The 113921-nt window shown below is 71.9% G+C and carries 107 protein-coding genes, 1 tRNA gene and 1 pseudogene (2 of these 109 cut by a window edge); 38 read left to right on the top strand and 71 right to left on the bottom strand.

Annotated features, from left to right (window positions below):
* From cysS to R4P08_RS13970, 4 genes and pseudogenes are all read right to left on the bottom strand, one after another.
* Positions 1–428, bottom strand: the 5' portion of a protein-coding gene (gene cysS / locus R4P08_RS13985; protein ID WP_317814497.1) for a cysteine--tRNA ligase. It extends 997 nt beyond the left edge of the window; 428 of the gene's 1425 nt are visible here — the first part of the coding sequence; it begins with the start codon at positions 426–428; its stop codon lies beyond the left edge, outside the window.
* A 28-nt stretch (positions 429–456) separates the two neighbouring features.
* Positions 457–954 (bottom strand): 2-C-methyl-D-erythritol 2,4-cyclodiphosphate synthase, encoded by a 498-nt coding sequence (gene ispF / locus R4P08_RS13980; RefSeq protein WP_317814544.1) that lies wholly within the window; start codon positions 952–954, stop codon positions 457–459.
* Between the two features lie 51 nt (positions 955–1005).
* Positions 1006–1743: pseudogene (ispD, locus tag R4P08_RS13975) on the bottom strand (2-C-methyl-D-erythritol 4-phosphate cytidylyltransferase); the annotation flags it as partial.
* Between the two features lie 12 nt (positions 1744–1755).
* Positions 1756–2256: a CarD family transcriptional regulator gene (locus R4P08_RS13970; RefSeq protein ID WP_317814496.1), complete on the bottom strand. Its 501-nt coding sequence runs from the start codon at positions 2254–2256 to the stop codon at positions 1756–1758.
* A 198-nt stretch (positions 2257–2454) separates the two neighbouring features.
* Here R4P08_RS13970 and R4P08_RS13965 point away from each other — a divergent pair, with 198 nt between their 5' ends.
* Together R4P08_RS13965 and disA are read left to right on the top strand one after the other, a co-directional pair.
* Positions 2455–3027, top strand: coding sequence for a hypothetical protein (locus R4P08_RS13965; protein ID WP_317814495.1), 573 nt, complete (start codon positions 2455–2457; stop codon positions 3025–3027).
* A 52-nt stretch (positions 3028–3079) separates the two neighbouring features.
* Positions 3080–4150, top strand: a complete 1071-nt coding sequence (disA, locus tag R4P08_RS13960; protein ID WP_317814494.1) for a DNA integrity scanning diadenylate cyclase DisA — start codon at positions 3080–3082, stop codon at positions 4148–4150.
* A gap of 42 nt (positions 4151–4192) precedes the next feature.
* Here disA and R4P08_RS13955 read toward each other — a convergent pair whose 3' ends face one another.
* Both R4P08_RS13955 and R4P08_RS13950 read right to left on the bottom strand, forming a co-directional pair.
* Complete coding sequence (locus R4P08_RS13955) at positions 4193–4840, bottom strand: hypothetical protein (protein ID WP_317814493.1); 648 nt, start codon at positions 4838–4840, stop codon at positions 4193–4195.
* A 102-nt stretch (positions 4841–4942) separates the two neighbouring features.
* Entirely contained in the window at positions 4943–5596 is a 654-nt protein-coding gene (locus R4P08_RS13950) for a carbonic anhydrase (protein ID WP_317814492.1), read from the bottom strand.
* 38 nt (positions 5597–5634) lie between these two features.
* On the opposite strand from R4P08_RS13950, the gene R4P08_RS13945 reads away from it, so the two are divergent.
* The 3 genes from R4P08_RS13945 to R4P08_RS13935 are packed head-to-tail and all read left to right on the top strand — an operon-like array spanning position 5635 to position 7253.
* Positions 5635–6504 carry an A/G-specific adenine glycosylase gene (locus R4P08_RS13945; RefSeq protein WP_317814491.1) on the top strand — a complete coding sequence of 290 codons (870 nt, stop codon included), beginning with the start codon at positions 5635–5637 and terminating at the stop codon, positions 6502–6504.
* A gap of 26 nt (positions 6505–6530) precedes the next feature.
* The gene (locus tag R4P08_RS13940; RefSeq protein ID WP_317814490.1) at positions 6531–6839 is read left to right on the top strand and encodes an antibiotic biosynthesis monooxygenase; all 309 of its coding nucleotides are present in this window, start codon (positions 6531–6533) and stop codon (positions 6837–6839) included.
* A 21-nt stretch (positions 6840–6860) separates the two neighbouring features.
* Complete coding sequence (locus R4P08_RS13935; RefSeq protein ID WP_317814489.1) at positions 6861–7253, top strand: DedA family protein; 393 nt, start codon at positions 6861–6863, stop codon at positions 7251–7253.
* Positions 7254–7311: 58 nt separating this feature from the next.
* Here R4P08_RS13935 and R4P08_RS13930 read toward each other — a convergent pair whose 3' ends face one another.
* The 4 genes from R4P08_RS13930 to R4P08_RS13915 are packed head-to-tail and all read right to left on the bottom strand — an operon-like array spanning position 7312 to position 11260.
* Positions 7312–8376: an ABC transporter substrate-binding protein gene (locus tag R4P08_RS13930; protein WP_317814488.1), complete on the bottom strand. Its 1065-nt coding sequence runs from the start codon at positions 8374–8376 to the stop codon at positions 7312–7314.
* Positions 8373–9104 (bottom strand): ABC transporter ATP-binding protein, encoded by a 732-nt coding sequence (locus tag R4P08_RS13925; protein ID WP_317814487.1) that lies wholly within the window; start codon positions 9102–9104, stop codon positions 8373–8375. The genes R4P08_RS13930 and R4P08_RS13925 overlap by 4 nt, the downstream gene beginning before the upstream one ends.
* A gap of 13 nt (positions 9105–9117) precedes the next feature.
* Complete coding sequence (locus R4P08_RS13920) at positions 9118–10020, bottom strand: ABC transporter permease (protein WP_317814486.1); 903 nt, start codon at positions 10018–10020, stop codon at positions 9118–9120.
* A gap of 22 nt (positions 10021–10042) precedes the next feature.
* Positions 10043–11260, bottom strand: a complete 1218-nt coding sequence (locus tag R4P08_RS13915) for an LLM class flavin-dependent oxidoreductase (RefSeq protein WP_317814543.1) — start codon at positions 11258–11260, stop codon at positions 10043–10045.
* A 187-nt stretch (positions 11261–11447) separates the two neighbouring features.
* Here R4P08_RS13915 and R4P08_RS13910 point away from each other — a divergent pair, with 187 nt between their 5' ends.
* Both R4P08_RS13910 and R4P08_RS13905 read left to right on the top strand, forming a co-directional pair.
* Entirely contained in the window at positions 11448–12623 is a 1176-nt protein-coding gene (locus R4P08_RS13910; RefSeq protein ID WP_317814485.1) for an ROK family protein, read from the top strand.
* A 65-nt stretch (positions 12624–12688) separates the two neighbouring features.
* Positions 12689–13210, top strand: a complete 522-nt coding sequence (locus R4P08_RS13905; RefSeq protein ID WP_317814484.1) for a flavin reductase family protein — start codon at positions 12689–12691, stop codon at positions 13208–13210.
* A gap of 81 nt (positions 13211–13291) precedes the next feature.
* Here R4P08_RS13905 and R4P08_RS13900 read toward each other — a convergent pair whose 3' ends face one another.
* The gene (locus R4P08_RS13900) at positions 13292–15943 is read right to left on the bottom strand and encodes an ATP-dependent Clp protease ATP-binding subunit (RefSeq protein WP_317814483.1); all 2652 of its coding nucleotides are present in this window, start codon (positions 15941–15943) and stop codon (positions 13292–13294) included.
* A 228-nt stretch (positions 15944–16171) separates the two neighbouring features.
* Between R4P08_RS13900 and R4P08_RS13895 the strand changes: the two genes are divergently transcribed.
* The 3 genes from R4P08_RS13895 (at position 16172) to R4P08_RS13885 (ending at position 20253) form a co-directional block, all read left to right on the top strand.
* Positions 16172–18826, top strand: a complete 2655-nt coding sequence (locus R4P08_RS13895) for an ATP-dependent RNA helicase (RefSeq protein ID WP_411741209.1) — start codon at positions 16172–16174, stop codon at positions 18824–18826.
* 107 nt (positions 18827–18933) lie between these two features.
* Positions 18934–19488: a hypothetical protein gene (locus R4P08_RS13890; protein ID WP_317814482.1), complete on the top strand. Its 555-nt coding sequence runs from the start codon at positions 18934–18936 to the stop codon at positions 19486–19488.
* Between the two features lie 111 nt (positions 19489–19599).
* Positions 19600–20253 carry a DUF1801 domain-containing protein gene (locus tag R4P08_RS13885; RefSeq protein ID WP_317814481.1) on the top strand — a complete coding sequence of 218 codons (654 nt, stop codon included), beginning with the start codon at positions 19600–19602 and terminating at the stop codon, positions 20251–20253.
* Between the two features lie 5 nt (positions 20254–20258).
* Here R4P08_RS13885 and R4P08_RS13880 read toward each other — a convergent pair whose 3' ends face one another.
* From R4P08_RS13880 to R4P08_RS13865, 4 genes are read right to left on the bottom strand one after another with little or no spacing between them, the layout of a single operon-like run.
* A complete protein-coding gene (locus R4P08_RS13880) occupies positions 20259–20813 on the bottom strand; it encodes a DUF6518 family protein (protein WP_317814480.1) in 555 nt (184 codons plus the stop codon).
* A gap of 22 nt (positions 20814–20835) precedes the next feature.
* Positions 20836–22470: a lysine--tRNA ligase gene (gene lysS / locus R4P08_RS13875; RefSeq protein ID WP_317814479.1), complete on the bottom strand. Its 1635-nt coding sequence runs from the start codon at positions 22468–22470 to the stop codon at positions 20836–20838.
* A gap of 20 nt (positions 22471–22490) precedes the next feature.
* The gene (glsA, locus tag R4P08_RS13870) at positions 22491–23453 is read right to left on the bottom strand and encodes a glutaminase A (RefSeq protein WP_317814478.1); all 963 of its coding nucleotides are present in this window, start codon (positions 23451–23453) and stop codon (positions 22491–22493) included.
* A 27-nt stretch (positions 23454–23480) separates the two neighbouring features.
* Positions 23481–23912: a rhodanese-like domain-containing protein gene (locus tag R4P08_RS13865; RefSeq protein ID WP_317814477.1), complete on the bottom strand. Its 432-nt coding sequence runs from the start codon at positions 23910–23912 to the stop codon at positions 23481–23483.
* Positions 23913–24199: 287 nt separating this feature from the next.
* Between R4P08_RS13865 and ygiD the strand changes: the two genes are divergently transcribed.
* Positions 24200–24991, top strand: a complete 792-nt coding sequence (ygiD, locus tag R4P08_RS13860) for a 4,5-DOPA dioxygenase extradiol (RefSeq protein ID WP_317814476.1) — start codon at positions 24200–24202, stop codon at positions 24989–24991.
* A 78-nt stretch (positions 24992–25069) separates the two neighbouring features.
* Here the strand turns inward: ygiD and R4P08_RS13855 are convergent, their stop codons facing one another.
* The 11 genes from R4P08_RS13855 to ftsH form a co-directional block, all read right to left on the bottom strand.
* Positions 25070–25840 (bottom strand): type III pantothenate kinase, encoded by a 771-nt coding sequence (locus R4P08_RS13855; RefSeq protein WP_317814475.1) that lies wholly within the window; start codon positions 25838–25840, stop codon positions 25070–25072.
* A 14-nt stretch (positions 25841–25854) separates the two neighbouring features.
* Positions 25855–26280 (bottom strand): aspartate 1-decarboxylase, encoded by a 426-nt coding sequence (panD, locus tag R4P08_RS13850; protein WP_317814474.1) that lies wholly within the window; start codon positions 26278–26280, stop codon positions 25855–25857.
* Complete coding sequence (panC, locus tag R4P08_RS13845; protein WP_317814473.1) at positions 26281–27273, bottom strand: pantoate--beta-alanine ligase; 993 nt, start codon at positions 27271–27273, stop codon at positions 26281–26283.
* The gene (locus tag R4P08_RS13840; RefSeq protein WP_317814541.1) at positions 27270–28223 is read right to left on the bottom strand and encodes a Rossmann-like and DUF2520 domain-containing protein; all 954 of its coding nucleotides are present in this window, start codon (positions 28221–28223) and stop codon (positions 27270–27272) included. The genes panC and R4P08_RS13840 overlap by 4 nt, the downstream gene beginning before the upstream one ends.
* Before the next feature lie 146 nt (positions 28224–28369).
* Entirely contained in the window at positions 28370–29419 is a 1050-nt protein-coding gene (locus R4P08_RS13835; RefSeq protein ID WP_317814472.1) for a DUF6779 domain-containing protein, read from the bottom strand.
* A gap of 89 nt (positions 29420–29508) precedes the next feature.
* On the bottom strand, positions 29509–29985 hold the full coding sequence (locus R4P08_RS13830; RefSeq protein ID WP_317814471.1) for a DUF3180 domain-containing protein: 477 nt from the start codon (positions 29983–29985) through the stop codon (positions 29509–29511).
* Between the two features lies 1 nt (position 29986).
* Complete coding sequence (folK, locus tag R4P08_RS13825; RefSeq protein ID WP_317814470.1) at positions 29987–30511, bottom strand: 2-amino-4-hydroxy-6-hydroxymethyldihydropteridine diphosphokinase; 525 nt, start codon at positions 30509–30511, stop codon at positions 29987–29989.
* Positions 30508–30903 carry a dihydroneopterin aldolase gene (gene folB / locus R4P08_RS13820; RefSeq protein WP_317814469.1) on the bottom strand — a complete coding sequence of 132 codons (396 nt, stop codon included), beginning with the start codon at positions 30901–30903 and terminating at the stop codon, positions 30508–30510. Before folB ends, folK begins: the two co-directional genes overlap by 4 nt.
* Complete coding sequence (gene folP / locus R4P08_RS13815; RefSeq protein ID WP_317814540.1) at positions 30903–31724, bottom strand: dihydropteroate synthase; 822 nt, start codon at positions 31722–31724, stop codon at positions 30903–30905. Before folP ends, folB begins: the two co-directional genes overlap by 1 nt.
* A gap of 41 nt (positions 31725–31765) precedes the next feature.
* On the bottom strand, positions 31766–32389 hold the full coding sequence (gene folE, locus R4P08_RS13810; RefSeq protein ID WP_317814468.1) for a GTP cyclohydrolase I FolE: 624 nt from the start codon (positions 32387–32389) through the stop codon (positions 31766–31768).
* Between the two features lie 33 nt (positions 32390–32422).
* Positions 32423–34900, bottom strand: coding sequence for an ATP-dependent zinc metalloprotease FtsH (ftsH, locus tag R4P08_RS13805; protein ID WP_317814467.1), 2478 nt, complete (start codon positions 34898–34900; stop codon positions 32423–32425).
* A gap of 180 nt (positions 34901–35080) precedes the next feature.
* Between ftsH and R4P08_RS13800 the strand changes: the two genes are divergently transcribed.
* Positions 35081–36409, top strand: coding sequence for an amidase (locus tag R4P08_RS13800; protein WP_317814466.1), 1329 nt, complete (start codon positions 35081–35083; stop codon positions 36407–36409).
* Positions 36410–36416: 7 nt separating this feature from the next.
* Here R4P08_RS13800 and R4P08_RS13795 read toward each other — a convergent pair whose 3' ends face one another.
* The 6 genes from R4P08_RS13795 to dacB form a co-directional block, all read right to left on the bottom strand.
* Entirely contained in the window at positions 36417–36653 is a 237-nt protein-coding gene (locus tag R4P08_RS13795; protein WP_317814465.1) for a DUF1059 domain-containing protein, read from the bottom strand.
* Between the two features lie 99 nt (positions 36654–36752).
* Positions 36753–37586 carry a sigma-70 family RNA polymerase sigma factor gene (locus R4P08_RS13790; protein ID WP_317814464.1) on the bottom strand — a complete coding sequence of 278 codons (834 nt, stop codon included), beginning with the start codon at positions 37584–37586 and terminating at the stop codon, positions 36753–36755.
* A 47-nt stretch (positions 37587–37633) separates the two neighbouring features.
* A complete protein-coding gene (locus R4P08_RS13785) occupies positions 37634–39169 on the bottom strand; it encodes an acyl-CoA synthetase (RefSeq protein ID WP_317814463.1) in 1536 nt (511 codons plus the stop codon).
* A 125-nt stretch (positions 39170–39294) separates the two neighbouring features.
* Positions 39295–39852 carry a hypoxanthine phosphoribosyltransferase gene (gene hpt / locus R4P08_RS13780; protein ID WP_317814462.1) on the bottom strand — a complete coding sequence of 186 codons (558 nt, stop codon included), beginning with the start codon at positions 39850–39852 and terminating at the stop codon, positions 39295–39297.
* Complete coding sequence (tilS, locus tag R4P08_RS13775) at positions 39845–40900, bottom strand: tRNA lysidine(34) synthetase TilS (RefSeq protein ID WP_411741208.1); 1056 nt, start codon at positions 40898–40900, stop codon at positions 39845–39847. Before tilS ends, hpt begins: the two co-directional genes overlap by 8 nt.
* Positions 40887–42281: a D-alanyl-D-alanine carboxypeptidase/D-alanyl-D-alanine-endopeptidase gene (gene dacB, locus R4P08_RS13770; protein ID WP_317814461.1), complete on the bottom strand. Its 1395-nt coding sequence runs from the start codon at positions 42279–42281 to the stop codon at positions 40887–40889. Before dacB ends, tilS begins: the two co-directional genes overlap by 14 nt.
* 185 nt (positions 42282–42466) lie before the next feature.
* Between dacB and R4P08_RS13765 the strand changes: the two genes are divergently transcribed.
* The 3 genes from R4P08_RS13765 to R4P08_RS13755 all read left to right on the top strand — a co-directional run bounded on the left by R4P08_RS13765 (position 42467) and on the right by R4P08_RS13755 (position 46297).
* Positions 42467–42979 (top strand): inorganic diphosphatase, encoded by a 513-nt coding sequence (locus tag R4P08_RS13765; protein ID WP_317814460.1) that lies wholly within the window; start codon positions 42467–42469, stop codon positions 42977–42979.
* 240 nt (positions 42980–43219) lie between these two features.
* Positions 43220–43888, top strand: a complete 669-nt coding sequence (locus R4P08_RS13760; protein ID WP_317814459.1) for a TetR/AcrR family transcriptional regulator — start codon at positions 43220–43222, stop codon at positions 43886–43888.
* A 9-nt stretch (positions 43889–43897) separates the two neighbouring features.
* A complete protein-coding gene (locus tag R4P08_RS13755; protein ID WP_317814458.1) occupies positions 43898–46297 on the top strand; it encodes an MMPL family transporter in 2400 nt (799 codons plus the stop codon).
* Between the two features lie 130 nt (positions 46298–46427).
* On the opposite strand, the gene R4P08_RS13750 is transcribed toward R4P08_RS13755, so the two are convergent.
* The 3 genes from R4P08_RS13750 to R4P08_RS13740 form a co-directional block, all read right to left on the bottom strand.
* On the bottom strand, positions 46428–47300 hold the full coding sequence (locus tag R4P08_RS13750; protein WP_317814457.1) for a crotonase/enoyl-CoA hydratase family protein: 873 nt from the start codon (positions 47298–47300) through the stop codon (positions 46428–46430).
* 23 nt (positions 47301–47323) lie between these two features.
* Positions 47324–47530: a PspC domain-containing protein gene (locus tag R4P08_RS13745; protein WP_317814456.1), complete on the bottom strand. Its 207-nt coding sequence runs from the start codon at positions 47528–47530 to the stop codon at positions 47324–47326.
* A 125-nt stretch (positions 47531–47655) separates the two neighbouring features.
* Complete coding sequence (locus R4P08_RS13740) at positions 47656–48480, bottom strand: SDR family oxidoreductase (protein ID WP_317814455.1); 825 nt, start codon at positions 48478–48480, stop codon at positions 47656–47658.
* A 68-nt stretch (positions 48481–48548) separates the two neighbouring features.
* Between R4P08_RS13740 and R4P08_RS13735 the strand changes: the two genes are divergently transcribed.
* Positions 48549–52397, top strand: coding sequence for a Pls/PosA family non-ribosomal peptide synthetase (locus R4P08_RS13735; RefSeq protein WP_317814454.1), 3849 nt, complete (start codon positions 48549–48551; stop codon positions 52395–52397).
* A 23-nt stretch (positions 52398–52420) separates the two neighbouring features.
* Here R4P08_RS13735 and R4P08_RS13730 read toward each other — a convergent pair whose 3' ends face one another.
* Together R4P08_RS13730 and R4P08_RS13725 are read right to left on the bottom strand one after the other, a co-directional pair.
* The gene (locus R4P08_RS13730) at positions 52421–52855 is read right to left on the bottom strand and encodes a transcriptional regulator (protein ID WP_317814453.1); all 435 of its coding nucleotides are present in this window, start codon (positions 52853–52855) and stop codon (positions 52421–52423) included.
* Positions 52852–53325, bottom strand: a complete 474-nt coding sequence (locus R4P08_RS13725) for a hypothetical protein (protein ID WP_317814452.1) — start codon at positions 53323–53325, stop codon at positions 52852–52854. The genes R4P08_RS13730 and R4P08_RS13725 overlap by 4 nt, the downstream gene beginning before the upstream one ends.
* A gap of 162 nt (positions 53326–53487) precedes the next feature.
* Between R4P08_RS13725 and R4P08_RS13720 the strand changes: the two genes are divergently transcribed.
* From R4P08_RS13720 to R4P08_RS13710, 3 genes are read left to right on the top strand one after another with little or no spacing between them, the layout of a single operon-like run.
* Entirely contained in the window at positions 53488–54882 is a 1395-nt protein-coding gene (locus R4P08_RS13720; RefSeq protein WP_317814451.1) for a M1 family metallopeptidase, read from the top strand.
* Entirely contained in the window at positions 54860–56167 is a 1308-nt protein-coding gene (locus R4P08_RS13715; protein WP_317814450.1) for a polysaccharide biosynthesis protein, read from the top strand. Before R4P08_RS13720 ends, R4P08_RS13715 begins: the two co-directional genes overlap by 23 nt.
* A complete protein-coding gene (locus R4P08_RS13710) occupies positions 56164–58335 on the top strand; it encodes an arabinofuranosyltransferase (RefSeq protein ID WP_317814449.1) in 2172 nt (723 codons plus the stop codon). The genes R4P08_RS13715 and R4P08_RS13710 overlap by 4 nt, the downstream gene beginning before the upstream one ends.
* Positions 58336–58396: 61 nt before the next feature.
* Here R4P08_RS13710 and R4P08_RS13705 read toward each other — a convergent pair whose 3' ends face one another.
* The 4 genes from R4P08_RS13705 to R4P08_RS13690 are packed head-to-tail and all read right to left on the bottom strand — an operon-like array spanning position 58397 to position 62212.
* The gene (locus R4P08_RS13705; RefSeq protein WP_317814448.1) at positions 58397–59665 is read right to left on the bottom strand and encodes an alpha-D-ribose 1-methylphosphonate 5-triphosphate diphosphatase; all 1269 of its coding nucleotides are present in this window, start codon (positions 59663–59665) and stop codon (positions 58397–58399) included.
* Positions 59662–60372, bottom strand: a complete 711-nt coding sequence (locus R4P08_RS13700; protein WP_317814447.1) for a GntR family transcriptional regulator — start codon at positions 60370–60372, stop codon at positions 59662–59664. Before R4P08_RS13700 ends, R4P08_RS13705 begins: the two co-directional genes overlap by 4 nt.
* Positions 60373–60404: 32 nt before the next feature.
* On the bottom strand, positions 60405–61511 hold the full coding sequence (locus R4P08_RS13695; protein WP_317814446.1) for a zinc-binding dehydrogenase: 1107 nt from the start codon (positions 61509–61511) through the stop codon (positions 60405–60407).
* Positions 61508–62212: a phosphonatase-like hydrolase gene (locus R4P08_RS13690; protein WP_317814445.1), complete on the bottom strand. Its 705-nt coding sequence runs from the start codon at positions 62210–62212 to the stop codon at positions 61508–61510. Before R4P08_RS13690 ends, R4P08_RS13695 begins: the two co-directional genes overlap by 4 nt.
* 187 nt (positions 62213–62399) lie before the next feature.
* Here R4P08_RS13690 and R4P08_RS13685 point away from each other — a divergent pair, with 187 nt between their 5' ends.
* Entirely contained in the window at positions 62400–63548 is a 1149-nt protein-coding gene (locus R4P08_RS13685; RefSeq protein WP_317814444.1) for a TIGR03364 family FAD-dependent oxidoreductase, read from the top strand.
* Positions 63549–63652: 104 nt separating this feature from the next.
* On the opposite strand, the gene phnE is transcribed toward R4P08_RS13685, so the two are convergent.
* From phnE to R4P08_RS13655, 6 genes are all read right to left on the bottom strand, one after another.
* Complete coding sequence (gene phnE / locus R4P08_RS13680; protein ID WP_317814443.1) at positions 63653–65356, bottom strand: phosphonate ABC transporter, permease protein PhnE; 1704 nt, start codon at positions 65354–65356, stop codon at positions 63653–63655.
* A 19-nt stretch (positions 65357–65375) separates the two neighbouring features.
* Positions 65376–66200 (bottom strand): phosphonate ABC transporter ATP-binding protein, encoded by an 825-nt coding sequence (gene phnC, locus R4P08_RS13675; RefSeq protein WP_317814442.1) that lies wholly within the window; start codon positions 66198–66200, stop codon positions 65376–65378.
* 111 nt (positions 66201–66311) lie between these two features.
* The gene (locus R4P08_RS13670; RefSeq protein WP_317814441.1) at positions 66312–67262 is read right to left on the bottom strand and encodes a phosphate/phosphite/phosphonate ABC transporter substrate-binding protein; all 951 of its coding nucleotides are present in this window, start codon (positions 67260–67262) and stop codon (positions 66312–66314) included.
* Between the two features lie 173 nt (positions 67263–67435).
* Positions 67436–67789, bottom strand: a complete 354-nt coding sequence (locus R4P08_RS13665) for a hypothetical protein (RefSeq protein ID WP_317814440.1) — start codon at positions 67787–67789, stop codon at positions 67436–67438.
* Entirely contained in the window at positions 67786–68145 is a 360-nt protein-coding gene (locus tag R4P08_RS13660) for a hypothetical protein (protein WP_317814439.1), read from the bottom strand. The genes R4P08_RS13665 and R4P08_RS13660 overlap by 4 nt, the downstream gene beginning before the upstream one ends.
* A 151-nt stretch (positions 68146–68296) precedes the next feature.
* Entirely contained in the window at positions 68297–69193 is an 897-nt protein-coding gene (locus R4P08_RS13655; RefSeq protein WP_317814438.1) for a glycosyltransferase family 2 protein, read from the bottom strand.
* A gap of 62 nt (positions 69194–69255) precedes the next feature.
* On the opposite strand from R4P08_RS13655, the gene R4P08_RS13650 reads away from it, so the two are divergent.
* From R4P08_RS13650 to R4P08_RS13630, 5 genes are read left to right on the top strand one after another with little or no spacing between them, the layout of a single operon-like run.
* On the top strand, positions 69256–70008 hold the full coding sequence (locus R4P08_RS13650; protein ID WP_317814437.1) for a glycosyltransferase family 2 protein: 753 nt from the start codon (positions 69256–69258) through the stop codon (positions 70006–70008).
* A complete protein-coding gene (locus tag R4P08_RS13645; protein ID WP_317814436.1) occupies positions 70005–70391 on the top strand; it encodes a DUF2304 domain-containing protein in 387 nt (128 codons plus the stop codon). Before R4P08_RS13650 ends, R4P08_RS13645 begins: the two co-directional genes overlap by 4 nt.
* 19 nt (positions 70392–70410) lie before the next feature.
* Positions 70411–70788: a hypothetical protein gene (locus R4P08_RS13640; RefSeq protein ID WP_317814435.1), complete on the top strand. Its 378-nt coding sequence runs from the start codon at positions 70411–70413 to the stop codon at positions 70786–70788.
* Complete coding sequence (locus R4P08_RS13635; RefSeq protein ID WP_317814434.1) at positions 70785–72389, top strand: alpha/beta hydrolase; 1605 nt, start codon at positions 70785–70787, stop codon at positions 72387–72389. Before R4P08_RS13640 ends, R4P08_RS13635 begins: the two co-directional genes overlap by 4 nt.
* 11 nt (positions 72390–72400) lie before the next feature.
* Entirely contained in the window at positions 72401–73141 is a 741-nt protein-coding gene (locus R4P08_RS13630; RefSeq protein ID WP_317814433.1) for a hypothetical protein, read from the top strand.
* 12 nt (positions 73142–73153) lie between these two features.
* Here R4P08_RS13630 and R4P08_RS13625 read toward each other — a convergent pair whose 3' ends face one another.
* The 3 genes from R4P08_RS13625 to R4P08_RS13615 form a co-directional block, all read right to left on the bottom strand.
* Positions 73154–74092: an NAD-dependent epimerase/dehydratase family protein gene (locus R4P08_RS13625; protein ID WP_317814432.1), complete on the bottom strand. Its 939-nt coding sequence runs from the start codon at positions 74090–74092 to the stop codon at positions 73154–73156.
* A 90-nt stretch (positions 74093–74182) separates the two neighbouring features.
* A complete protein-coding gene (locus R4P08_RS13620; protein ID WP_317814431.1) occupies positions 74183–76315 on the bottom strand; it encodes a DUF6541 family protein in 2133 nt (710 codons plus the stop codon).
* Between the two features lie 83 nt (positions 76316–76398).
* On the bottom strand, positions 76399–78312 hold the full coding sequence (locus tag R4P08_RS13615; protein ID WP_317814430.1) for a hypothetical protein: 1914 nt from the start codon (positions 78310–78312) through the stop codon (positions 76399–76401).
* 135 nt (positions 78313–78447) lie between these two features.
* Here R4P08_RS13615 and R4P08_RS13610 point away from each other — a divergent pair, with 135 nt between their 5' ends.
* On the top strand, positions 78448–79272 hold the full coding sequence (locus R4P08_RS13610) for an HNH endonuclease family protein (RefSeq protein WP_317814429.1): 825 nt from the start codon (positions 78448–78450) through the stop codon (positions 79270–79272).
* Positions 79273–79361: 89 nt separating this feature from the next.
* Here the strand turns inward: R4P08_RS13610 and R4P08_RS13605 are convergent, their stop codons facing one another.
* The 4 genes from R4P08_RS13605 to R4P08_RS13590 are packed head-to-tail and all read right to left on the bottom strand — an operon-like array spanning position 79362 to position 83823.
* Positions 79362–80240, bottom strand: a complete 879-nt coding sequence (locus R4P08_RS13605; protein ID WP_317814428.1) for a DUF1542 domain-containing protein — start codon at positions 80238–80240, stop codon at positions 79362–79364.
* 19 nt (positions 80241–80259) lie between these two features.
* Positions 80260–81498 carry a CaiB/BaiF CoA-transferase family protein gene (locus R4P08_RS13600; RefSeq protein ID WP_317814427.1) on the bottom strand — a complete coding sequence of 413 codons (1239 nt, stop codon included), beginning with the start codon at positions 81496–81498 and terminating at the stop codon, positions 80260–80262.
* A 4-nt stretch (positions 81499–81502) separates the two neighbouring features.
* On the bottom strand, positions 81503–82648 hold the full coding sequence (locus R4P08_RS13595) for an acyl-CoA dehydrogenase family protein (RefSeq protein WP_317814426.1): 1146 nt from the start codon (positions 82646–82648) through the stop codon (positions 81503–81505).
* Entirely contained in the window at positions 82645–83823 is a 1179-nt protein-coding gene (locus R4P08_RS13590; RefSeq protein WP_317814425.1) for an acyl-CoA dehydrogenase family protein, read from the bottom strand. Before R4P08_RS13590 ends, R4P08_RS13595 begins: the two co-directional genes overlap by 4 nt.
* A gap of 169 nt (positions 83824–83992) precedes the next feature.
* On the opposite strand from R4P08_RS13590, the gene R4P08_RS13585 reads away from it, so the two are divergent.
* A complete protein-coding gene (locus R4P08_RS13585; protein ID WP_411741207.1) occupies positions 83993–84772 on the top strand; it encodes an IclR family transcriptional regulator in 780 nt (259 codons plus the stop codon).
* Between the two features lie 33 nt (positions 84773–84805).
* On the opposite strand, the gene R4P08_RS13580 is transcribed toward R4P08_RS13585, so the two are convergent.
* Both R4P08_RS13580 and R4P08_RS13575 read right to left on the bottom strand, forming a co-directional pair.
* Positions 84806–85609 (bottom strand): crotonase/enoyl-CoA hydratase family protein, encoded by an 804-nt coding sequence (locus R4P08_RS13580; protein ID WP_317814424.1) that lies wholly within the window; start codon positions 85607–85609, stop codon positions 84806–84808.
* Positions 85610–85748: 139 nt separating this feature from the next.
* Positions 85749–86573, bottom strand: coding sequence for an alpha/beta hydrolase (locus R4P08_RS13575; RefSeq protein WP_317814423.1), 825 nt, complete (start codon positions 86571–86573; stop codon positions 85749–85751).
* 46 nt (positions 86574–86619) lie between these two features.
* Here R4P08_RS13575 and R4P08_RS13570 point away from each other — a divergent pair, with 46 nt between their 5' ends.
* Positions 86620–87225 carry a helix-turn-helix domain-containing protein gene (locus tag R4P08_RS13570; protein ID WP_317814422.1) on the top strand — a complete coding sequence of 202 codons (606 nt, stop codon included), beginning with the start codon at positions 86620–86622 and terminating at the stop codon, positions 87223–87225.
* A 115-nt stretch (positions 87226–87340) separates the two neighbouring features.
* Here the strand turns inward: R4P08_RS13570 and R4P08_RS13565 are convergent.
* A tRNA-Thr gene (locus tag R4P08_RS13565) sits at positions 87341–87413 on the bottom strand.
* 95 nt (positions 87414–87508) lie between these two features.
* The gene (locus R4P08_RS13560) at positions 87509–88720 is read right to left on the bottom strand and encodes a DNA polymerase III subunit delta' (RefSeq protein WP_317814421.1); all 1212 of its coding nucleotides are present in this window, start codon (positions 88718–88720) and stop codon (positions 87509–87511) included.
* Positions 88721–88790: 70 nt separating this feature from the next.
* On the opposite strand from R4P08_RS13560, the gene R4P08_RS13555 reads away from it, so the two are divergent.
* On the top strand, positions 88791–90368 hold the full coding sequence (locus tag R4P08_RS13555; protein WP_317814420.1) for an adenylate/guanylate cyclase domain-containing protein: 1578 nt from the start codon (positions 88791–88793) through the stop codon (positions 90366–90368).
* A gap of 164 nt (positions 90369–90532) precedes the next feature.
* On the opposite strand, the gene topA is transcribed toward R4P08_RS13555, so the two are convergent.
* Together topA and R4P08_RS13545 are read right to left on the bottom strand one after the other, a co-directional pair.
* A complete protein-coding gene (gene topA / locus R4P08_RS13550; protein ID WP_317814537.1) occupies positions 90533–93466 on the bottom strand; it encodes a type I DNA topoisomerase in 2934 nt (977 codons plus the stop codon).
* A 264-nt stretch (positions 93467–93730) separates the two neighbouring features.
* The gene (locus R4P08_RS13545) at positions 93731–93862 is read right to left on the bottom strand and encodes a hypothetical protein (RefSeq protein WP_317814419.1); all 132 of its coding nucleotides are present in this window, start codon (positions 93860–93862) and stop codon (positions 93731–93733) included.
* 222 nt (positions 93863–94084) lie between these two features.
* Between R4P08_RS13545 and R4P08_RS13540 the strand changes: the two genes are divergently transcribed.
* The gene (locus R4P08_RS13540) at positions 94085–96079 is read left to right on the top strand and encodes a 2-oxoacid:acceptor oxidoreductase subunit alpha (RefSeq protein ID WP_317814418.1); all 1995 of its coding nucleotides are present in this window, start codon (positions 94085–94087) and stop codon (positions 96077–96079) included.
* Positions 96080–96103: 24 nt separating this feature from the next.
* Positions 96104–97174: a 2-oxoacid:ferredoxin oxidoreductase subunit beta gene (locus tag R4P08_RS13535; RefSeq protein WP_317814417.1), complete on the top strand. Its 1071-nt coding sequence runs from the start codon at positions 96104–96106 to the stop codon at positions 97172–97174.
* A 73-nt stretch (positions 97175–97247) separates the two neighbouring features.
* On the opposite strand, the gene R4P08_RS13530 is transcribed toward R4P08_RS13535, so the two are convergent.
* The 3 genes from R4P08_RS13530 to R4P08_RS13520 all read right to left on the bottom strand — a co-directional run bounded on the left by R4P08_RS13530 (position 97248) and on the right by R4P08_RS13520 (position 99027).
* On the bottom strand, positions 97248–98045 hold the full coding sequence (locus tag R4P08_RS13530) for an NRDE family protein (protein WP_317814416.1): 798 nt from the start codon (positions 98043–98045) through the stop codon (positions 97248–97250).
* Between the two features lie 36 nt (positions 98046–98081).
* The gene (locus tag R4P08_RS13525; protein ID WP_317814415.1) at positions 98082–98669 is read right to left on the bottom strand and encodes a hypothetical protein; all 588 of its coding nucleotides are present in this window, start codon (positions 98667–98669) and stop codon (positions 98082–98084) included.
* Positions 98670–98823: 154 nt separating this feature from the next.
* Entirely contained in the window at positions 98824–99027 is a 204-nt protein-coding gene (locus tag R4P08_RS13520) for a cold-shock protein (protein ID WP_317814414.1), read from the bottom strand.
* A gap of 268 nt (positions 99028–99295) precedes the next feature.
* Here R4P08_RS13520 and R4P08_RS13515 point away from each other — a divergent pair, with 268 nt between their 5' ends.
* Positions 99296–101635 carry a DEAD/DEAH box helicase gene (locus R4P08_RS13515; protein ID WP_317814413.1) on the top strand — a complete coding sequence of 780 codons (2340 nt, stop codon included), beginning with the start codon at positions 99296–99298 and terminating at the stop codon, positions 101633–101635.
* 43 nt (positions 101636–101678) lie between these two features.
* Here R4P08_RS13515 and R4P08_RS13510 read toward each other — a convergent pair whose 3' ends face one another.
* The 7 genes from R4P08_RS13510 to R4P08_RS13480 all read right to left on the bottom strand — a co-directional run bounded on the left by R4P08_RS13510 (position 101679) and on the right by R4P08_RS13480 (position 106583).
* Positions 101679–102056, bottom strand: coding sequence for an Rv3654c family TadE-like protein (locus tag R4P08_RS13510; protein WP_317814412.1), 378 nt, complete (start codon positions 102054–102056; stop codon positions 101679–101681).
* 11 nt (positions 102057–102067) lie between these two features.
* Positions 102068–102382: a TadE family type IV pilus minor pilin gene (locus tag R4P08_RS13505; RefSeq protein WP_317814411.1), complete on the bottom strand. Its 315-nt coding sequence runs from the start codon at positions 102380–102382 to the stop codon at positions 102068–102070.
* Positions 102383–102429: 47 nt separating this feature from the next.
* On the bottom strand, positions 102430–102666 hold the full coding sequence (locus R4P08_RS13500) for a DUF4244 domain-containing protein (protein WP_317814410.1): 237 nt from the start codon (positions 102664–102666) through the stop codon (positions 102430–102432).
* A gap of 66 nt (positions 102667–102732) precedes the next feature.
* Positions 102733–103374, bottom strand: coding sequence for a type II secretion system F family protein (locus R4P08_RS13495; protein ID WP_317814409.1), 642 nt, complete (start codon positions 103372–103374; stop codon positions 102733–102735).
* On the bottom strand, positions 103371–104276 hold the full coding sequence (locus R4P08_RS13490) for a hypothetical protein (protein ID WP_317814408.1): 906 nt from the start codon (positions 104274–104276) through the stop codon (positions 103371–103373). Before R4P08_RS13490 ends, R4P08_RS13495 begins: the two co-directional genes overlap by 4 nt.
* Positions 104276–105484 carry a TadA family conjugal transfer-associated ATPase gene (locus R4P08_RS13485; RefSeq protein WP_317814407.1) on the bottom strand — a complete coding sequence of 403 codons (1209 nt, stop codon included), beginning with the start codon at positions 105482–105484 and terminating at the stop codon, positions 104276–104278. The genes R4P08_RS13490 and R4P08_RS13485 overlap by 1 nt, the downstream gene beginning before the upstream one ends.
* Positions 105474–106583, bottom strand: a complete 1110-nt coding sequence (locus R4P08_RS13480; RefSeq protein WP_317814406.1) for a chromosome partitioning protein — start codon at positions 106581–106583, stop codon at positions 105474–105476. The genes R4P08_RS13485 and R4P08_RS13480 overlap by 11 nt, the downstream gene beginning before the upstream one ends.
* A 261-nt stretch (positions 106584–106844) precedes the next feature.
* On the opposite strand from R4P08_RS13480, the gene R4P08_RS13475 reads away from it, so the two are divergent.
* Both R4P08_RS13475 and R4P08_RS13470 read left to right on the top strand, forming a co-directional pair.
* Complete coding sequence (locus R4P08_RS13475; protein ID WP_317814405.1) at positions 106845–107675, top strand: HAD-IB family hydrolase; 831 nt, start codon at positions 106845–106847, stop codon at positions 107673–107675.
* Positions 107676–108261: 586 nt separating this feature from the next.
* On the top strand, positions 108262–108588 hold the full coding sequence (locus tag R4P08_RS13470; protein WP_317814404.1) for a hypothetical protein: 327 nt from the start codon (positions 108262–108264) through the stop codon (positions 108586–108588).
* 408 nt (positions 108589–108996) lie between these two features.
* On the opposite strand, the gene R4P08_RS13465 is transcribed toward R4P08_RS13470, so the two are convergent.
* Positions 108997–109755 (bottom strand): oxidoreductase, encoded by a 759-nt coding sequence (locus R4P08_RS13465; RefSeq protein WP_317814403.1) that lies wholly within the window; start codon positions 109753–109755, stop codon positions 108997–108999.
* 161 nt (positions 109756–109916) lie between these two features.
* Between R4P08_RS13465 and R4P08_RS13460 the strand changes: the two genes are divergently transcribed.
* The 4 genes from R4P08_RS13460 to R4P08_RS13445 form a co-directional block, all read left to right on the top strand.
* The gene (locus R4P08_RS13460) at positions 109917–110690 is read left to right on the top strand and encodes a PRC-barrel domain-containing protein (RefSeq protein ID WP_317814402.1); all 774 of its coding nucleotides are present in this window, start codon (positions 109917–109919) and stop codon (positions 110688–110690) included.
* Between the two features lie 242 nt (positions 110691–110932).
* Positions 110933–112900 carry an acetate--CoA ligase gene (gene acs, locus R4P08_RS13455; RefSeq protein ID WP_317814401.1) on the top strand — a complete coding sequence of 656 codons (1968 nt, stop codon included), beginning with the start codon at positions 110933–110935 and terminating at the stop codon, positions 112898–112900.
* An 81-nt stretch (positions 112901–112981) separates the two neighbouring features.
* Entirely contained in the window at positions 112982–113497 is a 516-nt protein-coding gene (locus R4P08_RS13450) for a phage holin family protein (RefSeq protein ID WP_317814400.1), read from the top strand.
* A 95-nt stretch (positions 113498–113592) separates the two neighbouring features.
* Positions 113593–113921, top strand: the beginning of a protein-coding gene (locus R4P08_RS13445) for an alpha/beta hydrolase (protein ID WP_317814399.1). It continues 541 nt past the right edge of the window; the window shows 329 of its 870 coding nt (coding positions 1–329); its start codon is at positions 113593–113595; its stop codon lies beyond the right edge, outside the window.

Genomic DNA, 113921 nt, shown 5'->3' with positions numbered 1-113921 from the left:
TAGACGCTGCCCTCGGCCGGGTAGGCGAAGCCGCGCTCGATGAGCCGCTCCATGTAGTCGATCATCTGCGTGACGTGCCCGGTCGCCCGCGGCTCGGTGGACGGCGGCAGCACGCCGAGGGCGTCGTAGGCCCGCGTGAACTCGCGCTCGTGCGTGGCGACCCACTCCCACCAGGGCCGGCCGTTCTCGGCGGCCTTGGTCAGGATCTTGTCGTCGATGTCGGTGACGTTGCGGACGAACGCGACGTCGTACCCCGTGGCGAGCAGCCAGCGACGCAGGACGTCAAAGGCGACCCCGGAGCGGACGTGGCCGATGTGCGGCACGGACTGGGGGGTGGCTCCACACAGGTAGACAGACACGTGCCCTTCCCGGACAGGGGTGAATTCCCTGAGGGAGTGGGTGGCGGTGTCATACAGATGGAGCGTCACGGGTAGCGAGTCTACCGGTGACGAACGCTCACACCCGCTTTGTCAGCTCTGGAAGCACCAGAGCCGTCGCCACGGCGGAGACCCCTTCGCCGCGGCCGGTGAAGCCCATGCCGTCGGTCGTGGTGGCCGAGACGGAGACCGGGGCGCCGATGATCGCCGACAGCAACGCCTCGGCCTCGACCCGCCGCGGGCCCATCTTGGGGCGGTTGCCCACCATCTGCACGGCGGCGTTACCGATCGCCCAGCCGTGCTCGGCGAGTTCGGCGACCGCCTCCCGGAGCAGTCGCTCGCCGGAGACGTCGTCGTACTCACTGCGTCCGGTGCCGACCAGCGTCCCGAGGTCGCCAAGCCCGGCCGCGGAGAGCAGCGCGTCGACCAACGCGTGGGCCACCACGTCGCCGTCGGAGTGCCCCTCGCAGCCGTCGTCGTCCGGGAAGTGCAGGCAGGCCATCATGCAGGGCTTGCCCGGCTGGACCTGATGGGCGTCGGTGCCGATGCCCACGCGGGGGATGACGGGGCCGCTCATGAGCACTCCTGTGGGTTCGGCCTCGCCGAGCTCTGTCGCCCCGAGCTCTGTCGCCCCGAGCTCTGTCAGCGCGCGGTCGTGGTCCGCCGCCGTGGTGATCTTGAAGGCGAGGGGATCCCCGACGACCGTCGCCACCCGCACGCCGAGCCGCTCGACCAGCCCGGCGTCGTCGGTGGCCACGTCCCCCGCGGCGGCGTAGGCGGCCAGCAGGGTTTCGCGGTCGAAGCCCTGGGGGGTCTGGACGGCCCGGAGCGCCGCGCGGTCGGGGGTCCCGGTGACGAACCCCTCGCCGTCGACCTCCTTGACGGTGTCGACCACCGCCAGGACGGGGACCACGGCGCGCTCGCCGGCGCGCACCGCGTCGACCACGCGCCGGATCGGCGCGGACGGGGTCAGACAGCGCGCGGCGTCGTGGACCAGGAGGACGTCGTACTCCGCCACCTCGCGGCGGGGGCGGGCGGCGGCCAGCGCCGCGAGCCCACCACGGACCGAGTCGGTGCGCTCCGCGCCACCCGTGGTGACGACGACGAGGTGGTCCCCCGTCCGCAAGGGTGCGAGCAGCGACTCGGCCGCGGACACGCGGTCCTCGGGGACCACCGCCACCACGTCGTCGACGACCCCGGAGTCCAGCAGCCCGGCGACGGCCCGCTCGAGCATGGTCCGGCCGTGCAGGTCTACGAACGCCTTGGGGATGCCGGCACCCAGCCGGACCCCGGAGCCCGCCGCGGGAACGACCGCGGCCACCCTGCCCGTAGGGGCGGGGTGGCCAGAGGAATCGTGCCGGGTCAACTCTCGGTCGCGTTACGCGGGAGTGGCCGAGGCCGCGGCCAGGACCTCGTCGAGCATCTCGTCCGCGCGGTGCTCGTCTGCGCGCTCCGCGAGCGCGAGCTCACCGACCAGCACCTGACGGGCCTTGGCGAGCATGCGCTTCTCGCCCGCGGACAGCCCACGGTCGAGATCGCGGCGCCACAGGTCGCGGACGACCTCGGCGACCTTGTTGACGTCGCCCGAGGCCAGCTTCTCGCCGTTCGCCTTGTAGCGGCGCGACCAGTTGGTGGGCTCCTCCGCGTGCTCGGTGCGCAGGACCTCGAAGACCTTGTCGAGTCCCGCCTCGTCGACCACGTCGCGCACTCCCACGTACTCGGCGTTCTCGGCCGGTACCTTCACCGTGAGATCGCCCTGGGAAATCTTGAGGACGAGGTATTCCTTCTCGGTGCCCTTGACCATCCGCATCTCGATCGCCTGAATGCTCGCAGCGCCGTGATGCGGGTAGACGACAGTGTCGCCGACCTTGAAGTCCATTAGTGGCTTTCCCCTTTCGACTGGCCCATCTTAGCACGCCCTCAGGCCTGGGGTTATCCGTTTGCGCAGGTCAGCAACCTCCAGCGCGCTGGTCAGGCAATCCGGGGGGTGCGGCGCGTCCACTCCACCGCCAGCGCGGGCCAGCGGTGGACTACGATGAGACCGGCCTGAGAACGACCATCCCCCGAGGAGCCTGACGTGACTTCACCGAACACCGGCCTGCGCCGCACCGCGCTCGCCGTCCTGGCCGTTGGTGCCGCCCTCGGCGCGTCAGCGTGTAGCGCCGGACAGGTGTCGCAGACGGCATATCAGGTCGCTGCGGTCGACGGCGGACACGGCACCGCAGGGGATCTCGAAGTCAACGACCTCGTGGTGGTCCTCCCCGAGACCGGCGACGCCGACGCCAAGGTCGGCTTTGTGGCCTCCTACACCGGCTCCGGATTCGGCGATCCGGTCTCCCTCGACCGGGTCCAGATCGACGGTGTCGAGGTGCAGGTCGGCGAGTCCCAGCCGCTCGAGCGCGGGTGCTCGCTGGTCGTCTCCTCCGCCGAGGGTGCCGTCCCGGCCCCCGCCCAGGAGGGCGTCTGCGTCGAGCAGACCACCGCGACCCTGCCGGCGGGCGAGCTCGCGGTCGGCACGTCGGTCCCCGCCACCCTGACCTTCTCCAACGGCGACACGGTGCAGGCGTTCGCCGGCGTCATCACCGAGGTCCCCGACAGCGGCGAGTACACGCGGCCGTCCGAGACCGTCGCGCCTTCCGAGGGACACTGAGACGTCCACCCTGTCCGCCCGCGCGGCTGACGGTTCGTCCGCCGACGCCGCGATGCGCGCCGTTCTCCGGCGTCTCGCCCCGGGCACGCCACTGCGGGACGCGCTGGACCGTATCCGCAGGAGCGGGACCGGTGGGCTGGTGGTGCTCGGCGACGACCGGGCCGTCCAGGAGATCTGTGACGGCGGCGTCGCCCTGGACGTCGAGTTCACCCCCGCCCGGTTGCGTGAGCTGAGCAAGATGGACGGGGCCGTGGTCCTGTCCTCGGACGGCGAGCGCATCACCCGCGCCAACGTGCACCTCGTCCCGGATCCGTCGCTGCCCGCCGTGGAGACCGGGACGCGGCACCGCGCCGCCGAGCGCACCGCGCTGCACACCGGGATCCCGTCGGTCGCGGTGTCGGCCTCGATGACCACCGTGACCGTCTACGCGGGCGGGCAGGCCCGGGTGCTCGCGGATCCCGTCGTGCTCCTGGCCCGCGCGGACCAGACCGTCGCCACCATGGAGCGGCACGGCGCCCGCACCGCGCGTGCCCGCGCCCGGCTCGACCGCGGGGAGATCGGCGGGTGGGTCTCCGTCCGCGACGTCGTGACCATGGCCCAGCGCCTGGTCCGTCTCGAGCGGCTGGGCGCCGAGCTCGCCGAACTCACGGTCGAGATGGGCGAGTACGGGCGGCAGACCACACTCCAGCTGGAGGAACTGCTGGCCGACTCCCCGGACGAGCTGTGGGGCCTCGTCGCCGACCACCTCGGCGTCGACCCCACCGCCACCGACTCCGGGGCTGATGCAGCTCGCGTCCCCACCGCCGAGCAGGTGACCGCCGGACTCGATCGACTCGCGGCGCTGACCGACGCCGACCTGCTGCTGCCCGGCCCCGTCGCGCGGTGCCTGGGGTTGCCCGCGGAACCGGAGGACCTGGACGAGCACGTCACGTCGCGGGGCCACCGGTTGCTCGCCCACATCCCCCGACTCCGGCCCGTGCAGATCACGGCGCTGGTCGAACGGTTCGGATCGGTGCCCGCGCTGCTGGCGGCCGAGCAGTCGGACTTCGCCGACGTCGAGGGCGTGGGCGCACTCTGGGCCCGCCATGTCCGGCAGTGGCTCACCAGCCTCGGTTCCGGCTAGGAGCCGGGAGCCGGGCCGGCTTGGCCCGGTGCCAGCGGAGAGCTAGGCGCCCTCGACCACGTTGAACGTCGCGGCGGGGCTGAAGACGTTCCCGACCAGTGCGTACACCTGGTAGGCGCCGACCTCGACCGGTGTCCGGTCCGACTCCGAGCACGCGCCCTCGGCCGAACGACGCCCGGTCCAGTCGATCTGACGCGGCTCGGGCTCGCCCGGTCGCAGCTCGACCTCGTCCTCGTCGCGGGGGGTGGTGCAGTCGATGCTCGACCACACCTTGACGTTGGTGTCGAGGCGGTAGACCTCGAAGGACAGCGGCGCCTCGGCGAGGTCCCGGTCACACGTCGTGTCCGAGGTGTTGAGGATGTTGACGAAGAAGCGGACGTCCTCGCCCACGGGGACGTTGGGTTCGGCCGACCACACCGTCAGGCTCAGGTCCGGGTCGGCGCACCGGCCCCGGGAGGCCCCACCGTCGTCCGGAGCGGAGGTCTCGGTGGCCGCCTCCGAGGTCGTGACCGCCTCGGACGCGTCGACCTCGCCGCTGCCGGCCGTCTCCTGGGTGTCGGTGCCACTGTCCCGGGAGGCCAGGAACAGCGCCAGCACCACCGCCAGGACGGCGACGACCGCCACGACGACCGCGGCGACGCGGCGCCGGACGTAGACTTCGCGAGGTTGGGAGCCCTGGGGTTCGTGCACGAGTCCAACTCTAGGGCCGGGGCCCCGTCGCACCGGACCCGCCTCGCGGCGTGTCCCCGGACCAGGCCCCCTTTGCCCCGCATGCGGGCCGGATGGCGGTCGCTAGACCGCGATCATCTCCTCGCCCGGGCCGTGCGGGGTGTCCTCGACGTCGCCCACCACGCTCCGGAGGTACGCGCGGCCGTCGGAGAGCTTGTAGGTCACGCCGACGATGGCGAGGCGACCCTCGTCGATCCGGTCGCTGATGATCTTGGACCGCTGCTGCAGCAGCTCACCGGTCTCCAGCACGTGGCGGGCCTCGAAGTCGTCGATCGTGCTGAGCCCTTCCCGGCGCCCGTTGAGGATCGACGGCGACACCTTCTCGACCACGTCGCGGAGGAACCCGGGCGGGATCTCGCCGGTACGCAACGCGTCCACTGTCGCCTTGACCGCGCCGCAGCTGTCGTGGCCGAGGACCACGATGAGCGGGGTCTCCAGGATGTGGACCGCGTACTCGATCGACCCGAGCACGGCCGAGTCGCTGATGTGTCCCGCCGTTCGGACGACGAAGAGGTCGCCGAGCCCCTGGTCGAAGATGATCTCCGCGGCCACGCGCGAGTCCGAGCAACCGAACATCACGGCCTTGGGGTTCTGGGCCGCGACGAGCTTCTCACGACGCTCGGTATTCTGACTCGGATGACGCATCTCGCCCTCGACGAATCGATGGTTGCCGTCGCGGAGCGAGGCCCACGCCTTGATGGGGTCGGTATGAGGCATGACTCATATTGTGCACGCCTCGCGCGGGCGGTTTCACGGTGACCTCTGTCGACACACCTGCTCTGCTCTCCTGGTTCGACCGCGAGGGCCGGCCGCTGCCGTGGCGCGGGGGCGGCGTGGGCGCCTGGGAGATCCTGCTCTGCGAGGTCATGAGCCAGCAGACCCCCGTCGCCCGGGTGGAACCGCTGTGGAGGGCATGGCTCGAGCGGTGGCCCGGGCCGGCCGAGCTCGCCGCGGCCTCCCCCGGCGACGTGATCCGGATGTGGGGCAAGCTCGGCTATCCCCGCCGCGCGCTCCGGCTGCAGGAGTGCGCCCTCGTCGTCGTCGAGAAGCACGGGGGTCAGGTCCCCACCGACGTCGAGGACCTCCTCTCCCTGCCCGGGGTGGGCGACTACACGGCGCGTGCGGTGGCCTGCTTCGCCTACGGGCAGCGCGTGCCGGTGGTCGACACCAATGTGCGGCGCGTGGTCGCCCGCGCGGTGGGTGGGGCCGCCGAGGCGGGGCCGCCGTCGACCCGACGCGACCTCGCGGCGGTGTCCGCGCTGCTACCAGCCCGCCGGGAGGAGGCCGTCGCGTTCTCCGTGGCGCTGATGGAGCTGGGGGCGCTGGTGTGCACCGCGCGGGTGCCGCGGTGCGACGACTGCCCGCTCGCCGGATCCTGCGCGTGGCTGGCCGCCGGAAGGCCCGCGTGGGACGGCCCACGGCGCAGGACGCAGACCTACGCCGGCACCGACCGACAGGTCCGGGGCATGCTCCTGGACGTCCTGCGCGACGGCGACGGCACCGCAACCGCCGCCCGGCTCGACGCGGTGTGGCCCGATGCCGTCCAGCTCGAGCGGGCGCTGGCCTCACTCGTGACCGACGGCCTCGTGGCCCGGAGCGCTGACCGCTACTCGCTGCCCGACTGAGCCGGGCTGAGGGTAGCCTCCCCTACATGGCCGTAGTCAAGATCAATGCCCTCGCCGTCCCACCGCAGGCCGGCGCCGAACTCGAGCGCCGCTTCTCCGAGCGCGCGCACACCGTGGAGAACTCCCCCGGGTTCCTGGGGTTCCAGCTCCTGCGCCCCACCGGCGGGGAGACCCGCTACTTCGTCGTCACCACCTGGCAGGACGAGGAGTCCTTTGCCGCCTGGCGTGACGGCGACGCCCGGACCGCGCACGCCGGTCAGCACGGCAAGCCGGTCGCCGAGGGCGCCAACCTCCTGGAGTTCGACGTCGTGATGGACGTCAAGCCCGCCAACTGACCCGCCCCTGCCCCTCACCAGATGGACAGGATCGCGGAGCAACCGTTCGGCGTCGCCTTCGCGACGCTCTTCGTGATAGTCATGCTCCGCGCCAACGCCACCTACTGGCTGGGCCGGGGCGCGCTGCGCGGGGGGATGCTCAGCCGGAAGGCCGCCCGCCACCTCGAGGGTTCACACATGCAGCGTGCCCAGCGGCTGTCAGCGCGATACGGGGTGATCGCGGTGCCGCTGTCGTTCCTCACGATCGGGATTCAGACGGCGGTCAACGTCAGCGCCGGCTTCACCCGTATGCCGCTCCGGCGGTACCTCCCCGCGGTGGCAGTCGAGTGCGTGATGTGGGCGTTCCTCTACTCCACGGTGGGGATGGTGGGTTGGGCGGCGATCGCCACCCTCTGGTCTGAGATGACCTCCTAGAGGAGAGATCACCTCACCGACCAGAGGGCGGCGACAGCGCCGACCGCTCAAGGGCCGCTCAGGTCCCGGGAGCGGGCCGGACCACCGGCGCGAGGACGTCCCGGTACCGCTCGTCCGCCAACTCGGCGATGTCCACGGGGTCGATCTGGCCGTCGGAGGTGAAGACGTCGGCGAGCTTCTGCTCCCGCTCGATGGTGTCCTCCAGCGCCACCGGCACGCGCGTGCTCCGGCCCTGCGAGAGCTCGGCCGCCTCCGGGGAGAGGTCCACGGCATCGGCGTAGAACGCCGCCCATTCGGCCGGGTTGTCCTCGGACCAGTTCCCGGCCTTCGCCAGACGCACGAGGAAGTCGGCGATCGCCGTCTGGCGCCCGGCGTCGGCGAGCGCGTCGTGAGAGGCGAGCCCGAACCAGAATCCGTTGGACGCCTCGACCGCGGTCGTCAGCGTCCGCGGTGCGGACGTGGTCTGCGCGATGGCCGTGTACGGGTCCCAGATCGCCCAGGCGTCGGCGTCCCCGCGGGAGAAGGCGGAGCCCGCCTCGGCCGGCTGCAGGAAGACGAACTCCACGGCCTCCGGCGCGACCCCCGCCTTGCGGAGCTGGAGCAGCAGGTGACCGTGCGCGGAGGTTCCCTTGGCCACCAGGACCTTCCGTCCCGCCAGGTCGGCCACCGACCGCACCGGGGAGTCCTCCGGGACCAGGATCTGGTCTCCCTCACCGGCGTTGGCGTACGCGGCGACGATGGACGCCCGCGCTCCGGCGGCCGCACCGAAGACGGGCGGGGTGTTGCCGGTGACCGCCGTGTCGATCTGCCCGGCGTTGAGCGCCTCGACGATCGGCGGGCCGGAGGTGAAGGTGGAGAACTCGATCTCGTAGGGCAGCTCCTCGAGCTGGCCGGAGGCCTCGAGCAGCGCCTGGGTGCCGCCCTTCTGGTCCCCCACCCGCAGCACGAGGTCGGACAACCCCGCCAGGTCGACCCGGTCCGGTACGGGTACCGCCTCGTCGGCCTCGCGGGTGGCGCAGCCGGACGCGACGAGCAGGACGATCAGCGCCAGGACGAACACTGCTGTTGCCACTGCGGTGGTCGCCGCGGAGCGGAAGCGGGTCGGGGGGATGGTCGTGGTCATATGGAGTAGTCCTCGGTTGTGTGGTCGACGCCCAGTGCGTCGAGTAGTGAACGGCGGTGGTCAGTCGTGGCGCCGCCGTCGCGGGGGCGGTCGATCTTCTCGGTGTGGGCGACGACGCCGTCGTCCAGGACGTGGACCCGGTCGGCAAGAGCGACCGCCTCGTCGACGTCGTGCGTCACCAGCAGGACGCCGAAGCCGTGGCGGTCCCACAGCCGCAGCAGCAGCTTGTGCATCGTGCGGCGCGTCAGCGCGTCGAGGGCACCGAACGGCTCGTCGAGCAGCAGGAGGGCGGGCTCGGCGACGAGCGCGCGGGCCAGCGAGGTCCGCTGCGCCTGGCCGCCGGAGAGTTCGCCGGGGTAGGCGCCCTCACGGCCGCCGAGGCCGACCTCGGCGAGGATCTCCGACACGCGCTCGGACTTCTCGGCGCGGTCGACGCCCACCCGGTTGAGCCCGTGCCGCACATTGGCCGCGACGGTTCTCCACGGCAGCAGTCGTGAGTCCTGGAACACCACCGAGGGCGCCCCGTCGATGTGGACCGTGCCGTCGTGGTCCCGGTCCAGGCCGGCGAGGATCCGCAGCGCGGTGGACTTGCCGCTGCCGCTGCGCCCGAGCAGGGCCACGATGTCTCCGCGCGGGACCTCCAGGTCGAGGCCGTTCAGGACGGTGGTGTGGCCGAATCGCCGGGTGACGCCCTGCAGGGCGCCCGCGGGGGCGAGAGTGGTGGTCATGTGGTGACTCCTGTCAGCGGTAGTGACTCAGTGCGCGGGCCTCGGCCACGCGTACGGCGGCGTCGGTGAGGATGCCGAGCAGGGCGTACACGACCAGGCCGACGATGATGACGTCGATCTGGAAGTAGTCGCGGGCGTTCATGATGAGGTAACCCAGGCCGGTGCTCGCGTTGAGCTGCTCGGCCACGATCAGGGTGAGCCAGGCGATCGCCAGCGACTGACGGACGCCCACCAGCACCTGCGGGGCGATCGACGGCAGGATCACCTCGGTCAACCGCTGCCGCCGGGTGAACCCGAACACCGTCGCCATGTCGCGCAGCTTCGGGTCCACCTGCCGCAGAGCGGAGGCGGTGTTGAGGTAGATGGGGAACACCACGCCGAGCGCGATGAGCAGGACCTTGGGGGCCTCGCCGATCCCGAACCACAGGATGAACAGCGGAATCAGCCCGAGGTGGGGCAGCGCCCGGAGCATCTGCAGCGGCGGATCGAGTATGGCGTCGGCGTACCGGGACGTCCCCACGATCACGCCCAGGACGAGCCCGATCGCGCCGCCCAGGACGAAGCCCTGGACCACGCGGACGCTGGAGACGGCGAGCGCGTCGACGAGCTCGCCGCTGGCGATGAGTTTGATCCCGGACTCGGCGATGAGCTGGGGGGCGGGCAGGATCCGTTCCGGCAGGATCCCGGTGGCGCCGGCGATCTGCCAGATCACGACCAACGCGACAGGACTGAGCCAGCGCAACCACCAGAGGCTGCCGCGGGCTCGTCGTCGTCGTCCTTCCCCGGCCCCTTCCTGCGCGGTGGTGACGGAGGTGTGGTCGACATCGGGAACGGGGGCCCCGTCCCGGGGCCTGGTCGCCGGGGCCGGCCGGGCGGGCACGGTGGGCGCGGCGGGCGGGGGCACGATCGTGGTCATCGCGGACATCTCCTGGTGTGGGTCACCCGCCGACGGAGGCGGGCTCCCTGGTCGGGGTGGCGGGCTCGGACGACGTTGCGGCCGGGGACCCGGCGAACGGCACCGCCGCGGTCGGCTGCGTTGAAGTCGGCTGCGCTGAAGTCCGAGGTGTGGTGGTGTTCGGCGTCCACAGACCGCGCCGGGCGAGTTCGGGCAGGACGCCCTCACCGAAGTTGAAGGTCTCCTCCAGGTGCGGGTACCCGGACAGGACGAAGTGGCTCAGACCCAGCTCGGCGTACTCGGCGATCCGGTCGGCGACCTCCTCGTGCGAACCGACGAGCGCCGTGCCCGCTCCCCCACGCACCAGTCCGACACCGGCCCACAGGTTGGGCGAGATCTCCAGGGAGTCGGCCCGCCCGCCGTGCAGGGCGAGCATCCGGCGCTGACCCTCCGACTCGCTCGCGGCCAGCGACGCCTGAACCCGCTCGACGTCCGCGGGGTCGATTCCCTTGAGCAGCCGTTCGGCCTCCGCCCACGCCTGCTCGGAGGTGTCCCTCGAGATCACGTGGAGCCGGATTCCGTAGTCCAGGGTGCGTCCCTGCCCGGCCGCAGCGGCGCGGACCCGGTCGAGCTTCTCCGCGACCGCCTCGGGCGGCTCACCCCAGGTGAGGTAGGTGTCGGCGTGGCGGGCGGCCACCCGGATCCCGGCCGGGGACGAACCGCCGAAGAAGATCGGGGGCGCCGGGTCGGGTCGACGCCCCAGGACCGCGTTCTCGACGGTGAGGTGTTCGCCTCGGAAGGTGACCGGCTCCGGCGACGCCCACAGGTCGCGCACCACCCCGAGGAACTCGTCCGCGCGGGCGTACCGGCCCTCCTTGTCCAGGAAGTCGCCGTAGGCGCGCTGCTCCGCGGATTCCCCGCCGGTGACGACGTTGAGGAGCAGTCGTCCGTGGGTCTGCCACTGGAAGGTGGTGGCCATCTGGGCGGCCAGGGTCGGGCTCATCAGACCGGGACGTAGAGCCACGAGGAACTTGATGCGCTCGGACGAGTCCGCGAGCAACGCGGAGGTCAGCAGCGCGTCCTCGCACCACGCGCCGGTCGGCGTGAGCAGGGACTCGAATCCGTTGTGCTCGGCGGCCGCCACGATCTGCCGCAGGTAGGGCAGGGTCGCCGGCCGGTCCCCCGACATGGAGGTCCCGTGGCCCCCGGCGACGAGATTGCGTGAATCGCCGTAGGTGGGCAGGAACCAGTGGAAGTGCAGGTCCTGCTGCGCGGTGATCGGTGCGGAGTGCTGGGTGGCCACGGATGACTCCTGGGTTCGGGTTCGGTAACTGACCAACCCATCGTGTGGCCGGGGTGGGGCGCGCAGCCAGAATTGCCTCCACCGTGAACGGAACCCTTAACCGTAGTAGACCGATCGGTCTATTCTCTGTGCTACTTTTACCGGCATGACGCCACGATCATCCGCGCCTGACCTGAGGCTCTCCAATGCCAGCTCGGCTCGCGTCCTGCGGACGATCCGGTTCCGCGGCCCGGTCTCCCGTCCCGAGGTCGCGGCGTCCACCGGCTTGTCGGTGGCCACCGTCGGCCGCGCCACCTCCGCACTCCTGGCCGCCGGGGTCATTCGCGAGCGGCCGGAGCTCATGCACGACGGCTCGGTCGGCAGGCCGAGCATCCCGGTCGAGCTCGACCCCTCCGGCCCCATGGCCGTCGCGATCCACATCGGCCTCAGCCGCAGCGTGGTGGCCATCTGCGACCTCGGCTGCCGGATCCTGTCCGAGTACGCGATCCCCACCCCCGGCAGCGACCCGGAGCAGATCGCGGACGAGTTGTCCGCGATCGCGTTCCGACTCCTCGACGGCCACCGCGGCCGCCGGCTCGTCTGGGGCGGCGTCGCCACCGCCGCGAGGATCACCACGCCGGGCAGGATCGACCACGACCTGCTGGGGTGGCAGGACGTCCCCGTGGCGGACCTGTTCGCCGATCGGATCGGGGTGCCCTTCTCCGTGGCCCCCCATGTCGAGGCGATGGCCGCGGCAGAACTGCTGTTAGGACACGAATCTCACCGGGGAACGACCCTCGTCGTCTACGCGCGCGAACACCTGGGCTCCGCGCTGGTTATCGACGGCGCGGTCCACCTCCCCCGCGCCGGGTCGGCTGAACTCGCCCACCTCCCGGTCGGGCCCACCACACACCTCGACGACAAGGGTGCCGGCCTGCTGGATGTGGTGGGCGACTCCGGACTGGTGCGCGCGGCGGCCGCCCACGGCATCAGCGTGGATTCGGTGTCCGAGCTCGCCGCCAGAGCACACCGCGACCCGATGGCGGAGGCGATCCTCGTCGAGCGCGCGACGATCCTCGGCCGGCTGGTGGGGCTGGTCTCGGCCATCACCCGCCCGGACTCGGTCGTCCTCTGCGGCCAGGCCTTCACCGACCACCCGCGTTATCTGACCCCGCTCATCCGGGCGACCCGCCAGACACCTCTGGCGGGTGGGGCGCCCGACCTCAGAGTGTCGACGGCCGGCGGCCGGATCCAGCAGTTCGCGGCCATGGCGGTCGCGCTCGACGCCATCTCCGCCGACCCCACGAGCGTGCTCCCGACCACCCTGTCGTCGGCGTCCTGACCTATTTCCGGTCACCGCGAACAGAACGTTCGACATCGGCCACATCCGGCATCGAGACTCCTCACATGACCGAACGCAGCCTGTCGACCGCCCAGCCGTCCGTCTCACCGGAGACCCACCGTCGCGCGATGCGTCTGCATCCCGCCGGGGTCACGATCATCACCCTCGACGGCGCCGAGGGGCCTGTCGGCTTCACCGCGTCGTCGCCGTCGAGCCTCTCCTCGGAGCCCGCCCTGGTGAGCTTCAACGTCGGCATCTCCTCGTCCAGCCTGGCCGCCGTGCTGGAGGCCCGGACCGCCGTGATCCACCTGCTGGGCACGGCCGACCAGTCCCTGGCGCTGCGGTTCGCGGGACCGTCTCGGCTGAGGTTCGCCGACACCTCCCTGTGGACGCGCGCCGAGACCGGGGAGCCCCTGCTCCACGGCGGCAGGGCGCGGCTCCGGGTCGCCCTGGACCGGCTGGTCCCGGCCGGCGATCACGTCCTGGTGATCGCGCGCCTACTCGACGCCTGGTTCGACGACGAGCCGACCGATCCGCTCGTCATCGTCGACGGAGGGCTGCGCGCGGTCTCCCCGGCCGCCGGCTGACGACCTCGGACGCGACGAACGGCCCCCACCCGGAAGGTGGGGGCCGTTCGTCGTATCAGGCGCCGTGTCGGGGCGCGCGGATCAGGTGGTGGCGGGAGCCGCCCCACCACTGCCCGCAGGTCCGTTGGCAGACCGGCCACCGAAACCTGACGAGCTCGGCGGGAGGGAGTCGCCCGGTCCGGCCTCGCCGGTCGGCGCGACGCTCGCGGTGATCTCCTCGCCCTTGCGGAGGTCGACGTCCGGGCGCTGCGCACCGGAGAACGTGAACTTGGCGTCCTCGGTCTTCTCGGACACGCCGTCCCAGCCCTCGACGTCGACCGTGATCAGCTCGCCGGCCGCGACCTCTCCGAAGAGGATCTTCTCCGAGAGGGTGTCCTCGATCTCGCGCTGGATCGTGCGACGCAGCGGCCGCGCACCCAGTACCGGGTCGAACCCGCGCTTGGCCAGGAGTTCCTTGGCCCGATCCGTCACCTCGATGGTCATGTCCTTGGACTTGAGAGCCACCCCGACGCGGGAGACCATGAGGTCGACCATCTGGACGATCTGATCCTTGGTGAGCTGGTGGAACACCACGATCTCGTCGATGCGGTTGAGGAACTCAGGCCGGAAGTGCTTCTTGAGCTCGTCGTTGACCTTCTGCTTCATCCGCTCGTAGGCGTCCTCGGTGTTGTCGGAGGACTGGAAGCCCATGCCGACGGCCTTGGAGATGTCCCTGGTGCCGAGGTTGGACGTGAAGATCAACACGGTGTTCTTGAAGTCGACCATGCGGCCCTGACCGTCGGTGAGACGGCCGTCCTCGAGCACCTGGAGCAACGTGTTGTAGATCTCGGAGTGGGCCTTCTCGATCTCGTCGAAGAGGACCACCGAGAACGGCTTGCGCCGCACCTTCTCCGTGAGCTGGCCGCCCTCCTCGTAACCGACGTACCCGGGGGGAGCACCGAACAGCCGCGAGGCGGTGAAGCGGTCGTGGAACTCGCCCATGTCGATCTGGATGAGCGCGTCGTCCTCGCCGAACAGGAAGTTGGCCAGCGCCTTGGACAGCTCGGTCTTACCCACACCGGACGGGCCGGCGAAGATGAACGAACCGGAGGGACGCTTGGGGTCCTTGAGCCCGGCGCGGGTACGCCGGATGGCACGGGAGACCGCCTTGATGGCCTCCTGCTGACCGATGATCCGCTTGTGCAGCTCATCCTCCATGCGGAGCAGACGGCTGGTCTCCTCCTCGGTGAGCTTGAAGACGGGGATACCGGTCCAGTTGCCCAGGATCTCGGCGATCTGCTCCTCGTCGACCACTGCGGCCACGTCCATGTCGCCCGCACGCCACTGCTTCTCGCGCTCGGAGCGCTCGGCGATGAGCTTCTTCTCCGTGTCCCGCAGACCGGCGGCCTTCTCGAAGTCCTGCGCGTCGATCGCGGACTCCTTCTCGCGACGGGCCTCGGCGATCTTCTCGTCGAACTCGCGGAGGTCCGGCGGAGCGGTCATCCGCTTGATGCGCATCCGTGCGCCGGCCTCGTCGATGAGGTCGATGGCCTTGTCCGGCAGGAAGCGGTCGTTGATGTACCGGTCCGCGAGCGTCGCGGCCGCGACCAGCGCACCGTCGGTGATGGTGACGCGGTGGTGCGCCTCGTAGCGGTCCCGCAGACCCTTGAGGATCTCGATGGACAGCTCCACGTTGGGCTCGGGGACCTGCACCGGCTGGAAGCGACGCTCGAGCGCCGCGTCCTTCTCGATGTGCTTGCGGTACTCGTCGATCGTCGTGGCGCCGATGGTCTGCAGCTCGCCTCGCGCCAGCTTGGGCTTGAGGATCGACGCCGCGTCGATCGCGCCCTCGGCCGCACCCGCGCCGACGAGCGTGTGGATCTCGTCGATGAACAGGATGATGTCGCCGCGCTGGTTGATCTCCTTGAGCACCTTCTTCAGGCGCTCCTCGAAGTCACCGCGGTAACGCGAACCGGCCACCAGCGAACCCAGGTCCAGCGAGTAGACCTGCTTGTCCTTGAGGGTCTCGGGGACCTCGTTGTTGACGATGGCCTGAGCCAGGCCCTCGACCACCGCGGTCTTGCCCACGCCGGGCTCACCGATCAGCACCGGGTTGTTCTTGGTGCGCCGGGAGAGCACCTGCATGATGCGCTCGACCTCCTTGGCGCGGCCGACCACCGGGTCGAGCTTGCCCTCCATGGCGGCCTGCGTGAGGTTGCGTCCGAACTGGTCCAGGACCGTCGACGAGGACGGCGTGCCGGCCTCGCGACCGCCGCCGCCGCGTGCGGGCGCACCCGTGGCCTCGGCTTCCTTGCCCTGGTAGCCCGAGAGCAGCTGGATGACCTGCTGGCGGACGCGCGTGAGGTCGGCGCCGAGCTTGACCAGCACCTGGGCGGCCACGCCCTCGCCCTCACGGATGAGGCCGAGCAGGATGTGCTCGGTCCCGATGTAGTTGTGCCCGAGCTGCAGTGCCTCGCGCAGGCTCAGCTCGAGGACCTTCTTGGCCCGCGGCGTGAACGGGATGTGCCCGCTGGGCGCCTGCTGGCCCTGGCCGATGATCTCCTCGACCTGACTACGCACCGCTTCCAGCGAGATCCCGAGGGACTCGAGTGCCTTGGCGGCCACTCCCTCGCCCTCGTGGATAAGACCCAGCAGGATGTGCTCGGTGCCGATGTAGTTGTGGTTGAGCATCCGGGCCTCTTCCTGGGCCAGGACGACGACGCGACGCGCGCGGTCGGTAAACCGTTCGAACATCGTGCTACCTCACATTCCTCGGGTTTTCACCACTGTAGTGGCCCGGTCAGACGCTCGGCACCGCAGGAGCGGCGCCCGGTCCTTCTCCAGGTCCGTCACCAGTGTTCAACGCGGCAGGTCGGGGAATCATTGCGCATTCGTGTACGCCGTCAGCGAACGCCGCCTCCAGACGGGGAATGCGGGGACATCTAGGGTCGTGGCCATGAGTCAATCGACGGGTGGGGCGGCGTGGTGAGACCGTTCGACCTCGACCGCATCGGCCGCGATCTGCCGTTCGCCGCGGCCCTTCCCGCGCTGCGCGGGGCTCTGGCGGCCAAGGGCACCGCGGTCGTGCAGGCGCCGCCCGGCACCGGTAAGACCACCCTGGTCCCGCCCGCGGTCGCCTCGGTGGACGGGGTCGCGGGCCGTGTCGTCGTCACCCAGCCCCGACGGGTGGCCGCCCGCTCCGCGGCGCGGCGCCTGGCGACGTTGACGGGCACCGAGATCGGCACCGTCGTGGGGTACTCCGTGCGCGGGGACTCCCTCGTCGGGCGGGACACCCTCGTGGAGTTCGTGACGCCGGGCGTGCTGGTGCGTCGACTCGTGGCCGACCCCGACCTGCCCGGGATCGGCGCGGTGGTGCTCGACGAGGTCCACGAGCGCGACGTCGAGTCCGACCTCGCCTTTGCCCTGCTCTGCGAACTCCGCCAGCTGCGCGACGACCTGCCGGTGGTGGCGATGTCCGCGACCGTCGAGGCCGGTCGCTTCGCGCGGTTGCTCGGCGGTCCGGGGCCGGATCCGGGCGCTGGTGGTGCGGGCGCGGGCGCGGGTTCGGACGCGGGCACGGGAGGTGCGGGCGCTGCGCCCGTCGTCGGGGTCCCGGACCCCGGCCACCCCCTGGAGGTCCGGTACGCCCCAGCGCCGGTGGCCCGGCTGGACGCCCGCGGGGTGACCGACGGGTTCCTCGAGCACGTGGCCGCCGTGACCGCAGACGAGGTGTCCTCCGGTGGCGCCGACGCCCTCGTCTTCCTGCCCGGGGTCCGGGAGATCGACCGCGTGGTCCGGTCGCTGACGGCCCGACTGGGCGACCGGGCGGAGGTCCTGCCCCTGCACGGCGGGCTCGACGCGGCCGCCCAGGACCGGGCGGTCTCGGGCACCGGTCGCGGGCGCGGAGGCGGACGCGGCGGCAGTCGCGTCAGCGGTGGAGACGGCGGCGGAACCCGGCCGAGGGTGGTGGTCTCGACCGACCTCGCGGAGTCCTCGCTCACGGTGCCGGGGGTGCGGGTGGTGGTGGACGCCTGCCTGAGCCGCGAGCCCCGCCGGGACGCCGCGCGGGACATGACCGGCCTGGTGACGGTGTCCGCCTCGCGCGACTCCTGCGTCCAGCGCGCCGGTCGAGCCGCCCGCCTGGGACCCGGGGTCGCGGTGCGGTGCCTGTCCGAGGACGACTTCGCGCGCCTGCCCGACCACCGCACGCCCGCGATCGCCACCTCGGACCTGACGACCTTCGCCCTGGACGTGGCCTGCTGGGGCGCGCCGCGCGGGGAGGGGCTGGCGTTGCCCGACCCGCCGCCGGCCGGAGAGATCACCCGCGCCCAGTCCGTCCTGGAGGGTCTCGGCGCGCTCGACGCCCGCGGCCGGGCCACCGCCCGCGGACGCGAACTGGCGCGGGTCCCCGCCGATCCCCGCCACGCCCGCGCTCTGCTCGACGGCGCCCCGCTCGTGGGCCGCCGGGTGGCCGCCGAGGTGGTGGCGTTGCTGGCCTCGGGCCGGCGCTCCCCCGCGGGCGACCTGGTGGCCGACCTGCAGGCGCTGCGCGGGGGCCGGGCCGCGGACTCAGGGACCTGGGAGCGCGAGGCCCGCCGTCTCGAGCGGTTCGTCGGATCCGCGGGCGCGGGTCGCGGGCGGAGCGGCGTCCCCGTCGACGAGGCCGTCGGGGTGGTGGTGTCGCTCGCCCACCCGGACCGCGTGGCGCGCCGACGGGGCGGGCAGTACACCTTCGCCTCCGGGACCGGGGCGGTGCTCCCGCCGGGCTCCGCGCTCGCGGGCCACGAGTGGCTGGCGGTGGCCGAGGTGGGTCGCGCGTCCGGGCGTGCCGCCGGCGAGGCCGGGGCGGTGATCCGGGCCGCCGCGGCGCTGGACCGCGAGGGCGCCGAACGTGCGGCCGAGGGACTCCTCGACGACGACGAGACGGCCACGTTCTCGGGCGGCGCACTGACGGGCCGCCGGATCCGTCGGCTCGGGGCGATCGAGCTCTCCGTGACCCCCGTGCGTCCGGGTCCTGCCGCCGCCCTGTCGGCCGTGGCGGCCGCCGTCCGCGCCGGCGGGCTGCCCGGACTCGGGCCCGACGACGACGCGCTACGGCTGTGGCGCCGGATGGCGCTCGCCCACCGGATGCTCGGGGCACCGTGGCCGGACGTGTCCGCCGACGCGTTGGCGGACCGGCTGGAGGAGTGGCTCGCGCCGGAGGTCAACGCGCTCGCCCGTGGCGCCAAGTTGACCGGCCGGGACCTCGGCCCCGCCCTGCGCCGACTGCTCCCGTGGCCGGAGGCGACCCGGTTCGACGAGCTGCTGCCCGACCGGCTGAAGGTGCCCAGCTCGTCGTCGTACCGCGTGGACTACCCGGAACCCGGCTCCGACGAGGCACCCGTGCTGGCGGTCAAGCTCCAGGAGTGCTTCGGCTGGACCAGCTCGCCCCGGATCTGCCACGGGCGGGTGCCCGTGACCGTGCACCTGCTCTCCCCCGCCGGGCGGCCGCTCGCCGTGACGCGTGACCTGGAGTTCTTCTGGCGCGAGGCCTATCCCGGCGTGCGCGCGGAGATGCGCGGCCGCTACCCCAGGCACCCGTGGCCCGAGGATCCGATGGCCGCCGAGCCGACCCGCCGGACCAATCCGAGGCGCTGACGGTTCCAATACCATAACGGGATGCAGATTCCCAGCCTTTTTGAGATTTCAGGCATATGGTGTGACTAAGCACACAGGCGCACGGATGCGCCGAAAGGGTGATCGTCATGATTGCGTACACCGCCCCCGCCCCGCACGAGACCCCCCTTCCCACCAGGACGCCGGCCCGCACCAAGGTCATCCCCCACGTGAAGAACCGGATCGGCGCCCTCATCGCTCTGCTCGGCCTGGCACTGGCACTGCTCAGCCTCTACCTGCCGTGGCTCTCCACCAGCAGGGGCGAGCAGATCACCGCGCTGGACATCACCGAGATCATCGACGTGCGCAGCGTCGCCCCGGTGCTGTTCCTGGGACTGGTGGTCCTGTCCTTCCTGGTGTCGGTCGCCATGCTGAGTCGCCTGGGGGCGTTCGCGGCCGCGGCGGCCGTGGTCGCGCTCGGGGTGCTGGCAGCGCACCTGGCGTTTGTCTGGACACTCATCGCCTCCTCGGGGGTGGCCGAACCCACCCTTTCGGGTCTGCCCGGGGACGCGGAGGTGACCTACGGCCCCTACGTGGCCGCGCTCGGGTTCGTCCTGGTGGCGGCGGGGTCGGCGTGGGCTGCCCGGTCGGCCGAGTACGTCCTGCCGGACCTCAAGTCGGGACGGCCGCACCCGGACTCGTGACGCGAGTGGCGCTCGTGACGCGCGTGGCGCTCGTGACGCGCGTGGCGCCCCTGCCGGTGGCGGCGGTCGGAGGCTGGTCCGGAACCGCCCGCGAGGACTAGCGTCAGCGTCATGAGCGAAGCGCTACCCCTGCCCCGGCTCTCCGCCCCGGCCGCCCGCGCGCTCGACGCGGCCGGGATCGCCGACCTCCGGCAACTCGACGGGATGGGCGAGAAGGACGTGCTGGCGCTGCACGGGATCGGTCCCTCCCAGCTCGGGGTGTTGCGCGACGCGCTGACCGCGGCGGGCCTGTCTTTCACCGAGCCCGTCGCCCGGCCCCGACCCACCGGCCGCAGCGACAACGCGACGACCGTCGTGTCGCCGGGTTCGCCTCGGGAATGGATCGAGGGACTGCCCACCGCACGGCGTGTGGACGACGGTCGGCGACTCCTGGAGATCTTCGGCGAGGCCACCGGCGAGCATGCCGCCATGTGGGGTCCGTCGATAGTGGGCTACGGCCATCACCACTACGTCTACGACAGCGGCCGCGAGGGCGACACCCTCCGGGTGGGTTTCAGCCCCCGAGCCTCCGCCCTCACCTTCTACGGCCTGCTCGGGGCCCCGGGGGCGGAGGAGCTTCTAGCGAAACTGGGACCGCACAAGACCGGCAAGGGCTGCCTCTATGTGAAGACGCTCGCCAAGGTCGACGAGCAGGTGTTGCGTGACCTCGTGGCGGCGGCCTGGGCGGGGTGGGAGAACGACGAGAACGGCAACGAGGGCGGCTGAACCGCTCAGCTGAGCAGCGCGTCGTATCCGAGGCACGCGAAGTAGACCGATGCGAGCGCCACCACCGCTGATCCGAGAGCGGGGGCCCGCCGGGCCGGTCGGGACACCACCGCCAGCAGCACCAGCGCAACGGCCAGCTCGAGAACCCACGCCGGTCCGCCGACCTGCAGGAGGCCGTAGACCGCCTCACCCGCGACGATCCCGGGCACCGCGCCCGCGGCGAGCGCGCCACGGCTGCCGTCACGCGCGGACGCGGCTCCCGCGGTACCGCAGACCGCACCTGCGACCGGTCCGACGACCAGCCAGAGCCCCACCTCCGCAGCCGACGTCGAGTCCGCGTGGACGACGAGCCACGGGACCAGCGTCCCGACCATGGCCAGCATTCCCCACACGGCCCCGTCGATCCCTCTGGCGCCCGGCCGGCGGGACACGAACATCGGCACGACTCCCCACAGGGCACTCGTGCCGGCGAGGACCGCCCACCGATCGGGGAGCACCGCGTGCGCGAGTGTGAGGACCACACCCGCGAGCAGTCCGACTACCAGCGCGCGCGTTCTCACGCCGGAGCAGTCCAGCGACGGGTCACTCCCGAGGCAGCGGCTTGACCATCGGGAACAGGATGGTCTCGCGGATCCCCAGGCCGGTGAGCGCCATGAGCAGCCGGTCGATTCCCATCCCCAGCCCCGTCGTGGGCGGCATTCCCTGCTCCATGGCGGCGAGGAAGTCCTCGTCCAGAACCATCGCCTCGTCGTCGCCGGCGTCAGCGAGCCGCGCCTGGTCCTCGAAGCGCTGACGCTGGATCACCGGGTCGACGAGCTCGGAGTAGCCGGTCGCCAACTCGAATCCGCGGACGTAGAGGTCCCACTTCTCCGTGACCCCGCGGTCGGTGCGGTGGTCGCGGGTCAGCGGGGAGGTCTCGACCGGGAAGTCGCGGACGAACACCGGGCCGTCGAGCTGATCGCCGCACAGGTGCTCCCACAGCTCCTCGACCAGCTTTCCGTGCAGCCAGCCCTTGCCCGAGGGCACCTCGAGCCCGACCTCTCCGGCCAGCTCGGTGAGCTCGGCGACGGTCGAGTCGACGGTGACGATGCTCTCGCCGTCGTCGGCCGCCAGCTCGGGATGCTTGGCTCGCAGCGCCTCATTGAGCGAGGGGTACATCCGCAGTTCGGGCCACTGGCCACCGAGGTCGAAGTCGGTCCCGTCGGCCAGCGTCACCGTCGTGGAGCCGAAGACGTCGCGGGTGACCTCCTGGATGACCTCGCGGATCATCGTGGCCGAGGTGTCGTAGTCCCCGTATGCCTGGTACGTCTCGAGCATCGCGAACTCGGGGCTGTGCGAGGAGTCCACGCCCTCGTTGCGGAAGTTCCGGTTGATCTCGAAGACCCGCTCGATCCCGCCCACCACGCAGCGCTTGAGGTACAGCTCGGGGGCGATGCGCAGGTACAGATCCAGGTCGAGTGCGTTGGAGTGGGTGACGAACGGCCGGGCTGCGGCCCCGCCGTGCAGCGTCTGCAGCATGGGCGTCTCGACCTCGAGGAACCCGCGCCGCTCGAGGGCGCCCCGCAGCGCGCGGACCACCTTGATGCGGGTGATCGCGTTGCGTCGGGCGGTGTCGCGCATGATGAGGTCGGTGTAGCGGTGACGGACCCGGGTGTCCTCGCTCAGGTCCTTGTGCGCGACCGGCAGCGGGCGCAGCGACTTGGCCGCCAACACCCAGGAGTCGGCCATCACGGACAGCTCGCCGCGCTTGGACCGCACCACCCGGCCGGTCACCGAGACGTGGTCGCCGAGGTCCACGTCCTGTTTCCACGCCTCGAGCCGATCCGCGCCGACGGCCGCCAGCGAGAGCATCACCTGGAGCTGCGGGGCGAACGCGTCGGGCTCGCCCTCCACCGCCGGGACGGCCAGGTCCGCGTCCGGACTCACGCCGTCCTGGAGGCGGACAAAGCAGAGCTTGCCGGTGTTGCGGACGAACAGCACCCGGCCGGCCACGGAGACCTCGACGTCGGTCTCCTCGCCTGGCTCGAGCGCCGCGAAGCGCGGGTCCGAGGTGATCTCGACGAGCCCGTGGGTGCGCGGGACCTCGACCGGGTACGCCTGCGCCCCGGAGTCGAGGAGGCGCTGCCGCTTGGCGCGGCGGATGCGCAGCTGCTCGGGGGTGTCGTCGGCGGGCTCGCCGGTGGCGGCCCCGGTCGCGGCGGGAGTCGAGTCGGTCACGGCTCCCGAGGATAGTCGGCTTACCCGGCGGGGCCGAACCCGTGGCCGTCCGCCCGGTCGAGCACGTGGAGGTCCAGGCGGTCCGACAGCGCCTCGATGGCGGCTGCCGCCCGCACGCTGTTGCCGTGCTCGTCGAGCCGGGGAGAGTAGGCGGCCACCCCGAACCGGCCCGGCACCACCGCGAACACGCACCCTGAGACGCCGCTCTTGGCGGGGAGCCCGACCTGGTAGACCCAGTCCCCCGCCGCGTCGTACATGCCGCACGTGAACATCACACTGTTGGCGTAGCGCACGGCTCTGCGCCCGAGGATCTGCTCGTCACCGCCGGGGCGCAGACCGCCGTTCGCGAACATCGCGGCCATGTGAGCGAGTTCGCGCACGTCCACCCGGACAGCGCACTGGCGCCCGTACCCCGCCACCACCTCATGGGGGTCGTCCGCGAGATTGCCTTCCTCGGCGAGCAGGTGGGCGAGCGCCTGGTTACGGTGCGCGCTCCGGGCCTCGATGTCCGCGATCTCCTCATCCACCTCCACCTCTCGGCCCACGATCCGGGAAAACAACGCCCGGATCTGCTCGAAACGGGAATCCTCGTCGTCGTCGCCCCGTCCTATCAGCGCATGCGCTGCCAACGCACCAGCGTTGACGAGAGCGTTGGGGGCCCGGCCGGTGCCGGCCTCCAGGGAGATCTCGTTGAACGGGTCGCCCGAGGGCTCGACCCCGATCCGCTTGGCCACCTCGTCGACGCCCTTCTGATCCAGCGCCAGGGCGTAGACGAACGGCTTGGACGCGGACTGGAGATCGAAGCGGATGTCGTCGTCCCCCGCGGACACCACGCGGCCGCCGAGGTCGCAGACCGCCAGCGCGAGGGCATCGGGATTCGGGTGTTCGTAGTCGCCCAGGTGCGGGACCAGGTCGCCGGAGGAGTCATCACGGACCTCGTCCAGGAGTTCTCTGAGCAGGTCCGGTGAGATGTCGTCCGTCATGGGACGAACGTACCGGCGTCGCGGAGATCAGTGGGCCGAGATCGCGGACCGCTCGCGCAGCAGGTGGTCCGCGTCGGAGAGCAGACCGAGTGCCCCGGCGGCACGGAGCGCAGCATGCCCACCGTCTACCGCGCGGACCCCCCGGACACCACGCGAGTGCGACTCGACGGCGAACAGTTCGGCGTCGAGGCCGTCGTCGCTGACCAGCACCACCTCGCGGCCCTCACCGACGGCCGCGAGCGGTGCGGCCGACCGCGGATCGAGCAGGTCGACGACGGGACGGGCCTCCACCGCTACCGCGCCCGCCAGCACGCCCTGCCGTTCACGCTGGGCCCGCGAGCGGATGTCCACGACGAGTGCCCCGGCCTCGACCGCGGCGCGGTAGCCGGCGACGGCCAACGTGATGCCGATGGCGGTGGCGGTGGCGGACGAGGCGGTGGCGGTCAGGGCGGTGGTCATGTGGTGCTCCTCGCGGGGATCTCGGCTGGGGTTCGTTCGAGGGGGCTATCGCCGGTCGGGACACCAGTGCTGCGCACGCGCGCGGATGCCACGGGACCGGCCGAGGGCATTCGTCGTGCGTTCATGGCCGCAATAATAGACAGACCGGTCTACCTATTTCAAGCGTGGACGTCACGGCCGTGCCCGTTTCGCCCGAGCCCGTTCCACCTGCGAGGCACCCGCCCGCCTACCCCATTGGCATTCCGGTAATAGTTGATGCATCATGTATCTGGATCGAAGGAGTTACCATGACCGCCACGCACCTCCGCCAGCCCGCCGTCTTCATCGGGCACGGCGTCCCCCTGAACGCGCTCGAGGTCAACCAGTGGACCCGGGAATGGGCCGCGCTCGGCGACTCGCTCCCCGAGCGTCCCCGGGCCGTTCTGGCCGTCTCTGCGCACTGGTACATCAACGCCACCGCCGTGACCGCGATGACCAACCCGCGGACGATCCACGACTTCTACGGCTTCCCACAGGAATTGAACGAGTTCGAGTACCCGGCCTCCGGCGCCCCCGAACTCGCCTCCGAGGTGGCCGAGGTCGTCAAGCCCACCTGGGTCGGCGCGGACCAGGACTCCTGGGGGCTCGACCACGGCACGTGGTCCGTCCTCACCCACGTCTTCCCGGACGCCGACATCCCCGTGGCCCAGCTCTCGGTGGACGCGTCCAAGCCCGCGAGCTACCACTTCGACCTGGGCACCAGGCTCTCCGCGTTGCGGGACTCCGGCGTCCTGGTGCTGGCCAGCGGCAACGTCGTGCACAACCTCGCCGCCGTGGACCCCTCCCGCGGCAACTCGGGGGCCGACTGGGCACACCGCTTCGACGACCACGCCCAGGAGCTGCTCACCGAGCGGCCGGAGGACGCGCTCTCCCTGATCGAGCACCCCGACGCGCGGCTGGCCGTGCCCAGCGCCGACCACTTCCTGCCCCTGCTCTACACCGCCGGGATGGCCGCGGGATCCGGCGAGACGCTGGACTCCTTCAGCAAGGGCTACGCCTGGGGCTCGGTCTCCATGACGAGCTACCGCTCGTCGGCCTGACCGCCGCGGCGCACCTCGTCGTCGTCGCCCTCGTTGTCGCCGTCGTAGTGGTCGTCGCCGTCGTCGATCCCGGCCGCGTCAGGCGTTGCGCTCGAACACCAGCCGCAGACCCTCGAGCGCGAGCTCGGGTTCCACGTCGGTGATCGTCCGCGATTCCTCGGCCACCACGTCCGCCCGCAGGCCGGTCAACACGACGCTCGCGTCGGCGAGCTCGGCCACATCGGCCTTCAGGCGGGCGACCAGGGCGTCGATCTGCCCGGCGAAACCGATCACGATCCCCGCCTGCAGCGCCGCGACGGTGTTCTTGCCCAGGGCACTCCTGGGCCGCACCACCTCGATCTTGCGCAGCGCCGCCGCGCGCTCGGCCAGGGCGTCCACCGAGATGTCGATCCCGGGCGCGATCGCGCCGCCGAGCAGCTCGCCGCGCGCGGAGATCGCGTCGACGGTGGTCGCCGTGTCCACGTCGACGACGATGACCGCGCCCTCGAACATCCAGTGGGCGGCCAGCGCGTTGACCACGCGGTCCGACCCCACCTCGCGCGGGTTGTCCACGAGCAGCGGGACCCCGGTCTTCACCCCGGGCGCGACGACGACCGCGCGCAGGTCCGGCCAGTAGTCGGCGGCCATCCTGCGCAGCTCCCCGGTCACCGAGGGCACCACCGACATCGCGGAGATGCCGGAGAGGCGCCCGGCGCACTCGCCCAGCAGGCCCCGGATGGTCAACGCCAGCTCGTCGGAGGTCACCGCGGGCGACGTCCGCATGCTCCAGGTGCGCTCGAGCGGGCCACCGCCGGAGGGGAAGACGCCGAGCCGGATGTGCGTGTTGCCGACGTCGACGGTGAGAAGCACGGTTATCCCGGCACCTAGACGGTGGCGGGCTCGGGGACGCGCGGGTTCTTCAGGCCCGACCCCTCCGGCACGTCCGCCGGATCGGTTCCCTCGGTGAGCGTCCGGTTGTGGGAGTCGACGAACACCACGCGCGGTCGGTAGGCCCGCGCCTCGGCGTCCTCCATGACGGCGTAGGCGATGATGATCACCAGATCACCCGGGTGGACCAGATGCGCGGCAGCGCCGTTGATGCTGATGACGCCCGACCCGCGCTCACCGGTGATGGCGTAGGTGGTCAGGCGGGCGCCGTTGTTGATGTCCACGATGTCGATCTGCTGTCCCTCGAGCAGGTCGGCGGCGTCCATCAGGTCGGCGTCGATGGTGCAGGAACCCACGTAGTGCAGGTCGGCCTGGGTGACCGTGGCCCGGTGGATCTTGGAGTGGAGCATGGTGCGCTGCATCTAGAAGCCTTCCTGGAGGTCAGCGGCCATCTCGGCCTGCTGCGCGGCGACGGTCGCCTCGGCGTCGGCGAGGAAGCCGGTGCCGATGGCCACGCCGACGTTGTCGATGAGGCGGGCCTTTCCGATACGTGCGGCCACGAGAAGCCTGCCCGGCCCCTCCACGGGCGGTTCGCCGAGGTCGCCGGCACGGAGTTCGAGGTAGTCGACCGCGATCTGCGGACGCTCGGCGAGGACCGCGCGGGCCGCGTCGAGGACCGCCTCGGCCCCGCCCTTGGCCGCGAACGTCCCGGCCACCAGCGCAGCGTTGAGGGTGGTGGCCAATTCCCGCTCCTCCGGGGAGAGGTAGCGGTTCCGCGAGCTCATGGCCAGACCGTCGTACTCGCGGACGGTGGGCACACCCACCACCCGGACGTTCAAATCCAGATCGGCCACCATCTGCCGGATCAGGACCAGCTGCTGGTAGTCCTTCTCCCCGAACAACGCCTGGTGGGGCGCGACGATGTTGAACAGCTTGGCCACCACCGTGAGCATCCCGGCGAAGTGGCCGGGGCGGGCGGCGCCGTCGAGGATGTCGCCCGTCGGCCCGGGTTGCACGGTGGTCCGCGGCCCGGCCGGGTACATGGCGGCCGCACTGGGGGCCAGGACCAGCTCGACTCCGGCGTCGGCGAGGCGGGCCACGTCCTCGTCGAGCGTGCGCGGGTAGGCGTCCAGATCCTCGCCGGGCCCGAACTGCAGCGGGTTGACGAAGATCGACACCACCACCACGGACCCGGGTGTGCGACGCGCGGCCTCGACCAGCGCGAGATGCCCCTCGTGTAGCGCACCCATGGTCGGGACCAGGACGATCTGCTTCCCGACCTTGCGCAGCGACTCGGTGACCGCGTGTAGCGAGGCCGGCTCGTGGTGGATCGTCAGCTCACCGCGGGAGAACCCGGTACCCGGACGGCCCGGGACCGCCGTGCGGACGGCGTACGTGGAGGTGGAGGTGGTCATCGCAGTTGCTCCGTGAGGTCGGGGGCCAGGAGGTCGGTGACGTCGCGGCCGGCGCCGCAGCGGTCCGCCGTCCGCAGCGCGAGCGCGCGGTAGCCGGCAGCGATGCCGCCGCCGACGTCCTCGAGCGCGTCGAGGTGGCGCGAGACGGTCACCGCGTCGCCGCGCATGACGGGACCGGTGAGCGCGGAGTCACCGGAGGCGAGGGCGTTGTCGAGCGCCGCGTGCAGGAGGGGCGCGAGGGTGCGGCGCGCGAGAGCCTCGGCGTCCGAGCCGAGGATGCCGTCCGGGTCGCCCTCGACCCCACCGCCGGGCAGGACGGAGAAGGACGCCGCGAGCGCCTCGGCGGCGTCGTTGACGAGGGTCACCAGGTGGTTGGCGCCGTGCGCCAGGGCGGCGTGGTACAGCGCGCGGTGGGATTCGGCGACGGTGACGGGTAGGCCCCCGGTCTCCATCACCAACATCTGTCCGACGACGAGACCGACCTCGTCCGGGGAGGTGAGCGCCCACGAACAGCCCTCCATGCGGTCGACGTCGGAATCGCCGCCGGTGAAGGTCATGGCCGGGTGCGCCGCGACGACGACCGCGCCGGCATCCGCGGCGGGCCGGAGGATGTCAGCACCCACCGCGCCGGCGACGTGGACGACGATGTGGCCGGGGCGGAAGGCGTCCGCGCTCGCCAACTCGGCGACCACACCGGGCAGGACGGAGTCGGGGACCGCGAGGATCAACAGTTCAGCGGCGTCCGCCACGGCAACAGGGTCGGCGAGCCGGGCCCCGGGGAGCCGGCGGGCGACGAGGTCGCGCGAGCGCTCGGAACGCGCGACGACCGCGGAGACCACGTGGCCACGCCGCTCGAGGGCGGCGCCGATCGCTGTGCCGACGCGACCCGCCGAGACGAGTCCGATGGACAGCCGGGCAGGGGGTGTTCCGGTGACGCCGAACTCGGCCATCATGAGTGCTCCAGTGTTCGATCCGTTCCAGGCCCACTCACATGGTGGGTCCCGGACATCTCGGGGCTGAGAGTAGTCCTTTCGGACGCGGCGAACAGCGATCAGTGGCGCACCTCACAGGAGCGTGCGTGAACAGCTGCGCGGGCTCAGTCCGACGAGTGCCGGCGGCGCCGCCCGCCACCGGAGGTGTTGTCGCCACCCAGACGGGCCATCAGCTCGGCGACCGAGAGACCCTCGCCCTCCCCGTGACGGCTCGGCGGGGTGGCGTCAGTCGAGGCGGGCTCGGGCTTCGGCGCGGCCGGGGTCGGCTCGGGCTTCGGCGCGGCCGGGGTCGGCTCGGGCTTCGGCGCGGGCTGTTTCCGCGGCTCCGCAGACGGCGCCGTGGACACCGGCTGCGAGCGGGTGGTGGGACGGACGGCGGGGCGGCGCTGCTGGTCGCCACCCGGCGCTGCGGCGCGAGTCTCTCCCGCTGCGCGGGATCCTTCCGAGACAGGGGAGAACTTCTCGGTGCGCTCGGTGCTCGGGGTGGCATCTCGACCGACACCGGGCCCGGCAGCCTCGGCAGAGGACGGCGCGGGGGTGGTCGGCGCGGGGGTGGTCGGCGCGGGGGTGGTGTGGGAGGGGGCGGCAGGCGTCGGATCCGTCGGCCCGAAACCGCGGCGACGGGGCTCGACCCGCTCGGACGGCACTGACGGCAGTGCTGAACCGGCGCCGAGTTGGCCGGCGGGCGCATGGCCACTCACCGCGAAGCGGTCCTCGGGCAGCGTCACGCCCATCTGACCGAGCTGCTCCCGCAACGCGGCAACTTCGAGCCGCAGCGCGTGGATGGAGTCCGAGGTCTCCGAGCGGACGGTGTCTCGCAGTCCCTTCTCCACCACGAGTTCGTGCTCGCGACGAGCTGAGATCTCCCGCTCGAGCTGGAGCTCGTAGACGGTGTGCAGGTCGTGCACCCGCGCTGATTCCGCCGCCGCCAACCGGCGGTACTTGGCTACGAGGAACGCCCCTATGAACGCCGCCCACAACGCCGCGAGGGTGCCGATGCGCGTCCACACGGGATTGTCGGAGAAGACCATCACCACGGTCGCGACGATCGCCAACGCCAGCAACACCCCGAGGGCGATGGCCGCCAGTCCGCGGTCGTCGCCGCGCGCAGGCCGAACAGACCGTGGCTTGTCGATCGAACCGTCGGAACTCATGTCCCGCATGATACGCAGAGAATCACCGGTCACACGAGTAACCTGCGGGCGTTTGCGCCCAACCGACGCGCCCGTTCACTGGCCGGGGCTCAGGTGGGCTGTGCCAGACCCCTGGCGTCCTCATCCGGCGGCGGGGTCTCGCACGCCGACTCGAGGAACAATCCGGCGCCCACCAGTAGCGCCCCGGAGACGAGGACCGCCACGGACGCGGGGAGTTCGTCTCCGGCGGCAGCCAGTTCGCCGAGTCTCGGCAGGAAGTACAGGACCAGGCCCGTGCCCAGCCCTCCGGCCACGGACCCGAGAACCGCCGACGCCTGACCGAGTGCTGCGCACCGGGCGATGGTGAGCGGGTGCATCTGGCTGCGGTCCTGCCCGACCCCGCCGTCGTCGATCGCCGATCGGATCCGGAGCGCGAGGAGCAGGTCGATCAACGCCACCACCGGCAGCGTCACCCAGCCCCAGCCGATGGGCGGCAGCGCCCCGAGGAACGAGCCGGTCAACACATAGGAGGCCACCCCTGCGACGAGCGCGATCAGCAGGAGCGTGGAGTAGGCGATCCGGGCCATGTCAGGCGGTCCACCCTTCTGGGGCCAACGCGTGGTCCAGGCGACGTACCGCGGCGACGTCTGAGGGATCGAGCTCCTCGAGGTGCTCCCTCAGGGGCCGGTCACCCAGGCTCGCCCCCGGCTCGAGCTCGAGCCACGGGATCAGGACGAACGCGCGCTCGGACGCACGGGGGTGAGGCAGCGTGAGGATCCGGTCCTCGGAGACCACCTCCACCCCGTCGACTGCGGCCGCCACCACGTCCACGTCGAGCGTCCGTGGCCCCCAGCGAACCTCGCGGGTGCGGCCGGCGGCGCGCTCCCGTTCGAATCCCCACTCGAGGACGTCCCGCGGGGACCCCGGATGTTCGACGACGAGGACCGCGTTGAGGAAGTCGTCCTGCGCCACCCCGCCCCACGGAGGGGTGGCGTAGACCGACGAGACGTCGCGGAGCATCCCGCCGTCGGCCGCGTCGGCCGCCACACCCCGGAGCAGGGACAGCGCGTCACCCTGGTTCCCGCCGATCGACAGGACCGCCCGACAGGTCACGCCGTCCTCCCCGTCTGGCCGCCGCCGCCCTCGCGTGAGCGCCGGGCCACCACCGCGACGTCAGCGAACTCGGCAGGGATGGGGGCCTGCGGCTTGTGCAGCGTCACCTCCACCGCGTGGGCTCCCGGGGCGAGATCCATGATCCCGTCGGCGATCCGGGAGGCGACGGTCTCGATGAGATCGCAGGGCTCCCCGGCCACGACGTCGCGAGCGAACAGCGCCAGAGCGCCGTAGTCGACCGTGTCGGCGAGGTCGTCGGAAGCGGCGGCCGCGGTGAAGTCGGTCCACAGCACCAGGTCCACCAGGAAGTCCTGACCGTCGCGCTTCTCGTGGTCGAAGACACCGTGGTTCCCGCGGACCTTCAGGCCCCGGAGTTCTATGCGGTCCGCCATCAGCCCTGCCCCGCTCCCCCGGCCGCCCACGCGGCGGCCACCCGTACCGCGTCGGCGCTGGGCGCCACGTCGTGCACACGGACCGCCCAGGCGCCGGCCGCGGCGGACAGTGACGTGATGGCTGCGGTGGCCGGATCACGCCGGGCCACCGCGCGCGGCTCTTCGTGGACATCGGCCAGCAGTGCACCGAGGAACCGCTTCCGGGAGGCGGCCACCAGGACGGGGAATCCGAGCTCGATGAGGCGGTCGAGTCCATGGAGCAGCGCCCAGTTGTCGGCTGCGTCCTTGGCGAACCCCAGGCCCGGGTCCAGCACGATCGAGCTCTCGTGGACTCCCGCGGACAGCGCCGCGTCGACCCTGCGCGCCAGGTGGTCGCGAACCGACGCCACCACATCCCCGCCGTGATCGGAGCGGCCGCCGGCGCCCGCCCGGTACTCGTCCGGCGTCACCCAGTGCATGAGGATGACGGGACAACCGTGGTCGGCGACGACCGACAGCATGTCGGGGTCCGCGAGGCCTCCGGAGACGTCGTTGATGATCTCCGCACCCGCCCCGAGGGCGTCAGCGGCGACCGACGAGCGCATGGTGTCGACGGAGACGGTGACGCCGTCCGCAGCGAGCGCCCGGACCAGCGGGATGACGCGGCTGGCCTCGTCATTCCGGTCCACCCGGATGGCCCCGGGCCTGGTGGATTCCCCGCCCACGTCGAGCAGGTCGGCGCCCTCGGCGACCAGCTGCCGGGCGTGCGCGAGGGCAGCCCCGGGGGCCAGGTGGCGCCCACCGTCGGAGAAGGAGTCCGCCGTGACGTTGACGATGCCCATCACCGCGCAGCGGCCCGGGCGCGGCAGGACGTCCGAGCGGGTCACGTACCGCGCAGGAGGCCGAGCGCCTCCGCCCTGCTGGCGGCGTTGGACCGCATGATCCCGCGGACCGCGGAGGTGGTGGTGACCGAACCGGGTTTGCGGATCCCGCGCATGGCCATGCACAGGTGCTCGCACTCGATCACCACGATGACACCGGAGGGATCGAGCTTGTCCACCAGTGCATCCGCTATCTGACTGGTGAGCCGCTCCTGGACCTGCGGCCGCTTGGCGTAGAGGTCCGCGAGCCGGGCGAGCTTGCTCAGCCCGGTGACCGCACCCGAGCGTCCCGGGATGTACCCGATGTGGGCCACTCCGTGGAACGGCACCAGGTGGTGCTCGCAGGTGGAGTAGATGGGGATGTCCCGCACCAGCACCAACTCGCGATGATCCTCGTCGAAGGTCTTGGACAGCACCTCGGCGGGATCGGTGAACATCCCCGCGAAGATCTCGCGGTACGCCCGGGTGACGCGGGCCGGGGTGTCCCGCAGGCCCTCTCGGTCCGGGTCCTCGCCCACGGCGAGCAGGAGTTCACGGACAGCGGCCTCGGCGCGCTCGGCGTCGAACACGCTGCCGGTGGACACCGACCGGGCGTCGGCCGGGGGTATGTGGTCAGGGGTCGTCATCAATCCTCTTCTCGCACGGAACCTACCGGTGGGTCAGTCGTCACGTTCCCACGGGGCACGCCAGCCGGGTTCCTTGTCCTCCCGCCGGCGGGATCCGCCTCCGCGACCACTACCCTCCACCGCCGACCACGCACGGGTCGATCCTTCCGGCGCGGCAGGCGTGGGCGGGGAGTCCTCGCCGCGGGTGGACTCTCGGCCGCTGGACTCTTCAGCAGCGGGTTCGTTGCGGGGCGACTCCCGATGCGCGGGGGCCGCCGGGAGCCGGGTGGTCTCGGCACCACTCGGGCCGGGGCCACCGTTCGGTAGCGGGCTGCCGCCGGGCAGCGGGCTGCCGCCGGGCGTCGTGCTGCGCGGGGGCCAGCCCGGTGCCGACCAGCCCGGGGGCGGCGGGGTGCCGTACGCCGGGATCCCGGACTGCGACGAGCCGGCCGGGACCGACTCGCGACGGGGCCCGACCCCGGGTCCGGTCACGCCTCCCCCGGTGGGGTCCGGCTCTCCGGAGCCTCCGGGCTCACGCCCCGCCGGCAGGACGGACTTGGCGAACGGATCGGTCACCGGCGGCGGCCACGGCTCGCCACGTTCCTTGGCCAGCTCTCCCGGGGTCTTGATGGGCGGCACCGTCGACGGGATGCGACCGCCGAAGTCGTCGAACTCGGTGATCCTGGGACGCTTGACCACGTCGACGAAGAGCCTGGTGAGATCGTCCTGGCGCAGCGTCTCCTTCTCGAGCAGCTCGCCGGCGGTGGAATCCAGGATCTCCCGGTTGGACTCGAGAACCCGCCAGGCCTCGGTGTGCGCGGCGTCGATGATCCGTCGGACCTCGTCGTCGATGATCTTGGCGACCTCCGGGGAGTGTTCCGCGCCCGAGCCGCCGCCGCGGCCGAGGAACGGGTCCCCGCCCTCGCCGCCGTACCTGACGGCCCCGAGCTTGGCGCTCATGCCGTACTCGGCGACCATCGTCCGAGCGATCCGCGTGGCCTGCTCGATGTCCGAGCTGGCGCCGGAGGTCGGCTCGCCGAAGACGTATTCCTCAGCGGCGCGGCCACCCATGGCCATCACGATGCGCGCGATCATGTCGGCGCGGGTCATGAGCGACTTGTCGTCCTCGGGGACGACCAGCGCGTGTCCGCCCGTGCGGCCGCGGGCGAGGATCGTGACTTTGTGGACCGGTTCCAGATCCTCCATCGCCCACGCGGCCAGGGCGTGGCCGGACTCGTGGTAGGCGGTGACCTTCTTCTCGTGCTCACTGATCACGCGGTGCTTGCGGCGCGGACCGCCCACCACCCGGTCGGTGGCCTCCTCGAGGATGTCGATCGAGATCTCGTCCCGACCCATCCGGGCGGCCAGCAGCGCACCCTCGTTGAGCACGTTGGCCAGATCGGCGCCGGACATGCCGATCGTGCGCCGTGCCAGCGACCGCATGTCCACGTCCTCGGCCAGCGGTTTCCCCACCGAGTGCACGGCGAGGATGGCCTCGCGACCACGCAGGTCCGGGTTGGTCACCGGCACCTGCCGGTCGAAACGCCCTGGACGCAGCAGGGCCGGGTCCAGGACGTCCGGGCGGTTGGTGGCGGCGATGAGGATGACCGTCTCGCGATCGCTGAACCCGTCCATCTCCACCAGCAACTGGTTGAGCGTCTGTTCGCGCTCGTCGTGGCCGCCTCCGGTACCGGATCCCCGGTGCCGGCCCACGGCGTCGATCTCGTCGACGAACACGATGCAGGGAGCGTTCTGCTTGGCCTTCTCGAACAGGTCGCGCACACGCGAGGCGCCGACGCCCACGAACATCTCCACGAAGTCCGAGCCGGAGATCGAGTAGAACGGCACCCCGGCCTCGCCGGCCACAGCACGCGCGAGCAGGGTCTTGCCCGTTCCGGGCGGGCCGTAGAGCAGGACGCCGCGGGGGATCTTGGCCCCGAGCCGCTCGTACCGCGCCGGGTTCTGGAGGAAGTCCTTGATCTCGTTGAGCTCCTCCACCGCCTCGTCCTCGCCCGCCACATCGGCGAACGTGGTCTGGGGCATGTCCTTGGTGAACTCGACCGCACGCGACTTGCCCACACCGAACAGCCCGCCCTTGCCACCCTGCATGCGGGACATGAAGAAGAACAGCAGCCCGAAGAGGATGAGCATGGGCAGCAGGAACGACGCCATCTGCGCGAGGAAGCCCTGCTGGGTGACCGTCGTGTCGTACTTCTCCGGTTCGGCCGCGGCGATCCGGTCGAAGATCTGGTCCGCCGCCCGTTCCGGGTATTTGGCGATGAGCTGGTCGGTCTCGTCCTCACCCTCTTCCGGGGTGATCGGAGACTCGAGAGTGAGCCGGAGCTGCTGCTCCCGGTCCTCGATGGTGGCTTCCTTGACGTTCCCGGCGTCGATCTGCGCGAGCACCACCGAGGTGTCGACCTCGGCGTAACCCCGCTCGTCGTTCGCGAAGAACGAGAACCCGACGATCGCCAGGATGATGGCACCCGCGATCGCCACGTTGCGGAAAACGGTGTTGCTCTTGCGTTCCATTCGGTCCTCGTGTGCGAAGGACGGCCCAGCCGGTCGGCGGACCTGTTGTACGACTGACGTCCCATGGGACTGACGTCGTTGATATCGCCCCAGGCTACCTGCGAAGTCCGACAGCCGACCGCGCTGATCGCCACGGGCGCACAGTCCGCCGTGTCCGACCCCCGTCGTACGATCGTGTCCGTGACCACTCCTCCGCTCAGTGCCGCCAGGACCGCCGCGGCGGTGCAGTCCGGCGCCCTCGGCGCGCTGGAGTCGCTCGACGCCGCCTTCGATCGTGTCGCGGACCTGGACCCGTCGCTCCGCGCCTTCACCACCCTCCTGCGTGCGGACGGCCGCTCCACCGGGGCCGCCGTGGACGCACTGGACCCGGCCGCCCGGTCGTCGCTCCCCCTGGCCGGTGTACCGCTGGCCATCAAGAGCACGGTGAGTCTGGACAACCCGGTGGTGGCGCCCCTCCTGGCGGCCGGTGCGATCCCGGTGGGCATCACCGCGGCACCCCAGCTGTGCACCTGGGGGATGACGGACTCGGAGGAGCACGGGATCACGCGCAATCCCCGTGACGTCTCGCGGTCCGCCGGCGGCTCCTCGGGCGGGTCCGCGGCGGCCGTGGCGTCCGGGATGGTTCCCCTCGCGGTGGGTGACGACGGGATGGGCTCCCTGCGGATCCCCGCCGCGGCCTGCGGCATCGTGACGATCAAGCCCGGCCCGGGGGTCGTGCCCACGCGACTCGGCGGCGACAACTGGGGGCACCGGGCCGAATCGGGTCCGCTCGCGAGGACGGTCGAGGACGTGGCCCTGGCGCTGTCCGTGATGTCCGGGCGACCCGGGCTCGCCACGCTCTCCCCTGTGCCCGGCGGGACCCGCATCGGACTGTCCACCACCAGCCCGATCAGGCTCGGCCGTGATCTGGTGCGCGTCCAGGAGCCGTGGAAGCGGGCGGCCGGGGAGGCCGCGGCGCATCTCGAGGCGGCCGACCTCGTCGTCGTCGACACCCCCCTGCCGTCCCCACGCGACCCGATCCTCTACCTGGCGCGCTGGACGTCGGCCGTCGCCCGGGCGGCGGAGGAGGACAACCTCCCGCTGTCGGCGATGGAGCGGCGGACCCGGCACCACGCCCTGCTCGGCCGCACCGTGTTCCGGCACGGCGGCGCCGGGGACGGGGACACCCGTTGGAACCGCGCGACCGAGGCCCTGCGCTCCGACGTCGAGCGGGCCATGGACGCCGCGGGCGTGGACGTGTGGCTCACCCCGGCGTTGGCCGACGTACCGCCGGAGGCCACCGCGTGGCACCAGCGGTCGTGGGGACGCTCGCTCTGGGCGTCGATGCGGTTCTCGCCGTTCACCCCGCTGGCCAACGTGCTCGGTTGGCCCGCCATGTCCGTGCCCTGCGGCCGGACCCACACCCCGCTCGGGCGGGAACTGCCCACCTCTGTCCAGCTGGTCGGTCGGCCCGGGTCGGAGGCCACCCTTCTCGCGCTGGCCGCGGTGATCGAGAAGGGCGGGGCCTGACGGCCGGTCAGTCCTCCGGCAGTTCGGCGAAGCGCGCCTTGACGTCGTTGTACCACCCGAGCGCCTTCCGGGGACGCAGCCAGCGCCCCTTCATGTCCTTGCGCGCGGGACCGTGGGCCTCGTCGCCGGCACTGACGCGTTCCTTGAGGTGCGCGTCCTGGGCGTTGATCACGTCGTCCGCGGACTCGCCGCGGTGGGCGAGGTCGCACGGGCCGCCGAGGTCTCTGCAGGTCATCGTTTTCATGGGATCGGTCCTCCGGTGTCTCCGGGTAGCGCCGGGTGCGCTCCTCACCATGATGACGAGTGGCGGCTCCGGAGTGTGACCGATCCGCCGCGGGTGGGATCACCGCGGGTCACCGTCCCGTCGACGTCGGATGGTCGCCAGTGCCCCGGGCTCCGCACGGAAATCGATACGGGACACGCGGCCACCGGAGACGCGGAAGTCGAACGCCACCCGCGCGACGCCGCGGTCGAACCACGCGGCCCCCGGCCGGCCGTGGACGAACACCGGCAACGCGGAGGCCGCCGCGCCGTCGAAGAACTCCGCCACCGCGTCGCGCCCCTCGATGAGCGCGGGCGTGCCGATCCCCACGGCCACCGGGTCGCCGGCCACCACGACGTCCGGCGCGAGCAGCTCCAGGAGGCGGGAGAACTCGCCGCTGCGGGAGGCGGTGAGGAAGGCGTCGACGACGAACCACTCCGCCTGCACGTCCGTGGGCCCCGGCCGGGAGACCTTCGACCGGGCCCTCGACGCGAGTTTGCGGGCCGCGGCCGGCCTGCAGTCCAGCACCCCCGCGATGGTGGGGAAGTCGACCGAGAACGAGTCGTGGAGGACGAACGCCACCCGCTCGGCGGGGCTGAGCCGGTCGAGGACCACGCTCAGCGCCTCCCCCACCGAGTCGGCGAGGACGGCCTCGTCGGCCGGGTCGGGGACAGCGGCGGCGCGGTCGACGGGCTCGTGCGGCTGCGGCACCGCCGCCCTGAGCCGGTCCAGGCAGAGCCGGGTGACGACCGTGGTGAGCCAGCCCGGGAGATTGTCGATCGCCGCCTCGGCCCGGGCCAACCGCAGCCACGCCTGCTGCACCACGTCCTCGGCCTCCACCGGGTCGCCCAGCACCCGGCCCGCGATCCGCACCAGCCGAGGGCGCTCGCACTCGAACTCCCCTGCCAGCTCCATCTCCCGGATCCTCCTCGCGGCGGGCTGGGGGTGCTACCGCAGACGGGTCAGACGTACTGCTCCACGATCCGGCGCTTCACCAGCTTGCCCGTGGGCGTGCGGGGCAGTTCGTCGACGAAGTCCACGCCGCGCGGGATCTTGAAGTCCGACACGTGGCCCCGCAGCGAGCCGAGGATCTCCTCGCCCAGACCCGGGTCGCCCGCGCGGTCGGCGGCGGGCACCACCACGGCGTGGACCTTCTCGCCCAGATCCTCGTCCGGGATCCCGATCACCGCGACGTCCTCGACCGCCGGGTGCAGCGCGAGTGCGTTCTCGATCTCCTGCGGGTAGATGTTCACGCCGCCGGAGATGATGGTGAACGACTTGCGGTCGGTCAGGTAGAGGAAGCGGTCGGAGTCCAGGTAGCCCACGTCGCCGAACGTGGACCAGTTGGGGTGCTCGGGGTGGAAGACGGACGCCGTCTTCTCCGGGTCCCCGTGATAGGTGAACGTGCCCTCGTCCTGCTGCCAGTAGATGCTGCCGATCTCGCCGGTGGGGAGCTCCCGGCCCTCGTCATCGCAGATGTGCGCGATGCCCTTGAGCCCGTCGCGGCCCACCGACCCGGGGTGTTCGAGCGCCTCCTGCGAGTTGATGAACGTGATGCCCATGCCCTCGGTGGCCGAGTAGTACTCGTGGATCACCGGGCCCCACCACTCGATCATCCGGCGCTTGACCTCCGGTGGACACGGGGCGGCGGCGTGGATTGCGTGGGTCATGCTGGAGACGTCGTAGCGCGCCCGCGTCTCCTCCGGCAGTTTGAGCATCCGCACGAACATCGTCGGCACCCACTGCGAGTGCGTCACCCGGTACTGCTCGATCAGCCGCAGCGATTCCTCGGCGTCGAAGCGGTCCATGAGGACCACGGTCCCGCCGACGGAGTTGACCACGCCGCAGAACCGGAGCGGCGCCGCGTGGTACAGCGGCGCGGGGCACAGATAGACGCTGTCGGCGTCGAAGGCGTAGAGGAAGCTGAACACCGGCGTGTAGACGTCGGGAACCTGGTCGATCTGCCCCTCCGGCGGGTCCACGCGGACGCCCTTGGGCCGGCCGGTGGTGCCGGAGGAATAGAGGAAGTCGTGGCCCCGGGGCTGGTCGGCGGGCGGTTCGGTGGACTTGCCCTCGAGCAGCGAGCGGTAGTCCTCGAATCCCTCCAGCGCACCGCCGAACACCACCCGGTGCTCGACCTCGGGGTGCGCCCCCGGGGACAGGTCGACGTGGTCCGCCACGGGCGCGGAGACGAAGAGGGCGCGCGCGCCGCAGTCACCGACGATGTAGGAGGACTCGTCGGCCGTCAGGTGATGATTGATGGCGGCGATGTAGAGACCGACCCGCAGGGCGGCCCAGTAGATCTCGACCATCTCGAGGGTGTTGTCCGAGACCACGGCGATGGTCTCACCGGGCTCCAGACCCCAGTCGTCGGTCAGCACGTGGGCGAGCTGGGCCGACCTGGCCTCGAGCTCTGCGTAGGTGATCTGCTCGCCCGTCGCGGGACGGATCACGGCGGGCTTGTCGGGCGTGGTGGCGGCGAAGGTACCTGGGAACATGCCGTCAGGCTAACCGCCCGAAGTGACCTGGATCACGCAATTGGCAGACACGTGTCCAACAAAGAGGAGAACCTACAACGCAGGCCGGAGCCGGGCAGGCGGCCGAGTCCCGGGGGACTCGCCCCTCAGGAGTACATGCGCGGGTGCAGCTTGCCGATGTACGGCAGGTCGCGGTATCGCTCGGCAAAGTCGAGGCCGTAGCCCACGACGAACTCGTTGGGGATGTCGAACCCGATCTCGAGGATGTCGAGGTCGGCCTTGACCGCGTCGGGCTTGCGCAGCAGGGTCACGATCTCGAGCGAGCGCGGGTTGCGGGTCCGGAGGTTGCGCATCAGCCAGGACAGGGTCAGTCCGGAGTCGATGATGTCCTCGACGATGATCACGTCGCGGTCGGCGATGTCCCGGTCGAGGTCCTTGAGGATCCGCACGACACCCGAGGAGCTGGTCGAGGAGCCGTACGAGCTGACCGCCATGAACTCCAGCTCGGAGGGGATGGTCAGCGCGCGGGCGAAGTCGGAGACGAAGATCGCGGCGCCCTTGAGGACGGCGACCAGCACGACCTCCTGCTCGGCGTCCTTGTACCGCTCCCCGATCGCGGCGCCCATCTCCACGATCCGGTCCCGGATCACATCGACGTCGATGAGAACCGATTCGATCTCGTCGGCGTACTTGTCGCTATGCATCTTGCGTCCCCGCTCCGCTGGCCCGGTCGATCTCCAGGACCACCTTTCCATGCCGGCGCCGGGCGACCAACCTCCCCCGGTCCTCGGCCACACCCGTTCCCGCCGACCCGGTGCCGCCCACCGCCACCCCGCCCTGCCCGCGCCACTCCGTCACGAGCGCGGCGATCGCCTGCAGGTGCACGTACGTGGGTGCGGACACGCCCCGGTCAAGGAGCCACCGACGCAGGACCCGGGTCAGCACAGCCGGCGGCAACGGCTCCAGGACCGAGACGTCCAGAGCGCCGTCCGAGCCGACGGACACGGCGGCGGCGAGGCGGTCCAACTCGTCGTCGTCGACACGGAGCAGTCCCGCGGTCCGCGCCAGCCCCTCGGCGACCCCGCCCCCCAGGACGTCCTCGAGCAGCGGGAGGACCTCGCGGCGCAGGCGGACGCGCGTGAAAGCCGGGTCGGTGTTGTGCGGGTCCTCCCACCAGTCCACGCCGATCGCGCGGCAGGTGGCGCGGGTGTCGGTGGTGCGCACCCCGAGCAGCGGGCGCCCCCACGGCGCGTCCCAGGCGGCCATCCCGCTCAGCGATCGCGCGCCGGAACCACGGCCCAGACCGAGCAGGACGGTCTCGGCCTGGTCGTCGAGGGTGTGGGCGAGCAGGACGGGCCGGCCGGCGCGCGCGGCGTCGAGCGCGGCGAACCGCGCCGTGCGGGCGGCGGCCTCGGGGCCGGAACCGTCGGGCTGGACGACGACGACGAGGACCTGCGCCTCCGCCCCCAGCCCGCGGGCTGCCCCGGCGGCATCCCGGGCGATCCGAGCCGAGCCCGGTTGCAGCCCGTGGTCCACGACGAGGGCGGTCACGGAGCCGAACTCGACGGCGGCGGCCGCCGTGAGGGCCAGCGAGTCGGCACCTCCGGACAGCGCCACGCAGACGTCGTCGCCGACCTCGGGGTGCGCGCGCCGGAACGCGCGTACGGCCGCGCGCACGGTCCACGCCGAGCCGGTCCAGGCCGAGCCGGGCCGGGCGGGTCCGGGCCGGGCGGGTCCGCTACCGGCAGCCACAGGATCTCAGCGCGGCGGCGATCTGGTCCAGGACGGCCCGCGCGTCGGCGGGATCGGTGCCGGACGACAGCAGCGCGAAGCTCATCGTCCGGCCGTCCGTGCTGGTCACGGTCCCGGCGAGCGCGCTGGTCCCGGCGAGCGTCCCGGTCTTGGCGCGCACCCAGCCGGCGCCCGGGGCGGCCGGTCCGTCGAAGCGGTCGATCAGGGTCCCCGAGCCGGCGGCGACGGGCAGGGTGTCGAGCAGGTCGCGCATCTCGCGGGTCGCGTCCGGCGCGGCGGCGGTCCGCAGGACGTCGGTGAGAACGGAGGCGGAGAGCCGGTTGCCGGGGCTCATCCCCGAGCAGTCGTCCAGGTGGACGCCGGTCATGTCGAGTCCCCGCTCCGTCAGGGTCTCCACCACCGCGGCGGTCCCGGCGGTGAAACCGGCCGGCTGGTCGGGGTTCCGGTCGAGCGCCACCTCGCGGCAGATCGCCTCGGCCAGGACATTGTCCGAGTGCACGAGCATCGAGCGCACGCGCTCGGTGAGGGGTGCGGACGACACGCGCCCGAGCTCAGCGGCCGTCTCGACGGACTCCGTGGCGACCCGGACCCGCTCGGGGTCGACGCCCAGCTCTCGGGCGAGCGCGCGTCCGGCGGCCAGCGCGGGCTCGGCGCTGCGGGGCGAGTACTCGTCGGCCGGGTCGAGGCGGCCGGCGTCGAGCATCCACGGCTGGATGGGGGCGATGTTCCCCGCCGCGATCTCGGACGTCGCCCACCCGGGGCCCAGCCCCGGTCCGGTGTACGGGCCCGGGGACACGACGATCCGCGCGGGCGTGAGACCCGCTGCGCGGACCACGTCGGCGGCCTGTGCGAGCGTGGCCGCGCCCGGGAAGAGCGGGCCGGGCTCGGCGCCGCGGGACATGGTGGGGTCGCCCCCGGGCACCACGACGAGGGTGTCCGGCTCGGCGCCGCGGGCCAGGACGGTGTCCACACGGGCGTCGGCCGGCAACCGGGTGAGCGCCGCGACCGCGGTGAGGAGCTTGGTGGTGGACGCCGGGACCTTGGCGTCGCGCGGGCGGCGCTCCCAGAGGACCTGCCCGGTGGCGTCGTCCACCACGCTGGCGGTGAGGTCGCCCACGGCCGGGGCCGAGGCGAGGGGCCCGAGGATCCGCTCCAGCGCGGCCGGGTCCGGGGACGGTGCCGCGCCATCGGCGGCCAGGAGCGCGGGGGACGGCGGCGGCGCTGCGGGCGTAGAGGCCTCGCGGCCCCCGCGCAGGTCGTCGCGGACGTCGGTGAGGAGCGCCGCCGCCACGAGCCCGGCCACCAGCAGGGCGACGACGACGAGGACGACCCCGATCCGCCAGGTCCGGCCCCGCCCGCGCCACACACCCCGCTCGGTCACGGACCGCCGCCCTCCTAAGACTCTTCCCCACCCGCGGCCACCTGCCGCCGCGCCATCAATGCACCCACGCTAGCGGTCGTCGTGACGTCGGACACCCCCGGTGCGGCGCGGCCTACTAGAATCGGACCGGAATTTCCCGGGAGAGCGTCCCGGGCCCGGAGAATGACGATGAGCGAGGTACGCCAGTGTCCGTCGAAGTGACCATCGAGATCCCCAAGGGCTCGCGCAACAAGTACGAGATCGACCACGAGACCGGGAAGATCTACCTCGACCGCTTCCTCTTCACCTCGATGGGCTACCCCGCCGACTACGGCTACATCGACAAGACGCTGGCGGACGACGGCGATCCCTGCGACGCGCTGGTGCTCCTCGACGAGTCGGTCTACCCCGGCGTCATCATCAAGACCCGCGTCGTGGCCGTCTACACGATGTCCGACGAGGCCGGCGGCGACGACAAGCTGCTGTGCGTGCCGGTCCTGGATCCGCGCTGGGAGCACATCCAGGACGTCGGCGACGTCCCGGACTTCGAGCTCAAGGCGATCGAGCACTTCTTCCTGCACTACAAGGACCTCGAGCCGAACAAGCACGTCACCCCGGGTGAATGGCGCGACAAGGAGTTCGCCGAGAAGCTCATCGTCGAGGGCTTCGAGAACTTCCGCAAGCACCCCGAGGAGAAGGCCGAGCCCTTCCGCGGCTGACCTACGCTCCGGCTCGCGCGCGAGAGGACCCCGGCACGGATCGTCGTGTCGGGGTCCTTCTCTGTACCGGGGTCTCTTCCGTGTCGGGGTCTCAGCGGTGCCGGGGTCCTCTTCTGTGTCGGGGTCTCAGCGGTGCCGGGGCGCCCATACCCGACGGGGCCCGTCGACGTGACCATAATCACGTTCATTTCAGTCCTCTGCAACTTTGCACGACCATGCAGAATCCGTACGGTGGTTCGAGTGACCTCCGACTGCCTGAAGCCCCGCGGACTGCGTGCGGCCAAGAAGGAACAGACCCGCGGCGCGCTCTCCGACGCCGCGCTCACGCTCGTGAGTGAGCGCGGGTACGAGGCCACCACGGTCGACGCGATCGCCCACGCCGCGGGCGTCTCGGTCCGCACCTTCCACAACCACTTCCCCGGCAAGGCCGCCGCACTCACGCACCTCGCGGCCGACCTCATCGGGGAGTACCACGACGAGCTCCGCGCGCAGCCCGACTCGGTGAGTTGCGCGGACGCCCTGCGAGACGCCTGGCGCACGATGTTGGACCGGCACCGCGGGGATGTAGCCACGCTCAGCGCGCTCATCGACGCCATCGAATCCAACCCGGACCTGCGTCGATACCTGGAGGACGCGCATCCGGACGTCAGCGGCAAGGGCGTCGCCGAGATCGCCCGCCGGCTCGGTCTGGACCCGGCCACCTCGGCGATCCCGCGGGTCGTCACCGAGATGACCTTCACCTTCGCCGTCACGGTCATCCGGTTGCACGCCTCACCGGACTTCCCCGACCGCACCCAGGACCAACTGCTCGACGAGGCGTTCTCCGCGCTGCCACTGCTCGTCGCACCACCACCGCTCGTTGCCGCACCACCGCTCGTCGCCGCACCACCGACCGACTCCCCCCACTAGGAGCACCACATGGCTTCCTTCCTCTACCGCATCGGACGCGGCTCGTTCCGGCGCTGGCCGCTCGTGATCGGCGCCTGGCTGGCCGTCCTGGCTGTCGTCGGCGGACTCGCCGGGGCGTTCTCCGCCCCCGCTGTCAGTTCCTTCTCCATCCCCGGCATCCCCTCCGAGCGGGCGCAGGACCTGCTCACCGAGCGGTTCCCGTCGGAATCCGACCAGGACCCGCAGTCCGCACCGACCTTCAAGATGGTCATCGCGACCGAGGACTCGAGCCCACTGACGTCTCCTGAGAACCAGGAGAACGTCGCGAGGGTCCTGGACTCGATCCGCGCGATCCCGGGGCTCGCGGCCCCTGACGCCGTGGGCACCCTCGGGTTGCCCGCGGAGGCGTTCGAGGGCAGCGAGCCCGGCGACCAGCCCTGGGTCACCGCCGTAGGGGTCCAGTCCGACGGGCTGATCGAACAGTCCACCGGCAGCGGCATCGACCGGGCGCAGGCGGAGAAGGACGCGGCCACGCTCTCCCCACTGTCGCCGGACGAGTCCGTCTACTCAGTCCAGGCCGGCTTCGACACCGAGACCACACCGTCCGCCGTCGACGTGACCGACGAGCAGCGCCAGGCGCTCGAGTCCGTCGTCGCCGCCGGCGAGGACCTGGGCCTCGAGGTGGCCTACAACGGCAACGCGGCCCAGGACATGGGTGCGATCGGGTTCACCTCGGAGATCATCGGCATCGTCGTGGCCCTGATCGTCCTGGCAATCACCTTCGGCTCGATCGTCGCCGCCGGCCTCCCCATCTTCACCGCGATCGTCGGCGTCGGGATCGCCGTCCTGTCGGTCCACGCACTCTCCGGCTCCATCGAGGTCAACGACATGACCCCGATCCTCGCCACGATGCTCGGGCTGGCCGTCGCGATCGACTACTCGCTGTTCATCGCGAGCCGCTACAAGCACGAGATCAGACTCACCGAGGACAGGGCGCACGCCGCCGGGCGGGCGGTCGGCACGGCCGGCTCCGCCGTCGTGTTTGCCGGACTCACGGTGTTCATCGCCCTCGTCGCGCTGACCGTCGTCGGGATCCCGTTCCTGTCCACCATGGCGCTGGCTGCCGCCGGGGCCGTCGTGGTCTCGGTCCTGATCGCCCTCACCCTGCTGCCCGCCGTGTTCGGCGCGCTCAAGGGCAACGTCTTCAAGGGCAACGTGCCGAAGGTAACCGCCCCGGACCCGGAGGACGAGGGCGTCAACACCGCCGGCGAACGCTTTGCCAAGGCGATGCGAGCCAAGCCGTGGGTCGGTCTGGCCGCCGGGATCGTGATCCTGGCCCTTCTCGCCATCCCGGTGGGCTCGATGCGCCTCGCACTGCCGTCGGACACCACCGCGGAGCAGGGCACCCCGGCCCGCGACGCCTCCGACCTGCTCGAGCGCGGGTTCGGCGCCGGCGCCAACGCGCCGTTGCTCGCGGTCATCGACGCCACCGGCATCCCGGCCGAGGAGCGCGCCGACGCGTTCCAGACCGCCGCCGCCGACTTCCGCGCGATGGACGGCGTGGTCAACGCCCAGGTCGTCCTGACCAACGGCGACCCGGCCGACCCGCTGACCGCGGACACCGCCCAGATCCTCGTGTCCCCCTCGACCGGCCCGACCGACGAGGCCACCGAGGACCTGCTGCACACGATGCGCGACCACGCCGGGCAGTTCACCGAGGAGACCGGCGCGAACTACGGCATCACCGGGATCACCGCCATCCAGTCGGATGTGTCCGAGCGCCTCTCCGACGCGCTCGTGCCGTACCTGGCCATCGTCTCCGGCCTGGCGTTCCTGCTGCTGATGCTGGTGTTCCGCTCGATCGTCGTCCCGCTCACCGCCGCGCTCGGCTTCCTGCTCTCGGTCCTGGCGACCCTCGGTGCGACCGTGGCGATCTTCCAGTGGGGCTGGTTCGGGATGGTCGAGGGCAACCCGCTCATCAGCTTCCTGCCCATCATGCTCATCGGCCTGGTGTTCGGCCTGGCCATGGACTACCAGGTGTTCCTGGTCTCCCGGATGCGCGAGGCCTACTCGCACGGCGAGTCCGCCTCCGACGCCGTGGTCCACGGCTACAAGTACGGTGCCCGTGTGGTCAGCGCCGCCGCGGTGATCATGATGAGCGTGTTCGGCGGATTCATCCTCATGGACATGGCGTTCATCGCGACCATGGGCTTTGCCCTCGCGGCCGCCGTGTTCTTCGACGCCTTTGTCGTGCGGATGGTCATCATGCCGTCGTTGATGTACCTGATCGGCGACAAGGCGTGGTGGTTGCCCGGCTGGCTGGACAAGATCCTGCCGAAGGTGGACATCGAGGGCGAGAACCTCGCGGTGGACGCCCCGGCGAGCGCGGCCGACCCGGCCGACGAGCGGGAGCTGGTCCACACCCGCTGACCGGCACCGACGACGAGAGCGTCCCGCGCACCCGCCACTCTGGCGATGTGCGCGGGACGCTCTTCGCGTTGCTGCCCGGGCCGCCCAGGCCTCGCCCGACCTCGCCCGACCTTGCCCGGCCTCGCCCGGCTCAGCGGCCGGTGAACTCCGCGGGGCGCTTCTCCAGCGTCGACGAGATGGCCTCCATCATGTCGGCGGAGGCCAGGAAACCGGCGTTCCACGTGGCCACGTAGCGGTTGGACTCGTAGATCTGCCCGTCGATCCCCCGGTTCAGCACCTCGCGCGTTCCGCGGACGACGAGCGGCGGGTTGCCCGCGATCTCCGCGGCGGTCGCGTGGGCCGAGTCGAGTACGCCGGCGGCTGAGTCGGGGCCGTCGGCGACGTGGGTGATCAACCCGTAGCGCAGCGCCGTCTGGGCGTCGATGTCCCGGCCGGTCAGCGCCAGCTCGCGGGTCAGCCCCTGGCCGATGATGTGCGGCAACCGACCGAGCGAGCCCATGTCGGCGACGATGCCCACCTTGACCTCGCGGATCGAATAGGTGGAGTCGGCTGCGCCGTGGCGGACGTCGCAGGCGGAGATCAGGTCCATGGCGCCACCGATGCAGCGGCCCTGGATGGCGGCCACGGTGGGCGTGCGGGCCGCGGCCACCGCGTCGATGGCTTGGCGCATGGTCTCCACGAAGTCCAGGATCCGCTCGTTGCGGGAGGCGTCAGGCGCGGCGTCCGCGGGCAGGAACTCCATGAACTGCGGCATCATCGCCACGAGGTCCAGGCCGTAGGAGAAGTTGCGGCCCTCCCCGGCGATGACGGCCGCGCGGATCTGCGGATCGGCGTCGAGCTCGGCCATCACGCGGGGCATCTCGGCCCAGAAGTCCGGGCCCATGCCGTTGTGGGGTCCGGGCCCGATCAGCGTCACCTGCGCGACGTGCGGGTCCCGGGCCCCCTTCTCGATGCGGACGGAGGCGAACTCCCCGGGCGTGACCGAGGTGGTGGGTGTGCTCATGCGCTCAGCATGCCAAAGCCCTCTCAGGCGCGGGCGTCAGGCATGACGAACCACATGATCACGTAGAGGAGCAGCTGCGGGCCGGGCAGGAGCATCGATGCCACGAACAGGACGCGGACCAACGCCGGATCGACGCCGAAGTAGTCGGCCAGGCCGCTGCACACACCTCCAACCCAGCGGTCTTCGGATCGGACCAGTCGCTTGGTCCCGGAACCTGAGTTGAAATCCATGACGGTCACCTCGTCGTCGTAGGTCTGCCGGGGACCTTCTCCCCGACGACCTCCACCCTCCTCCACCGCGACCCCCACCACATCGGGGAAAGCCCGGGCTTTAGACCCTGAACCCGATCTGGTGGTCAGGTGTGGAACTCGCCGCAGTCCACGGTCAGGGTCTGGCCGGTGATGGCCGACGCGGCGTCGGAGAGCAGGAACAACACGGGGTCCACGATCTCGTCCTCGGTCGGCAGGCGCCGCAGGTCCATCCGGGAGGCGGTGTGCGCGTAGACGTCGTCCACGCCGCCGCCGTATTTGCCGGCCAGGTGCTCGAAGTACGCCTTGAGCGTGTCGCCGTAGATGTAACCGGGTGCCACGGTGTTGACGCGGATGCCGCGCGGTCCGAGCTCGGTGGCCAGCGAGTGTCCGAGCGCGACCAGGGCGGTCTTGGCGATCTTGTAGCCGGCGTAGCGCTCGCGGGAGTGGTGGATGACGGCCGAGGCCATCATGACGACCGAACTAGGACTCGCCGGCTGGGTGCCGTTCGACGCCGCGCCGTTCGACGAGCCGGCCTCGAGCAGCGGGGTGAACTCCTGGGTGGCACGCAGGGCGCCGAGAACCGACAGGTCCATCCCCCGGGAGATCTGGTCATGGTCGGTCTCCGCGAGCGGCTTCATGCTCGGCACCGCGAACGCGCTGTAGACCAGGCCGTGCACGGCGTCGGTGTGCTCGCCTACCGTCTCGCGCAGCGCGCGCACCGACTCCGGGTCGGTGGCGTCGACCGCCGCGGCGATCGCGGTGCCCCCGGCGGCGCGGACGTCCTCGACGATCCCGTCCAGCCGTGACGCCGTGCGGGCCGCCACCACCACGGTCGCCCCCTCCGCAGCCGCCCGCAGCGCGAGGGTCCGCCCGAAACCCGGCCCCGCTCCCACGATCACGATGGTCTTGTCCCGCAGAGAATCTGTCATGCGCCTCATATAACCAGCCGTATCGCGCCCACCGTGGGGAGTTCACCTCACCGGGATACCATCCGACTGTGCACACCATCCCTGAGCAGTATCTTCGCAGCTCACACGCCCCGAATCCGCGGACGCTCATCGATGTCCTGGGGTCCGCGGCCGAGCGGTACCCGGACGCACCGTGCCTGGACGACGGCACCCGCACCCTGAGCTACGACGAGGTCTGGGAGCAGATCCACACCTCCGCGCGGTGGATGCACGAACAGGGCGTGGGGGCCGGCGACGCGGTGGGGATCCATATGCCCTCGGGGGGTGTCGACCTCTACCTGGCGATCCTGGCCACGCTCGCCGCCGGTGCCGCGTACGTCCCCGTAGACGTCGACGACCCGGCCGAGCGAGCCGAACTGGTGTTCGGACAGGCGGAGGTGGCGGCGGTATTCACGGCGGACGGCATGCGGGTCACGGATCCGGATCGGACCGTCGACCCCGCACTGCACCGGGGCCCCGCCGGTTCGGACGACTGCTGGATCATCTTCACCTCGGGGACGACCGGCCTGCCCAAGGGGGTGGCCGTCTCCCACCGCAGCGCGGCGGCGTTCGTGGACGCCGAGTCCCGGATCTTCCTGCAGGGCTCCCCGCTCGGGCCGGGAGACCGGGTGCTGGCCGGACTGTCCGTGGCGTTCGACGCCTCCTGCGAGGAGATGTGGCTGGCCTGGGCGCACGGGGCGTGCCTGGTTCCCGCGCCGCGGTCGATCGTCAAGTCCGGGATCGACCTGGGCCCGTGGCTGCGCGAGCGCCGGATCACCGTGATCTCCACGGTGCCGACCCTGGCCTCCATGTGGCCCGACGCGATGCTGGCCGACATCCGGCTGGTGATACTCGGCGGCGAGGCGTGTCCGCCCGAGCTCGCCGCGCGTCTCGCCGGCGACGGCCGCGAGGTGTGGAACACCTACGGCCCCACCGAGGCCACCGTCGTGGCGTGCGCGGCCCCCCTCGGTGGACCGGGTGAGGTGTCGATCGGGCTGCCCCTCGACGGCTGGGACCTGGCCGTGGTCGACAGCTCCGGCCACCCCGTCGGTTACGGCGAGACCGGCGAGCTGGTGATCGGCGGGGTGGGGCTGGCCCGCTACCTCGATCCCGCGAAGGACGCGGAGAAGTACGCGCCCATGGAGACCCTCGGGTGGGAACGTGCCTACCGCTCCGGCGACGTGGTGCGGCTCGAACCGGACGGCCTGTACTTCAACGGCCGCGTCGACGACCAGGTCAAGATCGGCGGCCGACGGCTCGAGCTGGGCGAGGTCGACACAGCCGTGTCCGCCCTGCCGGGGGTGAGCGCGGGTTCCGCCGCCGTCAGGAAGACCGACGCCGGGCAGGCCGTGCTGGTGGCCTACCTCGTGGCCGAGGACCCGGAGACCTTCGATCTCGCCGATGCCGCCGGGATCCTGCGGGAGCATCTGCCCGCCGGCGTGGTCCCGCGCCTGGCCGTCGTCGAGGAGTTGCCCACCCGGACGTCCGGGAAGGTCGACCGCGCCGCCCTCCCGTGGCCCCTGACCCAGACCTCCGCCGCCGAGTCCGAGCTCGACGGCACCGACGCGTGGGTGGCCGAGCTGTGGTCCTACGCCCTCGGCGCCGACGTCTCCGGCGTGGACGAGGACTTCTTCGCCCTAGGCGGCGGTTCGTTGGCCGCCGCGCACGTGGTCGTCGCCGTCCGGGAACGGTTCCCCGCCGTCACGGTGGGCGACATCTACGACCGCTCGCGGCTCGGCGACTTCGCCGCCTTCCTCGACGAGCTCCGACCCGAGGCCGCGGTGGAGCCGCGGCACGTCCGGCCCGTCGGCCGCGGCGCCCAGTTCCTGCAGGTCGTGGCCACGATCCCGTTGCTCACCGTCAAGGGCCTGCAGTGGCTCACCTGGCTGGGGATCGCGGGCAACCTCGCCTCCTACGCCGGCATCCCGTGGGCGCGCCCGGTGTCGTGGTGGGTGCTCGGGATCCTGGCGGTGCTCCTCCTGATGCCCGCGGGCCGCATGGTGGTCACGGGCGTCGCGTGCCGCGCCCTCATGGCCGGGGTCACGCCCGGGACGTACCCGCGGGCGGGGTCGGTGCACCTGCGGCTCTGGGCGGCCGAGCGGCTGGTCGAGTCCACGGGCGCCGCCAACCTCGAGGGTGCGGGTTGGCTCACCCCCTTCGCCCGTCTACTCGGCGCGAAGATCGGCCACGGGGTGGACATGCACACTTTGCCCCCCGTCACCGGACTGCTGACCGTGGGCGACCGTGCCTCGATCGAACCCGAGGTGGACCTGGCCGGGTACTGGGTCGACGGCGACATCGTCCGCGTGGGCGCGCTCGAGATCGGTGAGGACGCGGTGGTCGGTGCGCGGTCCACGCTGATGCCGGGCGCGGTCGTCGGTCGCGGCGCCCACGTGGAGATCGGCTCCGCGGTGGTGGGGACGGTCAAGGCCGGGAAGCGGTACGCCGGTTCCCCGGCCCTCAAGCGTGGCAAGCGCGGATCCAGCTGGCCGGCCGAGCACGCTCCGCACAGCCGGGTGTGGAGCCTGGTGTACCAGGTCACCGCCGTGGTGCTGGGCGCGATGCCGCTGGTCGCGCTGGGTGCCGGGCTCGCCCTGGTGGCCTGGGGTGTCCGGGACGCCGGGACCGCGGGCGAGCTGATCCTGCAGGCGACCCTGTGGTCGATCCCCGGCGCGCTGCTCGCACTGGTGCTCTTCGCCGCGATGACCCTCGTGTCGATCCGGGCCCTCTCGGTGGGCCTCGCGGAGGGCTTCCACCCGGTCCACTCCCGCATCGCCTGGCAGGCCTGGTGCAGCGAGCGCATCATGGACGCCTCCCGCAACTGGCTCTACCCGCTCTACGCCTCGATGCTCACCCCCCTGTGGCTCCGGGCCCTGGGCGCGAAGATCGGCCGTGACGTGGAGGCCTCCACCGTCCTGCTCATCCCCTCGCTCACCACGGTCCGCGACGGGGCCTTCCTCGCCGACGACACCATGGTCGCGCCGTACGAACTCGGCGGCGGGTGGATGCGACTCGAGCAGGCGCAGATCGGCAAGCGCGCCTTCCTCGGCAACTCCGGGATCGCCTCCGCCGGCCGCAAGGTCCCCGCGCGCGGCCTGGTGGCCGTGCTCTCCTCGGCGCCGCAGAAGTCCAAGAAGGGGACCTCGTGGCTCGGCTCGCCGCCACAGAAGTTGCCCCGGACGGTCTCCGACACCAACGACGCCCGCACCTACGAGCCGCCCCGCCGGCTCAAGGTCGCGCGCGGCGCGTGGGAGAGCCTGCGCCTGGTCCCGGTGTGGCTCTCGTTCCTGCTGCTCCTCAGCGTCCTGGTGCTGATGCAGGGGGTCCACCTTCAGTGGGGCTTCCTGGTTGCGGCGCTGACCTCCGGGCTCGCCCTCGCGTACGCCGGCCTCGTCGCCCTGTTCGTCTCGGTGCTGGCCAAGTGGCTGTTCGTGGGCAGGATCCGTGCCGGCGAGCAGCCGCTGTGGTCCTCGTTCGTGTGGCGTAACGAGGTCGCCGACTCGTTTGTCGAGCTCCTCGCCGCCCCCTGGATGGCCCGCCCCGCCACGGGCACGCCGATCCTCAACGTGATGCTGCGGATGCTGGGCTCGCGGATCGGTCGCGGCGTCTGGTGCGAGTCGTACTGGTTGCCGGAGGCCGACCTCATCTCGCTGGGTGACGGCGCGACCGTCAACCGCGGCTGCGTGCTGCAGACGCACCTGTTCCACGACCGCATCATGCAGATCGACCGGGTGACGATGGAGAAGGGCGCCACCCTGGGCTGCCACTGCGTCACACTGCCGGCGTCCTCGATCGGCGACGGCACCACCGTGGGCCCGGCCTCGCTGGTCATGCGCGGCGACCGCATCCCCGCCGGCACCCGCTGGCAGGGCAACCCGATCGCGCCCTGGCGAGGCTGACCCACGGCGCACGCAGGTTCGCGTCAGCCGCCGGCGATAGCGCGGAGAGCCTCGAGGTGCGACTCGTAGGCGCGGCGCCCGTCGCGGGTCAGCGAGAGCCAGGTGCGCGGCCGCTTTCCCACGTAGCCCTTGCGGACCTTGACGTAGCCGGCCTTCTCCAGCACCGCGACCTGCTTGGACAGCGTCGAGTCGGTGACCTCGACGGCGTCGCGGATCGTCGCGAACTCGGCGTCGTCGACCCCCGCCAGCGCCGCGACGATGGAGAAGCGCACGGGGGCGTGGATGACCTCGTCGAGTCGGTGCCGGGCGTGCCCCTCCGGGCGACTGCCGGCGCCCGGGGCGGAGCCCCCCGCCGCGACGGACAGCCTCGTCGTCGTCGCCGCCGTTGTCGTTGCGGGGTCGTGTGTCTCGGCGTCGCCCACCGCATCACCCACCGCGTCGCCGACCGCACCGCTCATCGCCCGACACCCTGACCGACACCCTGCCCGGCGCCCCGCCGCGCGATGATCACCGCGGCCACCAGGCCGGGAAGCGCCACCAGCACCGCGCCGAGGAGGTACCACCACGGGGTGAGTCCGATGGTGGTGCGGATGACGTGCAACCCGGTGACGACGACGAGCCCCATCACCCCGGATCCCGCGATCCCCCACAGGTACGTCCGGCCCGAACCGAGGGGGCTGGCGCCGATCGCCCGCCGTTGCCAGGCGATCGCCGCGAACAGCAGCAGCACGTACGGCACTGTCGCCCAGTTGGAGAGCATGATCGCGACGATCCCCACGCCCATCAGGCCGGCGATGGCGGCGACGAACCACGCGAACACGCGGACGTCGTGCGGGGAACTGACCGACGGACGGCGTTCGGCGTGGGCGAGGAGGCGGGCGGCCTCGGCTCGGTCGACCTGATCGGTGGTGGGGTTCTGCGCGTCCATGGGGTGACCTTCCCTCGTCCGCTCCGTGCGGGGTGTCCGCCGGGCGTGACCTCCACTCTAGGCAACTACTTTCTATTGTGGCAAGTAGTTTCTGATTCGACCCGTCGGACGGGGCGCGGCGGGCAGGCCGTGGCACCCGGGTCCACTACACTCACGCGGGTCATGGAATTAAAGGCCGTCAAGAGAGACCTCGTCGCCAAGATCACGGCGCCCCGCAACCCGTCGCTCGCCGACCCGGTGGACCCCTACCTGCCCAGCGCCGGCAACCACGGGTACCGCGTCTCCCGCTACGAGTTGGACCTCACCTACAAGATGAGCCCCAACAACCTGCGCGGAGAGGCCGTGATCACCGCCACGGCCACCGAGCCGCTCTCGGCGATCCACCTCGACCTGTCCCCCCACCTGGACGTGTCCAAGGTGGTGCTCGACCGCGGTCGCGTAGCCAAGTACTCGCGGCCCCGGGGCAAGCTCACGGTGACCCTGGCCGAGCCGCTCGCCGTGGGGTCCGCCTTCACCCTGACCATCCGCTATGCCGGCAACCCCCGGCCCATCCGCGGCGCATGGGGCGAGGTCGGCTGGGAGGAGCTCACCGATGGCGTCCTGGTGGCCAACCAGCCCAACGGTGCGGCCAGCTGGTTCCCGTGCGACGACCACCCGTCGTCCAAGGCCCCGTTCCGCATCCGGCTCACCACCGACTCGCCGTACCACGCGGTGGTCACCGGCTCGCTGGTGGGCAAGAAACGCAGCGGCAGCATGACCACCTGGGAGTACGACCTCCCGCAGCCCACCTCCACCTACCTGGTCAGCGTCAACCTCGGGCAGTACGAGCACCTGGAGGTGACGGGCGGGGCGGTGCCGTTCCACGCCTACGTGCCCGCCGACCTCAAGCGGGAGTTCCGCGTCGCGTTTGCCCGCCAGGTCGAGATGATCGACGTCTTCACCAACCTGTTCGGCCCGTACCCGTACCCGGACTACAAGGTCGTGGTGACCGATGACGAGCTGGAGATCCCCCTCGAGGCGATGGGCATGTCCACGTTCGGCCGCAACACGGCCGAGTCGGGGACGGACGACGAGCGCCTGATCGCCCACGAGCTCGCGCACCAGTGGTTCGGCAACGCCGTGACGGCGGCCGAGTGGAAGCACATCTGGCTGCACGAGGGCTTCGCCTGCTACGCCGAATGGCTGTGGACCGAGTTCTCCGGCGGCGCCGACGCCGGCAGTCACGCGCTGCGCTACTACTCCAAGCTGCAGAACTCGCCGCAGAACCTCCTGCTGGCCGATCCCGGGCCGAAGGACATGTTCGACGACCGCGTCTACAAGCGCGGCGCGCTCACCCTGCACGCACTGCGGCTGACCATCGGCGACGCCAAGTTCTTCGATCTGTTGAAGAAGTGGGTCGTCACGTACTCCGGCAGGAACGTCACCACCGACGACTTCCTACACATGGCGGCCGACCACTCCCCCGTCGACCTGCGCCCACTGTGGGACGCGTGGCTGTTCTCCGAGCCGCTGCCGCCCACCCTCGGCATGCCCGATGGCGACGCCGGCCGCCGCTGACCCGACACCCACGACCGGCAGCGGCGCCGCGGGTGGGATGCGGGCACTGACCCTGGCGACCCTGTTCGCCGCCGCCTCCGGTTACCTGGTCATGGTGGTGGCCGGCCGGACGCTGGGCCCGGTCGACTACCCGCTCTTCGCCACCTACTGGGGGGCGTTCTTCGCGCTCGGCGGCGTGGCCAACGGGCTCATGCAGGAGGCCACGCGCGCCGTGCGCTCGGCGCGGGTCGGCGCGATGCCCACACCGCGCACGGGTAACCCGGTCCGGCTCCTACCGGCCGGGCTGATGCTGGGCCTGGTGCTGGCCGCCGTCGTGGTGCTCAGCGCGCCCGCCTGGCCGACCCTGGGGCTGCCCACCTTCTCGGGCGCCGGGGTGGCGATCATGGCGTTCGGCATCCTCGGCTTCACCCTCCAGGCCGCCACCGCGGGCGCGCTGTCGGGCACCGAGCGCTGGAGCCTCTACGCCGCGCTGCTCACCGTGGACGCCGCGCTGCGCCTGCTGGTGGCCGGGGTGGCGTGGTGGCTCGGCGACGCCGGGCTCGGGTTCGCCCTGGCCACGGTCGCCGGCACGCTCACCTGGGCGCTGATGATCGCGCTCTCCCCCGCCGCGCGCGCCGCCCTCGCGTCCGCCCTCGACGCGGGCCGGGGGCGGTTCTGGCGCAACACCGGCGCCGCGATGCTGGCCTCCGCCGGCACCTCCGTCCTGGTCACCGGCTTCCCGCTGTTCGTCACCGCGACCGTGCGCGCGAGTGACCCCGCCCCGCTGGTGGGCGCGGTGATCCTGGCCATCACCCTGACCCGGGCCCCGCTGCTGGTCCCGCTGACCAGCTTCCAGAGCGCGATCATCGTCTACTTTGTCCAGCGCCGCGCCAGCGGACCGCGCGCCCTGGTGGCCCCTCTCGGCCTGGTCACGGCGATCGGGATCGTGGGCGCCGGCGCCGCCTGGCTGGTGGGCCCCTGGCTGATCCGGGTGCTGTTCGGCGCCGAGTTCGAACTGCCCGGGGCGGTTCTGGCCGCCCTCACCGCCGCCTCCGTGGGCACCGCCGCGCTGATGGTGACCGGGAACGCCGCGCTGGCCTTCGACCGGCACCTGCTCTACAACGCCGGCTGGTGGGTCGCGGTCCTCGCCGCCCTGATCCTCCTGGTCGCGATTCCCGGCCCTCTCGACGTGCGCTCGGCCATCGCGCTGCTCGCCGGGCCCGGCATCGGCGTCGTGGTCCACGTCGCCGGCCTCGTCGTCGCCACCCGCCGCGCCCCCGCCGCCGCGCCCAGGCACGCCGCATGACCGCCCCCAGGCTCCCCGCGCGGGGCGCGGTCGAAACCACGGCGCGGGGCGCGGCAGAGCACCTCGCGCGCCGCGCGGCAGAACTCCTGGCCGCGCTGGTGGTGGCCGCGCTCGTCGGCACGCTGACCCTGGCCGCGGTGAGCGCGTGGCCGTTCCCCGAGCCCAGCTGGCTGCCCGAGACAGCTGGCGCCACCCTCGCCGCGGCGTTCGTGATCCTGGCCGGTTGGCTGCTGCTGCGCCGGGGTGGCGGGGGCGGGCGCGGCGGGCGCGAGCACGGCAGGGGCAAGCACGGCAGGGGCAAGCACGCGAGGACAGGGAGCCGAGGGCGCGGAACCAGTGAGCGCGGGCTGTGGCTCCTCGGCACCGCCGGGCCGGCCTTCCTGGCCTCCTCCCACCTCGGTCTGCTGCTGAGCGGCACCCCGCACTACCTGTTCGGGCTCGGCGGCGACCAGCTCAACCGCGTCGCCTACGTCACCCGCTTCGCCGACTCCCCCGCGCTCGACGACCCCTTCTACGCCGACGCCGCCCCCTTCTATCCGCCGCAGTGGTTCTGGGTGGGCGGCCAGCTGGCCCGGATCGCGGCCGTCGACGGCTGGCTGGCCTACAAGCCGTACGCGATCCTCACCATGGCCATCGCGGGTGCGATCGCGTTCGTCGCCTGGCGCTGGCTGGTCCCCACCCGCCTCGCGGTCCTGTTCGGCCTGCTGACAGCGGTCATCGGCGGGCACACCAACGCCTACGAGCCCTACTCCTGGATCCTCATCTGCCTGCTTCCCCAGGTCGTGGTGGCGACCTTCCTGCTCTGCGCACGCGCCGCCGCGCGGGCGCACGACCCCGAGGGCGGCCAGCCCACGTGGCCGCTGGTCGTGACGATCGGCCTCTACCTCGGCTGGGCCGCGCTGGGTTACACGCTCATCGCGGGGTTCGCCGCGCTGATGGTGGGCCTCGTCGTCGTCGTCCACCTCCGGCGGTTCCGCGCCGACCGGGCGGTGGCCTGGGCGCTGCTGGCCCGCCTGGCCGCCATGGCCGCGATCTCGGTGGCGCTCGCGCTGGTGTTCTGGCACCGCTTCCTGCTGGCGGTGCTGGGCGGTGCCGGGACCGAGCCGTCCGTCGCCAACGATTTCGCCCCCGAGGTCGGTTCGCGCTGGCCGCTGCCGATGTTCGACGTGTCCGCCGTGGGGCTGTTGTGCCTGATCGGCGTGGTGTGGGTGGTGGTGACGGTCTGGCCGGGCGGCGCCGGCCGGCTCGCCGATCGCGGTGCGGCGGCGGTGACGACCCGGATCGGAACCAGCGAGGTGGGGGGCGGAGCCGGGGACGTCTCCCTCCGACCAACCAACGACGACGACGACGACGAGGCGACCTTCGCCACCCCGGGCTGGCCGCTGCCGGCGCCCGACCGCGCGGTCGTGCTGGCGCAGGCGCTGGGATTGATGGTCGTGGCGGTGTTGGGCTGGTTCGCGCTGTCCGGACTGCGGGCGGTCGCGGGGAGCACGCTGCTGCCGTTCCGGATGATCCCCGTGATCACCCTGGCTCTGGCGTTGGCCGGGGTCGTCGGTGCGCTCGCCCTGGCCCGCTGGGCGATCGGCACCTCACCCGTGGCCGGTCCCGCCGCCTCGCGGGGTCGGGTAGCGGCGGTGGCGGTGGTGCTGGCCGGACTGGCCGCGATCCAGATGGTCCAGCACGTCTCGGAGGAGGACTCGCACTTCGCCGCCGTCGCCCGCGAGGCCCCGGCGCCCCCGACCGACGTGCTCGAGGCGATCGACCAGATGACCGGGGGACGCGAGCCCTCCGAACTGGTGGTGCTCACCTCCGACCCGGCCCTGTACGCCTACCGGCCGTACTTCACGTTCCAGGCGCCGGCGCAGGCCTACGCCACGCCCGCCGCGCGGTACACCGAGCGACTCGAGGAGATCCGGCGGTGGTCCGGCGCCGACTCCCCCGGGCAGCTGGCCGCGGCACTGGACTCGGGCGCGTTCCGCGCTCCCGACGTCCTGGTGCTCACGCGGGAGGGCTCGCGCCGCTGGGTGCTGCCCGTCTTGATCAACACGATGCCGCTCGAGAGCAACAACGCCCGGGAGGAGATCGTGTTCCGTCCCCGGCAGTTCGACGACCCGGCGCTGTTCGACGTCCGCGAGGTGGGTTCGCGCATGGTGATCGTGCGCCGGTAGTGGCCGCGCCGCTGGCCAGGCGGTGCCCAGGTCAGGCGGTCCGTGGTCAGACGGTCCGTGGTCAGACGGTCCGCGCGGTGAGCGTGCCCACCACGCGGCGCGGGACGGCCGTCCCCGGTCGGGGCTCCACGAGCACGATGTCCGCGCGCATCCCCACCGCCAGGACCCCGCGGTCGCGTAGTCCGGAGAGCCGGGCCGGGCCGGCGGACAGCAGCTCGGCGGCGGCCGGCAGCGTCAGGCCCGCTCCGCCCTCGGCGACCGGGGTGACGAGCACGGCCAGAGCGCCGACCAGGGCCCCGGGGTGGAAGTCGGAGGCCACGGCCGTGACCAGGCCCGCGCGGACCAGCTCGAGCGCCGAGACGTTGCCGGCGTGCGAGCCGCCCCGCAGGATGTTCGGCGCCCCGACCACCGTGCCCAATCCGCGCGCGATCGCGTACTCCGCCGCCTCGACCGTGATGGGGAACTCGGCGATGCGGCCACCCCTCGCGGCCAGAGCGTCGACCGCCTCCCGCGTGTCCGGGTCGTGACCGACGGGGCGGACCCGGCCGGCGGCGACGAGCTGGTCCACGGAGGCGAGCGTCCGGGTCACCACCGCGCCGCCGGCCTCTCGTCTGCGGTGGAGGAACTCCACCCGGTCGAGCGCCTCCGCGCGACCCACTCCGTCGGTGGCCACGATGTAGTCGGCGAGCACGCCCGGGTCGCGGTACTGCCCCTGACCGGGAGAGTGGTTCTCCAGGCTCACCGGGAGCGGGTCGGCGCCGACCGGGCGGTTCGCCAGGAGCTCGTGCAGGTCCTCGACCGCCGAGGGCGAGAGCAGGTCCAGCCGCACCATCTCACGGTGGTCCACCAGGCTGTGGTCCACCAGTCCCCGGTCCGCCGCCGCGATGCGCTCATGGATCGCCCGCCACGACCCCGGCGCGACGGGGACGCCGTGCGCGGTCATCTCGCGGACCCCGACGCAGTGGAACACCGTGGTCACGCCCGCCGCCCGGAGCCGGGACTCGAAGGAGACGAAGGCGGCATCGGCGGCCACCGGCGGGGCCCCGCGGCGGGGACGCATCTCCCCCTCAAGCCCGTCGCAGTGGGTGTCGACGAACCCGGGCAGCGCGAGCAACCCGGTCGCGTCGACCACCGGCAGGTCGGAGGTGGTGCCCGGGCCAGCGTCCGGGCCGGTGCTCGGGCCAGCGTCCGCGCCGGTGCCGGGGCGGACCGACCGGATCAACCCGCCGCGGACCTCGATCACCCCGGAGGGGACGACGCGGTCGGCCGTGACCACGTCCGCACCCACGACCAGGAAGTCAGGGGCTCCGAGGACCGGGACGCCGGTCATCGGCCGAACACCATTCTGACGCGGTCAATGCGGGTCCAGGCGTAGCTGACCATGAGCGGGCGACCAGTGGCGGCGTCGACGTTGTGGGACTCTACGAACCAGGTATGGGTGTACGGGTCGAGCTCCAGACGCGCGCACACGTGCGGTGGGGCGACGTCGACGCTGCCACTCAGTCGCTCACGCCGCATCTCACCGCCGGCCCCGCGGATCACCTCACCCAGTGATCCCACGACCCGCAGGGCGGTGCGCAGGTCGGTGGTGATGTCGCCCGTCACCCATTCGTCGAAGAAGCAGGCCGGCGCGTCGTCGATGTACCCGAGTCGCTCGAGTCGGATGGCCTGGTCGCCGGGGGCGAGCCCGAGGACCCTGGCCCTCTCGTCGTCGACGCCCTCGACCCGGTGGGAGAGGGTGACGACTCGCGCGGTGGCGCCGCTCGCCGCGACGATCCCGTGGAAGGACGGTTCGACCGTCGAGGAGATCGGGTACTCGACCCGGCGGTTGACAAAGGTCCCCCGGCCCTGGACCCGGCGGACGAGGAAGCGCTTCTCGAGCCCGCCGATCGCGGATCGGACCACCGAGCGGGTGGCGGAGAACCGGCGCATCAGTCGGGCTTCGCTGGGGAGCAGGGTGCCGTCGGGCTGGTCGGCGATCTCGGCCACCAGGGCGTCCTCGATCTGCGCGACGCCCGCCTCACGGTCACCCGTCACGGTTCCACCTCCGGCGGTCGACACCGCCCGGGTCAGTCGCCGGGCCGGAGCGCCACCCGGAGTCTACCGGCGGCGGCCGGCGCCGCTCCGGAGGCTACCGCGGCCACCTCGGACATCAGGCGCGGGCCGTCCACCAGGCTCTCCCAGGGCAACCGGCCCCTGGTGTCGGCGAGCATGCGCAGGGCCCGGTCCAGGTGGACGGGCTCGTAGTTGTGGACCCCGACCACCCGGTGCAGCCCGCGCACGATCCGCTCGGGGTCCACCGGGACCGGCGCGGACGGGGCGACCGACCCGGCCAGGACCACCGTGCCGCCCACGTCCAGCGCGTCCAGGCAGGTGGTGATCCCGGCGGTGGTCCCGGACAGCTCCACCGCCACGTCGACCGGGCCGTCGGCTCGCTCAGTGTCGGGCGCGGCCTCGCGCCCGCCATCGCGCTCGGCGGTGGCACCGAAACGACGGGCGACCGCCACCCGATCCGGGTCGGGGTCGACCACCTGGACCCCTGCGGCGCCGTACCAGCGGGCCGCGGCCACCGCGCTCACCCCCAGCATGCCCAGCCCGGTGATGAGGACGCGCGCGCCCCCGAGCGCCCCCGACTCCGCTCCGGCGGCGTCGAAGCAGGCCATGATGGTGGCCCCGGCGCAGGCCGCGGTGGCCGCGGGCCCGTCACCGACGCCGGCGGGGACGCGCGCCACCGCCAGCCCCCGTCGCAGGTGCACGTGCGAGGCGTACCCGCCCGAGAGCGGCCACGGCCCGTCGATCGGCTCGTGGCCGGTCTTGAGCAGGGAGCGACACTTGGCCGAGCGGCCGGCGCGACAGCGGTCGCAGTCGCCGCATGCGCACGTCACGCCCCAGGCGACCCGGTCGCCCACCGCGAGCGGGTCACCCTGCAGGTCGGTGGCGCCGTCGGGGTGGAGCTCGACGATCTCGCCGACGCTCTCGTGCCCGAGTATCGACGGGCACGGACCAGATCGGCGGCCGGTGACCGTGTGCACGTCCGAGCCGCAGACGGTGGAGCACCGGACCGCCGCGAGCGCTTCACCCGGGCCGAGCTCCGGAAAGGGCACCAGCCGGGTCTCGAACCCGGTCCCGCCGGTCCAGACGTGCGCTGTCGCCTTCCGGTTCCCGGCCGGGGTCACGCGGACGCCGGGGCGGGCGCGGCGAAGAGTTCGCCCGGGAGATCGCAGATCGAGTCCAGTACGAGCTGCGCGGGGGTGTCCGCGAAGTCGTCGGCCGTCAGGGCGCCCGTGAGCACACCCACGGCGAGGACGCCGGCGTTGACCGCGGCGCGCACGTCGGCGCCGGTGTCGCCCACGGCCGCGACGGCGGCGACGTCGTGCGTTCCGGTGAGCTCCATGGAGCGATGGATGAGATAGGGGGCCGGGCGCCCCTCGGCCACGGTGTCCGCGCACACGACCGCGTCGACGGTGGCCGCCGGGTCACCGTCGCCGACCGTCCAGCCCAGGCCCGCGAAGAGCGACTCCGCGACGGGTGTGGTGAACCCCGTGGTGAGCGCGACCTTGACGCCGGCCGACCGGACGCGGCGGAAGAAGTCCTCCACACCGGCGATCGGGGCCGGCGGGTTCTCCCGGTACGTCGTCTCGAGCACCTGGGAGAACCGCTCGAACGCGGCGTTCACGCGCGCGTCGGAGGCGTCCGCGCCGCCCAGTTCGAGCAGGTTGCGGATGGCCCAGCGCTTCTCGATGCCGGTCCACTCCCGCAGGACCTCGTCGGAGATTTCGGCCCCGAACTCGGTGACGACGTCGTGGAGCACTCGGTAGACGAGATTGCCCTCGTCCACGGTGGTGCCGGCGACGTCGCAGGACAGCAGTGTGATCATGGTTTCTCCGCGGGTTCGGGGCGGGCCGGGCATCGAGCCGGTGACCGCCGGTGACGGGTTCACCGTAAGTGGGTTCACCCGCCCCGCGACGACCTCCGGAGGTCATCCACATTTCATCCGGGTGAACAGTCGCCCAGCTCGTCTGACGAGCCGCCGAGACGGCCCCGCCGCTTGGCAGGATCAGACCATGACGGACGACTCTTCCCCGAACACCCCCCTGCCCCGCCACACCGACCTCCTGGTCGTGGGCGCCGGCATCGTCGGCATCGCGCACGCCGTGGAGGCGGCCCGGACGGGGATGACCGTCCGGGTCCTCGAGCGCGACGCGCGCGCGGTCGGCGCGTCCATCCGCAACTTCGGTCACGCCTGCGTCACCGCCCAGTCCGACGACCTGGTCGAGACGGCGCTGGACTCCCGCGACGGGTGGCTCACCGCAGCCGCGGAGTCCGGGATCTGGGCGCGAGAGGCCGGCGCGGTGGTGGTGGCCCGCACCCGCGCCGAACTCGGACTCCTCGAGGAGTTCAGGGATCAACGGGGGGCCGAGCTCGTCGAGCTGCTCGACGCCGCCGGGACCGCCGCACGGATCGGGGCTCCCGCGGCTGACGCGGGGATCGTGGGCGGCGCCTTCCTCCCCGCCGACCTGCGCGTGGACCCGCGGACCGCCGTCGGCGGCCTCACCAGGACCCTCGCCGGGCGGCCGGGGGTGGAGGTCCTGTTCCGCACCGCGGTCGGCCGGATCGGCGACGGCGAGGTCGACACCGCCCGCGGCACGTTCACCGCCGACCACGTGGTGGTGTGCACCGGGCACGACCTCGATCAGCTCCTTCCGGACCTGGCCGACCGGCACCGGGTGCGGCGCTGCGCGCTGGAGATGGCGAGCGCGGACGCGGTCGCGGGCCTGCGCACCGAATCGGCGCTGCTCACCGGATATTCGATGGTGCGCTACGGCGGATTCAACACGCTCTCGTCCGCCCCGACGGTCGCCGCCGAGTTGGCCGAGCGCCGTCCGGACCTCGTCGGGGTCGACGCGAACATCATGCTCACCACACGGCCCGACGGCAGCCTCCTGCTAGGCGACAGCCACCACCGTGACCTCACCGTGGACCCGTTCCTCGACGAGGACGTCGCGACGCTACTGCTCGACGAGCTCGCCTCGATCGTGAGTCCCTCCGGTTTCCGGGTCCGGCAGCGTTGGCAGGGCGTCTACGCCTCGAGCCCCGACACCGACCTCGTCGTGGAGCGCGTCCACCCGCGGACCACGGCAGCCGTGGTGACGACCGGGATCGGGATGACCATGTCCTTCGGCGTCGCCCGCCGGGTGCTTCGGGGGCTTTGACGACCCGGGGAACGGGACGACGCAGGGGACTTCGACGACACAGGGCCCGCGGCCCCCGGTCGTCCCGGGGGCCGCGGGCCCGTGGCGTCGTCGCGTCGGTCGGGTCAGCGGACGCTCGAGCGCACCCAGACCGACAACGCCTCCACCACCAGGACCACTGCGAGGATCATGAGGATGATCGTGGTGACGACGTCGAACTGGACCACGCGCGAGGCGTTGAGCAGGTAGAAGCCGATACCGCCGGCGCCGACGACGCCGAGCAGCGTGGCGGAGCGGATGTTGGTGTCGAGCAGGTACATGACGTGGGCGATGAAGGACGGGGCCGCCTGCCGGGCGGTGGCTGAGCAGAACACCTGGACCCGGGTGGCCCCGCTCGCGCGCAACGCCTCCTGCACACGGACGTCGGTCTCCTCCAGCGAGTCGGCGATAAGCTTGGACAGCAGGCCGACGGCGCCGATGGCCAGGGCCAGCGTCCCCGCGACCGCCCCGAGACCGGTGATGACCACAAGGACGATGGCGATGATCAGCTCGGGGATGCCGCGGACGAACACGATGAACATCCGGGCCGAGGTGTGGACTGTGGCGTCGGGGACCACGTTCCGGGCGGCCAGCACACCGACGGGCACCGCGATCACGGCGCCGAGCAGCGTCGCCGACAGCGCGATCTGGACGGTGACCAGCAGCTGCTCCAGGAGTTCGGGCAGGATTCCGCCGGTCCCGGGCGGGAGGAACAGCCCCAGCGTCCGCGGCAGGTCGACGATCCCCGCCCAGAACCGGTCGGCGGACAGATCCGCGCCGACCACGGAGGCGGCGAGGATCACCGCGACGGCGCCGATGGACAGGAATCGCCGGATGCGGTCGACGGTCCACGGCGGCGCGATCCCGACGGCTCCGGTGTCTTCACCCGCGCCGCCACCGCGACGGCCCAGGACCCAGCCGCGCCGCGCCGGTTCGGTGCCGGACCGGCGCATGAGTGCCCGCCGCACCGCACCCGAGAGCAGCTCGGTGGCGACGCACAGGGCGAGTACCACCAGCGCGAGCGCCATCCCGCGCTGATAATCGAGGGTGCGCAGTGCGTCGGCGATCGCCAGCCCGATGCCGCCGACGCCGACATAGCCGAGGAGCACGGAGGTGCGCAGATTGATGTCGAACCGGTGCAGCGCGGTGGCGATGAGCTGGGGCATGAGCGCGGGGATCACGGTCGCCCACACGACCTGGCGACGGGTCGCCCCGGCCGCCTCGGCGGCATCGACGGGTCCGCGATCGAGTTCCTCGATCGCATCGGCGTAGAGCTTGCCGATCATGCCGATGGAGTGCAGCCCCATCGCGAGCACCCCGGGCAACGCCCCCAGGCCGAACACCCGGAAGAACAGGATCGCCAGGACGAGGTCCGGCACGGCCCGGCACAGCACGATGAGGGACCGGGCTGTCCCGCGTCCCGCCCGGGTGCGGCCGGACGTCGACGCGGCAGCCAACGCCACCGGGATCGACAGCACGACCGCCAGGGCGGTGGCCAGAACGACGATCGCCAGGGTCTCGGCGATGAGCAGCGCGAGTTCGACCGCGGGCGGGAAGTCCAGGGGGAACATCCGCGAGACGAAGTCGGCCGCGTTGGAGAGGGAGTCGAGGATCGAGGCCACGTTGATCCGAAGGTCGATCGTCGACCAGACGGCCGCGGCGAGCAGGGCGGTGAGGAAGAGCCCGACCGCGGTCCCGTTCAGGGACGGCCGGGGCCGCGTCGGGGTGGACGGGCTGAGCAGGGCGGAGGCCGCCGGGCCGCGGCCCGGGGCGGCGGTGGACGTCGTCATCGGTGACACCGGGTGCCCGTCACACCGTCGCCGGGCGCGCGAGGTGCACGCTCGACAGGTCGGGGGCGGCGACCTGTTCGTAGATCATCAGGGCCTCGCTCGCGTCGATCCCGGCCGCCCGCCGATCCATGACGACCTGGCCGGTGCGGAGGCCGACGATACGGTCCGCGAAGGACAGGGCGAGTTCGACCTGGTGGAGCGAGCAGATCACGGTGAGCTCCTCCTCCCGGGCGATCTGCGCGATGAGCTCGATGACCTGCGCTGCCGAGCGGGGGTCGAGCGAGGCGACCGGCTCGTCGGCCAGGAGGACCCTGGGCTTCTGGATGAGCGCCCGCGCGATGGCGACGCGCTGCTGTTGACCGCCGGACAGGGTGTCGGCGCGCTGGTGGGCGCGGTCGGCCAGCCCGACCCGGTCCAGCTGCTCGAGCGCTTCGCGCCGGACCGCGCGCGGGTAGGTCATCAGCGACAACCGCGGTCCGCGAAGTGATCCGAGCCGGCCGGTGCACACGTTCTCCAGCACCGACATGGACCCGACGAGGTTGAAGTCCTGGAAGATGAAGCCGATCTCCCGTCGCGCGATACGCAACTGGCGCGCACTGGCCGTCTCCATGCGGTGGCCCAGAACGGTGACCCGCCCGCTGGTCGGCCGCTGGAGTCCGTTGATGTGGCGCAACAGCGTCGATTTACCCGACCCGGACAGGCCGAGCAGGACCGTGACCTCACCGGTCCGGAACTCGAGCGAGACGTCGTCCAGCCCCAGGACCTCGGGGCTGAAACGGCGACTCACGGATTCCAGGACGACGCTCGCGTCAGTCCGTGGACGGTTGTGATCGCGATCAGGCATGGGAAACCTTCAACTTTCTCGGTTCTTGTCCGGGCTGGCCGGGTTCTTGCTGGGGCGGGCCGGGGCGCTATCGGGTTGACCGGGCTCTTTTCGGGATTGCGTCTGACCGACTCAGCTCTGGCAGGCCTCTGCCTTGGTCGCGTCGCAGACCTCGCGGATGGGGTCGTAGTCCGAGTCGTCGACCGGCTTGTAACCCCACTCGATCTCCTCGGGAAGCTCACAGGCGGCCTCTGAAACGCAGATTCCCGCCGCGACGAGGGCCGGCTTGTTGGCCATCGTGCTCAGTGCCTCGTCGATCTTCTTCACCGTCTCGGCGTCGACCGTCTCGGTGTTCACGGCGATCGGATCCTCTGGGATCTTCTCCGACTCCCAGACCGACCTGAGGGCGCCGGGCTGGATCTGGCCGCGGCCCTCGAGAGTGTCGAGCATCGTGTCGTGGGCGAACGCGATGTCGCACTGTCCCGACTCGAGCGAGAGCAGCGAGGCGTCGTGGCCGCCGGCCATGACCGGGGTGACGTCGTCTCCGGCATCCAGGCCGACGTCGAGCAGTCCCTTCGTCGGGACGAGGTAACCGGACGTCGAGGCGGGGTCGACAAAGCAGACCTTCCGACCCTTGGCCGCGGCGAGGTCTGTGATGTCCGAGTCCTCCCGCACATACGCCAGCGAGGAGTAGGCGGGTGCCACGTCGGGGTCGCTGGTCGGAGCCGCGAGCGGCTCCAGGGGGACACCGGAGTCGCGGGCGATCACGTACGAGAACGGCCCGTATGAGGCGAGGTCGATCTTCCCGGCGCGCTGGCCCTCGATGACGGCCGCGTAGTCGGTCGCGTTCTGGAACTCGACTGTCTTCCCGGTCTCCTGCTCGATCAGCGCGATGATCTTCTCGAAATCCGAGCCCAGCGACGCGGATGCCTCCGCCGGCACGGCCGCGAACGTCAGCACATCGGACTCCCCGGAAGCGGCCGGCGCCGATCCTGCGGACTCCCCGCACGCGCTGAGGGCCGGAGCGACCATGAGCGCGGCCGCCGCAGCGGCACAACGGATGATGGTGGACTTGCTGGTCATGGTGGTCCTCCCGAACGCGGTCGTGGCCGTTTGCCCGGCCGCGGTCGAGTCAATAACGCGAGGAACACCGGTTCAGGTCCGGAAGGTGAACGCAGGGGGAAATCTGGTGGAGGTCGGGGCGAGGTTGGTGGATGACCCGGGGCGCGGGCTCGCCTACGCGACGGCCGGACGGCTCACGATGGCAGCGGCCGCAGCGCGTCCGTAACCGGGAACGGTACGACGATCTCGCGCCCGACGTCCTCGATCGCGTCGGTGAGCGCGGTGGAGAGCACCACGCGGTCGGAGTAGACGTGGGCGATGCGGACCACGGTGTCGTGGCCGTCATCCTCCACGACGTAGCGATCCATGAGGAACCTCAGGCCGACCCCGTCGAGGACCTCCTCCGCCTCGTGCCAGTCGTCCGCCGGCTCCAGCGCGCGGCCGAGGCGGTCGATCGGCACGAACCGCGGCTCGGCGACCGTCATGTCGATCCAGCCGACCACCTCGCCGTCGTCGCGCCGGTGCGGGATCCACGTCTCGGGGATCATCCGGATGCTGCCTCTGCGCTCCCACTGATCCGCACAGCGGCGACGGCGCCGAAGACGATCACTGCTTGGACAGCCGGGGTCGCGATCGCGGCGATCACCACGCGCCGGATCCGCCCGCGGCGGGCGAAGATGTAGAGCCAGAACACAGCCACGCTCGCGATGAAAGCGACCATCGGCAGTGCCGTCATCGGCATCTGCCACGGGCTGGAACAGACGAGCACACGACCCTCACTCGCGCACTCGGTCACGGCCAACCCGGCGAACCATCCCGCCCAGAAGGCGAACGGCACAAGGGTCAGCGCCTCCACGGCATAAATGGCCACGGCGAGCGTCCAGAGCTTCCCGGGCGCGTTCACCGGAGGCGCATCCGTGACCATCTCCCCAACCTAACGCCGCGCGACGGCGAGACCACCTTCTTCAGTCGCACCTGCCACGAACCGGATGAGCCGACCCGGACCGCGATCGCGACAGGATCACACGAGTTGCGACACGTCGCGACCGCGCCAATCAGAACTTACGGAACGTGTGGCCGAGCAGCTTCTTCCCGCCCTCGGCGAGCTTGCCCGCCTTGGCCGCGGTGGGCAGCAGGGACAACGCGTTGAGCCGCGAGGTCACGTGGAAGCGCGCCGCCCGCGAGGCGCTGTTCCAACCGCGGGCGGCAAAGGCGTCGGCCTCGCCGGCGAAGAACCGGGCCTCCTCGTCGAAGCGGCGGCCGTCGAGCGCGCGCACCGAGGAGTCGGAGGCCGAGTGGCGGCGGTAGAGGAACGCCAGCGTGGGGTCGTAGATCATGTGGCCGCCGCCGGTGATCACGTCGACCAGCAGCGCCAGGTCCTGCACCACGTCCAGGCCCTCGCGGAACCCGATCCGCTTGATCCACTCGGAGTTCCACGCCAGTGACGGGAAGTAGGTCCAGTTGCCGTGCATGAGCGAGGTCATGAGCTTCTCGCCGTGCAGCACGGTGCGAGCGTCGGCCTTGGGCTGGGTGAACGACTTGACGGAGTCGGACAACCCGCGGACCGGGGCGCCGTTCTCGTCGATCACGTTGACGCCCACCTCCATCACGGCGGCGTCGGGCACGGCCGCGAAGCCGTCGGCCACCACCTGCAGGTAGTTCGGCAGCATGATGTCGTCGGCGCCCATCACCACCACGATCGGCGAGGTCACCATTCCCAGGCACTTGCGGTAGTTGCCGTTGGCGCCGAGGTTGGTCTCGTTCTTCTCGTACGTCACGCGGGTGTCGCCCGCGGTGATCTCGCCCATGTAGCGGCCGGGCTCCGGATCCGGGTAGCCGTCGTCCACCACGACCAGGCGGAAATTGGCGTAGCTCTGCGCGAGGACACTGTCCACGGCCTTCTTGAAGTGGTCGACATCCCCGTAGTAGGGGAGCATCACATCGATGGCCATTGGGGAACCGCCGTCCTTCTCGTCACCGGGTTGTCAGTCTCATCGCATAGTATCGACCCTCGATGAGCGGTGACAGTGAGCGGCATTCAGGGCGGGGCGACGCGGGTGAGGACGACCTCGTGCGCAACCGGGACGTCTGGCTCGTCGTTCCCTGTTTCAACGAGGGAACCGTGATCGAGGACGTGCTCTCCGCAGCGCGCGCCACGTTCCCCAACATCGTGGCCGTGGACGACGGCTCGGCCGATGAGTCGGCGGCCGCGATCCACCGGGCGGGGGCGCACCTCGTGCGTCATCCCGTGAACCTGGGCCAGGGCGCCGCCATCCAGACCGGCATCGAGTACGCCCGCGCGCAGCCCGGCGCCCGCTACTTCGTCACCTTCGACGCCGACGGTCAGCACCAGGTCAAGGACGTGCTGGCCATGCTCGAGCGGCTGCGCAGCGAGCCGGTGGACATCGTGGTGGGCACCCGCTTCGGTCGCCCGCGCGGCGCCGGCGACCAGGTGCCGCTGATCAAGCGGATCGTACTGCGGACCGTGGTCCTGCTCAGCCCGCGCACGCGCCGGCTCGGCCTGACCGACGCCCACAACGGCCTGCGGGTGTTCAACCGGCGGGTCGCGGAGGACCTCAACCTGCGGATGAACGGCATGAGCCACGCCAGCGAGTTCGTCGAGCTCATGGACGCCCACGGGTGGCGGGTGGCCGAACAACCCGTCGACATCCTCTACACCGAGTACTCCATGTCCAAGGGGCAGTCGCTGCTCAACGGGATCAACATCCTCTCCGACGGACTCGTGGGAAAGAGGTTGCCGCGATGATCAAGGCTCTCCTACTGCTCGCCGGCGCCGCGCTGGTGGCGTTCTTCCTGGCCAACCGGCGCAAGGCCCGGGCCAAGGCCGGCGTCAAGATCGGCTTCGTCCTGTTCGTGGTGTTCATGGTCTACGCCGTGATCCGCCCCGACGACCTCACCTGGATCGCCAACCGCCTGGGCGTCCAGCGCGGCACGGACCTGGTGCTGTACGCGCTGGTCATGGGCTTCGCCTTTGTCACCGTCTCCACCTATGTCCGCTTCCGCGAGCAGGAGCTGCGCTACTCGCGGCTGGCCCGGACGATCGCGCTGCAGAACGCGGTGCGGCCGGACGACGACGCCGACGCCCGCGCCGTCGAGCCCGCCCAGGACGACGACCCGCTCCGGCGCTGACCGGGGACCGGGGGCCGACGTGACCGGGGCGACGCCGGCGGCCGGGGCGGCCGACGCTGAGGTACGCGGTGAGGCCGCCCGGCTCGCGCGGAGGCTCGAGGCGGCGGAGCAACGCCTGGACGCGGCTCGAGCCCCTGCCTCCCCGCCGCCGCCGCGCGCGGCGGAATCCGAGGTCCGACGGGTCGACGGGACCGACCGCACCGACGGGGTCGACCGGATCGACCGGATCGACCAGGTCGACGACGAGGTGCGCGCCCTGCTCACCCCCGCCGCGAACCGGGTCGCGGAACTGGTCGAGCTGGCCCGGGCCCTGGCGGACGGCACGGTGTCGGACGAGTCGGCGGATGAGGCCGCGAGGACGATCGCGGCCGCGCAGCCGTCACGGCGGCCGCGGTGACCGGCGCGGCGCCGGAGAACCCGCTCCCGGATCGGGTGCGTCGCCTTCTCGACCTGGCGGGCCGGCTGGCGGCGGCGCGCGACGCGCTCGCCACTGCCCGGGACGCGCTGGCCTCCGCCCCGGCCCGCTCCCCCGCGCTGACCACCCTGACCAGTGCGATCGACGGTGAGGCCCGAGGGTTGGGCGAACTCCTGGCGGGCGTGTACCGGTTGGTCGAGCTCGCCGAGGACACCTGGGACGACCTCGACGGCCCCGACCGCGTGCACGAGACAGTGCCCGAGCCCGGCCGCTCGCGTCTCCGCGACTCCCTGGATCACGCCCTCGACAACGCGCTCGTCGACCTGGCCCGGCTGGCCGGCGTGGGCGGCGAGCGCACCCTCGACACCCGCGCGACCGTCGCCGCGTGGGCCGCGGCCGGACCCGACGAGGTGTATTCGAGCGTCGAGCACATGAGCAAGGCCGACCGGCGGCTGCTCGCCCTGGCCGAGCCGGAGGCCGTGGGCAGCACCTACGGTGTGCCGTGGGCGGTGCGGGCCCGCGCCAATGCCGTGGCGGTGCGCCGCGCGCTCCACCGTGAGCAACTCGCGGGCACGCCGTGGAGTCCGCGGATCGGGCGACTGGAGACGATGGCGCGGCGGGATGCTCGTCGGCGTCGTCGGTCTTTCCTGGCGTTCTCACCGCACCGGGGTGGGCGGATGATCGAGGTGGTGGGCGAGCTCGGCCCGCGCACCGAGGCGGTCGCGGTGTACGTCCCCGGCACCGGTACCAACCTCGACATGTCCCACGTCAACACCGACGTCGCCGTGGACCTGGTCGACGCCGGAGGCGGACGGCTGGCCGTGGTGGCGTTCCTCGACGGCGAGTTCCCGCAGGACATCATGGCCGACGCCGGCAACCCGCGCTTCGCGGAGGCGATCGCGCCGCGGCTCGTCCGGTTCTGCCGCGAGGTGGACCGGGTGATGGAGATCGAGTGCCCCGGCGCCGCGCTCACCGTGGTCGGCCACTCGTACGGCGGCCGGATCGTGGGGACCGCCGAGCGGCTGGGGCTGCGCGCCGACCGGGTGGTCTACGCCGAGTCGCCCGACCTGGGGGTGGGCGTCCGCGGACCGTCGGACTGGCGCTCCCCCGGCCCGGTCCGACGCTTCTCGTTCACCGCGCCCGGGGACCCGGTGGAGTTGCTCCAGATCCGGTTCGGGCTGCGCCGCAGCTGGTCCACCTCGGACCTCGGTGACGCCGCCGTCCGCCTGGACACCGGGTACTTCGCGGACGGCACGCCCGTCTACGGGACGCGCGGGCACGGCGGGGTGTTTGACCAGGGTTGCGGAGCGTTCGAGGCGATGGTGGCGGTGATGCTCGGCGGGTCGGTACCGCGGTGGCGCGACCGGGAGATCCGGGCCCGCCACACGCGTGTGCGGCGGGGTGACGACGGGCGGGTGTGGCCGACCGTGAAGCGCCACACGGTCGGGTTGTGGCTGCGCCGGGTCGAGGAACCGTACGCCGACCCGGAGGTGCTCTGGGAGGCGCCTGAACACCTCGTCGTCGTCCCACCCCCCGCCCGTTCCGGGGTGGCGGGGGTTGTAGTAAGTGCTGAGGGTGACTGATACTGGGGCCCATGGCTTTACGCGACGCACGGTTCTCCCGCCCCTCGACCGCCGCGTTCGCGATGGGCGCGGTGGGCGTCCTGTCCGTGGGCCTGATCTCGGGCGGGCTCTGGTACGACTCGCACCGCAGCGCCGAGGCGATCGACCGGGCGCGGGAGCAGGTGTCCGCCGGGCAGAGCGCGCAGCTCACTCCCGAGCCGGTCGTGGCGGCCACCTCCGAGCAGCCCACGTCCGCCGAGCCCACCTCCGAGCAGCCCACCTCCGAGCCGTCGACTTCCGAGACGTCGACCGAGCCCGGCGCCGAGGAGTCCTCACAGATCCCGGCGGCCGCTCCGGTTCAGCAATGGTCCGCCGCGCAGTACGTGGCCCCGGCGACCAGCGTGCCGACCGTGGCCACCACGCGCCGAGCCCCCGCCGTCGCGCCCCAGCCGGTGCGCCAGGCCCCGGTCGTCCCCGCCGAGCCTGCCCCGGCCGCCGGGGGCGCCCAGCCTGCCGGCGGCGATACGGCGCAGAGGTCCAACACCCCCGACTCGCCCGAGCTCGAGGTCACCCAGCCCGGCGAGGCGGGGTTCGTCCCGCTGCCCCGTCTGCAGGGCTTGCTGCTGCCGTTCCTCCCGCAGGCCAACCCGGCTCCGCAGGCCCGAGTGGCTCCGCAGGCGGCCGCCGCGGACGGTGCCGCTGCTGCCACCACCACTGACGCCGCCGCGGACGGTGCCGCTGCTGCCACCACCACTACTGACGCCGAGGGCTGAGTCCGCGCGACCTCAGGCGCGGAAGTAGTCCACCGTGCGGGCCACGCCCTCACGGATCGGCACCTGCGGGGTCCAGCCCAGGACCTCCGCGGCCCGGCCGGCGTCCAGCGCCGAGCGCGCGACATCGCCCAGCCGGGCGGGGGCGTACTCGGGATCGTCGGCTGAACCGGCGGCCTCGGCGACCAGCGTGTGCAGCTCGCGGTCACTGGTCTCGACGCCGGTGCCCACGTTGAAGCGCTGTCCCTCCGCGGCGGGGACGGTGGCGGCGCGCACGAATGCGTCCACCACGTCGTCGACGAAGACGTAGTCGCGGGTGTTGCCGCCGTCGCCGAACACGCGGGTGGGCTGGCCGGCGAGCAGTCGCTGGGAGAAGATCGCCACCACCCCGGCCTCGCCGTGGGGGTCCTGCCGCGGCCCGTACACGTTGGCCGGCGCCACGCCCGCCCATTCGATGCCGTAGAGGCGGGAGAACATCTGCAGGTAGATCTCGCCGGCCACCTTGCCGGCCGCGTACGGGCTGAGCGGGTCGACCGGGCGGGACTCGGCCACGGGCAGCTCGGTGACGGGGCCGTAGATGGACCCGCCCGAGGAGGTGAACACGATCCGCCGCACGCCGGCGCGGCGCGCGGCCTCGGCCAGCCGCACGGTGCCCACCACGTTGACCTCCGCGTCGTACACCGGGTCCTCCACCGACAGCCGCACGTCGATCTGCGCGGCCAGGTGGAACACGATCTCCGGCGCCGCCTCGGCCACCACGTCCACGATAGTGGGATCGGTGAGGTTCAGCTGGTGGAAGACGAACCGCTCTCCGGCATCACGTGCGCCCGCGAGGTTCTCCAGGCGACCCCGGGACAGGTCGTCGACCACGGTCACCTCGTGTCCCTCGGCCAGCAACCGGTCCACCAGCGTCGACCCGATGAACCCGGCCCCGCCTGTCACGAGTGTCCGCATGTATATCCCCTTCCGGTGTGCGGCGATCCCGCCGCGGCGCCCTGTTCAGCGACCTCTCGGTGAGGATACGATGCCGGCCCACCGGCGTGGTCACTCTCGGCCGTACAGCGCCGTGGCTCGGGTCAGCGGGGTGCGCCCGTCGGGCGGGAACGGCGAGTCGGCCAGGACCTGTTCGAGCTCGCCCTCGGCCAACGCGGCCCGGACGGCGAAGATCCGCACGTGGGAATCCGCGTACACCTTGACCAGACCCGGGGTGTCGTCGAGCCGCAGCAGGTGCTCGTTGGGCTTCTGGAATCCCCAGTAGTTGGGGGGGCTGACGTACACGTACGTCACGCCGAGCTCGTCCAGCGCGGCGTCGACCCGAGGGTCCGCACCGGCCCGGTCGATGGTGTTGAACAGATAAGTGGTGAGTGGCTCGGTGGGCCCGGAGCGCAGGTAGTGGCGGGCGGTGGAGGGCAGGCCGTCGGTGGCGTACATCCAGCCTGACCCCTCATCCGGGTTGGTGTAGACGAGGCCGGTGTGGGCCTGCGGCTGCTCGGACAGCCACCGGAAGGCCCGCAGGTCGTGGTCGTCGACCATCCGGCCCCAGCGTTGGCTCACGCCCGCCGCCACGGCGTACTCGGGCGAGGCCTGCACGACCCACGACCCGACCCCGACCAGCGCCGCCAGGGCCACGGCCACGCGCGCCAGATCGGCGCCGCGGCCGGCCGGGTCGGTGATCGGGTCGATCAGGCGCGCGAGCCAACCCGCCAGGGCCTGGACCCCCACCCCCACACCCACACCCACGGCAGCGGCCACGAGGACCGCCAGGACCACCCCGATCCGGCGCGGGTCGTTGTAGTAGATGCTCCCGATGCCGCGGAGCACGCCGCCGGTCCAGTTGCCAAAGACGCTCATGGAGTTGACGCACACCACCAGCAGCCCGCCCCAGAGCAGGATCGGCCACACCACCAGTCGGCGGAGCATGACGATCAGCCCCAGCGCCGCCAGGGACAACAGCACCCAGCGCACGCCCCAGTCCTGGACGTGGCGGACCTGCAGGGCCACGGCCTTGCCCCAGACCGCGGCGCGGTCGGCGTCGATCTCGAACTCGAAGGCCGAGATGTCGTCGGCCTCCTCGGAGACGGTGAGCACCTGGGGCAGCAGCGTGAGCACGCCCGCGAGCGCGATCCCGGCCAGCACGAGGAAGTCCCGCAGGCGCCCCCGGACGGGCCGCCACAGCCCGTCGAACAGCCACCAGAACAGGACGACGACGCCGGCGGTGACCATCGCCGAGGGGTGGACGCCGCCGATGCCGACGAGTCCCAACGCGGCGGCGGGCACCAGGCGGCGGTCGGCCACGGCCGCGACCACCACCGCGGCGACGAGCCCGGCCAGCCCGTTGGCCACGGCGGACGGGGTGGCGGCCACCATGATCTCCACGAAGGGCAGACCGGGGAACAGCGGCGTCGCCATGGCCGCGACCGCCGCGGAGGTGGCGGCGGCAGGCCGGGAGAACCGGCGGTGGGTGATGAGCCAGGCCAGCGCGGCCACCCCGAGCGGGAACGCGAGGGCCATGGAACCGACCTGCACGAGGTTGTAGGTCTCGACCGCACCGATCCCGCGCAGTCCCATGACCAGGGCGGCGATCGCGTGCCACGTGCTCGGGTAGTAGAGGGCGGCCCCGTTCTCCGGGTAACGCAGCTCGCCGGCCTGGTCGGGCGACGCCAGCCCGCCGTCGTGGATGAACCGGATGTAGTTGACGTGCCAGTGCGCGTCCCAGCCCTGGAAGACGTTCGCGGTGCCGCCCGGGGTGGCGGAGAGCTCGGTGAGGATCATCTGGCCGATCAGCCAGGCGCTGACCAGCACCGCCGCGCCCGGCAGCAGCCACCACCACGACCTGCGTCGCTGCGGCTGTACGGACTCGCGGCCCTGCTCTCCACCCTGCGTTCCACGGCGACCCCGGGTCCCGCGCTTCCGTCGACGCCGCGCGCGACGCCACACCCAGGCCGTGCCGGTGATCAGCAGCCCGATCACGCCGACCACCGCCGCGGCCGCCGCGGTGGCGACGGCGTAGCCACCGAGCGACCAGGGCACGCCCATCCGGCCGTAGACGTAGCTGGCGATCGCGGCGATACCGAAGGAGACGGGCAGCGAGGTGGCCGCCGCCAGCCGGAGCGGGAGCTGGGCGGCGAGCCCCACGAGCAACCCGGGCATCACGAGGAGCGCGGTGAGGGTCATCATGACCATCGCGATGTCGATGACCCGCCTCCGTCCCTAGCGTTCCCGTCCGATCCGCCCATTATGGTCCACCCGTCCGCCCGGACTCAGCGCGGCACGAGCACACCGACGGGTCCGCTCCCGACGCACAGGTCCGCGGTGCCCCCACTCGGCGTGAGGGTGACCCCGGTTCCGCCGCCCTCGACGCGGACGAAGACCGTTCCCAACCCGGCCGTCACCGGCACCGTCGCCTCCTCGCCCTCGTCCAACCGGACCGCGACTGTCCCGTCCGCATCGACCAGCAGGTTGAGCCGCAGCACCCAGTCGCGGTACAGCAGCGGGCCGTCCAGTCCGATGCGGGCGCCGTCGGCGGACACGCGGTGCCCGCAGTCGGCCTCGGGCCCCTGCGGGATGGTCCGCCCGGGGACGACGTCGGCCGGGCGCAGGCCGCCGCTGGCGTCCACCACGACCGGCTCGCCTGTCCACGCCCCGATCGGCGGCAGCCCGGGCACCCCGGCGAGGACGGCCCCCAGCCGGTTGGCCGGCGCGGTGACGGGCAGGAGGACCTCGGGCGGCACCTCGGTCTCCAGCATCGGCTCGCCGGACGGGGAGGACTCCCGCTCGCGCAGCGCCTCGACCAGCGGGAGGAGGTAGTCGCGCGACGGTTGCTCCGCCCAGACCCCGCGGTAGGTGAGGAGTGAGTACGACGACGACGAGACCACCACCACGACCAGGCCCGCCACCGCCCACCGTTCCCACCGGGCAGCGGCGAGCGCGCGCCTCCCCTGCCGCCGGGGCGCCGCGAGGGCCAGCCCCAGAACTGCGGCCAGGACGACCACCGAGTCGGCGTGGTAGCGCAGCGTCCGCACGATCTCGGCGGCGGTGTCCGGCCCGAGGCGCCCCACCGCCACCATGAGCACCGAGGCCAGCGGATAGAGCGCCGCCAGCGCCCACGCGGGCCCGGTGTGGCGCCGGGTGGTCAGGGACCACGCCAGCACCAGCGCGCAGACCAGCGCGCCCGCCGCCACCGCCATCGCGGGGGGATCGGCCATCGGTGGCCCCGGGTGCCAGCGTTCCCACTGCCACGGCCCGCCGGCGAGCGTGGGCAGCACCGACAGCCGATAGGTGTTGTCCACGAGCGCCCACAGGCCGGGCCCGGGTCCGTCGGAGTCGCTGGGGACCAGCCCCCCGCCGGCGCGGCCCACGGTCACCGCGAAGACCGCCGCCCACGCGGCCAGCACCAGCGCCTGGGCCGCCCACATCGCCCGGGTGGAACGCCACAGCAGTGCGAGACCCCTGTGTCGGGCCCGGTGATCCGCCGCGGTCTCGTCGTCGTCGTCGCCGTGTTGGTTGTTCTTGTAGTCGCCGTGGTCTCCCTTCACCGTCCACCACCAGCACAGCAGCACCGCGGCGGCCACCACCGGCACCAGCACCGCCTTCTCCACGAAGAGCAGTCCCACCACGGTGGCCAGGACCGCACCGACCGCATGGCGGCGATGCCCGGTTTCGGCGAGGCGGATCGTCGAGGCCACCGCCCAGGCCATGGCGGCGGTCAGCGGGAGCGCGTTGACGGCCGCCGACCACCACGTGGCCGCGGGCAGCCCGAGCGGGATCGCCAGGGCCAGGACCAGGGGCACCAGCAGCACCGGCCGACCCCGCAGGAGCACCCACAGCATGCGGGCGAGCGCCGCGCCCGCGAGCAGGTGCAGCGCGGCGATCTGCAGCAGCGGCAGCCGGAAGTCCAGCGGCGCCGTGTGGGCCGCCAGCCAGACCAGGGCCATACCGCCGGGCATGAGGTGGCCGTCGTGGTCCGAGAGCAGCAGCTCCGCGCCGGGGAGGCGGTGAGCGGCGGCGTGGCCGTGGAGCAGCAGGTCGTCCCAGTAGAACCACCCCGCTCCGGCCACCCAGGTGCGCAGCGCCGTGGCCGCCACCACGACCAGCGCGCAGAGCCCCACGAGCGCGCGGGAGCTGATCGTGGCGGGCGTAGAGGACGTGGCGGGCACTTCTGCGGCGGACGGCATCGCGAGCCAGGCTAGCCCGCGGGCGCCGCGTGCGTCCCCGACATCCCCGGTCCCGTCCGCGCTCGTCGGTGCTCTGCCGCAGAGGGAAGCGCAGCCGCCCCCGGCGATGTCGGAGCGCCTCGCTAAGGTGCCGCCATGACCTCTCGGACCACACGCGTCGCTCTAGCCACAATCGCGGGCGTCCTCGTCCTGGCCGGGACCGGGGGCTGCGCGGCCACCGCGACCGACTTCGCCAGTGCCGTCACCGGTTCGTCCGCGGTCGCCGCCAGCTCGTCGGGGCCGACCTCGTCGTCGTCGACCCTTCCGTCACCACCTCCGGCAGTGGAACCGGCGCCGTCACCCGCACCGTCACCCGCACCCGAGGCCGGGCCACCGGTCGATCCCCTCATCGCGCCTGCCCGGGCCGCGCTACCCCTGCTCGCGGTGAAGGGCCGCGCGCCCAAGACCGGTTACGACCGGGACCTGTTCGGGCAGGCCTGGTCGGACGATGTCTCGGCGGAGTTCGGACACAACGGCTGCGACACCCGCAACGACATCCTCCGGCGGGATCTGCAGGAGATCACGGTCAAACCGGGGACCCGGGACTGCGTGGTGCTCACCGGGGTGCTGTACGGGCCCTATACCGGGAAGCGCATCGACTTCGTCCGCGGTCAGGGCACCTCGATGGCTGTGCAGATCGACCACGTGGTGGCTCTGTCTGACGCCTGGCAGAAGGGCGCACAGCAGCTCTCGACGGACCAGCGGCGCGAGCTCGCCAACGACCCGCTCAACCTGATGGCGGTCGACGGGCGGACCAATCAGCAGAAGGGCGCGGGCGACACCGCCACGTGGCTCCCGCCGAACACCGACTTCCGCTGCAGCTATGTCGCGCGGCAGGTGTTGGTCAAGGAGCGCTACGCGCTGTGGGTCACGCAGGCCGAGCGTGAGGCGATGGAGCGGATCCTGTCCAGCTGCGGCTGACGCCGGCTGCGGGCGCGGGGGCCGGCCCCGGTGGCCGGGCCGGCTCAGAACTCGCCGGCTCAGAACGGGCGGGCTCAGAACGGGCCGGCTCAGAAGTCGAAGAACCCGCCGCCGTCGCCGCCGAACAGACCGCCGTCGAAGAAGCCTCCGCCGCCGCCGTCTCCCCCGCCGTCGCCGCCGAACAGGCCGCCGTCGAAGAAGCCTCCGCCGTCGCCGCCCGCATCGCCGCCGCCGTCGCCGCCCATGAGCCCGCCGTCCAAGAAGCCCTCGCCGCCGTCGCCACCGCCCATGTCGCTGACGTCCGCGCCGCCCTCTCCGACCCCGGCCGCGAAGTCGTCACCGGAGTAGCCGATGCCCGACATACCGGCGAACATCATGTTGAACATCATCATCGAGCCCATCATCCACACGCCCGTGGTCAGGGCGGAGGCCCACCACGGCTCGGAGTACCAGCCCGCGGGAACGGGCCGTCCGGCCACCACGCCGCCCGGGTAGTAATGGGGCGTCTCGTCGCTCGGATCGGTGGCGGCCTTCATGGTCCGGCCCTCCACGTCGACGGCACGGTCCTCGGTCACCCGGCCGGCACGGTCCTGGCCCGGAGTGCTCGGCAGCTCGGGCCCGGGGTCCAGCCCCATCGCTGAACGGGCGGCCCGCACGTAGTAGAGCCCCTCGAGGGCGGTGTCCTTTGCCAGCTGCGCCTGGACGGGGGTGCGGGCGTTCTCCAGCTCCGTCACGGCCTGGGTGTAGCGCTCGGAGGCGTCGGCCATCGCCTGCTTGGACGCCTCGTCGGTGCCGTCGAGGTTCAACACCTGGCCGCCGAGCCGCTCGATCCACCGCGCGGCCTCGGCTCGATGGTCCTCGAGGTGGCGGTTGTCGTGCGCCTGCAGCTGGGTCTGGCCCTTGTTCTGGCTGCGCGAGACCATCGCGACGGCCAACGCGATCACTGCGGCGATGAGGAGGAATTCCACTGGTCGACCTTTCTCGGTACTACTGACCTAGAGTACCGAGATCGGTGGTGCCGGTGGCGGGGTCACTCGCGCTCACGACGCCCGCCCGTCGCAGCTCGTCCGCCTCCGCCCCATCCACGCCGAACTCCGCCAACACGGAATCCGTGTCCGCTCCCCGCGGGCGGGGCCCGAAGCGCACGGATCCCGGGGTCTCGGAGAGCTTGATGGGGATCCCCACGCTGCGGTATCCGTCCCGCTCGACCACCATCTCGCGGTGGAGCACCTGCGGCATGGACAGCGCCTCGCCGACGTGGTTGACCGCACCGGACGGCACTCCCGCCGCGCGCAGCCGGTCCGCCAGGTCGTCGCGGCGGATGCCGCCGACCAGGCCGCCGAGGATCGCGCGCAGCTCCGCGGCGTGTCCGAGTCGGCTCGCGTTGGTGAGGAACCGGGGATCGTCGACGAGCGCGTGGGCGCCCAGCGCGACGGCCAGTGAGCGGAACTGCCGGTCGTTGCCCGCGCCGATGAAGAAGGGCCCGTCGGAGCAGGTGAAGGTCTCGTACGGGCAGATGGTCGGATGCGCGACGCCGGTCCGCTCCGGCGGCTCGCCCGTGGCGAACCACTTGGCTGCGTGGGGGTGCAGGATCGACACGGCGTTGTCGAGCAGTGCCAGGTCGACGAGCTGCCCACGCCCCGTCGTGGCCCGCACGTGCAGCGCCATGAGGATGCCGTTCATCGCGTTGAGGCTGGTGACGATGTCCACCAGCGGGATGCCGATGCGCATGGCCGCCCCGTCGGGCTCACCGTTGATGCTCATCAGGCCCGAGAGTCCCTGGAGGACTGCGTCGTAGCCGGGGGCCCCGCCGAGCGGACCGTCGACGCCGTACCCGGTGATGCGGCAGTGGATCAGGCGCGGGAACCGCTCGGCGAGCACCTCGTCGCCGAGGCCCCACTTCTCCAGGGTGCCGGCCTTGAAGTTCTCGATGACGACGTCGGCGTCCTCGAGCATCCTGCCGAGCAGGGACTGCCCCTCCTGGCTGCGCAGGTCGATGCTGATGTTCCGCTTGTTGCGGTTGAGGCCGTCGAAGTACGCGCTGTGGTCGTCGCCCACGAAGGGCGGCCCCCAACCCCGGGTCTCATCCCCGCCCGGCGGCTCGACCTTGATCACGTCGGCGCCGTGATCGGCCAACATCTGACCACACAGCGGCCCGGCCAGGACCCTGGACAGGTCCACGACCCGGATGTCGGTGAGGGCGCCGGTCCGGGGCGTGTCGGTCACCGCGTCAGACCCTGGTGACATGGTCGAGGGTCACGCGGTCGAGCCACGCCGCGGCGCCGCCCTCGACAGCTGCGCCCTCGACGACCATGGGCCACGCCCCGTCCATCCCGCCGGCGACCGCGACGTCGGTGAGCAGGCCCTCCCAGAAGGCCGCCGAGCCGAACTCGCCGCGCCACTGCAGGGCGGGCAGGGTGAGGCGGTGCAGAGTGTGCTCGTGCGTGGTGCCGATCGCGCCGTGCACCTGGTGGGTGTTGCGCACGGCGACGGCGACGGCCTGGGAGGCCACGCTGCGGGCGACGGCCACCCGGAACTCCGACAGCGGTCCGCCGAGGTCGGTCGCGAGGGCGTCGGCGACGGCCTGATCGACCGCGGCGCGGGCCAGGACGGTCTCGGCGGCGACGTCGACGACGAGGTTCTGCACCGACTGGAACTTGGCCAACGCCCGACCGAACTGATTGCGCTCGGTCGTGTGGGCGATCGCCGCGTCGAGCATCCCCTCGGCGGCGCCCACGGACTGGACGGCCCGGGCGAGCGCGCCCCGGAGCACGGCCGCCTCGACAGCGGTGGAGTCGACCGCGGTCCACGTGGCGTCCTCAGGCGGGGTGACGTCGCCCTGCGCCACCGCGGAGGTCCCGTCCACGGCCTCGACCGTCGCCCGGTCGGTCGGGACGTCCGCGACCTCGTACCCCGGGCGCTCGCCGCCCGCGGAGGGGGTGGTGGCGGCGGACCGGCGCACGAACAGCACGGAATCAGTGGCACCGGCCCAGGCCACGCGCCGGGCGCGGCCGTCGGCGCCGAGCACCGCGAGGGTGGCCGTCCCGGGCGTGGAGTCGTCCAGGCCGGCGGCGCGGCGGAGCGGCCCGACGACGAGGTCGGTCTCGGCAAACGGGACCGCGACGCCGGCTGCGGCGGCCAGACGCAGCAGGGTGGCGGCCTCGGCCCACCCCGCGCCACTGCCCCCGCCCTCCTCGGGAGCGGTGAGTCGGCCGATCCCCACCTCGGACAGGGCCCGCCACACCGCGCCCGGATCCGGTCGGGCGGTGGGTCCGGAGAACTGCGCCAGGACGCCCGTCATCATCGACTCGAGGTCCTCGTCCACGCCGAGGTCGACGGTCATGGCGCCCTCACTGTTGCCGGTGTTCGCGCTCATCGCATGCCCATTCCCCGCGCGATCACGCCGCGCAGTATCTCGTTGGTCCCGCCCCGGAGCGTGAAGCCGGGGCGCTGATGGAGTCCGGCACGGAGGAGATCCGTGAGTTCGGACGCGGCTGCGTTGCCCTCGCCGTCGTCGCCACCCGGCGAGAACTCGTCGCCGAGCCGGGTGGAGACCACGTCGACGATGTCGCCCTCGGTGGTGGTGCCGAGGAGCTTGACCAGCGCGGCGGCGTTGTCGGCGGGTTCGCCGCGTTGGAGCGCTCCGGCGATGTTCTGGCTCAGGGCGTGCAGCCCCGCCATCCGCGCGACCGAGCGGCCGAGGTCGGTGCGGGCGGGCAACCGACCCTCGGCGATCGCGCCGATCTCGGCGGCGAACAGACGGAAGGACGAGAGGAACCGCTCGGGGCCGCTGCGCTCGAAGGCGAGCTCGGAGTTGACCTGCTCCCAGCCGTGGCCGAGGGTGCCGAACACGCGGGAGTCGGGGACGAACACCTCGTCCAGCACGACCTCGTTGAAGTGGTGGTCGCCGGACAGCGAGTAGATCGGGCGGATGGTGACGCCCTCGCTGCGCAGGTCGACGATGAACTGGCTCAGCCCGGCATGACGGTGGGAGGTGTCCAGGGGCTCGGTGCGGGCCAACGCGATGAACGCCTCGGCGTGCTGCGCACCGGAGGTCCAGACCTTGGTCCCGGTGACGGCCCAGCCGCCGTCGACCCGGACGCCCTTCGTCCGCACACTGGCCAGATCGGACCCCGAGTCCGGCTCGCTCATCCCGATGCCGAAGCAACACTCCCCCGCCGCGATGCGCGGCAGGTACTCGCGCTTCTGCTCCTCGGTTCCGTACCGCAGGAGCGAGGGGGCGATCTGACGATCGGCGACCCACTGCGCGGCGACGGGCGCCCCGACGGCGAGGAGTTCCTCGGTGACGACGAAGCGCTCCAGGTGCGTGCGTCCTCGGCCGCCGTACTCGGTGGGGATCGCCATGCCGACCCAGCCCCGCTCGGCCAGACGACGGGTGAAGTCCTCGTCCCACCGGGTCAGCCAGGTGTCGATCCACGGCGTGAGCCGGCCGGCGGCGATCTCGCCGGAGAGGAAATCGCGGACCTCCGCCCGCAGGGCGTCCATGTCCGCCGACGCGAGGGTGGTCGGTGGAGCGAGTGCGGACCTCATCGGGCCTCCTCGAAGGGGTTGGTGTGACGTGAGTCTGATCGGTTCCCGGACAGTGATCCGGACCACGTGATCGAGAATCGCACGATTGCCAATTTTACGCAATAGCGGATCTGGATACGTTCTCTCGTATGTCCGTTAGTTGTCGCGCAGGGGCGGATAGTCTTACCCCATGACGCAAACAGATGCGGGAGACAGCGGGGCTGCGGTGACGCCCCGCATGGACAAGGTCCCCGAGCGTCCTCGGCACCGCATGGTCGACCGGGTCGCAGCGATCATGGAGCTGGTGGCCAGGTCGGGATCCGGGCTCACCCTCACGGCGGTGGCCAAGGCCCTCGACGCCCCGATCAGTTCCACCCAGGGACTGCTCAACGGCCTGGTCGCCGTCGGCTACCTCGACGAGCGCAACCGCATCTACACCCTGGGGACCGCGCCCTATCTGCTCAACGTGATCGCCGGCCGCCCGCCCGTGACGTCCGTGTCGCGGGAGCAGCTCACCGCTCTCCACGCCGAGACCGGCCTGACCACCGCGCTGTCGACCGACGTCGGTGACGACCTCTTCTACGTGGACCACGTCTCCGCCGACCCGCACTACGCCTACATCGCGGAGAACCGACTCCGGCGGTCGTTGCTGCGAACCTCCTCGGGCTGGCTACTCCTGGCCGACCGGGAGAAGCGCGATGTGTGGGCCTACCTGAATGCCCGGCCCGCCGCGGAGTCGGAGTTCGTGGACAGATTCCTGGCCTCCCTGGACGAGCTGCGCGACACCGGCGTGTGCACGGCCCCCGGCGTCGCCGTGGACGGCGGGGACGGCGTCTCGGTCGCACTGCGCGAGGGGGGCCGGACGATAGCGACCGTCGGCGTCATCGCCAGCCGGGAGCTCATCGTCGACCGCAGCGAGGAACTGTCCCAGATCTGCCTCAGACACGCGACCGCCTGGGGCCTGCGCTAGCGCGAGGCCCCAGGCGGGGACGGACCGACCGGGTCAGCGGCCGATGTACTCCCCTGCGCGCTTCTCCCCGAACGCCGCGAGCGCCTCGCGATGGTCGGCGGTGTGGTGCGCGAGCGCCTGCATCGCCGCCGAGAGCTCGAGCAGGGACTCCAGCGACTGGTGCTGGGACTCCCGGAGCAGCCGCTTGGCCATCCGGACCGAGTGCGGCGGATTCTTGGCCACCCGCGCGGCCAGGGCGTGCGCCGCCTCCAGCAGGTCCTCGGGCTCCACGACCTCGTTGACCAGCCCCCAGGCCGCGGCCTGCTCGGCCTTGACGCGGTCCCCGGTGAGTGCCATCTCGGCAGCGCGCGCCGGGCCGACCGCCTTGGTCAGCAGCCACGCGCCACCGTCACCCGGGATGATCCCGAGCTGGACAAAGCTCTCCGCGAACCACGCCTTGGTCGAGGCCACCCGCATGTCGCACATCACCGCCAGGTCGCAGCCCGCGCCGACCGCCGGCCCGTTGACGGCCGCGATCACCGGCACCTCGCAGTGGTACAGCGCTCGGGGGATCCGCTGGATCCCGCCCCGGTAGCCGTCCCGCAGTTCGTACGGACTCCCGCCGAACATCCCCGCCTTGTCGACCATGTCCTTGACATTGCCGCCGGCCGAGAACGCCGAACCCGCGCCGGTGAGGACTACGGCCCGGACGTCGTGGTCGGCGTTGACCGCGGCCACCTGGTCACACAGCGCGTCGACGATCGCCGGGTCGGAGATGGGGTTCCGTGAGTCCGGCAGATTGAGCGTCCACGTCTCGATGTGGTCGGATCTCTCGACGAGCAGAGGCGCAGAGGTCATGAAGGAGTCCTTTGGTCGAGGGGCGGCCAGCGCACGCTATCTAACTACGTAAACCGTTACCCGACTGTAGCGAGTGGTCGCCGTCACCGTCAATGGCTCACCGGCGCGAGGAGCCGCCGGGCCGGCACGCCCGCGCGATTCAGTGGCGCGCCGGCCCCTTCCAGAACTCGTCCAGGGTGCGAAGGAGCGCCTCGGGCTGCTCGAGGGCAGGTATCACCCGCGCGCCTCTCACCGTGGCCTCGCGCGCGTCGACCATCTCCGCGGCGACCGCGCGAGCCTGTTCCGGCGTCCATTCGCCGCGGTCATCCGTGGTGACGAACAGGACGGGGCATGTCACACCCAGTGCCGCCGCGCGCAGATCAGCTCGGTGGAGGATCGCGGTCTCGATGGCGCGGATCGTCGCCGTGCGCCCCGCCCGTTCGAGAGCGCCACGCAGGACCCGGACGGCTTCGGGGTCGTGCGCGCGGGTGCGGTCCGTGAAGATGGTCTCCTCGATGGCGGACCTCACCGGGCCGTGGGGTCCGATCAACCGGTAGAGCGGGACCAGCATCCGGATCCTGCGGCGGAGTGCGGGATCAATCGGATGAGTCGGTGCGCTGACGGCGACCAGACTGCCGATCAGGTCGGGCCTGCGGGCGGCCACCTCGATCCCGACGTGCCCGCCCCATGCGTTGCCCAGCCAGTCGACCCCGCCCTGCCCGGTCGACGCCCGCACCCGCTCCAGCACCTCGATCGCCGCCTCCGCGCAGGCCGAGATGTCCGCCGCAGCGCGCAACGGATCACTTCTCCCGCAGGACGGTGCGTCGATCAGGAAGAGACGATGGGCTCCCGCCAGCCCCGGCACGACCCTGTTCCAACTCCCCGAGTCGACGAACATGCTGTGCCACAGCACGAGCGGCGGCCCCTCGCCCACCACCTCGACATGAAGTCGGCCGAGCCGCGTGTCCACCAGTCCGGAATCCATGGTTGACATTACACAACGTAAACCCAAATCTGTCTAGACTCGACTCATGGCCAGGACCTACTCGTCGGAGCTCCGGACGGAGCGGGCGCGACACAACCGGGCGACAGTCGTGCGTGTCGCCCACGGGATGTTCGTCGACCAAGGGTGGGTGGCCACCACGATGGCCGGCGTCGCCACCGCCGCCGGCCTCACCCGGCAGACCGTCTATCAGCAGTTCGACGGCAAGCTCAGCCTGCTCGACGCGTGCATCGACCTCGCACTGTCGGATGGTGCGAATGTTCCCGTTCGTGAGTTGGCGGACTACATCAAGATGGGCGTCGGCTCGGTCGAGGACCGCCTGTCCGCCGGTGCCGGCTGGCTACGCGGGGCACACGAACGGTCGGCCGCCATCCAGCATGTCCTCGACGAGGCCGCCGTGGTGGACGGCCTGGCCGCGGGACGACTCACTGAGCGCGAGAGCACCCGCTGGGACGAGGTGCAGTGGGCGTCCGGGCTCATCCTCGGCTCCCCTCCCACCGGGGCAGTCGTCGACGCGCTGTGGATGCTCACCTCCCGGTCCGTGTGGCTGAGGCTGACGCGCGAGAGAGGGTGGACGCCGGAGCAGTGGGAGACCTGGTTCATCCGCCACGCTCGCGAGGAACTGCGCAGCTGAGGGATCCGGGCGAGGTCACCACGACGAGGTCACCACAGCTCACCACAGGCAGGTCACCACCACGAGGAACGCCCCCGATCCCGGTTTCCCGAGTTCAGGGGCGTTCATCCTGCTGAGCCGCGTGTCGGAATCGAACCGACGACCTTTTCATTACGAGTGAAATGCTCTACCGACTGAGCTAACGCGGCCAGCCCTTGTGGGGCGAGGCAACTATATATGACCGCCCCGCGTCGTCGACAAATGCCCGGCACCCCCGTCCGCCGCTCCCCTCAGCCGGGTCTTCTCAACCCAGCGCCTCGCGGATCGCCCCCACCATCGCCGACACCGCGAACCTGGGTTTGACGTTCACCTCGATCGCCGCGCGGCACTCCTGGATCGCCTCGATGGCGCGCAACACCGACGCCGGCGAGTAGTGACCTCCGAGGCGCGCCGACTCCTGCGCCTTGTCCGGGTGCACCGCGGGGATGTCCCCCACCCCGAGGCCGGCCATGAGCGCGTCCCGGTAGAAGCCGGCCAGGTCCACCAGTGCCAGATCGAGGGAATCCCGGGTGGAGCGGGTGCGCCGCGATTTCTGGGCCTTCTCGAGCTCCTTGACCGCGCCCGCCGCCCCGCGACCCGCCGCGACCGCACCCTTGCCGGTGCCGCCCACACCCATCGCGGTGCGCAGCTCCTCGACCTCACGCTCGTCGGTCCCGGTGTTACGGGCGACGGATTCCTGCTCCGCGGCGCTGACCAGCTGGGCCGCGAGCGGGAACGCCCGGCCGGGGTTGTGCATGACCATGGGCAGCTCCAGCACCACGTCGCGGCGAGCCCGGGTGGACTCGTCGGTGGCCAGCCACCGGGCACGGCCGATGTGCCCGGAGGACACCGTCGCCGCCCACCGGGCCCGCTCGGGGTCGATCCCCCCACCGGCCAGCAGCGCGCGCTCGACGGCGGCGGCATCCGGTTGGCGAAGCGCGACGTTCCGGGACCGGGACCGCAGGGTCACCATGATGTCCATCGGGTCCGTGGTGGGCGAGCACAACAGGAACACCGTGCGACTGGGCGGCTCCTCGACCACCTTGAGCAGCGCGTTGCCCGACTGCTCGGTGAGCCTGTCCGCCTCCTCCACCACCACGATCTGCCAGCGGCCGGTACTCGGGCGGCTGGCGGCGCGGTGGATGGTCTCCTTGACGTCCTTGAGCAGGATGTTGACCCCCTGCGGGGCCAGCAGATGGACGTCGGCGTGGGTTCCCGCCACCACGGTGTGGCAGGACTGGCATTCGCCGCATCCCGGAATCTCGGGGTGCTCACACTGCAACGCGGCGGCGAAGGACATGGCTGCGACGCTCCGCCCGCTGCCCGGCGGGCCGGTGAACAGCCACGCGTGGACCATCCGCGGGTCCGACTCCTGCCACCCCTGGCCGGGAACCCGGGCGCGCGCCGCCAGCGCCGCTGCGGTCAGCTCCGCAACGACCTCGTCCTGGCCGGCCAATCGATCGAACACCCCTGGCATTCCCCCACCCTATCCCCGCACACCGACACACCCGTTCCCGCGGCTGAGGGCTCGAACTACCCTTGGCCCCATGGAGCGTTGGATCAGGTTGTTCCGGTGGCTGTGGGCCACCCCCTGGCCCGTCTACGCCCTGACGATGGTGCAGGCCAACATCATCGGGGCCGTCTTCGTCTTCGCCTTCCTCCGGTTCGTCCTCCCGATGGACCGTTTCCTCGACCTCGACGAGTTCCGGTTCCTCAACCAGTACCTGTTCATCGGCTACCTGATCCTCGCGTTCATCGGCGGCGTCATCGCGTCGACCCTGCTCCTCCTGCCGGTCCTCCGCGTCGACCGCGCCGGTGTGGAGTTCAGCGGGCCCATTCGGAGCCGCACCCTGCGTCTGCCCCTCCACCAGGCGCTGATCTCCGGTGCGATGTGGCTCATCGGCACCCTGGTCTTCGTCACCGTCAACGCGGGCCATTCTCCCAAGCTCGCCCTGGTCGTGGGCGTGACCAGCATCCTCGGTGGAACCACCACCTGCCTGATCTCCTACCTCCAGGCCGAACGGATCATGCGGCCGATCACCGTCCGCGCCCTCTCCCAGGGCGTGCCCGACATCCGGCGGGTGCCGGGGGTGCGGCGGCGGATCTTCCTGGGCTGGGCGCTCACGACCGTCATCCCCATCGCCGGGATCCTGCTCATCCTCGCGGGCCACTGGTTCGGCCTGTTCGGCGATGACCCCGGCCATATCCTCGTGGCGCTCGGCGTCCTGGCCAGTGTCGCCGTGATCGCCGGGGCCATCGGGATGGGCCTGGTGTCCGACTCGATCGCCGATCCCATGCGGGAGATGCAGGAGGGGGTCAAGAGGGTCAAGCAGGGTGACTTCGACACCCGCGTGACCATCTACGACGGCTCGGAGATCGGCCGGCTGGGCCAGGGCTTCAACGAGATGGTGACCGGCCTCCAGGAGCGGGAGGCCATCCAGGACCTCTTCGGCCGCTATGTCGGCGAGGACGTGGCGCGTAACGCCCTCGAGCGCGGCACGGAACTGGGCGGGCAGGAGCGCCAGGTCGCAGTGCTGTTCGTCGACCTCACGGGCTCGACGGAGTTCGCCGCGGCGAACGAGCCGGCCGAGGTGGTCGCGGTGCTCAACGAGTTCTTCCGACTCGCCGTGGAGGCCGTCGACGCTAACGGCGGCTACATCAACAAGTTCCAGGGCGACGCGCTACTGGCCGTGTTCGGCGCCCCGATCGAGGTGGACAACGAGGCCGGGCGGGCACTGCGGGCCGCGCGCGCACTCCAGAGCCGCGTCACCGACCTCGCCCCACTCTCCGCCGGAATCGGGGTCTCCTACGGCACCGTGATCGCCGGCCACATCGGCCACGCCAAGCGCTTCGAGTACACCGTGATCGGCGACCCCGTCAACGAGGCCGCCCGCCTGACCACGCTGGCCAAGTCCGAGCAGGGGCACGTCCTGGCCTCGGCCGCCGCGATCCGTCACGCCGACGCGCCGGAGGCCGCGCGATGGGTACTGGGCCGCAGCGTGGCACTCCGCGGTCGCGGCATCATGACGCAGCTGGCGCGGCCGCTCCGGCCCACTCTGGCGGACCGGTGGCAGGCCGGCATCACCCTGCAGCCCACCGTCGGGGACTCCGCGGCCGGCGAGTGACGTAGCCGGAGGTAAACCCCAGCTTGGCGGACATCCACCCGGCGTAGGCGGACATAATTCGTGTCCCGGAGCCGCCGGAGCGCAAATTCTGTCCGCCAACCGGGCGGGGATGTCCGCCAACCGGCGAGGCCCCGCACCGCCGGCGGCCCGGCGGACCGCACAGGTCAGCCCCTCGCGGCAGCCTTCTTGGCCGGCGACTTCTTGGCCGGTGCCCGCTTCGCGGGGGCCTTCTTGGGCGGGGCCTTGGCCCGCCGCTCCGAGAGCAACTCCGAGGCGCGGGCGTCGGTGAGTGTCTCGACCGTGTCGCCCTTGCGCAGGGACGCGTTGGATTCGCCGTCGGTCACGTAGGGACCGAAGCGCCCGTCCTTGACCAGCATCACCTTGCCCGAGACCTCGTCGACCCCCATCTCGCGCAGCGCCTTGGGGGCGGCGGCCTGCCGGCCCCGGAGCTTGGGCTCGGAGTAGATCTTGAGTGCCTGCTCGAGGGTCACGGTGAACACCGCGTCCTCGGACTCCAGGGTCCGCGAATCGGTGCCCTTCTTCAGGTACGGCCCGTAGCGGCCGAGCTGCGCGGTGATCTCCTCGCCGCTGGTGGGGTCGACGCCCAGCACGCGGGGCAGCGAGAGCAACTTGAGTGCGTCCTCGAGCGTCACCGTGGCCGGCTCCATGGACTGCATGAGCGACCCGGTCCGGGGCTTGGGACCGGTGGGGTTGTCGGCCTCCTTCTTGGCGCCACGGGTGACGGCGGACTTGGCCTTGGTCGCGGCCTTCTTGGCCTCGGCCCTGGCCTCGTCGTCCTTGGCGGCCGCGATGGCGGCATCCCGCTCGGCGTCGATCCGCTTCTTCTCGATGGCCGCGTCGGCCAGCACCTTCTTGGCCCACTCGACCTTCTCGGCGTCCGTGGGCTCGGGCAGCTTCTCGGTGACGTAGGGGCCGAAGCGGCCGTCCTTGACCACGATCTCGTGCCCGGTCGCCGGGTCCACGCCCAGCGGTCGACCGTCCTGGGGGGTGGAGAAGAGCTTCTCGGCCACCTCGAGCGTGAGCTCGTCGGGGCTCATCCCCTCGGGCAGGTTGGCGCGCTGCGACTCCTGCTCGCCGCCCTCACCCACCACCATGCGCTCGAGGTACGGGCCGTAGCGGCCCACCCGCACGTGCACGGGCCGCCCCTCGGCGTCGTCGAAGACACGGATGGAGTTGATGCTGCGCGCATCGATGGCCTCGAGGTTCACGTCGACGAGGTTCTTGAGTCCCACCGCGTGGGCCGCGTTCCCGGCGGACGCGGCGCCCTCGGCGTCGCCGAAGTAGAAGCGACGCAGCCAGTCGTCCCGGTTCTCCCGCCCCTCGGCGATGTCGTCGAGCTCGTCCTCCATCAGCGAGGTGAAGTCGTAGTCGACCAGCCGACTGAAGTTCTGCTCGAGCAGACCGATCACGGCGAACGCCACCCAGCTGGGCACGAGCGCGTTGCCGCGGGAGTAGACGTAGCCCCGGTCCTGGATGGTGCGGATGATGCTGGCGTAGGTGGAGGGCCGGCCGATGCCCATCTCCTCCATGGCCTTGACCAGGCTGGCCTCGTTGTAGCGGGCCGGCGGGCTGGTGGTGTGCCCGTCGGCCGACAGCTCGGAGCCGGTGAGCTGCTGCCCCTCGGCGAGCTGGGGCAGGCGCCGCTCGGCGTCGTCCGCCATGGGCTTGTCCGACGACTCGGTGGACTCCTCGGCCGCCTCGACGTACGCCTTGAGGAAACCGGGGAACGTGATGGTGCGGCCGGAGGCGGCAAACGTCGCCCGGTCGTACCCGGAGGCGTTCTCCCCCGCATCGCCGGTGATCCGGATGCTCACCGAGGTGCCCCTGGCATCGGCCATCTGGGAGGCGACGGTGCGCTGCCAGATCAGCTCGTAGAGGCGGTACTCCTCGGCGTCCAGCACGCTGTGCAGCTGTCCCGGGGTGGCAAAGGACTCGCCGGCGGGACGGATTGCCTCGTGGGCCTCCTGCGAGTTCTTGACCTTGCGGGTGTACTGGCGCGGCGTGGGCGAGACGTACTCGCTGCCGTAGAGCTCGGTCGCCTGCGCCCGGGCGGCCGCCATGCCGCCCTCGGACAGGGTCGTGGAGTCGGTACGCATGTAGGTGATGTAGCCGTTCTCGTACAACCGCTGCGCGATGCGCATGGTGCGCTCGGAGGTGTAGCGGAGCTTGCGCCCGCCCTCCTGCTGCAGCGTCGAGGTCATGAACGGCGCGTACGGACGTCGGGTGTACGGCTTGGACTCCACCGAGTCGACGACGAAGTCGGCGCCCGTGAGGGCGTCGGCGAGTGCGCGGGCCGCGGGCTCGCGGAGAATCACCGAGTCCTTGGCCGCTCCGGACGTCTTGAGCTGGCCGTCCTGCCCGAAGTCGCGCCCCTGGGCCACCCGGGTCCCGTCGACCGCGGCGAGGCGGGCGGTGAAGCTGCGCGGCTCTCCCGCGTCTCCACCGGTGGCCTGCTGCGTCGCCAGGGTCGCGGTGATGTCCCAGTAGTCGGCCGCGACGAACGCCATGCGCTCGCGCTCGCGCTCCACGATCACGCGGGTCGCCACGGACTGCACACGCCCGGCGGAGAGCCGCGGCATGACCTTCTTCCACAGCACCGGCGAGACCTCGTAACCGTAGAGGCGGTCGAGGATGCGACGGGTCTCCTGGGCGTCGACCAGGTCGGTGTCGAGCTCGCGGGTGTTCTCCGCGGCGGCGAGGATGGCGGGCTTGGTGATCTCGTGGAAGACCATCCGCTTGACCGGGACCTTGGGCTTGAGCACCTCGAGCAGGTGCCAGGCGATCGCCTCGCCCTCGCGGTCGGGGTCAGTGGCCAGTAGCAGCTGGTCCACGCCGGCCAGCTCCTTCTTGAGCTCGGCGACCTTCTTCTTCTTGTCGGCGCTGACCACGTAGATCGGCTCGAAGTTGGCCTCCGGGTTCACGCCGAGCCGGGCCCACGGCTCCTTCTTGTACTTGGCCGGGATGTCGGCCGCGCCCTTGGGCAGGTCACGGATGTGACCGACCGAGGCCTCGACCACGTAGTCGGACCCCAGGTAAGGCTGGATCTTGCGAGCCTTGGTGGCGGACTCGACGATCACCAGGCTCCGCTTGCCGCCCGATGCTGTCTGCTTGCTCGCCACTGAACTGCTCCCAACCTGCGCTGATCCGACGGTGGCTCGACGCCACCAGACTCCGGTCCCCGGATACGGTACGCGTCCCGGGTCCACCTACGAAGATTCATACCAGGCGGTCGCCCCCTGGCGAGTCCTGCCAACCGCCGGGGGCTGGTGCCGGGGCTGCCCACCCGGACCGCGTGTGTGGCTCGGCGGTCCCGGGAGCGCGCGTGCGGGCCGGCGGTCCCGTCACACCGGCCTATACCTATATATCTGCGTGCGATCCGCGGCGGCGCGGATCGTCGTCGTCGTCCAGGTCGCCGTCCTGGTCGTCGACCTGGTCGCCCTGTCGTCGCCGTCCAGGTCGCCGTCCTTCTCCACCACCCCCACCCTCACAAGGGTGACGGAACAACGGCAGCGGATTGGCAGGGATAGACAGATCGGTCTATGGTGAGGAAGAACTGCCACGGCCCCGAACTGGAACGTGTTACATTTTCCGCGAGTCGGGCGTGGCCGCGGGCGACGCCGGAATCGGCGTACCGTCGGTGGCCGTACCAAGTCACGGCCAGCTCGATCAAATCAACTTATCGGAGGTCAGCAGCGGTGGGCAATGTGTCCAAGACCAAGCTGGACAAGGTGGTCATCCGCATCGCGGGCGACTCCGGCGACGGCATGCAGCTCGCCGGTGACCAGTTCACCTCGGAGGCCGCGGCCTTCGGCAACGACCTGGCGACCCAGCCCAACTATCCCGCCGAGATCCGCGCGCCACAGGGCACGATCCACGGCGTCTCGAGCTTCCAGATCCAGATCGCGGACTACGACATCCTCACCGCGGGCGACCGCCCGGACGTGCTGGTGGCGATGAACCCGGCCGCCCTCAAGGCCAACATCGACGATCTGCCCTCCGGCGGCATCCTCATCGTCAACATCGACGAGTTCACCAAGCGCAACCTCACCAAGGTCGGCTACGAGTCCAACCCCCTGGGTTCGCCCGCCTTCGAGGCGTTCCAGGTGCACGAGGTCGCCATGAGCACGCTGACGATCGGCTCGGTCGAGAGTGTGGACATCGGCAAGAAGGACGCCGAGCGCTGCAAGAACATGTTCGCCCTCGGCCTGCTCACCTGGATGTACGGGCGCACGGTCGAATCGATCGAGCAGTTCCTCAAGGACAAGTTCAGCAAGAAGCCGACGATTTTCGAGGCCAACATCCTGGCCCTGCGCGCGGGCTGGAACTACGGCGAGACCACCGAGGCCTTCGCCTCCGAGTACGAGATCCTCCCCGCCCAGTTGCCGCAGGGGCGCTACCGCCAGATCACCGGCAACACGGCGATGGCGTACGGCCTGGTCACCGCGGGCAAGTCCGCTGAGATGCCCGTCTTCCTGGGCACCTACCCCATCACCCCGGCCTCGGACATCCTGCACGAGCTGAGCAAGCTCAAGCAGTTCGACGTGACCACCTTCCAGGCGGAGGACGAGATCGCCGGCGTCGCGGCCGCACTCGGCGCCTCCTACGGCGGGTCCCTGGGCGTCACCTCGACGTCCGGCCCCGGGCTGGCCCTCAAGTCCGAGGCCATCGGCCTGGCCGTGATGACCGAGCTGCCGCTGGTGGTCATCGACGTCCAGCGGGGCGGCCCCTCCACCGGCCTGCCCACCAAGACCGAGCAGTCGGACCTGCTGCAGGCGCTCTTCGGCCGCAACGGCGAGTCACCCGTCGCGGTGATCGCGCCGCAGTCCCCCGCGGACTGCTTCGAGATCGCCCGCGAGGCCGCGCGGATCGCCGTCACCTACCGCACCCCGGTCATCATCCTGTCCGACGGCGCGATCGCCAACGGTTCCGAGCCGTGGCTCCTGCCCGACATCGCGGACCTGCCGGCGATCGAGAAGAACCTCGCCAGGACCCCCGAGGTCGACGACGACGGCAAGGCGACCCGGGAGTACCTGCCCTACGCCCGCGACCCGGAGACGCTGGCCCGCGACTGGGCGATCCCGGGCGAGCCCGGGCTCGAGCACCGCATCGGCGGACTGGAGAAGGCCAACGGCACCGGCAACATCTCCTACACGGCGGACAACCACGACCTCATGACCCGGACCAGGGCCCTGAAGATCGCGCTCATCGACGTGCCCGACCTCGAAGTCGACGACCCGTCCGGCGAGGCCGACGTTCTGGTCGTGGGCTGGGGTTCCTCCTACGGGCCCATCGGCGAGTCCGTCCGCCGCGCCCGCGCCAACGGCCACCGCGTGGCCCGCGCGCACGTGCGTCACCTCAACCCGCTCCCGAACAACATCGGTGAGGTGCTGGCCAAGTACCGCCGCGTACTGGTCCCGGAGATGAACCTGGGCCAGCTCGCCATGCTGCTCAAGGCCCGCTTCCCCGCCGACATCCAGCCCATCACCAAGGTGCACGGCATGGCGTTCTCCGCGGAGGAGCTGCAGAACGCGATCGAGGCCGAGTTCGCCGGTCGCCTCGCCCACACCGAGCACGACAAGTACCGGCTGGCGCTCGACGGGGTCATCACCACGACCGGCGAGCCCGCGGCTCGCAACCGGCGGATCGGCCACACCTCCACCGGCACCACCACAGCCAACCGAACCCGCTGAGAGACGAGCGAGGAGAGGATTCCCATGACCACCACTGAACCCGGACTCGTCGGCAGCGTGCTGCCGCTGGACGCACTGGCGTCCGTGCCCAAGAGCGATGCGCCGCAGAAGCCCAAGGACTACACCTCCGACCAGGAGGTGCGCTGGTGCCCCGGCTGTGGCGACTACGTCATCCTGGCCACCATCCGCGCCCTGCTGCCCAAGCTCGGGCTCAAGCGCGAGAACATCACGTTCATCTCCGGCATCGGTTGCTCGAGTCGTTTCCCGTACTACCTCGAGACCTACGGGATGCACTCGATCCACGGCCGCGCCCCGGCCATCGCCACCGGCCTGGCCACGGCCCGCCCCGACCAGTCGGTCTGGGTGGTCACCGGAGACGGCGACGCCATGTCCATCGGCGGCAACCACCTCATCCACACCCTGCGCCGCAACGTGAACCTGAACATCCTGATGTTCAACAACCGGATCTACGGGCTGACCAAGGGCCAGTACTCGCCCACCTCGGAGCCGGGCACGGTCACCAAGTCCAGCCCCATGGGCTCGCTGGACCACCCGTTCAACACCCTGTCCCTGGCCATCGGCGCCCAGGGCACCTTTGTGGCCCGCGCCCTGGACTCGGACCGCAAGGGACTGACCGAGGTCCTCGACGCCGCCGCCCGGCACCGCGGCACCAGCTTCGTGGAGATCCTGCAGGACTGCCCGATCTTCAACGACGGCTCGTTTGACCTGCTGCGCAAGGAAGACGCCGGCGATCACCTCATCCCGCTGCACCACGGTGAGAAGATCATCTTCGGCGACGACGGCCAGCACTGCGTGATCCGCTCCGGGTTCTCGCTCCAGGTCGCCGCCACCGCCGAGGTCGACGAGGCCGACATCATCGTCCACGACGCCCACGCCGACGACCCGACCTACGCCCACGCGCTGGCCAACCTGTCCACCCAGGACCTCCAGTACACCGTCACCGGCATCATCCGCCAGGTCCGGCGCGAGACCTACGACGACCTCGCCCGCGCGCAGGTCGCCGCCGCCAAAGAGACCGCGCCCTCGGACCTGCAGGCGCTGCTCGACGGCAGCAACACCTGGTCCGTCGGCTAGACGCGATGTCCGGCTAGTAGAACCGACGTATCACCGTCCCGGGGGCGGTCACCCGCTGGAGATCCGCACGAACTCAGATCCGAGCGGTGACCGTCCCCGCGATGCGTCCACGGGCATCCCACGTGCGCTCGACCACGTCGGCCGTGCCGTGCTCGTCGATCCGTACCGCCGTCGTCGACCGCGTCCCGTACCACGAGCCGATCCGGACGAACCGCGAAGACAGCCGCCACTCGTGCCGGAACGGGACCCCCGTCCGCGGCAGGTGCCGCAGCGGAGCCTTGGTGCGGTCGGCGAGCAGGTCGAGCAGGGGGCCGGACCAGTCCGGACCCGAGATCGCCTCGGTGCCCATCAGTGCTCGGACGTCACCGACCGCCCCGACGACCTTGGGCCACGGGGTGTCCAGCGCCGCGTTGGACAGACCGTGGACCCCGGTGCCCAGCCGCATCGGTCCGTGACTGGACCGGTTGGAGGCCCACCACATCTCGTCGAGGTCACCGGCGAGGAGGTTGACCGGGCCGTACCGGCCGAGGTCGTCGACGACGTGCCGGGCGAACCCGGAGACGGGTACCGGCCCGGTGAGCGCATCGACCGGCAACGCCCCGCGAGAGGCGGGCGCCGGGCGCACAGGGCCACTCTCGCGGACGTTGGTGACCGCCGCGAACCGCGCCCCCGACGCCAGGGCCAGCCACGTACCGCCGGCCGTCACATCCCGGCCCGCGAGGATCCCGTCCACGCCCTCCCCGGAGGTCGTCCATTCGTGCAGTGGTTCGGTGGGACGGCTGAGGACCTCGTCCCGGTTGGCCACCACCACCAGCGGGTAGCGGGGGTGAACCCGGCGGGCGACGACGAGCATGCACATGAGCAAGAACACTTCACCACCCGTTGAGCCCACGCAACAGCGGGTGAACTACCCCGGCCACTCGGCAGACGGCACACCGGTGGGCGCCGCCCCGAGGGTCTCGGCCAGCCGCGCGCGGGCGCGGGCCGTCCCGAGCCGCAGTAGTGGTCCGTCACCCCGCGGTCCGACATAGGCGGCGCGGATCCCGGCCCTGCCCAGTGCCTCGACCAGAGCCGCGCGTCGCGGCGCATGGTGCTCCAGCCCGCCGTCGATCCCCAGGTCCACCGCGCCGGTCGCCGAGATGCGGCCCGCGGTGAGGAACCACACCCGTAGCGCGCCCGCCGACGGGGTCCATCCCTCCGGAACCGCGGTGACGGCGCCACGCCGCCAGCGGCGCACGATCGGGGCGAGCTCCGCGGTCCGGGCGGTGGACACGGTGCACCGACCGTCCGGCCCGGGCGCCGAGCGAACGGGTCCGAGGCCGGCCCCGGTGAGAATCGCTGTCAGGGCGTCCGCGCGCCATCCGGTGTCCAGAACCACGGACACCTGCGCGACCTCGCCCGCGAGGGTCGACTGACCGCGGGCGGCCAGAGCGCCCTCCACATCCGCCGGTTCGGGGACGTGCTCGTCGGCGGCGAAGAACGACAGCTGCGTCACGGCTCAGAGCCTACGGTCGCGCCCCGACAATCGTCGACACCGAGGCGGGTTGGTGGCCAGGCCACCAGGCCACAACGCGTCGAGACCCCCACCGCGGATGCGGTAGGGGCCTCGACGGATCTAGACCGCGTGGGGGTCGCGGCGGCCGTGACGGTCAGATGGCGCGGACGTCCTGCGCCTGCGGGCCCTTCTGCCCCTCGCCGAGCTCGAACTCGACGCGCTGGTTCTCCTCGAGCGACTTGAAGCCGCTGCCCTCGATGGAGGAGTAGTGGACGAAGAGGTCGGCGGAGCCGTCCTCGGGTGCGATGAACCCGTAGCCCTTTTCCGCGTTGAACCACTTGACGGTGCCCTGTGCCATGTCTTTACGTTCCTTTTCCATACTGCAGGTGCGACTCGCGGGTTGGCCACGCGTGCCGGGTCGACAGCGGAATGCGGGGGAACCCGCAGCCGCGACGACCGCGTCCAGTAGACCACGAGAGCCTCCGCGGGAGGATGGTCTCCCCGGGCCGGTCCCCGGACCAACCGGCCACACCCTCTTCGCCGCCGACCCGCAGCCAACAACCCGCCCACCGCCCGCCCCCACCCGCTCTCCACCCGCCCGGACGCGGCACCTCTACGGTCGAGGGGTGACGACATACGGACGCGAACTCCTGGGACACCTGCTCGAGCAGCTGCCCGCCGGGGCGTCCCCGGTCACCCACACGGTCGACCTCCCCGCCCGCGAGGCCCGGTACGCGGACTGGCCGGCGTGGTCGCACCCCGGTCTGGTCGACGAACTGCGCGGCCGCGGCGTCGCCCGGCCCTGGGCCCATCAGGTGGCCACCGCCGAGCACGCGCACGCCGGGCGGCACGTGGTGGTGGCCACCGGCACGGCGTCCGGCAAATCCCTCGGCTACCAACTGCCCGCGCTCAGCGCGCTCGCCGCAGACCGGAACGCGAGTGTGCTGTACCTGTCCCCCACCAAAGCGCTGGGCCAGGACCAGCTCTCCTCGGTGGTGTCGCTGGTCGACGCCGTGCCCGGGCTCGCGCATGTGGCCCCGGCCTCCTACGACGGCGACACACCCACCGATGCCCGGCCGTGGATCCGCGAGAACTCGCGATGGATCGTCACCAATCCGGACATGCTCCACCTGTCGATGCTCGGCCGGTCCCGCCAGTGGACGCGGATCCTGCGGGGGCTCCGCTTCGTCGTCGTCGACGAGTGTCACTCCTACCGCGGTGTGTTCGGCTCCAACGTCGCTCTGGTCCTCCGACGCCTGGACCGGCTCGCCCGCGCGATGGGCGCCGAACCGACCTTCGTGCTGGCCTCCGCCACCACCTCCGACGCCGGGGTGGCCGCCACCACCCTCGTCGGCCGCGAGTGCGTGGAGGTGACCGACGACGCGTCCCCCCAGGGCGGGCGGACCGTCGCGCTCTGGGAACCACCGATGATGGACGGGGTCGCCGGGGAGCACGGCGCGCCGGTGCGCCGACCCGCGCCCGTCGAGGCATCGACGCTCATGGCCGGGCTGGTGGCGGAGGGCGCTCGGACGCTGACCTTCGTGCGCTCGCGGGCCGGGGCCGAATCCACCGCGCTGCGCGCCCGCGAACGGCTGATATCCGACCACGGCGCACGGGGCCGTGAGCTCGCCGGGCGGATCGCCGCCTACCGCGCCGGCTACCTGGCCGACGACCGCCGCCGGCTCGAGCGGGCGCTCGCCGAGGGCGACCTGGTGGGCGTGGCCTCGACCTCGGCGCTGGAGCTGGGCGTGGACATCTCCGGCCTGGACGCCGTGGTGAGCGCAGGGTTTCCCGGGACCATCGCGTCGTTCTGGCAGCAGGCGGGCCGGGCCGGGCGCCGGGGCCAGGGCGCGCTGGTGGTCCTGGTGGCCCGCGACGACCCGCTCGACACCTACCTCGTCCACCACCCCGAGGCGCTGCTCGGCCGGCCCGTCGAGGCCACCGTCACCGACCCGCGCAACCCTGTCCTGCTGGCCGGGCAGCTGCGGTGCGCGGTCAGCGAACTGCCCATGTCGCACGCGGAGGCCCGCGCCTGGGGCGCGACCGCCGTCCTCGAGGATCTGGCGTCTCGCGGGCTGGTGCGGCGTCGACCCGCGGGCTGGTACCCGGCCGCCGACGACCACACCCCGCACTCCGAGGTCGGCATCCGCGGGACCGGTGGGGCCGAGGTGGTGATCGTGGACTCCGTCGACGGCCGGATGCTCGGCACCATCGACTCGGTCCGCGCCTGCTCGCAGGTCCACCCCGGGGCGCTGTACCTGCACCAGGGGGAATCGTTCGTCGTGGACGAGCTGAACCTCGACGACGGGTTGGCCCTGTGCCGCCCGGAGGAGCCCGAGTGGACGACCAGTGCTCGGGAGCAGGTGTCGATCGATCTGATCGAGACCCTCGAATCGGTGTCCGCGGGGCCGGTGACGCTGTCCTTCGCCGACGTCGAGGTGACCGCCCGCGTCACGGGGTACCAGCGGCGGCTGCGCGGCGGCGGCGAGATCCTGGACGTGACGCCATTGGACCTGCCCGAGACCGTCCTGGCGACCCGGGCCGTGGTCTACACGCTGACCCCGCAGTTGTTGCGCGTGGCCGGGCTGGAGGAGGCGGACTGGCCGGGGGCGCTGCACGCCGCCGAGCACGCGGCGATCGGGCTATTGCCGCTCGTGGCGACCTGCGACCGCTGGGACATCGGCGGGGTGTCCACCGCCCTGCACCCCGACACGGGCCTGCCGACGGTGTTCGTCTACGACGGCTACGCGGGCGGGGCCGGGTTCGCCGAGCGCGGGTTCCGCCGGGCCGTCCCGTGGCTGCGCGCGACGCTGGACGCCATCCGGTCCTGCGAATGCGAGTCCGGGTGCCCCTCGTGCATCCAGTCCCCCAAGTGCGGCAACGGCAACGACCCCCTCTCCAAACCGGGTGCGATCGCGTTGCTCACCGAGGTTGTGGGGCAGCTCGCCGCTAGCACCGATATCTGACGTGCAGCATGGTCGCGGTGCCCGCGCGGCCGCCACCGCGGACTCAGGCCGGCCCGGCGCGGGCCACCGCCGACGCTGTCCGAGACCCCAGCAGACCCAGTTCAACCCGGACGTCGGCGCGGATCACCACGTCGTAGCCGTCGACCGCGCACCTGGCCGCGACGGCCCGGTTGGCCGAGGCCACCTCTGCTGCCACAGCGCACGGGTCCTCCCCTGCCCGTAGTGCGTGCGCCCCGGCGAGCGCAGCCAGGTCCGCGGCTGATCGAGCGGAGTGCGCGGCCACGGCCGCCCGCCCGACCAGCAGCACCCCCACAGTGATCACCAGGACGGCCGCCACTGCGAAGGCGGCGATGACGGTCATGTACCCCTCGTCCATGTACCCCTCATCGCCGCGGACTCTCCCCGAGTCGCCACTGCTCACGCGGCCCTTCCTCACCCCGCTGCTCCCGGTTCGACCCGGGCGACTGCGCGGCCCGTCAGCACGACCCCCGGCAGTCCGCGGGCGGGGACGCTGACCCGGGCGGTCATGTCCGCACCACTGCTGGCGTCGACCGACACCTCCCCGCCCGGCGCCGCCGCACGCCCGGCGGCGGCGCCCTCTGCCGCCCCGGACATGGCCGCCACCCGGGCTGCCTCCCGCGCCGCGTCGACCACCCGGATCTGGGAGAGCGCCGCGGCGGCCCCGGAGGCGGCGATGGCGAGCACCACGACGAGCGAGGCGATCCCCAGCGCCGCCTCGACGGTCACCGACCCATCGTCCCCGGCGGCCGCCGGGCGGAGCCGACGAGGCGCCATCACACCGAGGTGTTGAGCGCCTGCTCGATGATCCCGCTGAGCGCATCGGTGATCGAGTCGCCACTCACGACCGTGTAGAGGACCGCCCCGAACGCTGCGGCGGCGATGGTGCCGACCGCGTATTCGACCGTGGACATCCCGGCGTCCGCGCTGGTGGCGGGCAGGAATCTGCGAGTGAGAGCCGCGCGGGTTCGGTGGGCGACGGCGGCGATCCGGGTGCTGGATGAGGTGGTCATCTGACTTCTCCTTCTGGTGACCGGGGCGGCGTCTCCGCCTCGGAGTCGGTAGGGCCGGGCGGCCGCTCACGGCAGGACCCCCGGCAGCATCCCGCCGGCCAGGCCGACGACAACGGGGACGACTCCCAGGCAGACGAACGCCGGGAGAAAGCACAGTCCGAGCGGGCCGGCCACGAGGACGGCAGCGCGCTCGGCACGGGCGGTCGCGGCGGCGTCGGCGTCGGAGCGCAGCCGGCGGGCCGCGTGGTCGAGCGCCGATCGGACAGAACCGCCCCCGTCGGTCGCGCGGGCGAGGACCGGGGCGACGGGGGCCAGCCGACCGGCGCCCGGTACGTCCCGCCACGCCTCGGCGGGGGTCGCGCCGAGCCGGACCCGCGCGGCCGCCGCGCGCAGGGGCGCGGCCACGTCGGGATCGGTGGGGTCGACCGCGTCTGCGACGGCAGCCAGGGCCAGATGCGTAGGCAACCCGGCGAGTAGTGCGACCGCCAGCAGATCGAGCGTCCGCGCGAGCGGCTCCGTCCCGACCGGGCCCGCGGTCCGCCGCCGGAGACGGTGGAGCGCGCGGGACAGCGAGGTCGCCGGGAGCGACGGCGTACCGCGCCGGGCGGGAGTGGGGCCGGGAACGAGGCCCCGGAGCCGCTCGGCGGCCGCCCCCCGCCACGGGGCAACGCACAGCGCCGCGGCGAGCAGGAGCAGGGCAGCACTCATCGGGCCGCTCCGGCCACGATCCGGTCCGTCCACAGCAGGCCCGCCGAGAGGAACCCGGCCCCGATCAGGCACATCACCCCGCCGAGTGGGGCTCCGAACAGCACTCCCAGCGGGTCGGCCCCGAATCCCGATCCCAGCAGCACACCGACTCCGGGGAGGGCGGTGAGGATCATGGCGGTGGCGCGGGGGCCGGCGAGAGTGGCGTCCACGCGGACCGCGCGCTCGCGGCGCGCGGCCACGTCCCCCCTGAGCCCGTCCACGACCTCGGCCAGCTCCACCCCGTGACGGGTCGCCAACTGCCACGCCCCCGCGAGCTCCCCGGCCACGCGGTCCCCGACCGGAACTCCGTGCGCCGAGCCACTGCGCGCCACGCCGCCGGGCACCGCGCTGCCGCGCACCGAGCCAGGCACCGAGCCAGGCACCGAGCGGTCCGCGGCCGAGAACAGCGCCGCAGCGACATCCCCACCCAACCTGGCATGGGAGCCGGCCGAGGTCAGCACCGCGGCGACCTCGGGATCGCCGGACCGCGCGGCTTCGGCCGCCCGGTTCAGCGCCAGTTCCGGGCCGGCGCCTCCGCGCAGCACCGACGAGGTGTCGTCGAGTGCGCGTTCCCAGGCGCCGAGACGACCCAGCTGATTCCTGCGGACCCCCGCACGCCGGCGCAGGTCGGTGATGGTGGCCGCGAGCAGTGCTGCCGCGCAGCCGTGGAGCGGACCGGCGGCGACCAGGCCGGTGACCCCGGCGAGGGCGGGGACCAGGACCGGGGCGGGCACCCTCGACCACTGCCGTCGCCACGCATCCAGTCGCGGTCCCGGCGTGCCGTCGAGCTCGCGGAGCCGGTCCCGCGCCGCCCCCTCCGGCCAGACGAGCAGCGCGCCGGCCAGGAGCAGCGCCGCCGCCATCACGAGCCACCTCCCGCGAGCAGCGCCTCGAACGCCCGCCGGCCGGGGACGTCTCCGCCGTCGGCCCGCCAGGCGGGATCGACGACGATCCCTTGCGCATCGCGCCGAACCACACCTATCGAGTCGACGCCGCGCCGCCCGTCCGGGTAGCGGCGCATCCCCACCACCACCCGCAGCGACGCCGCGACCTGCGCGGACAGCGCAGCCCGGTCGAGACCGCCGAGCGCCCCGAGCGCCTCCAACCGGGCTGGGACTTCGGTCGGGGAGTTGGCGTGGACCGTGCCCGCGCTGCCGTCGTGTCCGGTGTTGAGCGCCGCCAGCAGGTCGGCCACCTCGCCGCCCCGCACCTCGCCCACGGCGATCCGGTCCGGGCGCATCCGCAGGGCCTGGCGGACGAGGTCCGACATCGCCACCCCGCCCGCGCCCTCGACATTGCCGTGCCGCACCACCAGCCGCACGACGTGCGGGTGCGCGGGCCGGAGCTCCGGGGAGTCCTCCACGCACAACAGCCGCTCGCCGGCCGGGACGAGCCCCAGCAGCGCAGCCAGCAGCGTGGTCTTCCCGGAACCGGTCCCACCCACCACCAGGTATCCCACGCGGGCCTCGACGAGCGCCCGCAGCAGCGGCTCCGCGTCCGCCGGGACGGTGCCGGAGGCCACCAGGTGCGCGAACGTCGCCTGGGCCGGCCTCGACACCCGCAGGGACAGGCAGGTCCCGTCGACCGCCACCGGAGGCAGCACCGCGTGCAACCGCCACGCCATACCGTCCCGGGACCGCACCACCCCGTCCGCCCAGGGCCGCGCGTCATCGAGCCGTTGCCCCGCCCTGCCCGCCAACCGCACGGCCAGGGCCCGCAGTTCAGCCTCCGAGGGCACCACCACGTCGGTCTCCTCGAGCCCGCGCCCGCGGTCCACGAGCGCGGGTCCCGGCCCGTCCACCACGACGTCGGTGACCCCCGGGCTCGCGAGCAACACCTCGAGCGGCCCGGCCCCGGCCAGGTGTTCGCGCACCAGACGGGCGGTCCGTAGCAGGTCGAGGTGACCGTGCAACGCCTCGGACTCCGCCCGGACCGCGCGCACCACCTCGTCGGGGTCCGGCTCCACCCCGAGCGCCGCCAACCGGGCTCGGACCCGGTCGACCAGGTCCGCCGGGATCGCGGCCCCCGTCGAGCCCGTCGAGCCCGTCGATTCCGCCGACTCAGCGCTCATCGGGGCGCACCTCCGCCAGGAGTGCGTCCGCGATCGCCGCGATCCGGCGCACCCGGCCACCCCGCCCACGTCCGAGTGCACGCCCGAGGTCGCCGGACCCGGCCAGATGGCGCACGGCCCTGACCTCCGGGAGTTCGCGGTACGCGGCGATCCCCGCCGAGTCGGCCACGTCGGCCGCGTGGAGAGGATCGCCGCGCTGCGTACGGACCACCAGGGCGGGTCGGCGCAGGCCACCGGCCGTACGGCCGGCTGCGACGGCGCCCTGGAGGTCCGCCCTGGTGACGACGACGACGAGATCCGCACGCACGAGTAACGGGGCATCCCCCGCGACCCCGCCCGCGTCGCAGACCACCAGTCCGCCCGCCGCCCGATGCGCCAGCGCCGCGCCCAGTGCGCCATCGGGAGCGAGCACCCCCGCCGCGGCGGGGGAAGGCGAACCCGAGGCACTCAGAACGACGCTGCGGCGACCCCTGGACCGGGCCAGCACCCGGCATCCGGAACCCACAAAGGGGACGGCCTCCCACAGGGCGTCGGGGTCGGGGCCGCCCAGCTCGGCGCGGACGTCCTCCACCCGCAGGCCGGGTTCGGACTCCGCGCCCAGGACCAGATCGATGCCCGTCCCCCGGGGATCCGTTTCCACGAGCAGCGCCCGGCCCAGGGCGGACGCCCGGACGGCGAGCGCCGCCGCGAGCGTGCTGGCCCCACATCCGCCCACCGCGCCGACGACCGCCACCAGTCGACCCGATTGCGCTGCGACGGGCGTCATGAGCACTCCCACGAGGTCGGAGGTGCCGGAGGGCAGCTGGATCACCTCGTCGTCGTCGCCCCCGCCGCCCTCTGCGGCCACCCGCACCACTCGCGCCTCCCCGACACCCCCGCCCACGTCAGACCGGTCCGTCACCACCACGTCCGCGAGCGCCCCTCCCCGGGGTCCGGAGTCCAACGCCAGGGCGGCGAGCACCGCACGGACGTCGGCGTCGAGATCGGGGTCGGAGACATCGACCGCGACGGTCCTGCCGGAGGGCTGGCCGGGGCCCATGGTGTCGGCGGGTCTGGTGTGCGCGGGTCTGGGCTGCGCGGGTCGAGGGCTCGGGTTCACAGGCACAGCGTGACCCGGGCGGCTCGCCGCGGAACCGCCATGGAAGGTGTCCGAGGGGTCCCCTGTGGAGGGGGCCGAGGGGTGTGGAGAACCCAGCGGGCCCGGCCGTAGAAAGCGAGAAACCGCGGCAGGGGGGGCGCCGCGGTTTCTCAGACAACTCGATTCGTGGGGGGACGAACCGAGCACCTTGGGGGATGCCCTTACGGGCGTGATCAGTATCACTTACTGACGCGCTGTGCGCAACAACCGTATCGTGGTGGCGTGTCCGCCCCACGCCGCCAGGGCCCCAGGTCGTCTCATCGATCTCGCCGGGTCGCCGCGTTCTTCGACCTGGACAAGACGATCATCGCCACCTCGTCGGTGTTCGCGTTCAACAAATCGTTCGTCGACGAGGGCCTGCTGTCCCGTCGCTCCGTGATCGACCTCGCGTACACCCAGCTGGCCTTCAGCCTCTCCGATGCCGACGACGAACAGATGGTCAAGGTCCGCCAGGCCATGGCCACGGCCACCAAGGGCTGGGAACCGGCGAAGGTCGAGCGGATAGTCACCGAAGCACTGACGGAGCGGGTCTCGCCGACCGTCTACGCCGAAGCCCAGGAGTTGCTCGCCGAACACCGGGCGCTCGGGCACGATCTCGTGATCGTCTCCGCCTCGGGCGAGGAACTGGTGGCGCCGATCGCCCGGATGTTGGGCGTGGACCACTACGCCGGCACGCGCATGAACCGCGACGCCGACGGCCGGTACGGCGGGGAGATCGAGTTCTACTGCCAGGGCCAGGGCAAGGCCGAGGCCATCCGGGCGTTCGCCGGCCGCTACGGCTACGACCTGCCCTCCTCCTATGCCTACTCCGACTCCTCGACGGACATGCCGATGCTCCTGGAGGTGGGGCATCCCACGGTGATCAACCCGGATCGGGCCCTGCGCCGGGAGGCCCTCGCACGCGGCTGGCCGATCCTGACCTTCGAGAACCCCACCCCGCTGCTGCCGACCCTCGAACGCGCGACCGGGCCGATCGTCGGGGTCGGTTCGATCGCGCTCGCGGTGGGAGCGGCCGCGGTCTCGTTCGCCCGCGCCTCGCGCAAGCGCGACTGATCAAGCCGCGCCGGCGCGGCTGATCCAACCGGCCATCATCCGCCCCCGGTCCCGTGTGGCGCGATGGCCGGAGTCCCCCGAGAGTCCCGAAGTTCCTTGTGGGATCCGTCCATCGCCCCGGTGAGTCGCCCCACGGCACACTCAGGGCACGGTGGCCAAGGCGCCAGGACCGCGGCGGAGGAGAAGCCACAGTTCCCCGCTGGCAACCACCGTCATCGAATCTCCGGAACCCACGCGACGGATAACGCCCGAGAGGCAAAACCAGCCGTGGGTCCGCGCCGATCGTCGCCGACGGTCGTCCCGGACCGGCAACACGGCGGATCACAGGACGCCTGGTACCCGGATCTCTCGATGGAACCGCAGTGGATCGGCGGGTCGGGACGTGCCCCGGCCCGCCATTCGCGCGTCAGGCCCCCGTGGAGGGAGGCTCCGCCGTGCCTCGTGACCGTGCCTCGTGACGCCGTGCCCGGCGACACCGCCGCCACGAACTCCAAGCCGTGGGCGTTGATCGCCGCACTCGGCTTCGTCGGGACAACGGTGTCATTCACGCAGACCCTGGTGATCCCCATTCAGAACCACCTGCCGGGTGTGGCACATCATCGTGTTCAATGCTCTGCTCCTGGCCGGCGTCGCGATCGGAATCGCCGCCATTCCCACCCTGGTGTTGGCGGCGGTGCCACCGGACGCCTCAGGGGCCGCCAGCGGGGTCAACGCGCTGATGCGCAGCATCGGCTCCAGCGCCGGCGCGACCGTCACCGGAATGCTTCTCGCCGCGTCCAGCGTGCCGGTGGGGGGAAACGAGCTCCCCCAACCGGGCGGCTTCACCGCTGCCTTCGCGCTCGGCCTGGCCACCGCTGTGGTCTGCGCCGCCCTCGTCTGGTCGTCCGCGGGTGCGGTCGGCGACCGAGCGTAACTACTCAGCGTCCGCTATCGAACCGGCGGGAAGCGATAGCCGGAATCACCCAACACCTTTACCGCACCTTGTGACATCCCTCCATCGCCCCGGGATCTCAACGCACGGCACACTCAGGGCACGGCGGGAAGAGCGCCAGAACCGGAACGGAAGAGAAGTCACGGTTCCCCGCTCACACCGCCGTCATCGATATTCCGGAACCCACGCGACGGATAACGCCCGAGAGGCAAACCAGCCGTGGGTCCGCGCCAGCCGTCACCGACGGTTGTCCCGGACCGGCGACACGGCGGATCACAGGACGCCTGGTACCCGGATCTCTCGATGGAACCGCAGTGAGTTGGCGGGTCGGCACGTGTGCCGACCCGCCATTCGCGTGTCGGACCGTCCGCGTACCGAGCAGGTGGCGTGTCAGGTCCCCACGGCGTCAGCGATGGACGTGGCCTCGCGCGCGCCCGCCTCCAGCGCTCTACAGCAGTGAAGGATCCAGTTGCCGACGCCCTCCCCGGACCCGGAGACGAACCCGCTGAGCGCGGATCGGTGCGCCTCGGGATCCCGGTAGAAGGTCACCTCGGGCACGCCCAGACAATGCGGGTCCAGGCCGGTGGACACGGCGACCAGACGGAACGCCGCCCGAGCCACGATCCCGTCCCCGGAGCCGAATGGTTGCAGGCCCGAGAGCTCGCCCAGTACCACCGCCGCGAGCACCGGCGCGGGCACTCGGGTGTCACCGGTGACCAGCCCGGCCAGTCCCTGGAGCCGCTCGGCGACACCCTCCTCAGGCCGGGGACGCCCCAGGGATTCCGCATCGACGCCGGTCCCGGAAACGGCCAGCAGGTGCAGATGTGCCAGCTCCTGCAGGGGAGACCGGGTCCACACGGACACGGCCCGGTCGAGGGACTCCCCGGTCAGCTCGCCCGCCACGCGGAGCGCGCTGGCCAGGACCTCGTCGTGGTCGCCGTCGGAGTCCAGACGCACCGACGCACCCTCCACCCCGGCAGAGGCCCGCGCCCCGCGGAGCACGGACTCCGCTGCCGTCGTGGCCCAGCCCCGGCGGTTGGCGGGATGCCGGTGGACGGTGGCGAGCGCGGACCGGGCGGCTTCTGACGCCTCGGCCACACCGGGTAGCAACACCAGTGGGGCGAGGGGGTCCTGGGCTCGAGTAGTCACCCGGTTGAGGCTACCGACCCGGGCGACGCCGCCATCCCGCGCACCGCGATCCGCCGACACCGGCCCTGATCACCTTCCTCAACCGCTGTCTAGCTGGTGTAATCACCACCAGCACAGGGCGCACCGCGGTCCTGGCGTCCACCTCGACCCTCGGAGACCCCGTGACCCTCAAGGACCAGCTCGACGCTCTGCTCGGCGCGACCGTCTTCGACTCGACGGGGACGAAGATCGGGGCGGTGCGACAGGTGTATGTCGACGACGACAGCGGCAAGATCACGTTCGCGACCGTCTCGACGGGCATCTTCTCCTCCGACGCGATCGTCCCCCTGCACGGCGCCCGCCTGCTCGACGACGAGTTGCACGTGGACCACACCCGCTCCGTGATCCGAGATTCCCCGCGCCCCGATCACACGGAGGACGCGCTCACCGCCGCGCAGGAGGTCAAGCTACTGGAGTACTACGGCATCGAGCCACCCGTCCTCGCGCAGGAGACCGCCCCGTCAGCCCGGTCGGCCCCGTCTGCGCCGTCGGCCCGGTCTGCCCCGTCTGCGCCGTCGGACCCGTCGGACCAGTCGGCGCCGTCGGACCCGTCTGTCCCATCGAAGCCCCGCAGCACGGCTCCCCAGGGCAGGACACCGGCAGAGAAGCCCGCCGGGACGGAGTCGGACACGTCGCCCGACAAGGCGGGGGGCAGCACGCCGGGGATGCTCGGCAAGAAGAAGACCGAAACCAAGACGACGACGACGACCTCACCGAAGCCCGAGGTGGGCGAGACCCGGACATCCGCGAAACCCGGCACGACGCAGCCCGGAACGACACAGCCCGGATCGACGCAGCCCGGATCAGCACAGTCCGGCGGGACGGACCCCACGGGACGCGACGCCGGCGAGCCGAAGGGCGAGGGCGGGTCGGCCACGTCTCCCGACCGCGGTTGACCACCGGGCCTCAACACCGGGCCTAACCACCGGGCCTCACCACAGGGCCTCTAAACGCACCCTCTCCACACAGCCTCTCTACACAGCCTCTCTACACAGCGTCACCTCCCCCGACGTCCCCCCGTCGGCTGCGTTGCCCGACATGGCGCGCAGCATGTGACTACGCTCACAGAAGACGGCCGGAGTAGTCTCCGCCGTGTCGACTCCGGCCGCCGTGAACCCGTAACCGAGGAGAGCCGCAGATGACCGATCACGACCACCCACAGCCCTTCGCCCCCGACCCTGCCTTCACCGCCCAGGCCAACGCCCAGGCCGATCTCTACGACCACGCAGCCACTGACCGGCTCGCGTTCTGGGACGAACAGGCACGTCGCCTGGACTGGGCGACCGAGTGGTCCGAGGTGCTGGACTGGTCCGATGCCCCCGTCGCCAAGTGGTTCGTGGGTGGCGAGCTCAACGTGGCCTACAACTGCGTCGACCGCCACGTCGAGGCCGGCAACGGCGACCGGGTGGCCATCCACTGGATCGGCGAGCCGGAGGGTGACTCCCGCGACATCACCTACTCCGAACTCAAGGACGAGGTCAGCCGCACCGCCAACTACCTCGACTCGCTCGGCCTCGTCGCCGGCGACCGGGTGGCCATCTACATGCCGCTGCTGCCCGAGGTCTACATCGCGATGCTCGCGTGCGCCCGCCTCGGCCTGACCCACTCCGTCGTCTTTGCCGGTTTCTCGCCGAACGCACTGCGCTCCCGCGTCGACGACGCGTCGGCCAAGGTCGTCATCACGGCCGACGGCCAGTTCCGGCGAGGTAAGCCCGCGCCGCTCAAGGCCGGTGTCGACGACGCGCTGTCCGGGGAGGGCGTCGATGTCGACGGACACGCCGAGTCCGTGCAGACGGTGCTCGTGGTCCGCCGGACCGGCATGGACGTGGACTGGACCGACGGCCGCGACGTCTGGTGGGACGAGGTCGTCCCGCAGCAGTCCGCCGAGCACACCCCGGAGGCCTTCGACTCCGAGCACCCGCTCTTCCTGCTGTACACCTCCGGCACCACGGGCAAGCCCAAGGGCATCGTCCACACCACCGGCGGCTTCCTCACCCAGGCCTCGTACACCCACCACTACGTGTTCGACCACAAGCCCGGCGAGGACGTCTACTGGTGCACCGCGGACGTCGGCTGGGTCACCGGCCACACGTACGGCGTGTACGCACCCCTGTCCAACGGCGCGGAGTGCATCGTCTACGAGGGCACTCCCAACTCGCCGGACGAGCACCGCCACTTCCAGATCATCGAGAAGTACGGCGTCACCATCTACTACGCCGCCCCCACCCTGATCCGCACGTTCATGAAGTGGGGCAAGGAGATCCCGGCAGCGCACGACCTGTCGTCGATCCGCCTGCTCGGCTCCGTCGGTGAGCCGATCAACCCGGAGGCCTGGCGCTGGTACCGGGACAACATCGGTGGCGGGAAGGCCCCCATCGTCGACACGTGGTGGCAGACCGAGACCGGCGCGATCATGATCGCGCCCCTCCCGGGTCTGACCCACACCAAGCCCGGTTCGGCCATGCTGCCGCTGCCCGGCATCAACGTGTCCATCGTGAACAGCGACGCCAAGGAGGTTCCGGCGGAAGAGCAGGGCTTCCTGGTGATCACCGAACCGTGGCCGGCCATGCTCCGCGGCATCTGGGGCGACATGGACCGCTACCGGGACACCTACTGGTCCCGGTTCGCCGAGGAGGGCTACTACTTCGCCGGCGACGGCGCCAAGTGGGACGCCGACGGGGCGCTGTGGGTGCTCGGCCGGGTCGACGACGTCATGAACATCTCCGGCCACCGCATCTCGACCTCCGAGGTCGAGTCGGCGCTCGTCGGCCACCGTGCGGTCGCCGAGGCCGCCGTGGTCGGCGCGAACGACGAGACCACCGGCCAGGCGATCGTCGCCTACGTCATCCTGCGCGGCAACGTCGACGCCGAGGAGGACCGCCAGAAGCTCATCGACGAGCTGCGTGCCGAGGTGTCGCGGGAGATCTCCCCGATCGCCAAGCCGCGCGACATCACGATCGTGCCCGAACTGCCCAAGACCAGATCCGGCAAGATCATGCGGCGCCTCCTCAAGGACATGGCCGAGGGTCGCGACGGTGGGGACACCTCGACCTTGTCGGATCCGACCATCATGGACCAGATCAGGGAGAAGGGCACCCGCGGCTGACCGGGTAGCGGGTGAAGGCAGCCACGTGTCGTGGCACGATGGACGGCGGTGCACCCGTCGCCTGACAATGGAGGAACTACCGTGAGCCACGCCCAGGGAACCCATACGCCGACCGAGGCATCGATCCCCCTGCACGACGCGGATTCGATCGGTCGGGGCGATGCCAGCATCGGAACCCTGGTCAAGAACGCCTCGACCCAGGTGTCGACGCTCTTGCGCTCGGAGATCGAGCTGGCCAAGACCGAGGTCGCCGAGCAGGTGAAGAAGGCGGCCACCGGGTCGGGCTTCTTCATCGCGGCGCTCGTGCTGCTCCTGATGTCCTTCTTCCCGTTCGTCTTCATGTGGGCCAAGCTCATCTCGATGTGGTTCGGGACCAAGACGTGGGACTGGATGGGGTTCCTCATCGTGTTCGTGGTCCTAGTGCTGATGGCCGCGGTGTTCGGTCTGCTGGGATACCGCAAGATCAAGAAGATCCGTAAGCCGCAGCGCACCATCGACTCGGTGTCCGACCTCAAGTTGGCCATGCCCACGGGTGCCGAGCCGCGCCCCGGGACGGTACGGACCACCGAGACGCCCCTGCCCGCTGCGCGCAGCTGAACGCGTCCGCACGTCGGCCGCCCGACCCGTCGAGCGTCAGAGTCGACGGGTCGTGGCGGCATCGTGATGTCTCGGCCAACGGCATCCGCCTGCACGTGGCGGAGGCCCTCCCGGCGGACACCGCCCCCGGCGAGACCCCACCGCTGGTCCTGCTGATCCACGGACTGGGCGGGATCTGGTGGACGATGCGTGCGCCCATGGTCGCACTCGCCGAGGCCGGTTTCCACGCCGTCGCAGTGGACCTGCGGGGTCACGGCGACTCCGACAAACCGCCCCGCGGTTACGACGCCTGGACGCTGTCCACCGACATCACCAACCTCATCCGGGCACTCGGACACTCCTCCGCGGTGATCGTGGGTCAGGGTGAGGGCGGATTCGTGGCGTGGACGGCTGCGTACCGGCGGCCGCGCGCGGTGCGGGGCCT

Source organism: Rhodococcus sp. IEGM 1408 (assembly GCF_033142235.1).
GTDB lineage: Bacteria > Actinomycetota > Actinomycetes > Mycobacteriales > Mycobacteriaceae > Dietzia.
The sequence above is the reverse complement of the archived record's forward strand: the minus strand, read 5'-3'. Positions and strand labels throughout refer to the sequence as shown.

Bases quoted from the DNA above. Each gene is read 5' to 3' on its own strand.
- ispF (WP_317814544.1), bottom strand. From the start codon at position 954: ATGAGCGGCCCCGTCATCCCCCGCGTGGGCATCGGCACCGACGCCCAT.
- R4P08_RS13970 (WP_317814496.1), bottom strand. From the start codon at position 2,256: ATGGACTTCAAGGTCGGCGACACTGTCGTCTACCCGCATCACGGCGCT.
- disA (WP_317814494.1), top strand. From the start codon at position 3,080: ATGCGCGCCGTTCTCCGGCGTCTCGCCCCGGGCACGCCACTGCGGGAC.
- R4P08_RS13950 (WP_317814492.1), bottom strand. From the start codon at position 5,596: ATGCCTCATACCGACCCCATCAAGGCGTGGGCCTCGCTCCGCGACGGC.
- R4P08_RS13940 (WP_317814490.1), top strand. From the start codon at position 6,531: ATGGCCGTAGTCAAGATCAATGCCCTCGCCGTCCCACCGCAGGCCGGC.
- R4P08_RS13935 (WP_317814489.1), top strand. From the start codon at position 6,861: ATGGACAGGATCGCGGAGCAACCGTTCGGCGTCGCCTTCGCGACGCTC.
- R4P08_RS13930 (WP_317814488.1), bottom strand. From the start codon at position 8,376: ATGACCACGACCATCCCCCCGACCCGCTTCCGCTCCGCGGCGACCACC.
- R4P08_RS13925 (WP_317814487.1), bottom strand. From the start codon at position 9,104: ATGACCACCACTCTCGCCCCCGCGGGCGCCCTGCAGGGCGTCACCCGG.
- R4P08_RS13920 (WP_317814486.1), bottom strand. From the start codon at position 10,020: ATGACCACGATCGTGCCCCCGCCCGCCGCGCCCACCGTGCCCGCCCGG.
- R4P08_RS13910 (WP_317814485.1), top strand. From the start codon at position 11,448: ATGACGCCACGATCATCCGCGCCTGACCTGAGGCTCTCCAATGCCAGC.
- R4P08_RS13905 (WP_317814484.1), top strand. From the start codon at position 12,689: ATGACCGAACGCAGCCTGTCGACCGCCCAGCCGTCCGTCTCACCGGAG.
- R4P08_RS13900 (WP_317814483.1), bottom strand. From the start codon at position 15,943: ATGTTCGAACGGTTTACCGACCGCGCGCGTCGCGTCGTCGTCCTGGCC.
- R4P08_RS13890 (WP_317814482.1), top strand. From the start codon at position 18,934: ATGATTGCGTACACCGCCCCCGCCCCGCACGAGACCCCCCTTCCCACC.
- R4P08_RS13885 (WP_317814481.1), top strand. From the start codon at position 19,600: ATGAGCGAAGCGCTACCCCTGCCCCGGCTCTCCGCCCCGGCCGCCCGC.
- glsA (WP_317814478.1), bottom strand. From the start codon at position 23,453: ATGACGGACGACATCTCACCGGACCTGCTCAGAGAACTCCTGGACGAG.
- R4P08_RS13865 (WP_317814477.1), bottom strand. From the start codon at position 23,912: ATGACCACCGCCCTGACCGCCACCGCCTCGTCCGCCACCGCCACCGCC.
- ygiD (WP_317814476.1), top strand. From the start codon at position 24,200: ATGACCGCCACGCACCTCCGCCAGCCCGCCGTCTTCATCGGGCACGGC.
- panD (WP_317814474.1), bottom strand. From the start codon at position 26,280: ATGCAGCGCACCATGCTCCACTCCAAGATCCACCGGGCCACGGTCACC.
- panC (WP_317814473.1), bottom strand. From the start codon at position 27,273: ATGACCACCTCCACCTCCACGTACGCCGTCCGCACGGCGGTCCCGGGC.
- R4P08_RS13840 (WP_317814541.1), bottom strand. From the start codon at position 28,223: ATGGCCGAGTTCGGCGTCACCGGAACACCCCCTGCCCGGCTGTCCATC.
- R4P08_RS13835 (WP_317814472.1), bottom strand. From the start codon at position 29,419: ATGAGTTCCGACGGTTCGATCGACAAGCCACGGTCTGTTCGGCCTGCG.
- R4P08_RS13830 (WP_317814471.1), bottom strand. From the start codon at position 29,985: ATGGCCCGGATCGCCTACTCCACGCTCCTGCTGATCGCGCTCGTCGCA.
- folB (WP_317814469.1), bottom strand. From the start codon at position 30,903: ATGGCGGACCGCATAGAACTCCGGGGCCTGAAGGTCCGCGGGAACCAC.
- folP (WP_317814540.1), bottom strand. From the start codon at position 31,724: ATGGGCATCGTCAACGTCACGGCGGACTCCTTCTCCGACGGTGGGCGC.
- folE (WP_317814468.1), bottom strand. From the start codon at position 32,389: ATGACGACCCCTGACCACATACCCCCGGCCGACGCCCGGTCGGTGTCC.
- ftsH (WP_317814467.1), bottom strand. From the start codon at position 34,900: ATGGAACGCAAGAGCAACACCGTTTTCCGCAACGTGGCGATCGCGGGT.
- R4P08_RS13795 (WP_317814465.1), bottom strand. From the start codon at position 36,653: ATGAAAACGATGACCTGCAGAGACCTCGGCGGCCCGTGCGACCTCGCC.
- R4P08_RS13790 (WP_317814464.1), bottom strand. From the start codon at position 37,586: ATGGAGCTGGCAGGGGAGTTCGAGTGCGAGCGCCCTCGGCTGGTGCGG.
- R4P08_RS13785 (WP_317814463.1), bottom strand. From the start codon at position 39,169: ATGTTCCCAGGTACCTTCGCCGCCACCACGCCCGACAAGCCCGCCGTG.
- hpt (WP_317814462.1), bottom strand. From the start codon at position 39,852: ATGCATAGCGACAAGTACGCCGACGAGATCGAATCGGTTCTCATCGAC.
- R4P08_RS13755 (WP_317814458.1), top strand. From the start codon at position 43,898: ATGGCTTCCTTCCTCTACCGCATCGGACGCGGCTCGTTCCGGCGCTGG.
- R4P08_RS13750 (WP_317814457.1), bottom strand. From the start codon at position 47,300: ATGAGCACACCCACCACCTCGGTCACGCCCGGGGAGTTCGCCTCCGTC.
- R4P08_RS13745 (WP_317814456.1), bottom strand. From the start codon at position 47,530: ATGGATTTCAACTCAGGTTCCGGGACCAAGCGACTGGTCCGATCCGAA.
- R4P08_RS13740 (WP_317814455.1), bottom strand. From the start codon at position 48,480: ATGACAGATTCTCTGCGGGACAAGACCATCGTGATCGTGGGAGCGGGG.
- R4P08_RS13730 (WP_317814453.1), bottom strand. From the start codon at position 52,855: ATGAGCGGTGCGGTCGGCGACGCGGTGGGTGATGCGGTGGGCGACGCC.
- R4P08_RS13725 (WP_317814452.1), bottom strand. From the start codon at position 53,325: ATGGACGCGCAGAACCCCACCACCGATCAGGTCGACCGAGCCGAGGCC.
- R4P08_RS13720 (WP_317814451.1), top strand. From the start codon at position 53,488: ATGGAATTAAAGGCCGTCAAGAGAGACCTCGTCGCCAAGATCACGGCG.
- R4P08_RS13715 (WP_317814450.1), top strand. From the start codon at position 54,860: ATGGCGACGCCGGCCGCCGCTGACCCGACACCCACGACCGGCAGCGGC.
- R4P08_RS13710 (WP_317814449.1), top strand. From the start codon at position 56,164: ATGACCGCCCCCAGGCTCCCCGCGCGGGGCGCGGTCGAAACCACGGCG.
- R4P08_RS13705 (WP_317814448.1), bottom strand. From the start codon at position 59,665: ATGACCGGCGTCCCGGTCCTCGGAGCCCCTGACTTCCTGGTCGTGGGT.
- R4P08_RS13690 (WP_317814445.1), bottom strand. From the start codon at position 62,212: ATGATCACACTGCTGTCCTGCGACGTCGCCGGCACCACCGTGGACGAG.
- R4P08_RS13685 (WP_317814444.1), top strand. From the start codon at position 62,400: ATGACGGACGACTCTTCCCCGAACACCCCCCTGCCCCGCCACACCGAC.
- phnE (WP_317814443.1), bottom strand. From the start codon at position 65,356: ATGACGACGTCCACCGCCGCCCCGGGCCGCGGCCCGGCGGCCTCCGCC.
- phnC (WP_317814442.1), bottom strand. From the start codon at position 66,200: ATGCCTGATCGCGATCACAACCGTCCACGGACTGACGCGAGCGTCGTC.
- R4P08_RS13670 (WP_317814441.1), bottom strand. From the start codon at position 67,262: ATGACCAGCAAGTCCACCATCATCCGTTGTGCCGCTGCGGCGGCCGCG.
- R4P08_RS13665 (WP_317814440.1), bottom strand. From the start codon at position 67,789: ATGATCCCCGAGACGTGGATCCCGCACCGGCGCGACGACGGCGAGGTG.
- R4P08_RS13655 (WP_317814438.1), bottom strand. From the start codon at position 69,193: ATGGCCATCGATGTGATGCTCCCCTACTACGGGGATGTCGACCACTTC.
- R4P08_RS13650 (WP_317814437.1), top strand. From the start codon at position 69,256: ATGAGCGGTGACAGTGAGCGGCATTCAGGGCGGGGCGACGCGGGTGAG.
- R4P08_RS13645 (WP_317814436.1), top strand. From the start codon at position 70,005: ATGATCAAGGCTCTCCTACTGCTCGCCGGCGCCGCGCTGGTGGCGTTC.
- R4P08_RS13630 (WP_317814433.1), top strand. From the start codon at position 72,401: ATGGCTTTACGCGACGCACGGTTCTCCCGCCCCTCGACCGCCGCGTTC.
- R4P08_RS13625 (WP_317814432.1), bottom strand. From the start codon at position 74,092: ATGCGGACACTCGTGACAGGCGGGGCCGGGTTCATCGGGTCGACGCTG.
- R4P08_RS13620 (WP_317814431.1), bottom strand. From the start codon at position 76,315: ATGATGACCCTCACCGCGCTCCTCGTGATGCCCGGGTTGCTCGTGGGG.
- R4P08_RS13615 (WP_317814430.1), bottom strand. From the start codon at position 78,312: ATGCCGTCCGCCGCAGAAGTGCCCGCCACGTCCTCTACGCCCGCCACG.
- R4P08_RS13610 (WP_317814429.1), top strand. From the start codon at position 78,448: ATGACCTCTCGGACCACACGCGTCGCTCTAGCCACAATCGCGGGCGTC.
- R4P08_RS13595 (WP_317814426.1), bottom strand. From the start codon at position 82,648: ATGAGCGCGAACACCGGCAACAGTGAGGGCGCCATGACCGTCGACCTC.
- R4P08_RS13590 (WP_317814425.1), bottom strand. From the start codon at position 83,823: ATGAGGTCCGCACTCGCTCCACCGACCACCCTCGCGTCGGCGGACATG.
- R4P08_RS13585 (WP_411741207.1), top strand. From the start codon at position 83,993: ATGACGCAAACAGATGCGGGAGACAGCGGGGCTGCGGTGACGCCCCGC.
- R4P08_RS13580 (WP_317814424.1), bottom strand. From the start codon at position 85,609: ATGACCTCTGCGCCTCTGCTCGTCGAGAGATCCGACCACATCGAGACG.
- R4P08_RS13575 (WP_317814423.1), bottom strand. From the start codon at position 86,573: ATGGATTCCGGACTGGTGGACACGCGGCTCGGCCGACTTCATGTCGAG.
- R4P08_RS13570 (WP_317814422.1), top strand. From the start codon at position 86,620: ATGGCCAGGACCTACTCGTCGGAGCTCCGGACGGAGCGGGCGCGACAC.
- R4P08_RS13560 (WP_317814421.1), bottom strand. From the start codon at position 88,720: ATGCCAGGGGTGTTCGATCGATTGGCCGGCCAGGACGAGGTCGTTGCG.
- R4P08_RS13555 (WP_317814420.1), top strand. From the start codon at position 88,791: ATGGAGCGTTGGATCAGGTTGTTCCGGTGGCTGTGGGCCACCCCCTGG.
- R4P08_RS13535 (WP_317814417.1), top strand. From the start codon at position 96,104: ATGACCACCACTGAACCCGGACTCGTCGGCAGCGTGCTGCCGCTGGAC.
- R4P08_RS13520 (WP_317814414.1), bottom strand. From the start codon at position 99,027: ATGGCACAGGGCACCGTCAAGTGGTTCAACGCGGAAAAGGGCTACGGG.
- R4P08_RS13500 (WP_317814410.1), bottom strand. From the start codon at position 102,666: ATGACCACCTCATCCAGCACCCGGATCGCCGCCGTCGCCCACCGAACC.
- R4P08_RS13495 (WP_317814409.1), bottom strand. From the start codon at position 103,374: ATGAGTGCTGCCCTGCTCCTGCTCGCCGCGGCGCTGTGCGTTGCCCCG.
- R4P08_RS13490 (WP_317814408.1), bottom strand. From the start codon at position 104,276: ATGGCGGCGGCGCTGCTCCTGGCCGGCGCGCTGCTCGTCTGGCCGGAG.
- R4P08_RS13485 (WP_317814407.1), bottom strand. From the start codon at position 105,484: ATGAGCGCTGAGTCGGCGGAATCGACGGGCTCGACGGGCTCGACGGGG.
- acs (WP_317814401.1), top strand. From the start codon at position 110,933: ATGACCGATCACGACCACCCACAGCCCTTCGCCCCCGACCCTGCCTTC.